Annotated in this window: 111 protein-coding genes, 2 tRNA genes and 1 pseudogene (2 of these 114 running past the window's edge); 71 read left to right on the forward strand and 43 right to left on the reverse strand. The window is 71.0% G+C overall.

The genetic code is table 11. The annotated features are described in order from the left end of the window. The 4 genes in view from OG570_RS23270 to OG570_RS23285 are tightly spaced (at most 60 nt apart) and all read left to right on the forward strand, a layout consistent with a single transcriptional unit that may run on beyond the window. Positions 1-207, forward strand: the 3' portion of a protein-coding gene (locus OG570_RS23270) for an NAD-glutamate dehydrogenase (RefSeq protein WP_326959238.1). Its footprint begins 4,785 nt before the window's first position; only the last 207 of its 4,992 coding nucleotides appear in the window; its start codon lies beyond the left edge, outside the window; the stop codon is at positions 205-207. Next, positions 204-623, forward strand: a complete 420-nt coding sequence (locus OG570_RS23275; RefSeq protein ID WP_326943449.1) for an acyl-CoA thioesterase — start codon at positions 204-206, stop codon at positions 621-623. The genes OG570_RS23270 and OG570_RS23275 overlap by 4 nt, the downstream gene beginning before the upstream one ends. Next, a complete protein-coding gene (locus tag OG570_RS23280; protein ID WP_326943448.1) occupies positions 616-1,251 on the forward strand; it encodes a hypothetical protein in 636 nt (211 codons plus the stop codon). Before OG570_RS23275 ends, OG570_RS23280 begins: the two co-directional genes overlap by 8 nt. Before the next feature lie 60 nt (positions 1,252-1,311). Next, entirely contained in the window at positions 1,312-1,572 is a 261-nt protein-coding gene (locus OG570_RS23285; protein WP_247055455.1) for a hypothetical protein, read from the forward strand. A 42-nt stretch (positions 1,573-1,614) separates the two neighbouring features. On the opposite strand, the gene OG570_RS23290 is transcribed toward OG570_RS23285, so the two are convergent. From OG570_RS23290 to OG570_RS23300, 3 genes are all read right to left on the reverse strand, one after another. Continuing rightward, positions 1,615-3,240 (reverse strand): glycoside hydrolase family 13 protein, encoded by a 1,626-nt coding sequence (locus OG570_RS23290; RefSeq protein WP_442788298.1) that lies wholly within the window; start codon positions 3,238-3,240, stop codon positions 1,615-1,617. Further along, on the reverse strand, positions 3,240-3,623 hold the full coding sequence (locus tag OG570_RS23295) for a globin (RefSeq protein WP_326960134.1): 384 nt from the start codon (positions 3,621-3,623) through the stop codon (positions 3,240-3,242). Before OG570_RS23295 ends, OG570_RS23290 begins: the two co-directional genes overlap by 1 nt. 190 nt (positions 3,624-3,813) lie before the next feature. Continuing rightward, positions 3,814-4,821, reverse strand: coding sequence for a mechanosensitive ion channel family protein (locus tag OG570_RS23300; RefSeq protein ID WP_326959243.1), 1,008 nt, complete (start codon positions 4,819-4,821; stop codon positions 3,814-3,816). A gap of 357 nt (positions 4,822-5,178) precedes the next feature. On the opposite strand from OG570_RS23300, the gene OG570_RS23305 reads away from it, so the two are divergent. Then, the gene (locus tag OG570_RS23305) at positions 5,179-5,676 is read left to right on the forward strand and encodes an HNH endonuclease (RefSeq protein WP_326943444.1); all 498 of its coding nucleotides are present in this window, start codon (positions 5,179-5,181) and stop codon (positions 5,674-5,676) included. A 154-nt stretch (positions 5,677-5,830) separates the two neighbouring features. Here the strand turns inward: OG570_RS23305 and OG570_RS23310 are convergent, their stop codons facing one another. Then, a complete protein-coding gene (locus OG570_RS23310) occupies positions 5,831-6,202 on the reverse strand; it encodes a hypothetical protein (protein ID WP_326959245.1) in 372 nt (123 codons plus the stop codon). Positions 6,203-6,480: 278 nt separating this feature from the next. Between OG570_RS23310 and ctaJ the strand changes: the two genes are divergently transcribed. Next, positions 6,481-6,738 carry an aa3-type cytochrome oxidase subunit CtaJ gene (gene ctaJ / locus OG570_RS23315; protein WP_326943442.1) on the forward strand — a complete coding sequence of 86 codons (258 nt, stop codon included), beginning with the start codon at positions 6,481-6,483 and terminating at the stop codon, positions 6,736-6,738. Beyond that, entirely contained in the window at positions 6,725-7,216 is a 492-nt protein-coding gene (locus tag OG570_RS23320) for a DUF5130 family protein (protein WP_326959247.1), read from the forward strand. Before ctaJ ends, OG570_RS23320 begins: the two co-directional genes overlap by 14 nt. A 117-nt stretch (positions 7,217-7,333) precedes the next feature. Here OG570_RS23320 and pepN read toward each other — a convergent pair whose 3' ends face one another. Beyond that, on the reverse strand, positions 7,334-9,901 hold the full coding sequence (gene pepN, locus OG570_RS23325; protein ID WP_326959249.1) for an aminopeptidase N: 2,568 nt from the start codon (positions 9,899-9,901) through the stop codon (positions 7,334-7,336). A 161-nt stretch (positions 9,902-10,062) separates the two neighbouring features. Between pepN and OG570_RS23330 the strand changes: the two genes are divergently transcribed. Next, positions 10,063-10,683: a mycothiol-dependent nitroreductase Rv2466c family protein gene (locus tag OG570_RS23330; protein ID WP_326959251.1), complete on the forward strand. Its 621-nt coding sequence runs from the start codon at positions 10,063-10,065 to the stop codon at positions 10,681-10,683. Here the strand turns inward: OG570_RS23330 and OG570_RS23335 are convergent. Both OG570_RS23335 and OG570_RS23340 read right to left on the reverse strand, forming a co-directional pair. Further along, positions 10,680-11,495, reverse strand: a complete 816-nt coding sequence (locus tag OG570_RS23335; protein ID WP_326959253.1) for an MBL fold metallo-hydrolase — start codon at positions 11,493-11,495, stop codon at positions 10,680-10,682. The genes OG570_RS23330 and OG570_RS23335 overlap by 4 nt on opposite strands. Next, on the reverse strand, positions 11,492-12,214 hold the full coding sequence (locus OG570_RS23340; protein WP_442788299.1) for a 2-phosphosulfolactate phosphatase: 723 nt from the start codon (positions 12,212-12,214) through the stop codon (positions 11,492-11,494). Before OG570_RS23340 ends, OG570_RS23335 begins: the two co-directional genes overlap by 4 nt. Before the next feature lie 45 nt (positions 12,215-12,259). Here OG570_RS23340 and OG570_RS23345 point away from each other — a divergent pair, with 45 nt between their 5' ends. Beyond that, complete coding sequence (locus tag OG570_RS23345) at positions 12,260-12,733, forward strand: ribose-5-phosphate isomerase (RefSeq protein ID WP_247055431.1); 474 nt, start codon at positions 12,260-12,262, stop codon at positions 12,731-12,733. Further along, on the forward strand, positions 12,733-13,542 hold the full coding sequence (locus OG570_RS23350; protein ID WP_326959255.1) for an Fpg/Nei family DNA glycosylase: 810 nt from the start codon (positions 12,733-12,735) through the stop codon (positions 13,540-13,542). The genes OG570_RS23345 and OG570_RS23350 overlap by 1 nt, the downstream gene beginning before the upstream one ends. Position 13,543: 1 nt before the next feature. Here OG570_RS23350 and OG570_RS23355 read toward each other — a convergent pair whose 3' ends face one another. Then, positions 13,544-14,377, reverse strand: a complete 834-nt coding sequence (locus OG570_RS23355; protein WP_326959256.1) for a DJ-1/PfpI family protein — start codon at positions 14,375-14,377, stop codon at positions 13,544-13,546. Positions 14,378-14,418: 41 nt separating this feature from the next. Continuing rightward, complete coding sequence (locus tag OG570_RS23360) at positions 14,419-15,249, reverse strand: hypothetical protein (protein WP_326959257.1); 831 nt, start codon at positions 15,247-15,249, stop codon at positions 14,419-14,421. A gap of 148 nt (positions 15,250-15,397) precedes the next feature. Here OG570_RS23360 and OG570_RS23365 point away from each other — a divergent pair, with 148 nt between their 5' ends. Further along, positions 15,398-16,273 (forward strand): TIGR03619 family F420-dependent LLM class oxidoreductase, encoded by an 876-nt coding sequence (locus OG570_RS23365; RefSeq protein ID WP_247055421.1) that lies wholly within the window; start codon positions 15,398-15,400, stop codon positions 16,271-16,273. Between the two features lie 5 nt (positions 16,274-16,278). After that, entirely contained in the window at positions 16,279-16,725 is a 447-nt protein-coding gene (locus OG570_RS23370) for a nuclear transport factor 2 family protein (RefSeq protein WP_326959260.1), read from the forward strand. 50 nt (positions 16,726-16,775) lie between these two features. On the opposite strand, the gene OG570_RS23375 is transcribed toward OG570_RS23370, so the two are convergent. Beyond that, the gene (locus tag OG570_RS23375) at positions 16,776-17,138 is read right to left on the reverse strand and encodes a winged helix-turn-helix transcriptional regulator (protein WP_326959262.1); all 363 of its coding nucleotides are present in this window, start codon (positions 17,136-17,138) and stop codon (positions 16,776-16,778) included. Positions 17,139-17,205: 67 nt separating this feature from the next. Here OG570_RS23375 and OG570_RS23380 point away from each other — a divergent pair, with 67 nt between their 5' ends. After that, positions 17,206-17,994, forward strand: a complete 789-nt coding sequence (locus OG570_RS23380) for an NAD(P)H-binding protein (RefSeq protein ID WP_326959264.1) — start codon at positions 17,206-17,208, stop codon at positions 17,992-17,994. Further along, the gene (locus tag OG570_RS23385) at positions 17,991-18,740 is read left to right on the forward strand and encodes an alpha/beta fold hydrolase (RefSeq protein ID WP_326959266.1); all 750 of its coding nucleotides are present in this window, start codon (positions 17,991-17,993) and stop codon (positions 18,738-18,740) included. Before OG570_RS23380 ends, OG570_RS23385 begins: the two co-directional genes overlap by 4 nt. Here OG570_RS23385 and OG570_RS23390 read toward each other — a convergent pair. Then, the gene (locus OG570_RS23390) at positions 18,737-19,648 is read right to left on the reverse strand and encodes a hypothetical protein (protein WP_326959268.1); all 912 of its coding nucleotides are present in this window, start codon (positions 19,646-19,648) and stop codon (positions 18,737-18,739) included. The two genes, OG570_RS23385 and OG570_RS23390, sit on opposite strands and share 4 nt — an antisense overlap. After that, entirely contained in the window at positions 19,645-20,205 is a 561-nt protein-coding gene (locus tag OG570_RS23395; protein WP_326959270.1) for a hypothetical protein, read from the reverse strand. The genes OG570_RS23390 and OG570_RS23395 overlap by 4 nt, the downstream gene beginning before the upstream one ends. 299 nt (positions 20,206-20,504) lie before the next feature. Between OG570_RS23395 and OG570_RS48315 the strand changes: the two are divergent. Continuing rightward, positions 20,505-20,678, forward strand: a pseudogene (locus OG570_RS48315) (hypothetical protein); the annotation flags it as partial. A gap of 56 nt (positions 20,679-20,734) precedes the next feature. After that, on the forward strand, positions 20,735-20,926 hold the full coding sequence (locus OG570_RS48320) for a sigma factor-like helix-turn-helix DNA-binding protein (RefSeq protein ID WP_442788300.1): 192 nt from the start codon (positions 20,735-20,737) through the stop codon (positions 20,924-20,926). A 66-nt stretch (positions 20,927-20,992) separates the two neighbouring features. Here the strand turns inward: OG570_RS48320 and OG570_RS23400 are convergent, their stop codons facing one another. Continuing rightward, entirely contained in the window at positions 20,993-21,274 is a 282-nt protein-coding gene (locus tag OG570_RS23400) for a DUF3892 domain-containing protein (protein ID WP_326959272.1), read from the reverse strand. A 294-nt stretch (positions 21,275-21,568) separates the two neighbouring features. Between OG570_RS23400 and OG570_RS23405 the strand changes: the two genes are divergently transcribed. Beyond that, complete coding sequence (locus OG570_RS23405) at positions 21,569-21,940, forward strand: helix-turn-helix domain-containing protein (RefSeq protein WP_326959274.1); 372 nt, start codon at positions 21,569-21,571, stop codon at positions 21,938-21,940. Beyond that, complete coding sequence (locus OG570_RS23410) at positions 21,941-22,507, forward strand: ImmA/IrrE family metallo-endopeptidase (RefSeq protein WP_326959276.1); 567 nt, start codon at positions 21,941-21,943, stop codon at positions 22,505-22,507. Positions 22,508-22,535: 28 nt separating this feature from the next. On the opposite strand, the gene OG570_RS23415 is transcribed toward OG570_RS23410, so the two are convergent. The 5 genes from OG570_RS23415 to OG570_RS23435 form a co-directional block, all read right to left on the reverse strand. Then, complete coding sequence (locus OG570_RS23415) at positions 22,536-22,952, reverse strand: hypothetical protein (protein ID WP_326959278.1); 417 nt, start codon at positions 22,950-22,952, stop codon at positions 22,536-22,538. Between the two features lie 756 nt (positions 22,953-23,708). Further along, positions 23,709-24,053: a hypothetical protein gene (locus tag OG570_RS23420; RefSeq protein WP_326959280.1), complete on the reverse strand. Its 345-nt coding sequence runs from the start codon at positions 24,051-24,053 to the stop codon at positions 23,709-23,711. Between the two features lie 41 nt (positions 24,054-24,094). Continuing rightward, on the reverse strand, positions 24,095-24,454 hold the full coding sequence (locus OG570_RS23425) for a hypothetical protein (RefSeq protein ID WP_326959282.1): 360 nt from the start codon (positions 24,452-24,454) through the stop codon (positions 24,095-24,097). Between the two features lie 13 nt (positions 24,455-24,467). After that, complete coding sequence (locus tag OG570_RS23430) at positions 24,468-24,851, reverse strand: hypothetical protein (RefSeq protein ID WP_326959283.1); 384 nt, start codon at positions 24,849-24,851, stop codon at positions 24,468-24,470. Positions 24,852-25,159: 308 nt separating this feature from the next. Then, positions 25,160-25,236, reverse strand: a tRNA-Pro gene (locus tag OG570_RS23435). A gap of 79 nt (positions 25,237-25,315) precedes the next feature. On the opposite strand from OG570_RS23435, the gene OG570_RS23440 reads away from it, so the two are divergent. Further along, positions 25,316-25,389, forward strand: a tRNA-Gly gene (locus OG570_RS23440). Here OG570_RS23440 and OG570_RS23445 read toward each other — a convergent pair. Beyond that, complete coding sequence (locus tag OG570_RS23445; RefSeq protein ID WP_326951617.1) at positions 25,341-30,005, reverse strand: HAMP domain-containing protein; 4,665 nt, start codon at positions 30,003-30,005, stop codon at positions 25,341-25,343. The two genes, OG570_RS23440 and OG570_RS23445, sit on opposite strands and share 49 nt — an antisense overlap. A gap of 139 nt (positions 30,006-30,144) precedes the next feature. Here OG570_RS23445 and OG570_RS23450 point away from each other — a divergent pair, with 139 nt between their 5' ends. From OG570_RS23450 to OG570_RS23460, 3 genes are all read left to right on the forward strand, one after another. Next, entirely contained in the window at positions 30,145-31,710 is a 1,566-nt protein-coding gene (locus tag OG570_RS23450) for a SpoIIE family protein phosphatase (RefSeq protein WP_326943427.1), read from the forward strand. 69 nt (positions 31,711-31,779) lie between these two features. Then, complete coding sequence (locus tag OG570_RS23455) at positions 31,780-32,322, forward strand: type 1 glutamine amidotransferase domain-containing protein (RefSeq protein ID WP_326959285.1); 543 nt, start codon at positions 31,780-31,782, stop codon at positions 32,320-32,322. A gap of 125 nt (positions 32,323-32,447) precedes the next feature. After that, a complete protein-coding gene (locus tag OG570_RS23460; RefSeq protein WP_247055399.1) occupies positions 32,448-32,612 on the forward strand; it encodes a hypothetical protein in 165 nt (54 codons plus the stop codon). A 159-nt stretch (positions 32,613-32,771) separates the two neighbouring features. Here the strand turns inward: OG570_RS23460 and OG570_RS23465 are convergent, their stop codons facing one another. Next, positions 32,772-33,188: a hypothetical protein gene (locus OG570_RS23465; protein WP_326959287.1), complete on the reverse strand. Its 417-nt coding sequence runs from the start codon at positions 33,186-33,188 to the stop codon at positions 32,772-32,774. Between the two features lie 155 nt (positions 33,189-33,343). On the opposite strand from OG570_RS23465, the gene OG570_RS23470 reads away from it, so the two are divergent. From OG570_RS23470 to OG570_RS23480, 3 genes are all read left to right on the forward strand, one after another. Continuing rightward, the gene (locus OG570_RS23470; RefSeq protein ID WP_326959289.1) at positions 33,344-33,754 is read left to right on the forward strand and encodes a helix-turn-helix domain-containing protein; all 411 of its coding nucleotides are present in this window, start codon (positions 33,344-33,346) and stop codon (positions 33,752-33,754) included. A 63-nt stretch (positions 33,755-33,817) separates the two neighbouring features. Further along, positions 33,818-34,915, forward strand: a complete 1,098-nt coding sequence (locus tag OG570_RS23475; protein ID WP_326959291.1) for a sialidase family protein — start codon at positions 33,818-33,820, stop codon at positions 34,913-34,915. 134 nt (positions 34,916-35,049) lie between these two features. Next, the gene (locus OG570_RS23480) at positions 35,050-35,889 is read left to right on the forward strand and encodes an SAM-dependent methyltransferase (RefSeq protein WP_326959293.1); all 840 of its coding nucleotides are present in this window, start codon (positions 35,050-35,052) and stop codon (positions 35,887-35,889) included. A gap of 48 nt (positions 35,890-35,937) precedes the next feature. Here OG570_RS23480 and OG570_RS23485 read toward each other — a convergent pair whose 3' ends face one another. Then, positions 35,938-36,771: an aldo/keto reductase gene (locus OG570_RS23485; RefSeq protein WP_326959295.1), complete on the reverse strand. Its 834-nt coding sequence runs from the start codon at positions 36,769-36,771 to the stop codon at positions 35,938-35,940. A gap of 23 nt (positions 36,772-36,794) precedes the next feature. Continuing rightward, positions 36,795-37,979 carry an MFS transporter gene (locus tag OG570_RS23490; protein ID WP_326959297.1) on the reverse strand — a complete coding sequence of 395 codons (1,185 nt, stop codon included), beginning with the start codon at positions 37,977-37,979 and terminating at the stop codon, positions 36,795-36,797. 140 nt (positions 37,980-38,119) lie between these two features. On the opposite strand from OG570_RS23490, the gene OG570_RS23495 reads away from it, so the two are divergent. The 15 genes from OG570_RS23495 (at position 38,120) to OG570_RS23565 (ending at position 56,783) form a co-directional block, all read left to right on the forward strand. Next, a complete protein-coding gene (locus tag OG570_RS23495; RefSeq protein WP_326959300.1) occupies positions 38,120-38,581 on the forward strand; it encodes a MarR family winged helix-turn-helix transcriptional regulator in 462 nt (153 codons plus the stop codon). Positions 38,582-38,904: 323 nt separating this feature from the next. Then, entirely contained in the window at positions 38,905-40,176 is a 1,272-nt protein-coding gene (locus OG570_RS23500; protein WP_326959302.1) for an ROK family transcriptional regulator, read from the forward strand. Further along, positions 40,173-41,678 carry a sugar ABC transporter ATP-binding protein gene (locus OG570_RS23505; protein ID WP_326959304.1) on the forward strand — a complete coding sequence of 502 codons (1,506 nt, stop codon included), beginning with the start codon at positions 40,173-40,175 and terminating at the stop codon, positions 41,676-41,678. The genes OG570_RS23500 and OG570_RS23505 overlap by 4 nt, the downstream gene beginning before the upstream one ends. A gap of 82 nt (positions 41,679-41,760) precedes the next feature. Continuing rightward, positions 41,761-42,738, forward strand: coding sequence for an ABC transporter permease (locus OG570_RS23510; RefSeq protein ID WP_326943417.1), 978 nt, complete (start codon positions 41,761-41,763; stop codon positions 42,736-42,738). Then, on the forward strand, positions 42,735-43,760 hold the full coding sequence (locus tag OG570_RS23515) for a substrate-binding domain-containing protein (protein WP_247055376.1): 1,026 nt from the start codon (positions 42,735-42,737) through the stop codon (positions 43,758-43,760). The genes OG570_RS23510 and OG570_RS23515 overlap by 4 nt, the downstream gene beginning before the upstream one ends. Then, the gene (locus OG570_RS23520; protein WP_326959306.1) at positions 43,757-44,920 is read left to right on the forward strand and encodes a Gfo/Idh/MocA family protein; all 1,164 of its coding nucleotides are present in this window, start codon (positions 43,757-43,759) and stop codon (positions 44,918-44,920) included. The genes OG570_RS23515 and OG570_RS23520 overlap by 4 nt, the downstream gene beginning before the upstream one ends. A gap of 18 nt (positions 44,921-44,938) precedes the next feature. Continuing rightward, positions 44,939-46,060 carry an inositol-3-phosphate synthase gene (locus OG570_RS23525; RefSeq protein ID WP_326943415.1) on the forward strand — a complete coding sequence of 374 codons (1,122 nt, stop codon included), beginning with the start codon at positions 44,939-44,941 and terminating at the stop codon, positions 46,058-46,060. Continuing rightward, the gene (locus tag OG570_RS23530) at positions 46,057-46,884 is read left to right on the forward strand and encodes an SCO3242 family prenyltransferase (RefSeq protein ID WP_326960139.1); all 828 of its coding nucleotides are present in this window, start codon (positions 46,057-46,059) and stop codon (positions 46,882-46,884) included. The genes OG570_RS23525 and OG570_RS23530 overlap by 4 nt, the downstream gene beginning before the upstream one ends. Further along, positions 46,881-47,702 (forward strand): sugar phosphate isomerase/epimerase family protein, encoded by an 822-nt coding sequence (locus OG570_RS23535; RefSeq protein WP_326959308.1) that lies wholly within the window; start codon positions 46,881-46,883, stop codon positions 47,700-47,702. Before OG570_RS23530 ends, OG570_RS23535 begins: the two co-directional genes overlap by 4 nt. Next, positions 47,699-48,244, forward strand: coding sequence for an EboA domain-containing protein (locus OG570_RS23540; RefSeq protein ID WP_326959310.1), 546 nt, complete (start codon positions 47,699-47,701; stop codon positions 48,242-48,244). The genes OG570_RS23535 and OG570_RS23540 overlap by 4 nt, the downstream gene beginning before the upstream one ends. Then, positions 48,244-49,095, forward strand: coding sequence for a TatD family hydrolase (locus OG570_RS23545; protein WP_326959312.1), 852 nt, complete (start codon positions 48,244-48,246; stop codon positions 49,093-49,095). The genes OG570_RS23540 and OG570_RS23545 overlap by 1 nt, the downstream gene beginning before the upstream one ends. Continuing rightward, positions 49,092-50,216, forward strand: coding sequence for a metabolite traffic protein EboE (gene eboE, locus OG570_RS23550; protein ID WP_326959314.1), 1,125 nt, complete (start codon positions 49,092-49,094; stop codon positions 50,214-50,216). Before OG570_RS23545 ends, eboE begins: the two co-directional genes overlap by 4 nt. After that, positions 50,216-51,583 (forward strand): nucleotide pyrophosphatase/phosphodiesterase family protein, encoded by a 1,368-nt coding sequence (locus OG570_RS23555; protein WP_442788301.1) that lies wholly within the window; start codon positions 50,216-50,218, stop codon positions 51,581-51,583. The genes eboE and OG570_RS23555 overlap by 1 nt, the downstream gene beginning before the upstream one ends. 20 nt (positions 51,584-51,603) lie before the next feature. Next, positions 51,604-52,605, forward strand: coding sequence for a sugar phosphate isomerase/epimerase family protein (locus tag OG570_RS23560; protein ID WP_247055364.1), 1,002 nt, complete (start codon positions 51,604-51,606; stop codon positions 52,603-52,605). A gap of 299 nt (positions 52,606-52,904) precedes the next feature. Beyond that, positions 52,905-56,783 carry a carbohydrate-binding protein gene (locus OG570_RS23565; RefSeq protein ID WP_326959316.1) on the forward strand — a complete coding sequence of 1,293 codons (3,879 nt, stop codon included), beginning with the start codon at positions 52,905-52,907 and terminating at the stop codon, positions 56,781-56,783. A 65-nt stretch (positions 56,784-56,848) separates the two neighbouring features. Here the strand turns inward: OG570_RS23565 and OG570_RS23570 are convergent, their stop codons facing one another. Together OG570_RS23570 and xylA are read right to left on the reverse strand one after the other, a co-directional pair. Further along, complete coding sequence (locus tag OG570_RS23570) at positions 56,849-57,580, reverse strand: SDR family oxidoreductase (RefSeq protein ID WP_326959318.1); 732 nt, start codon at positions 57,578-57,580, stop codon at positions 56,849-56,851. 104 nt (positions 57,581-57,684) lie between these two features. Next, positions 57,685-58,833: a xylose isomerase gene (xylA, locus tag OG570_RS23575; RefSeq protein ID WP_326959320.1), complete on the reverse strand. Its 1,149-nt coding sequence runs from the start codon at positions 58,831-58,833 to the stop codon at positions 57,685-57,687. A gap of 98 nt (positions 58,834-58,931) precedes the next feature. On the opposite strand from xylA, the gene OG570_RS23580 reads away from it, so the two are divergent. Beyond that, positions 58,932-60,095, forward strand: a complete 1,164-nt coding sequence (locus OG570_RS23580) for an ROK family transcriptional regulator (RefSeq protein ID WP_326959322.1) — start codon at positions 58,932-58,934, stop codon at positions 60,093-60,095. Between the two features lie 428 nt (positions 60,096-60,523). On the opposite strand, the gene OG570_RS23585 is transcribed toward OG570_RS23580, so the two are convergent. After that, complete coding sequence (locus OG570_RS23585) at positions 60,524-61,942, reverse strand: discoidin domain-containing protein (RefSeq protein WP_326959324.1); 1,419 nt, start codon at positions 61,940-61,942, stop codon at positions 60,524-60,526. A gap of 184 nt (positions 61,943-62,126) precedes the next feature. Beyond that, on the reverse strand, positions 62,127-65,363 hold the full coding sequence (locus OG570_RS23590; RefSeq protein WP_326959326.1) for a S8 family serine peptidase: 3,237 nt from the start codon (positions 65,361-65,363) through the stop codon (positions 62,127-62,129). A gap of 236 nt (positions 65,364-65,599) precedes the next feature. Here OG570_RS23590 and OG570_RS23595 point away from each other — a divergent pair, with 236 nt between their 5' ends. The 5 genes from OG570_RS23595 to OG570_RS23615 all read left to right on the forward strand — a co-directional run bounded on the left by OG570_RS23595 (position 65,600) and on the right by OG570_RS23615 (position 70,969). After that, on the forward strand, positions 65,600-66,241 hold the full coding sequence (locus OG570_RS23595) for a TetR/AcrR family transcriptional regulator (RefSeq protein WP_326959328.1): 642 nt from the start codon (positions 65,600-65,602) through the stop codon (positions 66,239-66,241). After that, entirely contained in the window at positions 66,238-67,152 is a 915-nt protein-coding gene (locus tag OG570_RS23600; RefSeq protein WP_442788302.1) for an ABC transporter ATP-binding protein, read from the forward strand. Before OG570_RS23595 ends, OG570_RS23600 begins: the two co-directional genes overlap by 4 nt. Continuing rightward, positions 67,149-68,723, forward strand: coding sequence for an ABC transporter permease (locus OG570_RS23605; protein ID WP_326959332.1), 1,575 nt, complete (start codon positions 67,149-67,151; stop codon positions 68,721-68,723). Before OG570_RS23600 ends, OG570_RS23605 begins: the two co-directional genes overlap by 4 nt. A gap of 234 nt (positions 68,724-68,957) precedes the next feature. Further along, positions 68,958-70,415: an amidohydrolase gene (locus OG570_RS23610; protein WP_326959333.1), complete on the forward strand. Its 1,458-nt coding sequence runs from the start codon at positions 68,958-68,960 to the stop codon at positions 70,413-70,415. A gap of 89 nt (positions 70,416-70,504) precedes the next feature. Continuing rightward, a complete protein-coding gene (locus OG570_RS23615; RefSeq protein ID WP_326959335.1) occupies positions 70,505-70,969 on the forward strand; it encodes a hypothetical protein in 465 nt (154 codons plus the stop codon). Between the two features lie 18 nt (positions 70,970-70,987). Here the strand turns inward: OG570_RS23615 and OG570_RS23620 are convergent, their stop codons facing one another. Together OG570_RS23620 and OG570_RS23625 are read right to left on the reverse strand one after the other, a co-directional pair. Further along, the gene (locus OG570_RS23620) at positions 70,988-71,224 is read right to left on the reverse strand and encodes a hypothetical protein (protein WP_326959337.1); all 237 of its coding nucleotides are present in this window, start codon (positions 71,222-71,224) and stop codon (positions 70,988-70,990) included. Positions 71,225-71,267: 43 nt separating this feature from the next. After that, a complete protein-coding gene (locus tag OG570_RS23625) occupies positions 71,268-71,510 on the reverse strand; it encodes a hypothetical protein (RefSeq protein WP_326959339.1) in 243 nt (80 codons plus the stop codon). Between the two features lie 95 nt (positions 71,511-71,605). Between OG570_RS23625 and OG570_RS23630 the strand changes: the two genes are divergently transcribed. After that, a complete protein-coding gene (locus OG570_RS23630) occupies positions 71,606-73,945 on the forward strand; it encodes a GH92 family glycosyl hydrolase (RefSeq protein ID WP_326959341.1) in 2,340 nt (779 codons plus the stop codon). 62 nt (positions 73,946-74,007) lie between these two features. Here the strand turns inward: OG570_RS23630 and OG570_RS23635 are convergent, their stop codons facing one another. After that, positions 74,008-75,396 carry an MFS transporter gene (locus tag OG570_RS23635; protein ID WP_326959343.1) on the reverse strand — a complete coding sequence of 463 codons (1,389 nt, stop codon included), beginning with the start codon at positions 75,394-75,396 and terminating at the stop codon, positions 74,008-74,010. 127 nt (positions 75,397-75,523) lie between these two features. Here OG570_RS23635 and OG570_RS23640 point away from each other — a divergent pair, with 127 nt between their 5' ends. Beyond that, positions 75,524-76,096, forward strand: coding sequence for a TetR/AcrR family transcriptional regulator (locus OG570_RS23640; RefSeq protein ID WP_326943394.1), 573 nt, complete (start codon positions 75,524-75,526; stop codon positions 76,094-76,096). Between the two features lie 115 nt (positions 76,097-76,211). Continuing rightward, entirely contained in the window at positions 76,212-76,697 is a 486-nt protein-coding gene (locus OG570_RS23645) for a DUF2127 domain-containing protein (protein ID WP_326943393.1), read from the forward strand. Positions 76,698-76,699: 2 nt separating this feature from the next. Here OG570_RS23645 and OG570_RS23650 read toward each other — a convergent pair whose 3' ends face one another. After that, positions 76,700-77,407: a PP2C family protein-serine/threonine phosphatase gene (locus tag OG570_RS23650; protein WP_326959345.1), complete on the reverse strand. Its 708-nt coding sequence runs from the start codon at positions 77,405-77,407 to the stop codon at positions 76,700-76,702. Between the two features lie 125 nt (positions 77,408-77,532). On the opposite strand from OG570_RS23650, the gene OG570_RS23655 reads away from it, so the two are divergent. Continuing rightward, complete coding sequence (locus OG570_RS23655) at positions 77,533-78,264, forward strand: AfsR/SARP family transcriptional regulator (protein ID WP_326959347.1); 732 nt, start codon at positions 77,533-77,535, stop codon at positions 78,262-78,264. On the opposite strand, the gene OG570_RS23660 is transcribed toward OG570_RS23655, so the two are convergent. Continuing rightward, complete coding sequence (locus tag OG570_RS23660) at positions 78,243-78,989, reverse strand: hypothetical protein (protein ID WP_326959349.1); 747 nt, start codon at positions 78,987-78,989, stop codon at positions 78,243-78,245. The genes OG570_RS23655 and OG570_RS23660 overlap by 22 nt on opposite strands. An 82-nt stretch (positions 78,990-79,071) precedes the next feature. Here OG570_RS23660 and OG570_RS23665 point away from each other — a divergent pair, with 82 nt between their 5' ends. After that, positions 79,072-79,500, forward strand: a complete 429-nt coding sequence (locus OG570_RS23665; RefSeq protein ID WP_326959352.1) for a nuclear transport factor 2 family protein — start codon at positions 79,072-79,074, stop codon at positions 79,498-79,500. Positions 79,501-79,552: 52 nt separating this feature from the next. On the opposite strand, the gene OG570_RS23670 is transcribed toward OG570_RS23665, so the two are convergent. The 3 genes from OG570_RS23670 to OG570_RS23680 all read right to left on the reverse strand — a co-directional run bounded on the left by OG570_RS23670 (position 79,553) and on the right by OG570_RS23680 (position 83,332). After that, positions 79,553-81,394 (reverse strand): ArnT family glycosyltransferase, encoded by a 1,842-nt coding sequence (locus OG570_RS23670; protein WP_326959354.1) that lies wholly within the window; start codon positions 81,392-81,394, stop codon positions 79,553-79,555. Then, positions 81,394-82,650, reverse strand: coding sequence for a bifunctional glycosyltransferase family 2/GtrA family protein (locus OG570_RS23675; protein ID WP_326943387.1), 1,257 nt, complete (start codon positions 82,648-82,650; stop codon positions 81,394-81,396). The genes OG570_RS23670 and OG570_RS23675 overlap by 1 nt, the downstream gene beginning before the upstream one ends. Before the next feature lie 100 nt (positions 82,651-82,750). Further along, positions 82,751-83,332: a hypothetical protein gene (locus OG570_RS23680; RefSeq protein ID WP_326959356.1), complete on the reverse strand. Its 582-nt coding sequence runs from the start codon at positions 83,330-83,332 to the stop codon at positions 82,751-82,753. A gap of 668 nt (positions 83,333-84,000) precedes the next feature. Between OG570_RS23680 and OG570_RS23685 the strand changes: the two genes are divergently transcribed. The 4 genes from OG570_RS23685 to OG570_RS23700 are packed head-to-tail and all read left to right on the forward strand — an operon-like array spanning position 84,001 to position 87,641. After that, complete coding sequence (locus OG570_RS23685; protein ID WP_326959358.1) at positions 84,001-85,221, forward strand: helix-turn-helix domain-containing protein; 1,221 nt, start codon at positions 84,001-84,003, stop codon at positions 85,219-85,221. Between the two features lie 11 nt (positions 85,222-85,232). Continuing rightward, positions 85,233-85,976: a hypothetical protein gene (locus OG570_RS23690; protein WP_326959360.1), complete on the forward strand. Its 744-nt coding sequence runs from the start codon at positions 85,233-85,235 to the stop codon at positions 85,974-85,976. Next, positions 85,976-86,605 (forward strand): dCTP deaminase, encoded by a 630-nt coding sequence (gene dcd / locus OG570_RS23695; protein WP_442788326.1) that lies wholly within the window; start codon positions 85,976-85,978, stop codon positions 86,603-86,605. Before OG570_RS23690 ends, dcd begins: the two co-directional genes overlap by 1 nt. Continuing rightward, positions 86,589-87,641 carry a thiamine-phosphate kinase gene (locus OG570_RS23700; protein ID WP_326959364.1) on the forward strand — a complete coding sequence of 351 codons (1,053 nt, stop codon included), beginning with the start codon at positions 86,589-86,591 and terminating at the stop codon, positions 87,639-87,641. The genes dcd and OG570_RS23700 overlap by 17 nt, the downstream gene beginning before the upstream one ends. A gap of 3 nt (positions 87,642-87,644) precedes the next feature. Here the strand turns inward: OG570_RS23700 and OG570_RS23705 are convergent, their stop codons facing one another. Both OG570_RS23705 and OG570_RS23710 read right to left on the reverse strand, forming a co-directional pair. Then, positions 87,645-88,160, reverse strand: coding sequence for a hypothetical protein (locus OG570_RS23705; RefSeq protein ID WP_326959366.1), 516 nt, complete (start codon positions 88,158-88,160; stop codon positions 87,645-87,647). A 110-nt stretch (positions 88,161-88,270) separates the two neighbouring features. Continuing rightward, positions 88,271-88,537 (reverse strand): hypothetical protein, encoded by a 267-nt coding sequence (locus OG570_RS23710; RefSeq protein WP_247055308.1) that lies wholly within the window; start codon positions 88,535-88,537, stop codon positions 88,271-88,273. 355 nt (positions 88,538-88,892) lie between these two features. Here OG570_RS23710 and OG570_RS23715 point away from each other — a divergent pair, with 355 nt between their 5' ends. Then, the gene (locus tag OG570_RS23715) at positions 88,893-89,963 is read left to right on the forward strand and encodes a helix-turn-helix transcriptional regulator (RefSeq protein WP_326959368.1); all 1,071 of its coding nucleotides are present in this window, start codon (positions 88,893-88,895) and stop codon (positions 89,961-89,963) included. Beyond that, positions 89,960-91,123: a hypothetical protein gene (locus OG570_RS23720; protein WP_326959370.1), complete on the forward strand. Its 1,164-nt coding sequence runs from the start codon at positions 89,960-89,962 to the stop codon at positions 91,121-91,123. Before OG570_RS23715 ends, OG570_RS23720 begins: the two co-directional genes overlap by 4 nt. Here the strand turns inward: OG570_RS23720 and OG570_RS23725 are convergent. The 3 genes from OG570_RS23725 to OG570_RS23735 all read right to left on the reverse strand — a co-directional run bounded on the left by OG570_RS23725 (position 91,071) and on the right by OG570_RS23735 (position 95,250). After that, a complete protein-coding gene (locus tag OG570_RS23725) occupies positions 91,071-91,625 on the reverse strand; it encodes a GNAT family N-acetyltransferase (RefSeq protein ID WP_326959372.1) in 555 nt (184 codons plus the stop codon). The two genes, OG570_RS23720 and OG570_RS23725, sit on opposite strands and share 53 nt — an antisense overlap. Before the next feature lie 111 nt (positions 91,626-91,736). Beyond that, positions 91,737-93,683 carry a glycosyltransferase family 39 protein gene (locus tag OG570_RS23730; protein WP_326959374.1) on the reverse strand — a complete coding sequence of 649 codons (1,947 nt, stop codon included), beginning with the start codon at positions 93,681-93,683 and terminating at the stop codon, positions 91,737-91,739. A gap of 4 nt (positions 93,684-93,687) precedes the next feature. Continuing rightward, positions 93,688-95,250 carry a sensor histidine kinase gene (locus OG570_RS23735; RefSeq protein WP_326943376.1) on the reverse strand — a complete coding sequence of 521 codons (1,563 nt, stop codon included), beginning with the start codon at positions 95,248-95,250 and terminating at the stop codon, positions 93,688-93,690. A gap of 190 nt (positions 95,251-95,440) precedes the next feature. Here OG570_RS23735 and OG570_RS23740 point away from each other — a divergent pair, with 190 nt between their 5' ends. Beyond that, positions 95,441-96,046, forward strand: a complete 606-nt coding sequence (locus tag OG570_RS23740) for a hypothetical protein (protein ID WP_326959376.1) — start codon at positions 95,441-95,443, stop codon at positions 96,044-96,046. Between the two features lie 15 nt (positions 96,047-96,061). On the opposite strand, the gene OG570_RS23745 is transcribed toward OG570_RS23740, so the two are convergent. Further along, positions 96,062-98,152, reverse strand: coding sequence for a fatty acid desaturase (locus OG570_RS23745; RefSeq protein WP_326959378.1), 2,091 nt, complete (start codon positions 98,150-98,152; stop codon positions 96,062-96,064). A 138-nt stretch (positions 98,153-98,290) separates the two neighbouring features. On the opposite strand from OG570_RS23745, the gene OG570_RS23750 reads away from it, so the two are divergent. The 7 genes from OG570_RS23750 (at position 98,291) to OG570_RS23780 (ending at position 104,800) form a co-directional block, all read left to right on the forward strand. Beyond that, on the forward strand, positions 98,291-98,881 hold the full coding sequence (locus tag OG570_RS23750) for a TetR/AcrR family transcriptional regulator (RefSeq protein WP_326943373.1): 591 nt from the start codon (positions 98,291-98,293) through the stop codon (positions 98,879-98,881). Positions 98,882-99,010: 129 nt separating this feature from the next. After that, complete coding sequence (gene tig, locus OG570_RS23755; protein WP_326943372.1) at positions 99,011-100,402, forward strand: trigger factor; 1,392 nt, start codon at positions 99,011-99,013, stop codon at positions 100,400-100,402. 138 nt (positions 100,403-100,540) lie between these two features. Then, entirely contained in the window at positions 100,541-101,146 is a 606-nt protein-coding gene (locus tag OG570_RS23760) for a ClpP family protease (protein ID WP_326943371.1), read from the forward strand. A gap of 28 nt (positions 101,147-101,174) precedes the next feature. Then, positions 101,175-101,828 carry an ATP-dependent Clp protease proteolytic subunit gene (locus OG570_RS23765; RefSeq protein ID WP_326943370.1) on the forward strand — a complete coding sequence of 218 codons (654 nt, stop codon included), beginning with the start codon at positions 101,175-101,177 and terminating at the stop codon, positions 101,826-101,828. 231 nt (positions 101,829-102,059) lie between these two features. After that, positions 102,060-103,355 carry an ATP-dependent Clp protease ATP-binding subunit ClpX gene (gene clpX / locus OG570_RS23770; RefSeq protein WP_247055283.1) on the forward strand — a complete coding sequence of 432 codons (1,296 nt, stop codon included), beginning with the start codon at positions 102,060-102,062 and terminating at the stop codon, positions 103,353-103,355. A 192-nt stretch (positions 103,356-103,547) separates the two neighbouring features. Continuing rightward, positions 103,548-103,823: a hypothetical protein gene (locus tag OG570_RS23775; protein WP_247055281.1), complete on the forward strand. Its 276-nt coding sequence runs from the start codon at positions 103,548-103,550 to the stop codon at positions 103,821-103,823. 56 nt (positions 103,824-103,879) lie between these two features. Next, complete coding sequence (locus tag OG570_RS23780) at positions 103,880-104,800, forward strand: anti-sigma factor RsbA family regulatory protein (RefSeq protein WP_326959381.1); 921 nt, start codon at positions 103,880-103,882, stop codon at positions 104,798-104,800. Positions 104,801-104,828: 28 nt separating this feature from the next. Here the strand turns inward: OG570_RS23780 and OG570_RS23785 are convergent, their stop codons facing one another. After that, positions 104,829-105,749 carry an alpha/beta hydrolase gene (locus OG570_RS23785; protein WP_326960143.1) on the reverse strand — a complete coding sequence of 307 codons (921 nt, stop codon included), beginning with the start codon at positions 105,747-105,749 and terminating at the stop codon, positions 104,829-104,831. 206 nt (positions 105,750-105,955) lie between these two features. Then, on the reverse strand, positions 105,956-106,663 hold the full coding sequence (locus OG570_RS23790; protein WP_326943367.1) for a TetR/AcrR family transcriptional regulator: 708 nt from the start codon (positions 106,661-106,663) through the stop codon (positions 105,956-105,958). Between the two features lie 73 nt (positions 106,664-106,736). Here OG570_RS23790 and OG570_RS23795 point away from each other — a divergent pair, with 73 nt between their 5' ends. Next, positions 106,737-108,179, forward strand: a complete 1,443-nt coding sequence (locus tag OG570_RS23795; RefSeq protein WP_326959383.1) for a carotenoid oxygenase family protein — start codon at positions 106,737-106,739, stop codon at positions 108,177-108,179. A gap of 21 nt (positions 108,180-108,200) precedes the next feature. On the opposite strand, the gene fdhD is transcribed toward OG570_RS23795, so the two are convergent. Beyond that, on the reverse strand, positions 108,201-109,025 hold the full coding sequence (gene fdhD, locus OG570_RS23800; protein WP_326943365.1) for a formate dehydrogenase accessory sulfurtransferase FdhD: 825 nt from the start codon (positions 109,023-109,025) through the stop codon (positions 108,201-108,203). Positions 109,026-109,128: 103 nt separating this feature from the next. On the opposite strand from fdhD, the gene OG570_RS23805 reads away from it, so the two are divergent. The 5 genes from OG570_RS23805 to OG570_RS23825 form a co-directional block, all read left to right on the forward strand. Further along, complete coding sequence (locus OG570_RS23805) at positions 109,129-110,484, forward strand: L-lactate MFS transporter (protein ID WP_326943364.1); 1,356 nt, start codon at positions 109,129-109,131, stop codon at positions 110,482-110,484. After that, positions 110,484-110,609 (forward strand): MFS transporter small subunit, encoded by a 126-nt coding sequence (locus OG570_RS23810; protein WP_326943363.1) that lies wholly within the window; start codon positions 110,484-110,486, stop codon positions 110,607-110,609. Before OG570_RS23805 ends, OG570_RS23810 begins: the two co-directional genes overlap by 1 nt. 115 nt (positions 110,610-110,724) lie before the next feature. Next, positions 110,725-111,144, forward strand: coding sequence for a VOC family protein (locus tag OG570_RS23815; protein WP_326959385.1), 420 nt, complete (start codon positions 110,725-110,727; stop codon positions 111,142-111,144). Then, on the forward strand, positions 111,141-111,902 hold the full coding sequence (locus OG570_RS23820) for an SDR family NAD(P)-dependent oxidoreductase (RefSeq protein WP_326943361.1): 762 nt from the start codon (positions 111,141-111,143) through the stop codon (positions 111,900-111,902). Before OG570_RS23815 ends, OG570_RS23820 begins: the two co-directional genes overlap by 4 nt. A 48-nt stretch (positions 111,903-111,950) precedes the next feature. Next, a protein-coding gene (locus OG570_RS23825; RefSeq protein WP_326959387.1) for an LCP family protein crosses the window boundary here: on the forward strand, positions 111,951-112,364 show its start. Its footprint extends 975 nt past the window's final position; the window shows 414 of its 1,389 coding nt (coding positions 1-414); its start codon is at positions 111,951-111,953; its stop codon lies off the right edge, out of view.

Consider the following 112,364-nt stretch of genomic DNA (forward strand, 5'->3'; position numbering starts at 1 on the left):
GGCTCGCTGCGGGCGATCACGCTCGACGCGTTGCGGCACAGCGATCCCGGGTCGTCGGCGGACGCCAAGATCGCGCAGTGGGAGAAGACCAACGCCTCCCGGCTGCAGCGGGCGCGCGTCGCGCTCGACGAGATCACCAAGTCCGGCCGCCTCGACCTGGCGACACTGTCGGTGGCGGCCCGCCAGATCCGGAGCACGGTGCGGTGACCTACGTTTCGCTGGTCCGCCCGCGCTGGACGGACATGGACGTCTACGGGCACGTCAACCACGCCAAGATGGTGACGCTGCTCGAAGAGGCCCGCATCCCGCTGCTGTTCGAGGGGGCCGTCTCGGCCGGGCTCGAGCAGTTGCCGAAGGGCATCGTCGTGGTCAAGCTCGAAGTGGGCTACAAGGCGCCGATCGTGGTGACCGGGCAGGAGCTCCGCGTCGACATCGACCTGGCCGAGCTGAAGGCGGCGAGCTTCACGCTGGCCTACCGGGTGCACAACGGGCCGGCCGAGGCGGACCCGGTGGCGGTCACCGCGCAGACGGTGCTGGCGCCGTACGACACCGTCGCGTTGCGGCCGCGTAGGCTCACCCCGGCCGAGTCGGAGTTTCTGAAGCAGGGGTTCGCGGATGCCTGAGTTGTTCGTGCCGGACGCGGCGGACCGCGAGACCCTCGGCGCGTTCGTCGCCCGCGCGGTCCGGCTGGACGGCCAGACGGCCGTCCGGCTGCGCCAGCGCGGCGACGGCGTGGTCGAGGCCTGGACGGCGACGCCGTTCGAGTGCCTGGCGACCCGCGCGGTGGCCGGCGACGTCACCCCCGGCGACGTCACGGTGTCCGGCAACGAGCTGCTCGCCGCGCTGACGGTGGCGGGCGCGCCGCGGATGGACCCGGGCCCGGCCCGCGACCTGCTCTGGCACGGCGAGCTGCCGCCGCGCGGCCCTTGGCCGCTGGTCGACGAGCTCCCGGCGCACGTCGTCGCGGAGCTGGCCGACCGGGGCGTCACGCTGGCCCGCGACAACGCGGGCCCGCACGGCAACCCGCCGGCGTCGCTGATGGACCAGGCGGTGCTCACCGTCAGCGGTGGCGCGCAGGAGGTCAAGGTCCAGATGCGCTGCCTGTTCGCCTTGTCCGGCATGGGTTTCGTGGACTCGGGCGTCGAGGGTGACGTCGTCCGCGTGACGGCGACGGACTCGTGGCTGCGCCTGGACGCGCGCTACGGCGCGATCCTGCGCCGCCGCCACGCGCTGCTGCCGCTGCTGTTCTGAAGCCTTACGGATTCCTTGCGAGCCGGGCGATCACCCGGCCGCGGTGGCACGCTGGGGCTCATGACCCCGGACGACGACCCCACGGCGGACTTCCTCGACGGTGTCCGCGCCGAGGAAACGCCGTGGCGACGCGACCGTCCGGTGGGTGAGAAGGCGCCCGAGGGCGTCGAAAGACCTGAGAGGTGGGGCCGCACGCGTGCGGCGGGCCGGGCGGCTGCCCAGGCGGCGCCCTACCTCCAGGCCGCGGCCCTGGTGGCCTGGCTGGCGAGCGGAGCTTTTGACGACGGTTCGGGCTCGGGTTCGGGCGACCAGTCCGGTTAGTGCGGGTCCGGCGGCCAAGGGCGAGCGAGCCGTGAACCGGCCTCAGACCAGCCAAGCCGCCGAGTCGGCCGGGAGCTTTCCGTCCACCAGCGGACTGCTGGCCAGCAGCACCTCACCCGGCGGCAGCGCGATCGGGCTGGCGGACGTGTTCAGCGCACAAACCAGGCCACCACCCCGCCGACGGAACGCGAAACACCCCGCCGGCGCGCCGTACCACTCCAGCTCGTCGCCGCCGAAGGCCGTGTGGGTCTTGCGCAGCTCGATCGCCTGGCGGTACAGCGAGAGCGTCGAATCGGCGTCTTCTATCTGCTTCTCGACCGTCAGCTCGGCCCAGTCGCCCGGCATCGGCAGCCAGGTGCGCGGGTTGCGGGAGAAGCCGAACGGTGGCAGGTCGCCCTCCCACGGCAGTGGTACCCGGGAGACGTCGCGGCCGAACTCCGCGCCGCTCGTCTTCGCTCGCGGGTCGGCGATGGCCGAAGCCGGGATGTCGACGTTGGCCAGCCCCAGCTCTTCGCCGTTGTACAGGTAGATCGCGCCGGGCAGGGCCAGCTCGACCAGCGCCATCGCCCGGGCGCGGCGCACGCCCTGCGCGCCGCCGCCGTAGCGGCTGACCTGGCGCCAGACGTCGTGGTTGCTCAGCGTCCACGTCGCCGGCGCGCCGACCTTCGCCGGCACGGTCAGGGAGCGCTGGATCGCCGTGCGCATGGCGTCGGCGTCGAAGTGGGTCAGCACCAGCCGGAAGTTGAACGCCAGGTGCAGCTCGTCGGGCCGCAGGTAGCGCGAGAGGCGCTCCTCGTCGGTCACCCAGATCTCGCCGACGGCCATGGTCTCCGGGAACTCGTCGAGCACCTTGCGGATCATCTGGTGGATCTCGTGGACGCCGTCGTAGTCCCAGCGCGGGTCGTAGTAGTCGGTCGGGGTGAACCCGCCGGCCCGCGGGTCCATGTCCGGCAGGCCCGGCGGCTTCGCCATGCCGTGCGCGACATCGATGCGGAAGCCGTCCACGCCGCGTTCGAGCCAGAACCGCAGGGTGCGTTCCAGGTCGGCGGCGACCTCGGGGTTGGCCCAGTTCAGGTCCGGCTGCTGCGGCGCGAACAGGTGCAGGTACCACTGGCCGTCCGGCACGCGGGTCCACGCCGGGCCGCCGAACGCGCTGACCCAGTTGTTCGGCGGGTCCTCGCCGCGCGGGCCGACGCCGTCGCGGAAGACGTACCGCTCGCGCTCGCGGCTGCCCGGCGCCGCCGCCATCGCCGACTTGAACCAGGCGTGCTGGTTGCTGGTGTGGTTCGGCACGACGTCGACGGTGACCTTGATCTTGCGCTTGTGCGCCTCGGTCAGCAGGACGTCGAAGTCGCCGAGGGTGCCGAACATCGGGTCGACGTCGCGCGGGTCGGCGATGTCGTACCCGTGGTCGGCCATGGGGGAGCGGTAGAACGGCGTCAGCCACAGCGCGTCGACGCCCAGCAGCTCCAGGTAACCGAGCCGGGACCGGATGCCCTCCAGGTCGCCGACGCCGTCGCCGTCCGAATCGGCGAACGAGCGCACGTAGACCTGGTAGAAGACGGCTTCCCGCCACCACTCGAGCGCTTTCCGGGGGCCCCGGGTGGCGGAGCCCCCGGCCCGGGGCGAAGCCCCGGATGTTTCGGCGTCCTCCGGCTCGGCTCTCATCAGACGAAGCTGTTCATCATGCTGTGCGCGGCCATCTCCAGGTAGGCCCACAGCTGCTGCCGGTAGGGCTCGTCGAGGTTCTCCTCGTCCACGGCGATCCGGATGCAGCGCAGCCAGGCGTCCCGCTCGATCGGCCCGATCTTGAACGGCGCGTGCCGCATCCGCAGCCGTGGGTGCCCGCGCTGGTCGGAGTAGGTGTGCGGGCCGCCCCAGTACTGCATCAGGAACAGCCGGAAGCGTTCCTCGGCCGGGCCGAGGTCCTCCTCCGGGTAGAGGGGACGCAGGATCTCGTCCCGCGCGACTTCCTCGTAGAACCGCCCGACGATCCGGCGGAACGTGGGTTCGCCGCCCACCGCTTCGTACAGGTTCGCCGGTTCGCTCACTGGTGACACGCCTCCCATTTTGCCCTTCGGCCCAAGGTTCCCGACGCCCGGTACCGCTGCTTCCGAACCGTCGCAAAACCGTTTCCCAGCGTAACGGCGGCGGTCCCGACGACCCCATCGCGACCATCTCCGGCCGAGGGTCGTGAGTGCGTAACAGTGTTAGAACACTGTTACGCACTCACGACCGGTGCTACTCGGACCGACGGCGGCCGTTCTCGAGCACCGACGCCGCCGCCTTGGCCGGGAACAGGCGGCCGAGCGGGGGCTCGAAGCCGGCTTCCTCCAGGGCCGCCAGGAGCTGGCCGCGCAGCGCCCGCTGGACCGCCCACTGCTTGCCCGGGCGGACCTTCACCGTCAGGCGCAGCTGGATGCCCTCCGGGGTGACGCTCTCCACCCCCAGCATCTCCGGCGGCTCGAGCACGTTCTCCCGCAGCAGTTCGCTCGACGTCGCCGTGGACGCGGCCGCCATGAGCACCGTGGACGCGCGCTCGACGTCGGCCGAGTAGCCGAGCGGGACGTCGACGAGCGCGATCGCAAAGCCCTGGCTGGAGTTGCCGACGCGCAGGACCTCGCCGTTGCGGACGTACCAGACCGTGCCCTTGACGTCGCGCAGCGTGGTGATCCGCAGGCCAACGGCCTCGACGGTGCCGGTCGCCTCGCCGATGTCGACGACGTCGCCGACGCCGTACTGGTCCTCGACCATCATGAAGATGCCGGACAGGAAGTCCTTGACCAGGTTCTGGGCGCCGAACCCGATCGCGACGCCGATGATGCCGGCCGAGGCGATGATCGGGCCCAGGTTGATGCCGAGCTCACCCAGCACGAGGATGAACGCGAGCCCGTAGATCAGGAACGTCGACGTCGACTTCAGCACCGAGCCGATGGTCTGCGCGCGCTGGCGGCGGCGTTCGATCACGGCCGAGCCGAGCACCTCGGGGGCGCGCTCACGCAGGGGGCGCAGCAGCGCCGGCAGCTTGCCGCCGGAGCGGGGCAGCCGCGTGACGCGGTTGATCATCCGCTTGATCAGCAAGCGCACCACGAACGCGATCAAGAGGATGAACAGGATCTTCAGCGGCTTGGTGAGGAGCCAGTTCGCCGAGCCGGCCAGCCACGCGTTGTTCGTGACCTCGTACACCTGGGAACAGAAGGTGCTGGAGTCCTTGATGCATGGCGGGTCGGCGGTGAGCAAGGGGGACACAGGGGTTGATCATCCTTCCGATCTCGTCGGTTTCGCCAACTTCGAGTGGATGTTGGGTCGCGGGGATGTGACACGTCTTGTAACACACGTGCGCTGGGGGCCTGTTCTGTGGTCGACTATGCCTACGCCCCTGGAGGTGGTCGAGTGCCAGACCGACAACCCAGCCCCCGCGGCGTCTCCGGCCAAGCCATGGCCGAAGAGACGCCAGAGGTGGTCCTGCGCGCCTATCCGGGGGGAACCGCATCCGGCGGACCCGCCCCGGCCGGGCCGGGGAACCGCCCAGGGGGAACTACCCGCCCGCCCGGTCAGCGTAGTCGAGGCCGGGACCCGGCGGCCCCGTCCTGGGGCCGGCGCCGGGTGCTCCTGCTCAACGCGACCTTCGAGCCCCTGACCGCGCTGCCCCTGCGCCGCGCTGTGGTCCTGGTCATGTGCGGCAAGGCCGAAGTGGTGCACGGCGACCCCGGCGGCATCGAGCTCCACGCCGCGACGCTGTCACTGCCGGTGCCCTCGGTGATCCGGCTCAGCACCTACGTGCGGGTGCCCTACCGCGCGAAGGTGCCGCTGACCAGGGCCGGGCTGATGCACCGCGACCGGTACCGCTGCGCCTACTGCGGGGGGCGGGCCGAGACGATCGACCACGTCCAGCCGCGCAGCCGTGGCGGACCCCACAGCTGGACGAACTGCGTCGCCTGCTGCGCCAAGTGCAACCACCGCAAAGCGGACCGGCTGCTCTCGGAGATCGGCTGGAAGCTGCGCGTCGTCCCGCGGGCCCCGCACGGCCCGCACTGGCGCCTGCTCGCGCACTCCAAGGAGGCCGACCCGCTCTGGCGGCCTTACTTGGGTTCGGCGGCATAACCACGACGCGTTCAGGGGCTCCGGGTGGCGGAGCCCCCGGCTCGGGGCGAAGCCCCAGTTGACGCTGCCCTGAACATGCCGGCGCCCCGGCTGCCTTGCGGCGGCCGGGGCGAGCCGGGGTGCTTGCGCGGTGCGTCCAGGAAGTGCGGAGGGCTCAGGCGGCGAGCGCGAACTCGCTCTGGCAGGTGACGCGGGTGCCCATGGTGACGCGCGTGCCCCGGGTGACACGGGTGCCGCGCGTGACTCGTGTGCCGCAGGTGACGCGCGTGCCGGCCGTCACCCGCGTGCCCATCGTGACCCGCGTGCCGCGGGTGACCCGGGTGCCCCGCGTCACCCGTGTGCCCGCTGTCACCCTGGTGCCCATCGTGACGCGCGTCCCCGCCGTGACCCGCGTGCCGCGGGTGACTCGTGTACCCCGGGTGACCCTGGTGCCCGCCGTCACACGCGTTCCGGGCACGAAGTCGATATCACTGGGTGACGAGGTGGTCTCGGTGATCGCCTGTGCGGGGGTGTGGACGCTGTTCATGGCAAGGCCTCCTGGGACCGGTGCGTGACCTGCTGGGGCTGGGGAGCGGGGCGCAAGGCCCGTACAGGTGAAAAAGCTACGAGGATTTCAAGGCAACGACAAGACGACAGCGGCGGGTGCGGCCGCCTGTACGTTGAGTTGCAACCTTTCGGCCCGACGGTCTTCGCCCCAACGTTCCAGTGCCCGCGCGCCAAGCGGCGGACGGCGCCTGCCTTACGACGAACGGTCGAGTGCGCCGCGCGCGGTGGTCGCGGAGGTCATCCGATACGCTCAGCGCCGTGAACGTTGTCGAGACGATCGTGGTCTTCGCCGTGATCCCGCTGGCCATCTACGGCTTCGCCGGGCTGCTGACGCTCCGGCGCAAGTCCGGTGGCGCCCCGCGGCACCGGCCGGGCCAGGCTTGGGAGTACCCGGCCATGTGGTGGAGCGCCAACCCCGACGGGGTCGGTGAAGGGCACGCGCACGCGGGTGCCGGGAACAGCGTGGTCGCCGCAGGCGCCACTACCGCGGCAGGGGGCGCTCGTGGCAACTGGTGAGCTGACGAAGCGCGTCGACGAGTCCGAACTGGGCTACGGCGAAGCGCTGACGTCCAGCGGCCGCGTGTCGGCCGCCAAGATGTACGAGCCCGCCGCGCCGGCCGGCCCGTTCACCACCCGCCAGCTGGCCCGCCTGGACGAGGCGCTGACGTTCGCGAGCCGGGAGACCGGCCTGGACTTCAGCCTGTACCTCGGCGAGCTGGCCGGCCAGGACAGCCGCGCGACGGCGGAGAGGCTGCACGCCACCACGGCGAACCCGGCCAACTCGGTCCTGATCGCGGTCTCGCCCGGCGAGCGGCTGATCGAGATCGTCACGGGTAAGACGGCCTTCAGCCGCCTGCCCGACCGCGGCGCCAAGCTGGCGATCGCGAGCATGGTGGCGTCGTTCAAGGAGGGTGACCTGGTCCGCGGCCTGGTCAACGGCCTCGCGAACGCGCTTCGCATGTTGTCCGACCAGGCGGGCCCCGCGCCCCGCTGACCCCAGACTTACGAAAGGGCCCCGCACCACCCGGTGCGGGGCCCTTTTTCGTGTGGCGAAGAGCCGTGAAGGCCTCCTTACCGGCTCTTAAGGCCGGTAAGGAGGCCTTCACGGCTTTCAGGCCTGGGCGTCGAAGTCGCGGGCCGCGAGGGCCCGGACGATGCCCGCCCGGCCTTCCGAGACCAGCCGGCGCAGGGCCTGCGAGTGCTCGGTCTCCAGCCACTTGTCGGACGCCTTCACCGTTGCCGGCTCCACGGCCCACGACGGGTACAGCCCGATCGCGATCGGCTGCGCGCGCTCGCTGGAGCGCCGCTGCCACACCTCGTCGATCACCTCGAAGTACTTCCCGACGTACGCGCCGAGCAGTGCCTTCTGCCCCGGGTGCGAGAAGCCCGAGATGAGCGAGTCGCTGACGGCGTTGGTCAGCTCGTCGTCGTGGACCGCGCGCTCCCACGCGTCGGCCTTCGCCTCGGCCGCCGGACGCAGCGCACGGCCGCGTTCGGCCTGGCGGCGCCCGGTCGCGGTGTTGTCGCGGGCCAGCTCGGCGTCGAGCTCCGCGGTGCCCGCCTTGTCGTGCGCGACCAGCGCGTGCAGCAGGCGCCAGCGCAGGTCGGTGTCGACGCTGAGGCCCTCCAGCGGGGCCGAGCCGTCGAGCCAGCCGGCGAGCACCGCGAGGGTCGCCTCGTCGAGCACCGAACCGGCCAGCGAGTTCACGAACGCCAGCTGGTGGTCCGAGCCCGGCTCGGCGCCGCGGACCAGCTCCAGCAGCCGGCCGGTGAACGCCGGCCAGCCGGTCTTGGCCGCCCAGCCCTGCTCGGCGTAGGAGTTCAGCGCGGTCTGGGCCTGCAGCAGCAGCCGCTGCACGACGCCGACCTCGCTCTCGGTGTGGATGCCGCGCTGCACCAGGGTGACGAAGTCGCGGGCCTTTAGCTCGGCCTCGCGGGTCATCTCCCAGGCCGCCGACCAGCACAGGGTGCGCGGCAGCGGCTCGGTGATGTCGGCGACGCGGTCGATCAGCGTGGTCAGCGACACCGGGTCGAGCCGCATCGTGCAGTAGGTCAGGTCGTCGTCGTTGACCAGCACGAGCTTGCCCGCGGCCTGCCCGACCAGGTCGGGCACCTCGGTGCGCTCGCCGTCGACGTCGAGCTCGACGCGGTGGGTGCGGACGATCTTGCCGTTGCCGTCCTCGTCGTAGATGCCCACGGCGACGCGGTGCGTGCGCAGCTCGCCGGCGCCCGGCTTGGCGCCGGACTGCACGACGGCGAACGAGGCGAACGTGCCGTCCGCGCCGATCTCGTAGCGCGGGCTCAGCGAGTTCAGGCCGGTGGTCTCCAGCCACTGCGCGCTCCACCACGACAGGTCGCGCCCGGACGCCTCTTCCAGCGCGCCGAGCAGGTCGGCCAGCGTGGCGTTGCCCCAGGCGTGCTTGCCGAAGTAGACCTTCAGGCCGTCGAGGAAGTGCTCCAGCCCGACGTAGGCGACGAGCTGCTTGAGCACGCTCGCGCCCTTGGCGTAGGTGATGCCGTCGAAGTTCACCTCGACCGCGTGCAGGTCGACGATGTCGGCGGCGATCGGGTGCGTCGAGGGCAGCTGGTCCTGGCGGTAGGCCCAGGACTTCTCGATGTTCGCGAAGCTCGTCCACGCGTTCTTGTACTCGGTGGCCTCGGCCTGGGCGAGCACGCTGGCGAAGGTCGCGAACGACTCGTTCAGCCACAGGTCGTCCCACCAGCGCATGGTGACGAGGTCGCCGAACCACATGTGCGCCATCTCGTGCAGCAGCGTCTCGGCGCGCCGCTCGTAGGCGTAGCGGGTGACGCGGCTGCGGAAGACGTAGTCCTCGAGGAAGGTGACGGCGCCGGCGTTCTCCATCGCGCCCGCGTTGAACTCCGGCACGAACAGCTGGTCGTACTTGGAGAACGGGTACGGCGTGCCGAACTTGTCGTGGTAGAAGCCGAAGCCCTGCTTGGTCTCGGTGAACAGGCGCTCGGCGTCCATGTGCTCGGCCAGCGACGCGCGGCAGTAGATGCCGAGCGGGATCGTCTTGTGGGCGTCGGTGTACTCGTCGCGCCACTCGGCGTACGGCCCGGCGATCAGCGCGACCAGGTAGGTCGAGAGCCGCTCGGACTCCTTGAAGACGGTCCGGACGGCGCCTTCCGGCGTCTCCTCGGCCGACTCGGCGAGCGTGTTGGAGACGACCTTCCAGTCCTTCGGCGTCACCACGGTGAGCCGGTAGACCGACTTCAGGTCGGGCTGGTCGAAGCAGGCGAACATCCGCTTGGCGTCGGCCGTCTCGAACTGGGTGTACAGGTAGACGCCGTCGTCGACCGGGTCGACGAACCGGTGCAGGCCCTCACCGGTGTTCATGTACCGGCAGTCGGCGGTGACCGTGAGCTCGTTCGTCTCGGCCAGGTCCGCCAGCGCGATGCCCCGGTCTTCGACGTAGGCGCTGATGTCGACGTCCGCGCCGTTCAGCGTGGCGGAGTGCACGCGATCGGCGACGAGGTCGACCCAGGTCTGTTCGCCGGCCTTGGCGCTCGCGAACCGGACGGTCGTCTTCGACGCGAAGGTCTTCTCCCCGGGTCCGCCGTGGCCGTCGGTCAGATCGAGCTCGATGTCGTAGCCGGTGACGTCGAGCAGATCCGCGCGCAGCTTGGCGAGATCACGGGTCAGGTTGGGGGCGGGCACAGGCACCTCTGGTCGTGGGATCGGTTTTCAGGCTCCCCGCATCCAATCATGGGTCCGGGGTGCCGGGCGATGAGGGAACAAGCGTGCGCTCCCCGGTGTTGGCCCGCAGTGTGGGGCCCGCCCACACGCCGACGTCGCCTTCACGTGCACAGGAGTACCCGATGACCACTGCCGAGCAGCCCACGAAGGTCGATTTCTACTTCGACCCGATCTGCCCGTTCGCCTGGATCACCTCGCGCTGGATCCTCGAGGTGGAGAAGCACCGCAACCTGGACCTGACCTTCCGCGTGATGAGCCTCTCCTACCTGAACTCGGGCCGGGACGAGCTGCCGCAGGAGTACAAGGACCTGCTGGCGAAGGGCTGGGGCCCGGTGCGCGTGGCCGTGGCGCTGGCGGAGCTCAAGGGCGAAGAGGTGCTGCGCGACTACTACACCGAGTTCGGCACCCGCTTCCACAACCAGGGCAACAAGGACCGCGACGTGGTCATCAAGGAAGCACTGGCCGCGATCGGCGCGCCGTCCGAGCTGTACGACGCCGCCGACTCCACGGAGTACGACGACGCGCTGAAGAAGAGCCACCACGAGGGCATGGACCCGGTCGGCATGGACGTCGGCACCCCGACGATCCACATCGACGGCGTGGCGTTCTTCGGCCCGGTCCTCAGCTCGATCCCGCGCGGCGACGACGCGCTGAAGATCTTCGACGGCGCGGTCGCGCTGGCGAGCTACCCGGACTTCTTCGAGCTCAAGCGCACCCGCACGGGCGACCTGAACTTCGACTAAAGCGTTTTGAGGGCGGCCGAGGTGACGTCGGCGGGGTAGCGGGACGCCGCCACCGCCACCGCCGCCGCCTCGGTCGACTCGCCCCGGCCGACCGCCGCCTTCAGGGCGATCAGCTCGTGCAGGCCGTGGCGGTGGTAGCGGACGAAGTCGGCGTCGACCGGGTCGCCGTGGCCGGGGACGACGACGCGCGGTTCCAGCGCGAGCAGCGTGTCGAGGGTGTCCGGCCACGCCGTCAGGTCCGAGTCGGCGCCGAACGAGAACGCGCTGAAGCCGTGTTCGGCGTTCTCGACGATGTCCCCGGCGAAGACCACTTCGGCGTCCGGCACGTGCACGATGACGTCGTGGTCGGTGTGGGCGCGCCCGGGGTGCAGCAGCACCGCCGTCCGGCCGCCCAGGTCGAGCTCGGTCCGGTCGCTGAACAGGTGGTCGGGCACGACGAACGTCGTCCGCGCGATGGCGTTGGCGATCGCCGCCTTGCCCTCCTCGCGGTAGTAGGCCATCCACTTCTCCCGCGCGCCCTCGGCGTACTCGGTCAGCTCGGCGCGGCAGCCCTCGTGCGCCCAGACCGCGCACGGCAGGAACCGCTCGGTGCCCCAGGTGTGGTCGAAGTGCGCGTGGGTGAACGCGACCGCCCACGGCAGCGCCGTCAGCTGGCGCACGGCCGCCGCCAGCTCGGCGCCCTGGTCCAGGTCGCCCCGGGTGTCGATGACGAGGCAGCGGTCGGCCCCGACGACCAGCCCGACGGTCAGGTCCAGCTCCTCGTACCGCCGCGCGTGCACGCCGTCGGCGACCTCGACCCAGCGACCGGTCATCGCAAGACTCCTTCGTGCAGGACGGGAGCGGCTTCGCTCACGTCGATCTGGGCGGCCAGCGCGACGTCGCCGCCGTGCCCGGCCTCGGTCAGCTCGCGCCCGGACACGCAGTCCGCGATCGCCGCGACGTCCACCGAGCGCGCGGCCAGTGCCGCTTCGGGGGACAGTGTGCGCCCGAACCGGGCCAGCGCGGCGGCGATCGCGCCCGCGCCCACCTGGTCCTCGACGCACGGGCGCAGCGGCCCGAACGTGTCGCCGTGACCGAAGATGTTCACCCCCCAGCGTTCCCCGGCCGCGATGACCCCGACGGGACCGCCCAGCTCGTGCGCCTTCGCGGCCACGGCGGAGGCGTTGCGCAGGCAGCCGGTCAGCACGTGGGCGCCGGTCGACGCGGCGGCGTCGCACAGGGTGGCGCCGTTCGGCGAGGGCAGCGCGAGCAGCGTGCCGGGCGGGATGTCGGTCACCGACGACGGCCGCAGGGTGAACGTGCCCTCGCCGGCGATGACGGCGCCCGCGGCCCGCGCGAGCGCGACGCCGCGTTCGTCGCGCCACCGCACGGGCAGCACCCGGCCGCCGCGGCCGACCACGAGATCCGTGGTGGTGCTGAAGGAAAGCACGTCGACGACCACCAGCACGGCGCATTCCCGGCCGAGCGCGGCCACCCCTTCGGCGCCCCAGTCGAGCCTGACGTCGTGTCCCGACTGCTCCCAGATCCCCACCCCCGGAGCATGCCGGAAACCGGCCGTGATGGCAGACTCCCAGCCGTGCGTGTCTACTTGGGATCCGACCATGCCGGCTTCGAGCTGAAGAACCACCTGGTGGCTCACCTGGAGAAGCAGGGCCACGAGGTCACCGACATCGGCCCGCGGGTCTACGACGCGGCCGACGACTACCCGGCCTACTGCGTCGAGACGGCGCTGCGCGTCGTGGCCGACGAGGGCAGCCGCGGCATCGTCGTCGGCGGCTCCGGCAACGGCGAGCAGATCGCCGCGAACAAGGTGCCCGGCGCCCGCGCCGGCCTGGCCTGGAGCGTCGAGACGGCCAAGCTGTGCCGCGAGCACAACCACGCCCAGTTGATCGGCGTCGGCGCCCGGATGCACACCGCCGAGCAGGCCACCGAGATCGTCGAGGCCTTCCTCGCGACGGAGGTCTCGCCCGAGGAGCGGCACGCTCGCCGCGTGCAGCAGCTGCTGGACTACGAGCGCACCGGCACCCCGCCGGCCCTGCCGGAGGCCTGATGCCCGAGGGGCACACGCTCCACCGGCTGGCCCGGCTGCACAAGCGCCGCTACGCCGGTGCCCCGGTCGAGGTGAGCAGCCCGCAGGGCCGCTTCGCCGCCGAAGCGTCCCGTTTGGACGGTCGGGTGCTCGTCGGCGCCGAGGCGCACGGCAAGCACCTGTTCCACGACTACGGGCCGCACGGGATCGTCCACGTCCACCTCGGCCTGATCGGCATCTTCGGCGAGGGCGAGCTGCCCGCGCCGCCGCCGGTGGGCCAGGTCCGGATGCGCCTGGTCGGCCGGACACAGTGGACGGACCTGCGCGGCCCCAACACGTGCGAGCTGCTGGACCCGGCCCAGGCCGACGCGATCAAGGCGCGTCTCGGGCCCGACCCGCTGCGCCGCGACGCGAAGCCGGACAAGGCCTGGGCGCGGATCTCGAAGTCGAAGGTCTCGGTCGCCGCGTTGCTGATGGACCAGGCGGTGCTGGCCGGCGTCGGCAACGTCTACCGCGCCGAAGTCCTGTTCCGCCACGGCGTCGCGCCGCTGACGCCGGGCCGCGCGCTGGACCGCGCGCTGTGGGACGACATGTGGGCCGACCTGGTGACGCTGATGCGTGACGGCGTCCGCGTCGGCCGCATCGACACGGTCCGTCCGGAGCACCTCCCGGAGGCGATGGGCCGCGCGGCGCGCGTCGACCGCCACGGCGGCGAGGTGTACGTCTACCGCCGCGCCGGCGAGCCGTGCCTGGTGTGCGGGACGCCGGTGGAGACGTCGTCGCTGGTCGGGCGGAACCTGTACTGGTGCCCGACCTGCCAGCCGGCCTGACTCAGAGCCGCTTGCCGAAGACCTTCGCGAACGTGTGCACGTCGCCGGGCCAGCGGGCCGAGACGTAGTTGCCGTCCTCGACGACGAACGCCGGACGCTCGTCGTCGAGCCGGTCGCGGGCCCGGCCGCTCGCCTTCACCCGGTCGGTCGTGTCGAGGAAGTCCGTCGGCCGCGCCAGCGCGCGCGTGACCTCCTGCTGCACCGACATGTACCCCTCGGGCTGCCCCGGTTCCTCGAGGTAGGTGCGGTAGTAGTCCGGGTCCCAGAACCGGGTCCGGCGCGCGAGCCGCCAGGCCGTCCGCTCCAATTGCCAGGTCAGCGCCGTCGTCTTGCGGCCGTGCAGCACCGAACGGCCGGTGGTCGGGTCGACGCTGCGCGCGGCCAGCAGGACACCGTGGCAGATCGCGCCGACCGGCAGGTCGCGGCGGAAGGCGTCGGCGACCACGCCCTGCAGCACGGGGCTTTCGAGGTACTCGCGCATGCCGCGGGCCCGGTGCCCGCCGGGCAGGAGCACGCCGTCGACGTCGTCGAGCTTGATGTCGTCCCAGCGGATCGGGGTGCGCCACGCGGGATCCGCGAGCAGCGCGCGGTGGGCGTCACGCGCGGCCGCGTCGGCGCGCAGCACGCGGCCGAGCGCGGTGAGCTTCTTCAAGCCCGGCACCCGGCTCCACAGGTCGAGGCCTTCGCCGGTGACCATCAGCTCGTCACAGGTGGCCTGCGTGCCGCCGGGTGTCGCGAAGACGACCGTGTGGTCCCGGCTCAGCACCGCCCGGCTGACGGCCACTTCGGACGGGTCCGAGTCCCGGGCCGGGACGGGGATCAGCACTCTCGCCACGGCATCCTCCTGAAGTCGTCCAGGAGGATGCCAGCCGGTGCTCAGAAGTCGAAACCGCCCCCGTCGAAGCCACCGCCGTCAAAGCCGCCGCCGTCGAAACCGCCGCTGCCCCAGTCGCCGCCGCCGCCGTCACCACCGCCGAAGTCGCCTCCGCCGTCACCGCCGCCGCCGTCGCCACCATCGCCGCCGCCGTCACCGCCGCCGGAGTCGAGCGCGTCCTGCTGGCCGGCGTCGTAGCCCGACTCCCAGGCCCCGGCGCTGGCGATGCCGCCCATGCCGGAGAACATCGCGCTGAACAGGAACATCGACCCGAGGCCCCAGGCGCCGGCGACGAGCGCGGGCTTCCACCACGGCTCGCTGTACCAGCCCTGCGGCACCGGCCGGCCGGCCACGCGGCCGCCGGGGTAGTAGTACGGCGTGTCCTGGCCGGCGTCCGGGGAGGCGGCGTAGTGCTGGCCCTCGACGTCGACGTCGCGGCGTTCGGTCACCTTCCCGGCGCGCTCGCGCTCGGCCTCCTCCGGCAGCTGCGGGCCCGGGTCCATGCCCATCGCGACCCGCGCGGCGCGGACGTAGTAGAGGCCTTCGACGGCGGTGTCCTTGACCAGCCGGGCCTGCTCGATGGTGCGGGCCTGCTCCATCTGCGAGCCGGCCGCGTTGTAGCGCTCGCTCGCGTCGGCCATCGCCTGCTGCGACGCGGTGTCCGTGCCGTTGAGGTTGAGGACCTGGCCGCCGAGCCGTTCGACGAGGCGCCGCGCGTCGGCCTTGGCGTCGTCGAGTTCCCGCTGCCGGGCCGCGGCGCGCTGCCGCGAGAAATACAGGCCGCCACCGACGATCACGACGACGAGCACGATCAGGAAGATCGCGGTGCCCATGGACCACTCCCAGAAGCTCGGTGCCCGGTGACCGGAAGTCACCTTGTGATTCGGACAACGCGGACGTTGCGCGGAGGGTTCCCGGGTAGTGATCCGGCCCACCGTCAGGCCTGGCCGAAGAAACTAGAACACGTTATAGTTCCGCGGTATGAAGTTCACCCTGTCGATCGCGATGAACCCGCTTGATCAGCTGGGCGAGCTGGCCCGGGCGGCGGAAGAGGCCGGCTTCGCCGCCATCGCCCTGCCGGACTCGCTCTTCTACGCCGAGACGGTCTCCACAGACTATCCCTACACCCCCGACGGCAGCCGGTTCTGGACCGCCGAAACGCCCTGGGTGGACCCGCTGGTCGCGACCGCCGCCATGGGCGCGGTCACCAGCCGCATCGAGTTCTACACGTCGGTGCTGAAGCTGGGCTCGCGCAACCCGGTGCTGCTGGCGCGTCAGGTCGGCTCGGCGTCGGTGCTCACCGGCGGCCGGTTCGGGCTCGGCCTCGGCGTCGGCTGGCTGCCGCAGGAGTTCGAGTACTGCGGCGTGCCGTTCGAGCGGCGCGGCAAGCGCGTCGACGAGGCGATCGACGTGCTCCGGCTGATCCTCGACGGCGGCATGGTCGAGTACCACGGCGAGTTCTACGACTTCGACAAGCTGCAGATGAGCCCGGCGCCGCCGTCGCGGGTGCCGTTCTACATCGGCGGCCACACCGACGTCGCGCTGCGGCGCGCGGCCCGCGTCGCCGACGGCTGGTCCTCGGCGATGATGAAGCTCGAGGAGCTGCGCGAGACCATCGCCCGGCTGAAGGAGCTGCTGGCCGAGCGCGGCCGCGCCGACGACCCGTTCGAGTACCAGGCCGTCTGCATCGACAAGTTCGGCCTCGACGGTTACCGCGAGCAGGGTGAGGCGGGTGTCACCGACATCATCACGATGCCGTGGGTGTTCGACGGCGTCGGCTTCGACGCCCCGGTCGAACCGAAGCTGGAGTCGATCCGCAAGTTCGGGGCCGAGATCATCGACAAGTTCGGGGAGTGACGGCGATGGGCGTGCAGGTCAGCTGGGACACGGAGAAGGAGCAGCCGCCGGCGCGGCGCGCGGCGCTGGCGTCGATGACGGCGGTGACGGCGGGGGACAAGGACGCGTGGCTGGCGCTGTTCGCGGCCGACGGTGTCGTCGAGGACCCGGTCGGGCCGTCGATGTTCGACGAGACGGGCAAGGGGCACCATGGCCACGACGGCATCAGTGCCTTCTGGGACAAGACGATCGGCAACGTCGAGCGCTTCGAGTTCGTCATCCGCGACTCCCACGCGGCGGGCGCCGAGGTGGCGAACGTCGGCACGATCACGACGTACCTCCCGGGCGGCTACCGCGTCGACACGGACGGCGTGTTCGTCTACCGCGTCGGCGACGACGGCCTGATCACGTCGATGCGCGCGTTCTGGGAGACCGAACGCGCGATGGCCACGGCCCGGCAGGTCACGGAGTAGCTTCTCCGGGACCCGCGCCGGCCCGGTGCGGGCCCCGGACCTGTCGCACCTCAGCGGCGGGACCGGCTATCGTAGGCCTCCCGGGCCGCTTCGACCTTGCCGAGGTTGCCCGACCACTCCGAAAGGCTCGCGAACAGCGGCCCGAGACTGCGGCCCAGCTCGCTGATCTCGTACTCCACCCGCGGCGGGACCTCGGCGTGGTAGGTCCGCAGGACGAGGCCGTCGCGCTCCAGCTGCCGCAGCCGCTGGGTGAGCACCTTCGGCGTGATCGTGCCGATGCGGCGTTCCAGCTCGACGAACCGCTGCCGCCCGTATTCCTTCAGCGACCACAGGATCGGCGTCGTCCAGCGGCTGAAGACGATGTCGACCACCGGCGCGATCGGGCAGGCCAGCTCGGGTGTGGTTCCGGTCACTTTCGGGGCCTCCAGCCATTACTTTCCTCTAGGTACCTACTATACGTCGGAATGTAGCGTCCCCCGCATGATCACAGTCATGGGAGCGACGGGGAACGTCGGACGGCCGCTGGTGCGAGCGCTGGCCGCGGCCGGTGAACAGGTGACGGCGGTATCCCGCCGAGAGACGGCGGACGTGCCGGACGGCGTGCGTGTGGTGCCCGTCGTCGAGTCTGCTTTGGACGGTGCCGAGGCGCTGTTCCTGATGGTGCCGGGCGGTTTCGCGCCCGTGGACGACGTGCTGGCCGCGGCGCGCGCGGCCGGCGTCGAGCGGGTGGTGCTGCTGTCGTCCCAGGGCGTCGCGACGGGACGGCACCCGGCGGTGCTGGAGGACTCCGTCCGAGCCTCGGGTCTGAAGTGGACGATGCTGCGCCCGGGCGGGTTCGCGTCGAACGCCTTGCAGTGGGCGGAAAGCGTGCGGACGTCCCGGCAGGTGGTGGCGCCGTTCGGTGACGTCGCGTTGCCGGTGGTCGACCCGGAGGACATCGCCGCGGTGGCCGCGGCGGCCTTGCTGTCCGGACGTGCCGGCGACGTCTACGAGCTGACGGGCCCTGCTCCGATCACCCCTCGCGAGCAGGCGGCGGCGATCGGGGAGGCGTTGGGCGAGCCGGTGCGTTTCGTGCCGCGGACCCGCGAGGAAGCACGCGCGGCGATGCTCGGCTTCATGCCGCCGGAGGTCGCGGACGTGACGCTGGGCATCCTGGGCGCGCCGACCCCGCAGGAGCAGCGCGTCAGCCCGGACGTCTCGCGGGTGCTGGGCCGCCCGCCGCGTCCGTTCACCGAGTGGGCCGCGCGCAACGCGGCGGCGTTCAAGTGACGGCACTGTCCTATCAGGACATCGGGACGGGTGCGCCGCTGGTGTTCCTGCACGGCAACCCGACGTCGTCGTACCTGTGGCGCAACGTGATGCCGTCCCTGCCGGGCCGCCGTCTGGCGCCGGACCTGATCGGCATGGGCGCCTCGGCGCGCCCGGACATCGAGTACACGTTCGCCGACCACGCGCGCTACCTGGACGCCTGGTTCGACGAACTGGTCCTGGAGGACGTCGTCCTGATCGGCCACGACTGGGGCGGCGCCCTGGCCGCGGACTGGGCGTCGCGGCACCCGGGGCGTGTCCGCGGTCTGGCGTTCACGGAGGCGATCCTGAAGCCGATGACGTGGGAGGAGTTCCCGCCGGCGGGCGCGGAGGTGTTCCGCGCGATCAAGACGTCGACGGATCTGTCGGGCTTCTTCACCGGACTCCCGCCGGAGTACCGGACCACGCACGACGTTCCGCTGCTGCGCTGGGCGCGTTCCCTGCCCCTGGGCGGCGAGCCGGCATCAGTGGTGTCGCGCATCGAGTCGTTCGGCGCCTGGCTGGCAGCGACGCCGGAGATCCCGAAGCTCCTGATCACGTTCGAACCGGGCCACGACACGATGCTGACACCGCCGATGATCGACTGGTGCCGGGACACCTTCGCGTCGCTGGCGGTGGTGCACCACCCCGTCGTCGCCGGTCACCACACGCCGGAAGAGCAGCCGGAGCTGATCGCGGAGTCGTTGCGGGCGTGGCTGCCGGGCTAGCAGGTGCGGTCCCGGGACGTGCCGTTCGGCGCGAACTCCAGCCGGACGTCGCCGGAGGCGGGCAGCAGGATTGCCGTGCCGTCCGCGCGGTTCCACTGCCGGGGGAGCAGCATCGACGTCCCGCCGGACTGCTGGACGAGCACGAGCCCGTCGTAGCGGAACCGGTACTGGGCGTCGGGCGCGCAGGGCGTCACCTTCACCCCGCGCGCCCGGAGGCCGAGGTCCTTGCCGCTGAACACGACGGTGTCGGCCATCGTCGGCAGGGCGACCTCGTACTCGTACGCGCGGCGTTCGCCGAGCGCGGACGAGTAGTCCGTCACCGACCAGAACGCGCCGATGGTGACGAGCACGAAGGTGAAGGTCCACTGCACGACGGCCGCGGTCGGCGACCCGCGGCGGCCGGTGCGGGCCTGGTGCAGGCGGTCGGCGAGCGGGAAGAACAGGAACCCCACGGCGATGCACAACCCCGGCAGCCCGGCGAACCGGTAGAGCAGGGCGGGCTCGGCGAGGCCGGTCAGGCCCACGACGACCAGCACGATCCCGGCGACGGCGAGCACGGGCACGGCCCGCCGCAGCAGCGTCTGCCACGCCGGCGGCGACAGCCGGGCTTCGAGCAGGCGATGGGCCCAGAGGGTGGCGAGCCCGACGGCGGCGACGGCGGTGATCGGCACGGTCATCCCGTCGCTCGCGCGGATCAGGTAGTCGGCGACCGACAGCCCGAGCACCGAGTAGTGCACGCCGAACCACCCGTAGAACGCGTTGGCGTGCTGGGTACCGAAGTAGAACAGCAGCGCGGTCAGCACGGTGGTGGGCGCGAGAATGGAGCTGAAGACCTTCAAGGCCCGCGACGGCGCGTCACGCGTGACGCCGGATTCCCGCGGCCGCCCGGCCACGCGCCGCGCGGTCAAGCGGGATCGCAGAGGTTGTTGACGACCCAGGTCACGGTGCCGCCTTCGGCCAGCGGGTCGGGGATCTCGTTGCGGCCGACCCAGCAGTCCTCGTCCGCGTGCCCCAGGCTCGGCTCTTCGCGGAAGGCGTTGTGGACGCAGACGTCGTGCGCGGGGCAGACCCGGCGGTAGAAGTCGTCGACGGAGAAGTTGGTGAAGGAGGTCCCGATCTGCTGTTCGAGACTGCGCCGGTCCGCGGAACCGAGCACCCACCGATCCGGCGGCTTGGGCGGCTCCGGCGGCTTCTCCGTGACGGCGGTGGTCGTGTCCGCGGCCTTACTCGATCTCGGAGTGGTCGTCAGCGGCGCGACGCTCCGGCTGGTCGTACCGCTGGAGCTGGTCAACCCCAGCGCGCTGGTGGTGGGCGCCTGCAGAGTGGACGCGGCGGAGGTCACGACACCGCTGCTGCTGCCGCCATCGGAGGCGGACGGCGCCGCCGGCTCCGGGACACGCCCACAGGCCACGACCAGAACGGCCGTGACAGCCAGCACGACACCGGCACGGGTCGGCCTGTTCATCGGACATCACCTCTCCGTGAGGGGAAGTCGCGAGAAAGCGAAGAAATACAACAAGATCGACGCAGGATGGGCCGATCGCCTCAACACATTGGCCTGGAAACGAACGGGCTATTCCGGGGAGGACAGCGTCCCTGGCTTCCAGCCGAAGAGCGTGACGAACTCTTCATCGGCATACGCATGGCTGACGAGGACCCCGGACAGCGGCGATCCTCTGCCGGCCCCGCGACCAGCAGGGCCTGTAAGTCGGGGTGATTGAAGCCTTTTCAAGGCCTTCTCATCAGGTAAAGCGCCTCGTCAGGATGGCCGATACCTGGCCGTTGATCACTTACGGTAGTGATTATAGCGCTAAAAGTGGTCGTACCGCCCGTCAGCTGAGCTCCGCCGATGTAGACGCGTTGGTAGCTGCTCACGCAGCAGGGGAGTCGGTCGCGCGACTTGCTGACCGCTTCGGTGTTCATCGGGGCACCGTCAGCAAACATCTCCGAGTCCGCGGCGTCGTTACGGCGAGCCCAGGGCTTCGCCGGACTACGTGCCCGGTGCGGTTGAGTTGTACCGGCGAGGCTGGACCTATGCTCAGATCGCGGTCAAGTTCGGGGTGGGGGAGACGACCGTGCGGCATCGGCTTCATCGGGCGGGAGTTCCGAAGGCCGAGCGCTATGGCCGCAGCGGTCGTAACTTCCGAGCTTCACTGCAACCTGATAACGTCGACATGGATCGTTAGCTAGACGAAAGAAGGACCACACCGGCTGCAACGGTGTGGTCCTTCTTTCGTCTCGGCCTCAGCTAACTACTTCTGCGGCAGCGCCAGAAGGTTGTCGGTCCACTTGCTGTCGGCGTAGGTCCGCAGGTACTTCGACCCGTGAGCCGGCGTCACGACCCCGACATCAGCCCGGTTGCTCCGGGCGTCCTCGACGTAAGCCTTGCCGTTCTTGTCTTCGATCCACGCGACGATCTCGGCGCGCGTGTTGTCGCTGGTGCTCCCGTCGGCGGGGTTGGTCCACCAGAGGCGGCTGATGTGCTCGTGGCCCTGACCGCCGGAGAGGCGGATGGCCGTGATGCGGATGGTCATGGGTTAGTGCTCCTTCCGAACGCCCTTGAAGGGCGTCTTCTTGCCGCTCATGAATTGGCCGCCTTGGCCACGCTTGGTCCAGAGGCGGGTGAGGGGGTTCTGGGTCTGGCTCCGGCGGCGAACTGCACCCACCCGGGAGCCGCGCCCCGTGTTCGTGGCCATACTGGCCTCCTAGATCAACTTTATGGAGGTATTGCAGTACTGCAACACCGTGTCAGAAGGACGGTAACACAGGATGTTGCAGTAGCGACACACTCGTGTCAGACTGCAAGGCCCGCGTAACGGAAGGTAGTGATGAGCGGACGCATTGACACCAGACGCCTGTATGACGCGCTCGATGGTCAGCGTCGAGCGCGGAAGCTGTCGTGGCGCCAGGTCGCCCACGAGGCCGGGGTTAGCCCTTCGCTCCTCAGTCGGATGGGTAACGGTCATCGCCCCGATCTCGACGGCTTTGTTGCACTCGTGCAGTGGCTCGGGCTACCCGCCGAGGACTTCATGATCGAGCTGGACCAAGAGGAGGAAGCCAAGCCGGAACCTGAGTTTGAGGCGCAGTTCGCGCCGCTCCTCCGTGCTCGGAGCGACTTCAACGAAGCTGAGCAGGAGTACTTGATGGATATTGTGAGCGCGACCATGAAGAAGATCAGGGCGGACCGCCGGGAGAGGTAAGTGGGACTGCTGCACGGCTTCAAGGCGAAGGCCAAACGGCTTGCTCTTGAAGTGCGTAAGGAAATCGACCTTGGTCCGACCGAGGAGATCGATCCGTATGCGCTTGCCGAGGAGTATGGAGTTGATGTGCTTACGTTGGCAGAATCAGGACTGCCAGCCGAGGCTGCGGAGTACTTCACGACCGACGGCAGCGCGAAGTTCTCGGCTGCTCTCGTGCCGTTCGGTGCCGGTTGCTATGTCGTTGAGAATCACACCCATAACTTGTGTCGACGGCGCTCGACGATGGCTCACGAGATGGCGCACGTGATCCTGGAGCACGAGTTCAAACTTCTGATTACGGATGATAAAGGTTGCCGTTCATCATCCTCAGTGGTCGAAGAGGAAGCGGCAGAGTTCTCGGGTGAACTGCTCGTTCCCTGGGAAGGTGCCAGATGGGCCGCTTTCAAGCGCTGGACTGACGATGAGGTGGCAAATCACTTCAATGTCAGTATTGAGATGGCTCGGTGGCGAATGAATAGCACGGGTGTTCGGAGGTTCGCGGAACGTGCCCGGAAGAGGTATCGATAGTAGGTGGGATAAGTCTCGTGCCCGACTTTTACCATAACTGCGGTTTTCCTGTTAACATCCAAAAAATATAAAAGATGCCCACGGCGGAGCCGGGAATAGTCAGCAAGAAAATAAACTCCTCTGCAATAAAAGCTAGCACTTCACCGGTTAGCTTTGAAATGCGAAGTAAGTCGATCTTTGTGGTAACCGCCTTTGCGTCATCTTCCATTTGAATGGCCGGCGCTTCTTCTTTGTACTTCTGAATAAGAGACTCTAGTGATTTTGGCTCTCCGGGAGGGCTGATGGCAGCCGCAATGGGTGAGGTGAACGCAAGAATGACGATCCAACCCCAGGGGAATCCTCCTTTGCTTAGTCCGTCGCTAACTATGTTGATGATGACACCGACGAATGCAGTAAGCCACGCGAAAGGTGCAAAGCGAAGAATTTTGATTAGCCACTTTTTCATGTACGTCTACCCGATCGCCGCACGGGCAAGAACCCCCTGTCGACTGACAGGCTAGCCGCCAAACGTGCCAATTTCTTTCACTGGGAAGGGTGGTTGGCGGCGGCGTAAAGTTGGTTAGTTGCTAACTCCTGTTGCGACTGAACTGTTGATCTCGGCGCTGGTGGAACTAGTTCTGGGCGTAGTAGTCAAGCGAGAAGCTGCTGCGCGTAATTCCGGCTCCACCGCGTGTGGCGCGGCGGCCCAGCTCGTCAAGAGCTTCAGCGGTTACAACTTGGACTCCCGCGATGTCCGTGTCGATATAACTAGCCTTGGCGATGGACCACAAGCTGTCCATCTGGCTTAGTGCGAGCCGAGTTAGCCACAATGACTCCTCAAAGCTGAGTCAGCGTGTCGTACGACGCCATGTCTTTTTCTTGTCCTCGGCCGTGTGAAGTTCCAGGTAGCTAATGCTTTGACCATCGAACCGAATGATGCACCGCTTTGCTCGCTAGTTACGGTGAATGAGGCTGGTCCAGTCAGGATTGCAAGCCCATGCTTTGCGGAATTATAGAGACTCTTATCGTCCATCACTCGATCTGCTGGAAGGCGGAGGAAGCGGTCAAGATTATTCAGGCCGGTGTCAAAGGCTTCACGTGGCTTGGTTGGTATGGGCCCAAGAAAAGCCTTGGCGATATGTTCAGGCGGAATCGGCTCGCTTCGAAGCTTATCGACGCGTTTGCTGAATTCGGCAGGGAGTCGTAGTCATGTGCACTCTAGTCAAGGACAGGGCGGCGTTTCGGCGTGGGCGAAGTACAAGCGAAGCGGAGCCTCCGAGGCGTGATGAAGCAACACCTCGGCCTCGGCGGTCAGAAATTCCTGGTGGTGGCGCTGGTCTTCGTCCTTCGGTTCGGATAATTCGACCTCGGCGATCAAGTCACCGTAAGTCACGCCGTTCGCCATCAGCTGGTCGAGCGCCTCAGGCTTGCCCGCTGCAAGCATCAAGAGATTGAGACGATAGGTGAAGTAGCGACACGGTTCGGCCGAGTAGAACTCTCGGTTAAGCTGCGGGAACTGCTCAACAGCCAAGTTTTCGTCTGGAGACGAGCCGGGAACCCGAGCCATTAAGAAAACCTCTTTCGCTATATCTTAATACTGTCTAGCCTTTACACTGATTTTTCAGTCCGCTCGAAGATCTCCATGTCCGTCTGCTTCTGCCAGTCCGGCAGGTCGTCCCAGTCAGCCACGTAGGCGGACTTCGGCTCGGGGATGTGCTTGTAGATCTGGCCAATCCAGCACAGCGAGACGAAGCGCCCCTTCTGCTCGCGGGTTAGTTTCGTGGCCGCGCCGGCCGTCACCTGGATAAAGACCGCCACCTGCTCGTAGACGGCGGCCGCACTCTGACGCTCCCAGTCGGGCGCCTCGTCCCACGGCGTGATGTAGCCGGGCTTCGGCTCGCCCGGGTAGTGCTTCGTGACGCCAGCAATCCAGGCTTCGCGGAAGACGCGGCCGTTCTCGTCAGACAACAGACTCCTAGGGCTACGCGGGGACGGCTTTGAGCCGGGCAATCTCTTGCTCAAGGTGACGGACGTGGCTGTCAGCTCGGAACGGTTCGAGCTGCGGACGGAGCACCGCCAGCTTACGGTCGACGTACCCGGCCGAGCCGGTCTGCCGGGCGGCGTCAAGCGCGGCGTTGCCATAGGTGACGAGCTGGTGGGTGTCGCGCCGCTGCACGCCAATCGTGGCGAGATCCGTCAGGACGCTGCCTCGGCGACGCGGGGAAATGTCCTGGTAGAGGGCATCCGTCAAAGTGGCTTCGGCCAGGTCCGGGCGGCCGAGCTCGACATAGCACGCCCCGCGCTCCTCAGCCAGGCGCGAGCCCTCGAATCGCAGCCAGCCGCTGGTATGTACCGGTCCATCCATAGCTGTGACTTCTTCCGCAGTGGCTAGCGACTGTTCGCATGACGCGAAGTCGCCAAGGCCGGCGTGGGTCTGGGCCTGCACTGCCGCTACCCAGTGGCGGGTGGACAGCTCCGGGTTCCCGCGGCGGGCGATGGAGGCGGCCCAGGTGGCCGGGGACGCATCGAATTCGATTGCCGCGACTGGCCGGGCGGGATGGTCTGGCCGCCCCGTGGTCGCGTTCGGGGAAGTCGTCGCGGTGGCAGACGGTGAGAATACAAACACGCCCGGCGAGCATTCGCTCGTCGGGCGTGGTGTGAAAGAAGACTATCTGGTCGGGATGACAGGATTTGAACCTGCGACCCTTCGCTCCCAAAGCGAATGCGCTACCAAGCTGCGCCACATCCCGGTCCCACCCCCAGGGGGGTGTGCGATCAGCCTAGCGGGTCACGCTAAGCTGACCTCGCACCCGGGTACCTCGGGGGCACGCGGGTGTAGCTCAATGGTAGAGCCCTAGTCTTCCAAACTAGCTACGCGGGTTCGATTCCCGTCACCCGCTCCAACGGCCGAGGCGGCGTCCGCCTCGAGCTTGGCGGCTATCACGTCCAGCAGTTTGTCCGTGTCCACAGGCTTGGTGATGTAGTCGTCCGCGCCGCTGGCCAGCGTCCTTGCCCGGTCCTCCGCGGTGGCCTTCGCGGTCACCGCGATCACCGGGAGGTCGGCGTTGGCCGCTTCCGCTCGGATGGCCGCGATCGTCGCGTTGCCGTCCAGTTCCGGCATCATCACGTCCATCAGGACCAGGGCCGTGTCCTCGTTGCGCTCCAGGGCGCGGATGCCGTCGACGCCCGTCTCGGCGTAGACGACCTCCAGGCCCGCCTGCTCCAGGACCGCGGCCAGGGCGAAGACGTTGCGCAGGTCGTCGTCGACGATCAGGACCTTTTCGCCCTGGAAGCGCTTCGGGGCGATGTCGGGGGCGGCCACCAGGACCGTGCTCGGGACCGGGGGCAGCCTGGGCGACGACAGCGCCGTCACGGCCGGGTCGACCAGGTTCGACGCCGCCACCGGGAGGTACAGGGTGAACGTCGAACCCTTGCCCGGCTCGCTGACCACGCGCAGCTCACCTCCGAGCAGCTCCGTGAGCTGCTGGCTGATGTTCAAGCCCAGGCCGGTGCCGCCGTACTTGCGGCTCGTGGTGCCGTCCGCCTGGCGGAACGCCTCGAAGATGACCGCCAGCTTCTCCTCGGGGATGCCGATGCCGGTGTCCTCGACGGCGAACGCGATGATGCCCGGCGCGTTCCGCAGCGCCTCCTGCTCGACCTCCGCCGGGTCGGCCGCGCGGATGTGCAGGCGGACGCTGCCCTCGTCGGTGAACTTAGCCGCGTTCGAGAGCAGGTTGCGCAGGATCTGCTGGAGGCGGTGCTCGTCGGTGTGGACGCTGCCCGGCACCGGCGGGTCGATGTGGACGGCGAACTCCAGGCCCTTGTCGGCCGTGAGCGGCCGGCACAGCGACTCGACGTAGTCCACCAGCTCCGGCAGCGTGATGTCCGACATCTGCATGTCGAGCCGGCCGGCCTCGACCTTGGCCAGGTCGAGGATGTCGTTGATCAGCTGCTGCAGGTCGGAGCCCGCCGCGTAGATCGTCCGGGCGAACTGGATCTGCTTCTCGGTGAGGTTGCCCTCGGGGTTCTCCGACAGCAGCTTCGCCAGGATCAACGCGCTGTTCAGCGGCGTCCGCAGCTCGTGCGACATGTTCGCCATGAACTCGGTCTTGTACTGCGACGCGACCGTCAGCTGCCCGGCGCGTTCCTCCAGCTCCTGGCGGGCCTGCTCGATCTCGCTGTTCTTGACCTCGATGTCGCGGTTCTGCTGGGCGAGCAGCGCGGCCTTCTCGGCCAGCTCGGTGTTGGACCGCCGCAGCTCGCCCTGCTGGGCCTGCAGCTGCTCGGACCGGGCCCGCAGCTCCTGCGCCAGCCGCTGCGACTCGGTGAGCAGCGCCTCGGTGCGGGAGTTCGACAGGATCGTGTTGACGTTGACGCCGATCGTGTGGCGCAGCTGCTCCAGCAGGTCCTGGTGGACGGTGCTGAACTCGTTGACCGAGGCCAGCTCCAGCACCCCGAGCACCTCGCCCTGGAACAGCACCGGCAGCACGATCAGGTTGACCGGCGACGCCGAGCCGAGCCCGGACGACACCAGCGCGTACTCCGGCGGCGCGTTGTGGACCAGGATCGTGCGGTGGTCGACGGCGGCCTGGCCGATCAGCGACTCGCCGATCGCGAACCGCAGGCCGGCGCGGGACTGGGCGAGACCGTAGGCGGCGATGCACTCCAGCACCGTGCCGTCGCGGTCGTCGTCGCGGGCCAGGAAGAACGCGCCCTGCTGGGCGCGCACCAGCGGCGCCAGCTCGGACAGGATGAGCGCGCCGACCGACGCGAGGTCGCGGTGCCCCTGCATCCGGCCGGACAGCTGGGCGAGGTTCGTCTTCAGCCAGTCCTGCTCGGTGTTGGTCCGCGTCGTCTCCTTGAGGTTCGCGATCATCTGGTTGATGTTGTCCTTGAGGTCGGCGACCTCCCCGGACGCGTCGACCGTGATGTGCCGGGTCAGGTCGCCCGCCGTCACCGCGGTGGCGACCTGCGCGATCGCGCGGACCTGCGTGGTCAGGTTCCCGGCCAGCTGGTTCACGCTCTCGGTGAGCCGCTGCCAGGTGCCGGACACGCCGTCGACCTCGGCCTGGCCGCCCAGCTGGCCCTCGGTGCCGACCTCGCGCGCCACGCGCGTGACCTCGGAGGCGAACGCCGAGAGCTGGTCGACCATCGTGTTCATGGTCGTCTTCAGCTCGAGGATCTCGCCGCGGGCGTCGACGTCGATCTTCTTCGTCAGGTCGCCCCGCGCGACGGCCGTGGTGACCTGTGAGATGTTCCGCACCTGGCTGGTCAGGTTGTGCGCCATGAAGTTGACGTTCTCGGTCAGGTCCTTCCAGGTCCCGGCCACGCCGGGGACCCGCGCCTGGCCGCCGAGGATGCCTTCGGTGCCGACCTCGCGCGAGACGCGCGTGACCTCGTCGGCGAACGCGCGGAGCGTCTCGACCATGCCGTTGAGCGTCTCGGCCAGCGCCGCGACCTCGCCCTGGGCGACGATCGAGATCTTCTTCGACAGGTCGCCGTTGGCCACGCCGGTCGCCACCGTGGCGATGCTGCGCACCTGGTCGGTCAGGTTGGTGGCCATGACGTTGACGTTGTCGGTGAGGTCCTTCCACGTGCCCGCGACGCCGCGGACCGTCGCCTGGCCGCCGAGCTTGCCTTCGGTGCCGACCTCGCGTGCGACGCGGGTGACCTCGTCCGCGAACGCGGACAGCTGGTCGACCATCGTGTTGAGCGTGGTCTTGAGTTCCAGGATCTCGCCGCGCGCGTCGACCGAGATCTTCTGCGTCAGGTCGCCCTTCGCGACGGCCGACGTCACCGTGGCGATGTTGCGGACCTGGTCGGTCAGGTTGTTCGCCATGAAGTTGACGTTGTCGGTGAGGTCCTTCCAGGTGCCGGCGACGCCGGGCACGGTGGCCTGGCCGCCGAGCTTGCCCTCGGTACCGACCTCGCGCGCGACGCGGGTGACTTCGTCCGCGAACGCCGAGAGCTGGTCGACCATCGTGTTGAGCGTGGTCTTGAGCTCCAGGATCTCGCCCCGGGCGTCGACCGCGATCTTCTGCGTCAGGTCGCCGCGCGCGACGGCCGTCGCGACCTGGGCGATGTTGCGGACCTGGGTGGTCAGGTTGTTCGCCATGAAGTTCACCGAGCCGGTGAGGTCGCGCCAGGTGCCGGCGACGCCGGGGACCTGCGCCTGCCCGCCCAGCTGACCCTCGGTGCCCACCTCGCGGGCCACCCGGGTGACTTCGTCGGCGAAGGCGGACAGCTGGTCCACCATGGTGTTCATGGTCGTCTTGAGCTCGAGGATCTCGCCCCGGGCGTCGACGGTGATCTTCTGCGTCAGGTCGCCCTTCGCCACGGCCGTGGTCACGTGGGAGATGTTGCGGACCTGGTCGGTCAGGTTGTCGGCCATGCCGTTGACCGAGTCGGTGAGGCTGCGCCACGTCCCGGCCGCGCCGGCCACCTCGGCCTGGCCGCCGAGCTTGCCCTCGCTGCCGACCTCGCGCGCGACGCGGGTGACCTCCCCGGCGAACGCCGAGAGCTGGTCGACCATCGTGTTGAGCGTGTTCTTCAGCTGCAGGATCTCGCCGCGGGCGTCGACGTCGATCTTCTTCGTCAGGTCGCCGGTGGCCACCGCCGTCGCCACCTGGGAGATCCCGCGGACCTGGTCGGTCAGGTTGTCGGCCATCAGGTTGACCGAGTCGGTGAGGTCGCGCCACGTGCCGGCGACGCCCGGCACCTGGGCCTGGCCGCCGAGCTTGCCGTCGGAGCCGACCTCGCGGGAGACGCGGGTGACCTCGTCGGCGAAGGAGGAGAGCTGGTCGACCATCGTGTTGATGGTGTTCTTGAGCTCAAGGATCTCGCCGCGGGCGTCGACGTTGATCTTCTGGGTCAGGTCGCCGCGCGCGACGGCCGTGGTGACCTGCGCGATGTTGCGGACCTGCTCGGTGAGGTTGTCGGCCATGAAGTTGACGGAGTCGGTGAGGTCGCGCCAGGTCCCGGACACGCCCGGCACGACCGCCTGGCCGCCGAGGCGGCCCTCACCCGCGATCTCGCGGGAGAGCCGCGTCACCTCGACGGCGAAGCGCGTCAGCTGCGCGATGAGGCCGTTGACCGTCTTCGCCAGGGTCGCGTACGCGCCCTGCAGCGGGCGGCCGTCGAGGGTGAGGGTCATCGGCTGGGAGAGGTCGCCGTCGGCGACGCCGCCGAGCACGCGCTCCAGCTCGATGGCCGGGCGCGTGAGGTCCTCGACGAGGCCGTTGACGGCGTCGACGGCGGTGTTCCAGCCGCCGGGGCCGACCTCGGTCTCGAGCCGTTCGAGCAGTCTGCCTTCCTGGCCGACCGCCGTGCGCACCCGCAGCAGCTCGCTCACGAGCCGCTGGTTGCGCTCGGCGATGTCGTTGAAGGCGACGGCGAGCTGCGCCGAGACGCCGTCGCCGTGCGGCACGAGCCGCCGCCGGAAGTTGCCGTCCCCGAGATCCCGCACCGCCACGAGCAGCCGCTCCAGCGCCGCCGCTTCGCCCTGGGATTCCGTTGTCATGTGTGCCGACCCTCTCCACCACGCATGCGCCAGCCATGGTCGTCGACCCAGCGTGCCATGATTCGCCCTACACTTCGAGCCAGTCCGCCCGCTCACGCGGTAGCCGTGCGATAGCAGTCCGGAGGCAGGAGGTCCGTGCATGGTGTCACGTCCGGCTCCGGCGTCGGCAGCCCTGCCGCCGATGGCCGGCGGTGACGCGCCGCCGGGGTTCGACGCCTTCGGCCGGGCCGTTCTCGAGGACGTGCGGGACGCCGTGTTCCTGCAGGACGCCGCGGGTGTGCTGCGCTGGGCGAACCCCGCCGCGCGGACGCTGACGGGCGACATCGAGCCGAAGCTGCACCCGGTCGCCGAGACCTCCGGGCACGTCGAAGTGACGGGCCACCGCCACCCCGCGCGCGTCCGGGCCCTGCCCGGCGGCTGGCACGCCTGGACGGTCGCCGGCCCCGAGGGGGAGAGCGTCTCCCCGCGGCGGCACGTGGGCGACTTCCTGGCCGGCGCCGGGCCCCGGCTGGCGGCCGCGCGCGGCCGCCACGGCACCGCCCGCGTGATCGCCGAGCTGGCCGCGGCCGCGCTCGCCGAGACCGTGTTCGTCCTGCTGCCCACCACCCGCGGCCGGTGGGAGTGGTGGAGCTGCGAGCCCCCGGCCGCGCACGGCCACGGCCGGATCCGGCGGGTGCCGCCCCAGGTCGCGCCGGTGCTGGCGGCGACGTTCGGCGCCACCGGGCGGCCGCAGCCGGTCCCGGTGCCCGCGGCCGAGGTCGCCACGCTGCCGTCGATCGTCGCGGACCGGTTCGCCGACCACACCGAGGTCACGGCCGTCTCGCTGGGCCCGAGCGCGAGCGCCGGGGTCACCGGCGCGCTGCTGCTGGGCCGCCGTGCGGACCCGGAGTTCGGCGGCGAGCAGGACCGCGCGGTCGTCGAGTTCGCCAAGGCGGCCGGCACGGCGCTGGCCAACGCGCAGCGCTACGCCCGGCAGGAGGAGGCGACGCGCGGCCTGGAGACCACACTGCGCCCGATCGACCCGCCGGAGCTGGCCGGCACCCGCTTCGAGACCTGGTACGAGCCGGCCGGCGGGGTGCTCGCGGTCGGCGGCGACTTCTACGACGTCCTCCCGCACGACGACGGCAGCGCGTTCCTGGTGCTCGGCGACATCTGCGGCAAGGGCGCCGAGGCCGCGGCGCTGACCGGGCGGGTCCGGCACGCGCTGACCGCGCTCGCCATGGTCGAGCGCGACGGCCGGACGTTGCTGCGGCTGCTCAACGAGCTGCTCATCGCCGGCGGCAGCAGCCGGTTCGCCACCCTCGTGCTCGGCACGGCCACCCCGACGGACGAGGGCGTCGACCTGACGCTGGCCTCCGGCGGGCACCCGGCGCCGCTGATCGTGCGCCACGCGGGCGGCGTCGAGGAGGTCACCGTCCCGGGCACGCTGGTCGGCATCTCGCCGCAGGCGCGGTTCGCCGAAGCGACGGTGCGGCTGGGCCCGGGCGACATGTGCCTGCTCTACACCGACGGCATCACCGAGGCCCGCAACCGGCACGACCCGTCGGAGCTGTTCGGCGACGACCGGCTGCGCGCGGTGCTGACGGCCGCGGCCGGGCAGCCGGCCCGTGAGGTCGTCCGGCAGCTGCGCCAGGCCGTGCGCGACTGGCTCGGCAGCTCCGCCCACGACGACATCGCCGTGCTGGCCGTGGAGTGCGCGGACTGATCGTCCGCTTGCCGGCCTGCCGCGTTCGCCGGCGCGTTTGCCGGCCGCCGGAGCGGGTAATTCCGATCCATGGCGAATGCACTTGAAGGCCGCCGGGTCGCGATCCTGGCCGCGGACGGCGTCGAACAGGTCGAGCTGGAGCAGCCGCGCCAGGCCGTGCTGGACGCGGGCGCGACCGTGCAGCTCGTGTCCGTGGACACCGGTGAGATCCAGGCGATGAACGGCGACATCGACAAGGGCGACACGTTCGCCGTCGACCGCAAGGTTTCCGACGTGGCGATCGGCGACTTCGACGCGCTGCTGCTGCCGGGCGGCACGATGAACCCCGACAACCTGCGGGTGAACCCCGAGGCGGTGAAGTTCGTGGGCGACTTCGTGCGCGCGGGCAAGCCGGTCGGCGTGATCTGCCACGGTCCGTGGACGCTCGTCGAGGCGGATGTCGTGCGTGGCCGCACCTTGACGTCGTACCCGAGCATCCGGACCGATCTGCGTAACGCGGGGGCCACCGTCGTCGACGAAGAAGTGGTCGTGGACAACGGCCTGGTCTCCAGCCGCAACCCGGACGACCTGCCGGCGTTCTGCGCCGCGGTCGTGCGGGAGTTCGCGGGCTGACGGCCGTCCTCTGTGGACATTCACCCGGCCGTGTCCTTAAGTCCCGCTTAAATATGTTGGCTTTCGGCGTTCCGGCGGAGGACGCTGAGGGGGTGGCCAGGACCGCCCGAGAGGAGGTGGACGCAATGACAGTGAACGCGAGGCGCTACGGCCGTTGGTGCCGTGAACACTTCGACGTGGTCGCCGCCGAGCGCGTTCCCGCGCCCCGGGCCGCCGACGCCGCCGAGGCCCTCCCGCAGCCGGAGTCGGCGCCGGTCGAGACCGTCGCCGAACAACCGCAGCAGAGCTGAGTCTCCCGCACGCGAAAGGGCCCCCGGATCACGATCCGGGGGCCCTTTCACTGCGCCGTTCGGGACGGCCGACGTTCCGGGCGCAAGAAAGAAGCCCTCTCCGGCGGACCGGGGAGGGCTTCTTCATGAGCAGCGAGCAGTCGGCAGCGAGCCGCGTGGTCAGCGGTAGCTGCGGCGGCGGTACCAGACCCGCCTCGGGCCGGGGGCGCCGATGCGGGTGATGACGTCGGTCAGCACCGCGCCGATGACCAGCCAGATGACCGCGGCCAGGCCGTCGTTGCAGAACACCCGGAACTTCTCGGAGTCCGGCGTGAAGAGGTCGCGCAGGCCCAGGGAGACGCCGGCCGACCATTCGGAGATGAGGTGCGCGAAGCCGTTCGCCGCGTTCGCCTCGCCGAAGACCAGCACGATGTGCACGGCGAGGACCAGTGCGAACACCGCGCACAGGAGGTGGATGAGCGCGTTGACCGTGCGCACGATCCGGAGGCGGACGGGGGTTCGCTCCACGACTTCTTCGGTGGCGGCGGGTTCGTACCGCGGATCGTAGGGCTGCTCCGGGGGAGGGGGATACGGCATCGTCGGCGCCGTCCTTTCGACAGTCCTCTGTGGACGGATCTGGGGCGTGCGGTGCCAGGAAGAGGTACCCGATGCCGGCGCAGGCAAACCCGGTGTTCCGTAAACTTCCGAAACATGGGGCGTGATAGGGTACTTTGCGGAAATCGAGGAGGGTCATGGCGCAGGAGGTCTACTCCGTCGAGCAGGTCGCGACGCAGCTCGGGCTGCACGTCCGGACCGTCCGGAACTACGTGCGGGACGGGCGGCTGAAGGCCGTCCGGATCGGCAAGCAGTACCGGATCACCGCGGCCGACCTCGCGGCCTTCACCGGGCTCCCGGCCGCCGCACCGGCGTCGGCCAAGAAGGCGGACCTCTCGGGCGTCGTCGAGATCGAGGACGTCGACCGGGCGACGGCGGACCGGATCGCCACCCTGGTCCACGCGTCGCTGCAGGGACCGCAGTCCCTGCGCGTCGAAACGATCTACGACAAGGAGAAGTCCGTCCTGAAGCTCATCGTGCTCGGCGACCTCGCGGCCGGCGCGGACCTGCTGCGGATGGTCGCGGGGTTCGTCGAAGGCCTGGGCTGAGCCGGGCGGCTGAACCTCGCCCCGGGTGGGCAACCCGGGCCGCCACGGCACGTCCAGGTGATCATGAGACTCCTCCGGCGTACGGCACTGACGCTGTCCGTCCTCACCGCCCTGGCCGTCCCCGCCTCGCCCGCTTCCGCGGAAACCGTTGTCCCGAAAGGGTTCCAGCCCGCGTCGACCAGCTGGACCGGCCCGGACACCGGCTACGTCCTCGGCTACTCGCCCTGCGCGAAGTCGTGGTGCCCGGCGCTGCTGGGCACGACCGACGCCGGGCGGCACTGGCGGCGCCTCGGCGCGCCCTCGATGCCGCTGCCGGACAACCACAACCACGTCGCGCTGACGTTCGTCACCGACCGCGTCGCCTACGTGAGCGACGGCGTGCACGTGCGGACGACGCGGGACGGCGGCGCGAGCTGGCACCCGGTCGGTCTCGTCGACGCGCGGGAACCCTTCTACGTCTCGAAGATCACCGAAACCGGCGGCCGCGTATTCGCCGTGCTCAGCACCTACGGCGAGGGCCGCGGCTCGACGCGGCTGTACTCGGCGGCCGCCGGCTCGCCGGTGCTGGTCCCGATGCCGGGCTTCGCGGTCACCGGGGACATCACCTACGGCGACGTCGCCGTCGGCGGCGGCCTGCAGGTCGCGCTCGGCGCGAACTACGGCGACGAGAAGTACTGGACCTCGCGTGACGGCGTCCGCTTCACCCCGGCCGCGCCGCCGTGCCCGACGGGGACGGTCGCGTCGCTCGCCGGTGTCCGGGACAAGCAGGTCGTGGCGTTGTGCAGCAGCAGTCCCGGCTCGCCCCAGCCGGGCTCGACGGAACGGAGCGTGCGGCACGCGGCGCGGCTGGGCGGGACGTTCAGCGGCACCGACGCGGCCCCGGTCGTCGGGATCACGCAGGGCTTCGGCGCGGCGTCACCGGCGTCCGCGACGATCGCGGCGGAGGGCGGCGGCGTCGGCTTCCTGCACCGCACGACGGACGGCGGGCGCACCTGGACGACGACCGTCCTCTCGGAACGCGGGCTCAGTCTGACCGATCTGGACTTCCCGGGCCGCGGCACCGGGGTGGTCGTCGACGGCCAGCCCGACGCGGCCGACGGCTCCGCTGTGTACCGGTCCACGGACGGCGGAACGTCGTGGCACGAACTCCTGTTCGGCTGATTGTGCCTGGCAGGCAAGGCCCTTGCGCGGTTCACTTGATGAACGCCATGTCGTAGTCTGAGCACTGTCCGTTGCCGGACACGGTGGCCGAGCCCGGGGCAGGGGCTCGTCCGCCGCTCGACGAGGGAGAGTCGATGACGCCTGGGGACCTGCGGTCCGGGGCCGAGGGGGGCGCAGCCGCCCTCGATTTCAGCAAGGCGAGCTTGGCCCGGCTGTCCGACGCGTTGCTCGGCGGGCACGACCACTACGAAGTCGACCGCGAAGCGATGCGGCGGCTCCTGGCGATCGCGCCCGGCGCGCGCACGATGGCGAAGGAACACCGCGACTGGCTGGTCCGCGCGGTGCGGTTCCTGGCCGGAAAGCGTGGCCTCGACCAGTTCCTGGACCTGGGCTCGGGCATGCCGACCGCGGAGAACACCCATCAGGTGGCCCAGAGATACAACCCCGACGCGCAGGTGGTGTACGTCGACATCGACCCGGTCGTGCAGGTGCACGGGCGCGCTTTGCTGGAGGAGAACTACCTCACCCACGTCACGGGCGCGGACCTGACGAAGCCGGCGGAAACCCTCGCCGACCCGGTCGTCCGGGAGCACCTGGACTTCTCCCGGCCGGTGGCGCTGATCCTGACGTCGATCGTGCACCACATCGACGACTACGACCGGGCGAAGAAGATCGTCTCGGAGTACGTCGCGGCGCTCGCGCCCGGGTCGTACCTGCTGCTCACGCACAATTTCGACCCGGAAGAGGACTCGCCGCGCCAGGAACTGGCGCGGTTGCTGGAGACCAGTTTCCAGGGCACCGGGCTGGGCAGCGTCCACCGGTCGCGGGAACAGATCGCGTCGTTCTTCGACGGCCTCGAACTGCTCCGGCCGGGATTGGTCTACCTGCACGAATGGTGGCCGGACGGCCCGCGCATCCACCCGTTGAGCGAATTGAACTTCCTGACGCTGGGCGGGGTCGCCCGCAAGCTGTGACCGAGCCCGGCACTTTCACGTGAAAGTGCCGGGCTCGGGGTGAAAAGATCAGGCGGCGTTGAAGGTGTCCGGGTCCGGACCGGTGCGCTCGTCGCGGTTCAGCGGCGTCAGCGACTCCACTTCCTCCTCCGTGAGGGTGAACTCGAACAGGTCAAAGTTTTCCTGGATCCGTGACGGAGTAACGGACTTCGGGATCACCACGTTGCCCAGCTGCAGGTGCCAGCGCAGCACGATCTGCGCGGGCGTGCGGCTGTGCTTGACCGCCAGTTCCGCGACGATCGGGTCGCCCAGCAGCGAGCCGCCCTTGGCGAGCGGGCTCCACGCTTCGGTCGCGATGCCGTGCTTCGCGTCGAACTCGCGGACCTCCCGCTGCTGCAGGTACGGGTGCAGCTCGACCTGGTTGAGCGCCGGGGCGACCTCGGCGTGCTCGAGCAGCCGCTCGAGGTGCGCGGGCTGGAAGTTGGACACGCCGATCGCGCGGACGCGGCCGTCGGCGTGGAGCTTCTCGAACGCCTTCCAGGTGTCGAGGTACTTGTCGCGCTCGGGCGTCGGCCAGTGGATCAGGTACAGGTCCAGCTGCTCCAGCCCGAGTTTCTCCATGCTGACGTCGAACGCCTCGAGCGTCGCGTCGTAACCCTGGGCGGAGTTCCACAGCTTGGTGGTGACGAACAGCTCGTCCCGGGCGACGCCGGACTCGGCGAGGGCCTGGCCGACGCCGGCCTCGTTGCCGTAGACGGCGGCGGTGTCGATGCTGCGGTATCCCGCTTCGAGCGCGGCCTGCACCGCGGCCTTGGTCTCGGCGTCCGGGACCTGGAAGACGCCGAAGCCGAGCTGCGGCATCCGGACGCCGTTGTTGAGTTCGATCACGGGCACGCTGGTCACGAAGGTTCCTTTCGGTGGGTGGTTCATCGGGCGGGTACCCGTTCCCCGGAGTCGAAACTAACCCGGGACTTGCGGTCGAGCAGGCCGGAGACGAGCGCCACGGCCAGGCCGGTCGCGGCGAGCAGGGCGCCGATCCAGCTGGGGGCGGTGTAGCCGAGGCCGGCCTCGATGGCCTGGCCGCCGAGCCACGCGCCGCCGGCGTTGCCGAGGTTGAACGCGGCGATGTTCGCCGCCGAGGCCAGCGCCGGGGCGCCTTCGGCCTTGGCCATGACGCGGGCCTGCAGCGGCGGCACGGTCGCGAAGCCGGCCGCGCCGAACAACACGATCGTGATGGCCGCCGGCACCTGCGCGTGGGCGGTGAACACGAACGCCGTGAGCACCAGGGCCAGCGCGGCGAGGATGACGTACAGGCTGGGCATCAGCTTGCGGTCCGCGGCCTTGCCGCCGAGCAGGTTGCCGGCGAACAGGCCGGCGCCGAAGAGCACGAGCAGCCAGGTGACGGCGCCGCTGGAGAAGCCGGCGACCTCGGTCATCATCGGCGCGATGTAGGTGAAGGACGCGAACACCCCGGCGAAGCCGAGGGCCGTCGTCACCAGCGCGAGCCACACCTGCGGACGCCGGAAGACGGCGAGCTCGCCGCGCAGGCCCGCGCCCGGGGCGGGCCGCTGGTGCGGCACGAGCGCCAGGATGCCGATCGCGCCGGCCACGCCCAGGGCGCTGACCACCCAGAACGTCGAGCGCCAGCCGAAGGCCTGGCCGAGCGCGGTGCCGGCGGGCACGCCGAGGACGTTCGCCACGGTCAGGCCGGTGAACATCAGCGCGATGGCGCCGGCCTGCTTGGCCGGGGCGACGAGCGAGGCGGCGACGACCGAGCCGACGCCGAAGAACGCGCCGTGCGCCAGGGCGGCGACCACCCGGCCGGTCATCAGCAGGCCGTAGCTCGGGGCCAGGGCCGAGAGCACGTTCCCCGCGATGAACAGGCCCATCAGCGCGACGAGCATGGTCTTGCGCGGCACCCGCGAGGCGAGCGCGGTGAGCACGGGAGCCCCGACGACGACGCCGAGCGCGTAGCCCGAGATGAGCAGGCCGGCGGAAGGGATCGAGACCCCGAGGTCGCCCGCGACCTCGGGCAGCAGGCCCATGATCACGAACTCCGTGGTGCCGATCCCGAAAGCGCTGATCGCCAGTGCAAGCAGAGCGGCGGGCATGGACTTCCTTCTTCCCCGGGTAGAGTGATCAGCAGCGTCAGCAACTACGAGCGTCCGAGATAGTTGCAGACGCCGTATATTGCACAAGCTTGATGGTGCAGCGTGCAACGGTGTGCGCGCAAGCCGGGGAGAGGTGAACCGTGTCACTGGACGACGACGCCGTCGAAGCGCGCGCGCAGGGCTGGCGGACGCTGGCCGCGCTGCACGCGCGGATCGAGGACCGGCTGCAGCGCGCCCTCGAACGCGACCACAAGCTTTCGGTGAGCGAGTACACGGTGCTCGACGTCCTCGGCCGGCAGGACGGCTTCCACCTCCGGATGAACCAGCTCGCCAACGCCGTGGTGCTCAGCCAGTCCGCGACGACGCGGCTGGTCACCCGGCTGGAGGACCGCGGGCTGCTGGCCCGCTACCTCTGCGCGGACGACCGCCGCGGGATCTACACCGAGGTGACGCCGGCCGGGCGCGCCCTGCTGACGGCGGCCCGTCCGACCCACGACACGGCGCTGGCCGAAGCTCTCGCCGAAGCCGAGGCGCTGCCGGAACTCGCGCCGCTCGTCGGCGCCCTCGGCACACTCACGTTCCCCGGCGCGCGCACCGCCTGAAACTTTCAGAAAGTTTCGTCGTCCGCCCGGCAATTGTGCAGGCCGAATGGCGGAGTCCGCGCGTGACTGCGCTTTTCGGTGGAACGTCCCGATCAGCGGGGCATTGCGAAACCGCTCCCGTTCGGCGGCGGGATTACGGCGGCCACACACCCGAACCCGTGCTCCATCCGTGGGACGGCATTCCCGCCCCGGTTCGATAGTTTCGCTGGTCAGCTCGGTTTTGCGGCTTTCGTCCGGCCCCGGGTGCCCGGTTACCTCGTTGACCCGTTCGTTCCGCCCGCCCTAATTTGTTGTCCCACCAGACGAACTCGGGCGGTGTCGGCGTGGACTCCTCCTTCTCGCTCAAACCGGTGCGCCCGGCCGACCAGGCCGCGGTCCGCCGGACGAACCTCGCGTTGGTGCTGCGGCACCTGCGGGACGCGGGATCCCGGTCCCGGGCGGGCATCGCCGCGGACACCGGGCTGAACAAAGCGACCGTGTCGAGCCTCGTTTCCGAGCTCGTCGGACGCGGATTGGCCCGTGAGGGCGAACGCGAACGAGCCGGTTCGGTGGGGCGCCCCGGCACGATCGTCGAACTCGACGGCCGCGGCGTCGGCGGCATCGGCGTCGAGATCAACGTCGACTACCTCACCGCCCTCGCGCTGGACCTGACCGGCACCGTCCTTTTCGAACAACGCGTCGCGCTCGACGTGCAAGCGCTTCCCGTCGAGAAGGTGCTCGACGCCGGCGCCGAGCTGACCGCGCGGGCGCTGCGGGAATGCCGCCGCCTCGGCGTCGTGCCGGCCGGCGTGACCGTCGGGATCCCGGCGCTGGTCGACGTCGCGAGCGGGACCGTCGCCTTCGCGCCGAACCTGCACTGGACCGACGTCCCGGTCGTCCGCGGCATCACCGAACGGCTGACCCGCCGGCTCGGGCCGCCGGCGTTCCCGATCCGCACGGCCAACGACGCGAACCTCGGCGCGCTCGGCGAATACGCGATGGGCAGCGTCGCCGGGACCGCCGATCTCGTGTACCTGACCGGCGAGATCGGCGTCGGCGGCGGCGTGATCTCCGGGGGCCGGCTGCTCGGCGGCGCCGAAGGGTTCTCCGGCGAGATCGGGCACATCCAGCTCGACCCGGCCGGGCGCGTCTGCGGCTGCGGGCGCCGCGGCTGCTGGGAGACGCTCGTCGGGCTGGCCGGGATGCTGCGGCTGGCGGCGTCGCCGAACGACCCGGTGCACGACCCGTCGCTCGACCTCGAACAGCGGCTCGACATGATCCGCCGCCGCGCGCAGCTGAAGGACAAGCGCACGCTCGACGCGCTCGCCCAGGTCGGCACCGGTCTCGGCGTCGGCGCGGCCGTGCTGATCAACGTCTTCAACCCGCGGGTGGTGCTGCTGGGCGGCTACTTCGCCCAGCTGGGGCCGTACCTGCTCGGCCCGATGATGACCGAGCTCGAGGCCCGCGTGATCGCGCCGGGCATCGGGGGCTGCCGCGTCGAGCTGTCCTGGCTCGGGTTCTCCGCGGCTTCGCGCGGCGGCGCGCACGTCGCGCTGCAAGCGGTGTTCGACGACCCGGCGCTGGTGCCGGTGCGCGCGGAAAGGGACAGCGGATGACGCTCGTGGAGATGACCGGGATCGGCAAGCAGTTCCCGGGTGTGCGCGCGCTCGACGACGTCGAGCTGAGCGTCGAAGCTGGCGAAGTCCATTGCCTGCTCGGGCAGAACGGCGCCGGGAAGTCGACGCTGATCAAGGTCCTCGCCGGCGCGCACCGGCCGGACACCGGCGAGATCCGGCTCGACGGGACGCCGGTGCGGCTGCCGAACCCGACCGCGGCGATCCGGCACGGCATCGCCACGCTGTACCAGGAGCTCGACCTCGTCGACGGGCTTTCCGTGGCGGAGAACGTCTTCCTCGGCCACGAGCAGGCCCGCGGCGGGTTCGTCCGCCGCACCACCATGCGGGCCGAGGCGCGCAAGCTGCTGGACCGCTTGGGGCACCAGGAAATCCGCGTCGAACGTGAGGTCGGCACGCTGTCGGCGGCGGGCAAGCAGATCGTCAGCCTCGCCCGCGCCCTCTCGCTCGACGCGCGGCTGATCGTGCTCGACGAGCCGTCCGCGGTGCTCGCCGCCGACGAGGTGGCCAACCTGTTCCGGGTGATCCGCGGGCTGACCACGCGCGGCGTCGCGGTGCTCTACATCTCCCACCGGCTGGCCGAGATCCGCGAGATCGGCGACCGGGTGAGCGTGCTCAAGGACGGCCGGACCGTCGCCGCCGGGCTGCCCGCGCGCACGACGCCGACCGGGGACCTGGTGGCCCGGATGACCGGCCGCCGCGTCGAGTTCCCGTTCCCGCCGCGCCCGGAACCCGGTGCGCACGACGGCAAACCCGAAGTCCTCGGCGTCACCGGCCTCACGCTGGAAGGCGCGTTCGACGACGTCACGTTCTCGGTGCGGGAAGGCGAGATCCTCGGGATCGCCGGGCTGGTCGGCTCGGGCCGCTCGGAGGTTCTCGAGACCGTCTACGGCGCGCGCAAGGCGACGGCGGGGGAGATCCGGCTGGCCGGGCAGCCGTTGAAGAACGGCGTCGGCGCGGCCGTGCGTGGCGGGCTCGGCCTGGCGCCGGAGGAACGCAAGAGCCAGGCGCTGCTGCTGCACGATTCCGTGGCGCGCAACGTCTCCCTGCCGTCGCTGCGGCGGTACGCGCGGTTCGGCTGGTTCAGCGGGAAGGCCGAGATCGACGCCGTGCGCGGGCACACCGAGGCGCTCGACCTGCGCCCGGCCGACGTCCGCCGGATCGTCGGCAAGCTCTCGGGCGGCAACCAGCAGAAGGCCGTCGTCGCGCGCTGGCTCCTGAAGGGCTGCCGGGTGCTGCTGCTCGACGAGCCGACCCGCGGCGTCGACGTCGGCGCGCGGGCCGAGCTGTACCGCGTGATCCGCGACCTCGCCGACTCCGGCGTCGCGATCCTGCTGGTTTCCAGCGAACTGCCGGAGGTGCTCGGGCTGGCCGACCGGGTGCTGGTGCTGCGCGAAGGCCAGGTCGTCACCGAAGCCGACGCACGCGAACTCGACGAGCGCCGCGTGCTGGATCTCATCCTGGAGGAGCGCGTCCATGACTGAACAAGCGTCGGAAGGGGCTGAGACAAGCGGGGCTCCGCCCCGAGCCGGGGGCTTCGCCACCCGGGCCCCCGAAGGACGGCCGGTGGCCCGGGCCGCACCCGAGCGGAGGAAAGTCAGCGAAATCCGCAACCTCGGCCTCGTCGGGGTGCTCGTGCTGCTGGCGGTGATCGGCGCGATCACCCAGCCCGGCCAGTTCCTGTCCACCGGCACGCTCGTGCTGCTGCTGACGCAGGCGTCGGTGATCGGCGTGATCACCGTCGGCATGACGTTCGTGATCATCGGCGGCGGCATCGACCTGTCGGTCGGCGCGGTGGTCGCGCTCGCGACGGTGTGGGCGACGACGAAGGCGACGCAGTCGTTCGGCATCGGCGGGATCGTGTTCTGCGCGGTCGCCGTGGGTCTCGGCGCCGGCCTGGTGACGGGACTGCTGATCGCCTACGGGAAGCTGGTCGCGTTCATCGCCACGCTGGCCATGCTCGCCTCGGCGCGCGGCCTGGCGATCCAGCTCTCCCAGGGCCGCACGCAGACCGTCACGCCGAAGAACCAGGCGCTGGTCGACCTCGGCTACCAGGACAGCTACGTGCTCGGGATCCCGCCGCTGGTGCTGATCTTCGCCGCGGTCGCCGTCCTCGGCTGGATCCTGCTCAACCGCACCACGTTCGGCCGCCGCACCTACGCGATCGGCGGCAACCTCGAAGCCGCGCGGCTGGCCGGCATCAACGTCCGGCTGCACACCTGCCTGCTGTACGTGCTTTCCGGGCTCTGCTGCGGCATCGCCAGCGTGATGCTGATCATCCTGACCAGTTCCGGCACCAGCGGGAACGGGAACCTGTACGAGCTCGACGCCATCGCCGCGGTGATCATCGGCGGCACCCTGCTCTCGGGCGGGCGCGGCACGCTCGCCGGGTCCGTCCTCGGCGTGCTCGTGTTCACCACGATCAGCGTCCTGTTCACCCTCAACAACCTGCCCACGGCGGTGCAGCAGCTCGCCAAGGGCGTGCTCATCGTGCTCGCCGTCCTCGTCCAGCGCCGGTATTCGACCGAGAGGAAATCCTCATGAACAACCCCCTCCGCAGACGCGCGTTCCTCGCCGGCGCGTCCGCTGTCGGCGTCGGCGCGCTCGCCGCGTGCACGAGCAACAGCGACGAGCCCGCCGCCGCGACCGTCACCCAGGGCGCGGCCGACACCCCGGGCAAGAAGGTGACCGTCGGGTTCGCCGGGCCGCAGGCCGACCACGGCTGGCTCAACGCCATCACCGTCAACGCCCGCGCGGAGGCCTCGCGCCACCCGGACGTCGAACTGGTCGTCGCCGAGGGCTCGAACGACGCCGCCACCCAGTCCGCGCAGGTCGAGACGCTGATCAACCGCAAGGTCGACGTCCTGGTCGTGCTGCCGGCCGACGGCAAGCAGCTCACCCCGGCCGGGCGCAAGGCGATGGACGCCGGGATCCCGGTGATCAACCTCGACCGCATCTTCGACTCGCCGCAGAGCTACCGCACCTGGATCGGCGGCGACAACTACCGGATGGGCGTCAACGCGGGCAACTACATCGGGCAGAAGCTCGGCGGGAAGGGCACGGTCCTGGAGCTGGCCGGGATCGACACCCTGGAGCTGACGCGGCAGCGCTCGCAGGGCTTCGACGACGCGCTGGCCAACTTCCCCGGCATCCAGAAGATCGGCCGGGCCGCCGCGGAGTTCACCGTGCCGACCGGGCAGGCCCGGATGGCCGAGCTGCTGCAGGCGCACCCGAAGTTCGACGCGATCTGGAACCACGACGACGACCAGGGCGTCGGCGCGCTGCAGGCGGTGAAGCAGGTCGGCCGGTCGGACTTCCTGATGGTCGGCGGCGCCGGGTCGAAGGCGGCGATGGAGCAGATCAAGGCGGACTCGTCGGTGCTGAAGGCGACGGTCCTCTACCCGCCGACGATGGCCGCCTCGGCGGTCCGGCTGGCGCGGTTGCTCGGGCAGGCGAAGGGGCTGGGTGACCTGGCCGAACAGGAGGTGCCCGCGACCGTGACGCTGTTCTCGGCCGTCGTCACCAAGGAGAACGTGGACAAGTACCTGCCGGGGTCGTTCGAATGAGCGGCGGCACCATCGGCGTGGGCATGGTCGGCTACGCCTTCATGGGCGCGGCCCACTCGCAGGCGTGGCGGACCGTGCACCGGGCCTTCGACGTCCCGCGCGCGCCGCGGATGGCGGTGCTCTGCGGCCGGGACAGACCGGCCACGGAGGCGGCCGCGGCGAAGCTCGGCTGGGCGTCCGTCGAGACCGAGTGGAAACGCTTGATCGAATCCGGCGATGTAGATCTGGTGGACATCTGCACGCCCGGCGACACGCACGCGGAGATCGCGCTGGCCGCGCTCGCCGCGGGCAAGCACGTGCTGTGCGAGAAACCGCTGGCCAACACGGTCGCCGAAGCCGAGGCGATGGCCGCGGCGGCCGCCGAGGCGGCCACCCGCGGGGTGCGGTCCATGGTGGGCTTCAACTACCGGCGGGTGCCGGCCGTGGCGCTGGCGCGGCGGCTCGTCGCCGAGGGCCGGCTGGGCGAGATACGTCACGTTCGCGCCCAGTACCTCCAGGACTGGATCGTCGACCCGGAGTTCCCGCTCGTCTGGCGGCTGCGGAAGGACAAGGCCGGGTCCGGCGCGCTCGGGGACATCGGGGCGCACGCGATCGACCTCGCCCAGTTCGTCGCCGGCTCGCTCGTCACCGGCGTCAGCGGGCTGACCGAGACGTTCGTCGGCGAACGGCCACTGCCCGGATCGGCCGAGCGCGGCGCCGTCACGGTCGACGACACCGCGTTGTTCCTGGCGCGGTTCGCAGGCGGCGCCGTCGGCACCTTCGAGGCGACGCGGTTCGCGAGCGGCCGGAAGAACGCGCTGCGCCTGGAGATCAACGGTTCAGCGGGCAGCCTCGCGTTCGACTTCGAGGCGATGAACGAGCTGGCCTTCCACGACCACACCGAAGACCCGGAGCTCGGCGGCTTCCGCCGGATCCAGGTCACCGAGCCCGGTCACCCGTACGTCGGCGCTTGGTGGCCGCCGGGGCACGGGCTCGGCTACGAACACACGTTCACCCACGAGGTGCGTGATCTGCTCGTCGCGCTGGCCGCGGGCGAGGACCCTTCACCGTCCTTCGCGGACGGGCTGCAGGTGCAGCGGGTGCTCGCGGCGGTCGAGGAAAGCGCCGCGGCGCGCAGTGTCTGGACCCGCGTCGAAACCGGAGTGCCGGGCGCGGGCTGAAACAACAGGGAGGGAATCATGGGGAAGATCGGTGTCTGGCTGATCGGGGCCCGGGGATCGGTGGCCACCACGGCCATCGCCGGGGCCGCCGCGATGCGCGCGGGGCTGACCGCGCGCACGGGGTGCGTGACCGAGCTGCCGGACTTCGCCGGGGCGGATCTGCCCGGCTTGGGGGACCTGGTCTTCGGGGGCCACGACGTCGTCGACACGCCGCTGGTCAAGCGGGCCGAGCACCTGGTGGCGGCGGGCGTGCTGCCCGCGACGCTGCCGGGGCCGGTCACGGCCGACCTGGAGGCGGCCGAGGCGCGGCTGCGCCCGGCGCCGTCCGGCCACGGACGTGAGGCTGCCGACCGGATCGTCGCGGACCTGACGGCGTTCGGTGCGGGTCTGGACCACGTCGTCGTGCTCAACGTCTCCTCCACCGAACCGCCCTGTGCGCCGCACCCGGCGCACGCCTCCCTGGCCGCGCTGGAAGACGCGCTGGACGCGGGCCTGGACGTGGTGCCGCCCAGCGCGTTGTACGCCTACGCCGCGTTCCGCGCGGGGTGTGGCTTTGTCGACTTCACGCCGTCCACCGGCGCCCGGCTGCCCGCGCTGGACGAACTCGCCCGCACCGCCGGCCTGCCGTACGCGGGCCGCGACGGCAAGACCGGCGAGACGCTGCTGCGGTCGGTGCTCGCGCCGATGTTCGCCCAGCGCGCGCTGAACGTGCTGTCGTGGTCGGGCACCAACCTGCTCGGCGGCGGCGACGGCGCGACCCTCGCCGACCCCGGGGCGGCGTCGAGCAAGAACGCGTCCAAGCAGCAGGTGCTCTCGCAGAACCTCGGCCGCGACGTCGACGGCGAGGTGCACATCGACTACGTCCCCGCGCTCGGCGACTGGAAGACCGCGTGGGACCACGTGCTGTTCGAGGGTTTCCTCGGCGCCCGCATGACCCTGCAGCTCACCTGGCAGGGCTGCGACTCCGCGCTCGCCGCGCCGCTGGTGCTCGACCTCGCCCGGCTCACCGCCAAGGCGTGCCGCGACGGCGTCGCCGGGCCGGTGGCCGAGTTCGGGTTCTTCTTCAAGGATCCCGCCGGCGACGGCCCACACGACCTCGCGTCGCAGTACGCGGCCCTGCGTGAGTGGGCGAACCGGTGAAGGCGCTGATCGAGCTCGTCCGCGCGCCCGCCGCGCTGACCGTGCCCGGGGACGCCGTCGCCGGCGCGGCCGCGTCGGGCTGGCCCTTCGGCCGCCGGACGCTGGCGCTGACCGGCGCGTCCGTCTGCATCTACTGGGCGGGCATGGCGCTCAACGACTACGCCGACCGCGACCTCGACGCGGTGGAACGGCCCGAGCGGCCGATTCCGTCGGGTCGCATCACGCCGGGCACGGCCCTGGGGGTCGCGACCGGGCTGACCGCGGGTGGTCTCGGCATCGCGGCGGTCGCCGGGGGCAAGCGCGCGCTGCGCGTCGCGGTGCCGCTGGCCGCGACCGTGTGGGCGTACGACTTCGTGCTCAAGTCGACGCCGTTCGGGCCGGTCGCGATGGCCGCGGCCCGGACCCTGGACGTCCTGCTCGGGGCGGGTGGCGCCCGGGCGGCCCTGCCCGCCGCGCTGACGGTCGGCGCGCACACGATGGCCGTGACGACGCTGTCCCGGTCCGAAGTGGACGGTGCCACCCCCGCCCTGCCGGCCGCGACGCTGGTCGCGACGGCCGGGGTGCGCGTCGCCGCCGGGCGGGTCGGGCCGCTGGCTTCGGCGCTGCTCGGGACGTACGCGGTGACGACCGGGCGGGCGCAGTACGACGCCGTCCGCGACCCGAAGGCACCGGTGATCCGGCGCGCGGTCGGCGCCGGGATCCACGGGATGATCCCGCTGCAGGCCGGGCTCATCGCGCGGACCGGCGCGTGGCGCTCGGCGCTGGCCGTGGCCGCCGCGTTCCCGCTCGCGCGGGCGCTGAGCCGGAAGGTGTCACCGACATGAGGTTCGGGTACGGCACCAACGGCTTCGCCAACCACCGCCTCGGCGACGCGCTGCGCGTCCTGGCCGACCTCGGCTACGACGGCGTCGCGCTGACGCTCGACCACCAGCACCTCGACCCGTTCGGCCCGGACCTCGCCCGCCGCGTCACCGACGTTGCCGCGGACCTGGACCGGCTCGGGCTGGCCGTCGTGATCGAGACGGGTGCGCGGTTCCTGCTGGACCCGTGGCGCAAGCACTCGCCGACGTTCCTCGACCCGGACCGTTCCTTGCGCGTGGACTTCCTGTCCCGGGCCGTCGAGATCGCCGCGGACCTCGGGGCCGAGGCCGTCTCGTTCTGGAGCGGCAACAAGCCCGCCGATCTGTCCACTGAGGACGCTTGGGACCACCTGGTCGCGGGCTGCTCGGACGTCCTCAAGGCCGCCGACGAGCACGACGTCAAGCTCGGGTTCGAGCCGGAGCCGGGGATGCTCGTCGAAGACCTCGACGGCTACTTCGACCTCTCGAGCAGGCTCGGTGATCCGGCGCGGTTCGGGCTGACGCTGGACATCGGGCACTGCCGGTGCAACGAGACGGCGTCCGTGCCCGACTGCGTTCGCCGCGCCCTGCCGCGGCTGGTGAACGTCCAGATCGACGACATGCGCCGGGGCACCCACGAGCACCTCGAGTTCGGCCGGGGAGAGATCGACTTCCCGCCCGTGCTCGAAGCGCTGTCGCCGTACCCCGGGCTTGTCGCGGTGGAGCTGCCGCGTGACAGCCACGCGGCCCCGCGGATCGCCCGCGAGTCCCTGGAGTTCCTGCGCCGGGCGGTGACCGCGTGACCGCGTGGCTCGACGAAGCCTTGACGAAGGTCGCGTCCGACGCGACGGCGTTGCGCACGCTGTTCCCCGGCGTCGGCCGCCGGGTCGGCCGGGGGCCGTCGGACGTCCCGGGGTGGACGGTCGACGACGTCGCCCGGGTGGAGCTGCTCAAAGCGGCTCCCGGGGCCGCCGCCGAGATGCCCGATCTCTACCGCTACGGCGACGCCGCCGAGAAACGGGCCGTCCTGCGTGGACTGTCCGTTGTGGACATCGGCGACGCCGGGCTGGAGCTGGTCGCGGACGCGTTGCGCACCAACGACCCCCGGCTCGTCACCGCCGCGATGGGGGAGTACGGCGCCGCGCGCCTGGACGACTCCGCCTACCGCCACGGCGTGCTCAAGTGCGTCTTCATGGGCATCCCCCTGGCGGACATCGCCGGGCTGGACCGCCGGACCGACGAGGAGCTGCTGCGGATGATGCGGTCGTTCGCCGCCGAGCGCGCCGCGGCGGGCCGCGACGTGCCCGCCGACCTCCTCCCCCTGCTGACCGAACAGGACGTCTGATGCGCATCTTCGACCCGCACATCCACATGAGCTCCCGGACCACCGACGACTACGCGGCGATGCACGCCGCCGGCGTCCGCGCGCTCGTCGAGCCGGCGTTCTGGCTGGGCCAGCCGCGCACGAGCGTCGGCAGCTTCACCGACTACTTCGACGCGCTGGTCGGCTGGGAACCGTTCCGCGCGAGCCAGTTCGGCATCGCCCACCACTGCACGATCGCGCTGAACCCCAAGGAGGCCAACGACCCCCGCTGCGCGCCCGTGCTCGACCTGCTGCCGCGGTACCTGGAGAAGGACGGCGTGGTCGCGGTCGGCGAGATCGGCTACGACTCGATGACCGCCGAGGAGGACAAGGCGTTCGCCGCGCAGCTGGCCCTGGCGATCGACCACGAGCTGCCCGCGATGGTGCACACCCCGCACCGCGACAAGGCGGCCGGCACCGAGCGCAGCATCGCCGTCGTCCGCGAGTCGGGCATCGCGCCCGAGCGCGTGGTGCTCGACCACCTCAACGAGGTGACCGTCGCGATGGTCAAGGACTCCGGCTCCTGGATGGGGTTCTCGATCTACCCGGACACGAAGATGGACGAAGAGCGGATGGTCGCGATCCTCCGCGAGTACGGGACCGAGCGCGTGCTGGTGAACTCCGCCGCCGACTGGGGCAAGAGCGACCCGCTCAAGACCCGGCGCACCGGCGACGCGATGCTCGCCGCCGGATTCAGCGAGGACGACGTCGACCTCGTGCTGTGGCGTAACCCGGTCGAGTTCTACGGGCAGAGCGGGCGCCTTTCGCTGGAGGGCGAGGCGCCGGACGCCGAGTTCGCGGGCAGCTCGATCCTGCGAGGTGCGCGCAAGTGAGGTTCCGGCACCCCGACGGCACGCTCGTCCACCTCGCCTACTGCACCAACGTGCACCAGGCCGAGGACCTCGACGGCGTGCTCACCCAGCTGGCGCGCTTCGGCGAGCCGGTGCGGGAACGCCTGGGCGTGGACCGGCTCGGCCTCGGCCTGTGGCTGGCCCGCCCGGTGGCGACCGAGCTGGTCTCCAACCCGTCGGCGGTCGCGCGGCTGCGCAGTGAGCTGGCCACGCGCGGCCTCGAGGTCGTCACGCTCAACGGGTTCCCGTACCAGGGCTTCCACGACCCGGTCGTCAAGCACAAGGTGTACCGGCCGGACTGGTCGACGCCCGAGCGGACGCGGTACACCCTCGACCTCGCGCGGCTGCTGGGCGAGCTGCTGCCCGAGGACGCGGTCCGCGGCAGCGTCTCGACGCTGCCGCTGGGCTGGCGCACCGAGTGGACGTCCGATGGCGGTCAGCTCGAACTGCTGGCCGAGGGCCTGGCGAAGCAGGACCGTCCGGTGCGGGTGGCCTTCGAGCCGGAGCCCGGCTGCGTCATCGAGACGACGGCGCAGGCGGCGGCCCTGCTGTCCGAAGTGGACAAGGAGTGGCTGGGCGTCTGCCTCGACACGTGCCACCTCGCGGTCGGCTTCGAGGACCCGGCGGCCGCGCTGGGCCGGCTGGAGGCGGCCGGCCTCGACGTCGTCAAGCTCCAGGCGTCGGCTGCCCTCGAAGCCGCGAAACCGGCGGATCCGGCGACGCGGAAGGTACTGGAGTCCTTTGTGGAGCCCCGGTTCCTGCACCAGAGCAACGAAGGTGCCCCACCGGGCGCTGATGACCTCGATCTCGCGTTGGCCGGAGAACTGCCCGGTAAGGCGCCGTGGCGGGTGCACTTCCACGTGCCGCTGCACGCCGACCCGGCGCCGCCGCTGACGTCCACCCGGCCCGTGCTGGCCGGGACGCTGGCCGAGCTGTTCGGCGGCGCCACCGCGCGCACCGACCACATCGAGGTCGAGACCTACACCTGGCAGGTGCTCCCGGACGCACCCGCCGACGACGCCGGGCTCGTCGCGGGCATCACCGCCGAGCTGGACTGGACCCGGCGTTCCCTGATCGAACTGGGCTTGGAAGAGGTTCACTGATGAGTTTGCTGGTTCTCGACGTCGTGGGCCTGACGCCCCGGCTGCTCCCGCACATGCCGAACCTGCGCAAGATGGCCGAACCCGGCTTCACCGCGCAGCTCGACACCGTGTTCCCCGCCGTGACGTGCTCGGTGCAGTCCACGTTCCTCACCGGCCTGCAGCCGGCCGAGCACGGCATCGTCGGCAACGGCTGGTACTTCCGCGACCTCGGCGAGGTGTTCTTCTGGCGCCAGCACAACAACCTGGTCCAGGGCGACAAGTTCTGGGCCGCGGCTCGCCGCGCGCAGGCCGGGCACAAGGTCGCCAACGTGTGCTGGTGGTACGCGATGGGCATGCACGTCGACCTCACCGTGACCCCGCGGCCGATCTACCACGCCGACGGCAAGAAGTCCCCGGACGCCTACACCCACCCGCCGCAGCTGCACGACCGCCTGGTCGGCGCGCTCGGCGAGTTCCCGCTGTTCACCTACTGGGGCCCGACGGCCGCGATCACGTCGTCGAAGTGGATCATCGCCGCGGCGCAGAAGATCATGACCGAGGACCAGCCGGACACCACGCTGGTCTACCTCCCGCACCTGGACTACGACCTGCAGCGCTTCGGCCCGGACGCGCCCCAGGCCGCGGCGGCCGCGCGGGAGATCGACACCGCGCTGAAGCCGTTGCTGGACTTCGCGGCCGCGGGCGGGCACACCGTCGTCGCGTTGTCGGAGTACGGCATCACGAACGCGAGCCGGCCGGTGGACATCAACCGCGCGCTGCGCCGTGAGGGCCTGCTCAACGTGTACGTCCAGGCGGGCATGGAGTACCTCGACCCGTGGACGTCGCGGGCGTTCGCGGTGGCCGACCACCAGGTCGCGCACGTCTACGTCGCCGACCCGGCGGACATCCCGCGGGTGCGGGACCTCGTCGCCGGACTGTCCGGAGTGGACGTCGTGCTGGATCGTGCGGCGCAGGCGGGCATCGGGATCAACCACGAACGCGCCGGCGAGCTGGTCGCGATCGCCGAGCCGGACGCCTGGTTCACGTACTACTACTGGCTCAGCGACGACCGCGCGCCGGACTTCGCGAAGACCGTCGAGATCCACCGCAAGCCCGGTTACGACCCGGCCGAGCTGTTCTTCGATCCCGACGACCCGATGGTCAAGCTGAAGGCCGCGTCCGCGCTGGCGCGCAAGAAGCTCGGCCTGCGGTACTCGATGCAGGTCGTCCCGCTCGACCCCGCGCCGGTGCGCGGCAGCCACGGCCGGCTGCCCGACTCGGCCGAGGACGGGCCGGTGCTGCTGTGCTCGGACCCCGTGCTCGCGCGCGACAAGGTCCACGCCACCGAAGTCAAGGATCTGCTGCTCGCGGCTATCCGTACGGAGTAGGACTCATCAGGAGGTCAGACATGGCACGACCGTTGACGCTGTTCACCGGACAGTGGGCCGATCTTCCGTTCGAGGAGGTGTGCGAGCTGGCGAGCGGCTGGGGCTACGAAGGCCTCGAGATCGCCTGCTGGGGTGACCACTTCGAGGTGGACCGGGCGCTCGCCGAAGACGGCTACGTCCAGGCGAAGCTGGACACGCTGGCCAAGTACGACCTCAAGGTGTGGACCATCTCGAACCACCTGGTGGGCCAGGCCGTCTGCGACCACCCGATCGACGAGCGGCACGAAGCCATCCTGCCGGCGCGGATCTGGGGCGACGGCGAGGCCGAGGGCGTCCGGCAGCGGGCGGCGGAGGAGATGAAGGCCACCGCCCGCGCCGCGGCGAAGCTCGGGGTGTCCACTGTGGTCGGTTTCACCGGCTCGTCGATCTGGCACACGGTGGCGATGTTCCCGCCGGTACCGCCGTCGATGATCGAACGCGGGTACGCGGACTTCGCCACGCGGTGGAACCCGATCCTCGACGTCTTCGACGAGGTCGGCGTCCGGTTCGCCCACGAAGTGCACCCGAGCGAGATCGCCTACGACTACTGGAGCACCGTCCGGACGCTGGAGGCGATCGGGCACCGGGCGGCGTTCGGGCTGAACTTCGACCCGTCGCACTTCGTCTGGCAGGACCTCGACCCGGTCGGGTTCCTGTGGGACTTCAAGGACCGCATCTACCACGTCGACTGCAAGGAGGCGCGCAAGCAGCTCAACGGCCGCAACGGCCGGCTCGGCTCCCACCTCCCGTGGGCCGACCCCCGCCGCGGCTGGGACTTCGTCTCCACCGGCCACGGCGACGTCCCGTGGGAGGACGTCTTCCGCATGCTCAACGCCATCGGCTACGCCGGCCCCATCTCGATCGAGTGGGAGGACGCCGGCATGGACCGCCTGACCGGCGCGCCCGAGGCCCTGGAGTTCGTCCGCAAGCTCAACTTCACCCCGCCCACCGCGGCGTTCGACGCCGCGTTCTCCTCGAAGTAGCCGTGTCGGCGCGCGAATCACGCGTGTCGACCCCCTGATCACACGTGTCGTCCGTCCAGGCACGCGTGTCGTCCCTCGGAGTACGCGTGCCGGCCGGTCCGGCACGCGAGCCGACCCTCCGGGTACGCCGGCCGACCGTCCAGGTACGCCGGCCGACCCGCCGAGCACGCGCGCCGGGAGGACCGGCACGCGCCCGAGACTTCTGTGCACGGGTGGCCGCCAGCCCCGTCGGAAGGTGATCGAAACCGGCTTCGCGCCAATCCGGGGCGAAGCACGCTCAAATCCAGGAAGGAACCAGCATGTCTCCGTCCCCACCGAAGTGGGCGAGGCTGTTCGGCGCCGCGACACTGAGCGCCGGCCTCCTGCTCACCCTCGACACCCCGGCCCGCGCGGACATCCCCGCCGCGGACTACCAGCAGGTCGCCCTCGCCACCGGCGCGGCCGAGCTCGGCGAGGCGATGTCGCTCGCCGTGCTGCCCGACCGCTCGGTCGTGCACACCTCCCGCGACGGCACCGTCCGCGTCACCACCGCGGCCGGCGCGACGTCCGTCGCGGCCAAGCTGAACGTCTACACCCACGACGAGGAAGGCCTCCAGGGCGTCGCCGCCGACCCCGGCTTCGCCACCAACCGCTACGTCTGGCTCTACTTCTCGCCTCGACTGTCCACACCGGACGGTGACGCGCCGACCGACGGCACCGCCGCCGACTTCGCGCCGTTCAAGGGCGAGCTGCACCTGTCGAGGTTCGTCCTCAAGACGGACAACACCCTCGACCTGGCCAGTGAAAAGGTCGTCATGGCCGTGCAGAACGACCGCGGCCAGTGCTGTCACGTCGGGGGTGACATCGACTTCGACGCCGCCGGCAACCTCTACCTGACCACCGGCGACGACACGAACCCGTTCTCCTCCGACAGCTACTCGCCGATCGACGAGCGCACCACGCGCAACCCGCAGTTCGACGCGCAGCGCTCGGCAGGCAACACGAACGACCTGCGCGGCAAGCTCCTGCGGATCCACCCGCAGGCCGACGGGACGTACACGATCCCGTCGGGCAACCTGTTCGCGCCGGGCACCGCGAACACCCGGCCGGAGATCTACGGCATGGGCTTCCGCAACCCGTTCCGGATGAGTGTCGACAAGGCGACCGGCGTCGTCTACCTGGGCGACTACGGCCCGGACGCCGGTGTCACCGACGCCAACCGCGGGCCGCAGGGCCAGGTCGAGTTCGACCGGATCACCAGCGCGGGCAACTTCGGCTGGCCGTACTGCACCGGCTCGAACACGACGACCGAGTCGTACAACCACTACACCTTCCCGAGCGGGCCGTCCGGGGCGAAGTACGACTGCGCCGGCGGGCCGACGAACTCCTCGCCGCGCAACACCGGCGTCGCCAAGCTGCCGGTGCCGAAGGCCGCGTGGATCAGGTACGCGGGTGACGAAGGGTCGCCGCCGGAGTTCGGCAGCGGCTCGGAGTCGCCGATGGGCGGGCCGGTCTACCGGTACGACGCCGCTTCGACGTCCACGGTGAAGTTCCCGCAGTCCCTCGACGGCAAGTTCTTCGCCGGGGAGTACGGGCGCAAGTGGATCAAGGCGGTGACCGTCAACGCCGACGGCAGCCGCGGCACGATCGACAACTTCCCGTGGACCGGCACGCAGGTCATGGACATGGCCTTCGGCCCGGACGGCGCGCTGTACGTCCTCGACTACGGCACCGGCAGCGACAACCAGGCGCTGTACCGGGTCGAGTACCTCGCGGGCACCAACCGCAACCCGGTCGCGAAAGCCGCGGCCGACAAGACGTCGGGGCCGAACCCGCTCACCGTGAACTTTTCCTCCGCGGGCAGCAGCGATCCCGAAGGCGGCGCCCTGACCTACCGCTGGAACTTCGGCGACGGCCAGACGTCGACGGCGGCGAGCCCGGCGCACACCTACACCACCAACGGGACGTACTCACCGAGCCTCACGGTGACCGACCCGGCCGGCCTCACCGGCACCGCGAGCCTGGTCGTCACGGTCGGGAACACCGCGCCGACGGTGAACCTGACCACGCCGGCCGACGGGCAGCTGTTCTCCTTCGGCGACACCGTGCCGTTCCAGGTGACCGGCAGCGACCCGGAGGACGGGGCGCTGGACTGCTCGAAGGTCAAGGTGACCTACCTCCTGGGCCACGACAGCCACCAGCACCAGATCACGCAAGCGACCGGGTGCAGCGGCTCGATCGCCGTCCCGGTCGACGGTGAGCACGACGCCGCGGCGAACATCTTCGGCGTCTTCGACGCGCAGTACACCGACAACGGCGGCCTCGTCTCGCACAGCGTCCACAAGCTGCAACCGCGGCACCGCCAGGGCGAGCACTTCTCGGCGCAGTCCGGGATCCAGCTCGCCGACCACGGTTCGGCGGAGGGCGGTCGCACGGTCGGTTACACCGACAACGGCGACTGGATCTCCTTCGCGCCGTACGCGCTGGGCAACGCGACGTCCATCAGCGCGCACGTTTCCTCGGGCGGCCCCGGCGGCACGCTGGAGGTCCGCGCGGGTTCGCCGACCGGCACCCTGCTCGGCACGATGACCGTGGCGAACACCGGTGGCTGGGAGACGTTCCAGGACGTGACGACGGCCCTGGCCAACCGGCCGTCCGGGTCGACGTCGCTGTACCTCGTGTTCAAGGGCGTCACCGGGCAGGGCAACCTGTTCGACCTGGACTCGTTCACCTTCGCCACCGGCACGCAGGCGGGGTCGATCGAGGGCGAGTCGTTCACGTCCGGGTCCGGCGTCCAGGCCGCGGCGCACGCCGCGGCGAGCGGCGGGAACACCCTGGGCTACATCGACAACGGCGACTGGGCCGGGTACGCGTCGGTGAGCACGGCGGGCGCGCGGACGTTCACCGCGCGGGTGTCGTCGGCCGGCCCGGGCGGCACGATCGAGATCCGCTCGGGTTCGGCGACGGGGACACTGCTGGGCACGGTTTCGGTGCCTTCGACGGGGGACTGGGAGGTCTTCCAGAACGTCACGACGTCGGTGGCCAGCGGCTCCGGCCCGTTGTTCCTGGTGTTCCACGGCGGTTCCGGTTCCCTGTTCGACGTGGATTCGTTTAGCCTGAACAGTATGCCGACCCAGGTGGATCCCGCGTACAACGTGCTGGTGTTCTCGAAGACCGCCGGGTTCCGGCACGACTCGATCCCCGCGGGGATCCAGGCGATCCGCGAGCTGGGCACGGCCAACGGTTTCGGCGTCACGGCGACCGAGGACGCTTCCGTGTTCACGGCTTCCTCGCTCGCCGGGTACAAGGCGGTCGTGTTCCTCTCGACCACCGGTGACGTCCTGGACGCGACGCAGCAGGCGGCGTTCGAGTCCTATGTGAACGGTGGCGGCGGCTACCTCGGCATCCACGCCGCGGCCGACACCGAGTACGACTGGCCGTGGTACGGACAGCTCGTCGGGGCCTGGTTCAAGAGCCACCCGGCGATCCAGGCGGCGAACTTCGTCACCGAGGACCGCACGAACCCGGCGACCGCGCACCTGCCGGCCGTCTGGAACCGCACGGACGAGCTGTACAACTACCGCACGAACCCGCGCGGTCAGGTGCACGTCCTGCAGACGCTGGACGAGTCGAGCTACACGGGCGGCGAGATGGGCGCCGACCACCCGATCACGTGGTGCCACCCGCAGGGCAGCGGCCGGGCGTTCTACACCGGCCTGGGCCACACGATCGAGTCCTATTCGGACAGTGCGTTCCGCGCCGAGCTGGTCGGCGGGATCCGCTACGCCGCCGGTGTGGTCTCGGCGGACTGCGGTGTCCGCGCCGGGTCCACTGTGGAGGGTGAGTCGTTCACGTCGGGTTCGGGTGTGCAGGTCGCGTCGCACGCGCCGGCGAGCGGCGGCCAGACGCTGGGCTACATCGAGAACGGTGACTGGGCCGGGTTCGCTTCGGTGAGCACGGCCGGGATCACGCGGTTCAGCGCGGTCGTCTCGTCGGCGGGCGCCGGCGGCACGATCGAGATCCGCGCGGGTTCGGCGACCGGCGCCCTGCTGGGCACGGTCGCGGTCCCGAACACGGGCAGCTGGGAGACATTCCGGACGGTCACCACCACGGTGTCGTCCGGTTCGGGTCCGCTCCACCTGGTCTTCCGGGGCGGCGCGGGTTCCCTGTTCGACATCGACACCCTGACGGTGTCCTAGGAAAGTCCGTGAATGCCACATTGAGAGACATAGAGTCCCTCAATGTGGCATTCACGGACTTGGGGTCACGGGAGCCAGCCGCCGGTGAAGCCGAAGAACTGGCCCGTCACCGGGGTGGCCTTGCCCGAGGCGAGGAACGCGATCAGCGCGCCCATCTCCTCCTGCTGGCCGAGGCGCTGGAGCGGGACCTCCTTGGCGACGGTCGCGCGCAGCTCGGCGTCGGACTCCCAGAGGCCGGGCGGGAAGTAGGTCGGGTTCTCGAACCAGTTCGGGCCGATGGCGTTGAACTGGATGTTGTACTCGCCCAGCGCCTTGGCGGCCCCGGTCACCAGCGTGGTGGCCGCGGCGCGCGCCGCGCTGTAGAGCACCGCGGTGGCGAGCGGCCGGACGGCGGCCGCCGACGTCACCAGGATGATCCGGCCGGTCCGCGCTTCCTTCATCGCCGGGGTGGCGGCCTGGATCAGCTCGAACGGCCGGTACACCAGCTCCCGCATCAGGAACTCGAGGTCGCCGAGAGGTGCGCCGTCGAACGGCTTCCGGACGGCGGACGGCGGCACGTAGTCGTTGCTCAGCACGACGTCGACGCGGCCGTGCTCCCGCGCGGCGGCGAGGATCGCCTCGGGTTCCTGCTCGGCGATCGGCGTCAGCTCCGGGTTCTCGGCGACGAACTTGCCGCGTACTTCGGAGTCGGTGAACGTCTGGTCGTGGCAGACCACGGTGAACCCGTCGGCGGCGAGCGCCGTCGCGCCGGCGGGGCCCGCGTACTGCGTCACGTTGGTGACCAAGGCGACTGTCATGCGGTGATCGTAAGCAGCCACCCGGCCCCGCGGGTCCGCCGAACGGAGGTCCGTGAAGGCCTCCTTCCCGGCTATAAGAGCCGGGAAGGAGGCCTTCACGGCTTTCAGCGCACGCCGAGCAGGTGCTCCAGCGCCAGCTGGTTCAGGTGCGTGAAGTGGTAGCCGCGGACCGCGGCCGCCTCGACGTCGAAGTCGTCCTTCTGCAGGTCGTCCAGGGACTCGCCCGGGGCCAGCGTCGGGGTCGACAGCTCCGGGACGCGGGACGCCGCCAGGGCCTCCACGACCTCGGGGTCCGCGCGGAACTTGCGGGACTTCTCGCGAAGGATCAGGTACGTCCGCATGTTGGCCGCCGCCGAGACCCAGACGTCCTCGGTGTCCTCGGTGCGCAGCGGCTTGTAGTCGAAGTGGCGCGGGCCGTCGTAGCCGCCGTTCTCCAGCAGGTCGACGAGGAAGAACGCGCTCTTCACGTCGCCGTGGCCGAAGATCAGGTCCTGGTCGAACTTGGGGCCGTGCTGGCCGTTCAGGTCGATGTGGAACAGCTTGCCCTGCCACAGCGCCTGCGAGATGCCGTGCACGAAGTTGAGCCCGGCCATCTGCTCGTGCCCGACCTCCGGGTTGAGCCCGAACATCTCCGAGCGCTCCAGCTGCGAGATGAAGCCGAGCGCGTGCCCGATCGTCGGCAGCAGGATGTCGCCGCGCGGCTCGTTGGGCTTGGGCTCCAGCGCGAACCGCAGCGAATAGCCCTTCTCGACGACGTACTCCGCGAGCGCGTCGAGGCCCTCCTTGTAGCGGTCCAGCGCCGCGCGGACGTCCTTCGCGCCGTCGGACTCGGCGCCCTCGCGGCCACCCCAGACGACGTAGGTCTGCGCACCCAGCTCGGCCGCCAGGTCGATGTTGCGCCGCACCTTGCGCAGCGCGTAACGACGGACGTCGCGGTCGTTGCTGGTCAGGCCGCCGTCCTTGAACACCGGGTGGGTGAACAGGTTCGTCGTGGCCATCGGCACCTTGAGCCCGGTCTCGGCGAGCGCCTTGCGGAACCGCTCGATCGCCTTGTCGCGGTCGGGTTCGGTGGCCAGCAGGTCGTCGTCGTGGAACGTCACCCCGTAGGCGCCCAGCTCCGCCAGCCGGTGCACGCTCTCCACCGGGTCCAGCGCCGGCCGCGTGGCGACCCCGAACGGGTCGTTCGCCGGCCAGCCCACGGTCCAGAGGCCGAAGGTGAACTTGTCGGCCGCCTGGGGGGCGTAGTCGTCCATGACTGTCCCTTCATTTAGTTCACGTTGTAGACTAAATATGCGCCGCGGCGGTCCCGGGCGTCAAGAGCCCGGATAGAGTGCTCGGCAGGAGGGACACGATGACCCAGGCCGTGCGGCACGACTCGATGCGCGCCCGCAACCTCGAGGTCGTGCTGGGCGCGGTCAGCCGCGGCGGTCCGCTGACCAGGGCCGCCCTCGCCGAGCTGACCGGGCTCACGAAGTCCACGGTCTCGAAGCTCGTCGGCGACCTGGTGGACGCCGGTTTGCTGGCCGAGACCGGACCCGCCCGCGCGGGTGAGCGGGGCCGGCCGGGCGTGGACGTCGTGCTCAGCGGCGCCCGGATCGCCTCCCTCGGCCTGGAGATCAACGTCGACTACCTCGCCGTGCGTGTGCTCGATCTCACCGGCGCCGTCCGGTTCGCCGCCCGCCGCGACCGCGACAACCGCGGCTCCCGGCCCAAGAAGGTGCTGGCCGAGCTGCAGGCGCTCGCCGGGGAGGCGATCACCGAAGCGCGCCGCCTCGGGCTCGACCTCGCGGGCGCGGTGCTCGCGGTGTCCGGCCCGGTCGGCGCCGGCGTGCTGTTCAGCGCCCCCAACCTCGGCTGGCAGGACGTCCGCGCGGCCGACCTGCTGCGCCTGCCCGTCCCGGTCGAGCTGGACAACGAAGCGAACCTCGCCGCGCTCGGCGAGCTCTGGTACGGCGACGGCGAGCGCGACTTCCTCTACGTCTCCGGCGAGGTCGGCATCGGCGCGGGCCTGGTGGTGAACGGCGAGCTGTTCGCGGGATCCCGGGGGCTGGCCGGCGAGCTGGGCCACGTCGTCGTGACGCCGGGCGGCCCGGCTTGCCGCTGCGGCGGCAACGGCTGCCTGGAGACCTACGCCGGCCAGGAAGCGTTGCTGGCGGCCGGAAACACCCCGACGGTGGCCGCACTCCTGGCCGCTCTCGACCGCGGCGACGCGGTCGCCCTGGCCGCGTGCGACGCCGCCGGCCGCGCCCTCGGCGTCGCACTGACGTCGGCGGTGAACCTGCTCGACCTGGACCGCATCGTGCTGGGCGGCGTGTTCACGCAGCTGTACCCGTGGCTGGCCGAGCCGGTGGCCGAGGTCCTGGCCACCCGCCTCGGCGGCCTCCGCGGCGCACCACCGGTGCTCACGGCCTCACGCCTGGGCGGCGACGCCGCAACACTCGGTGCGGCGGGCCGGGTCGTGCACCGCGTGCTGGCCGACCCGGCGCCGTTCCTGGTGCGGGTTCAGGAAGCGTAAGCCTCCACTTCGGAGGCTTGGCCCGCGGGCCAGCCTGCTCGCCGACATCCGTTGGAGGCCGTCGCCGTCGCGTGCGGCGCTTCCGGGTCGGAGCTGCCGCCGGGTTTGATGAGGGCCATCGTCGTGCGAATCTCGTCGGTCGCCCTCTTCGGCCGCTCAGGGTGGCCCGGGTCGTGCACCGCGTGCTGGCCGACCTGGCGCCTTTCTTGGTGCAGGCTCAGGGGGCGTAGGCCTCCACTTCGGCCGGTTGGCCTGCGGGCCAGTCTGTTCGCCGACATCTGTTGGAGGTCGTCGCCGTCGCGGTGGTGCGCAGAGCCTGCGGATCGGAGCCGTCGCCGGGTTCGGTGATGGTCACCGTCGCGCGGAGGCACGGCGGGCCGGGTCGTGCACCGCGTGCTGGCCGACCCGGCGCCGTTCCTGGTGCGGGTTCAGGAGGCGTAAGCCTCCACTTCGGACGCTTGGCCCGCGGGCCAGCCGGTGTTGCCGGTGAAGGTGAGCTTCAAGTACCGCTGGGACGTCGGCGGGACGGTGATCGTCACGGAGTTGGCCTGAGCCGGATCGAAGACGTACCCGGCCGGGGCGCCGCCGTTCACCGCGATCGTCTGGGTCCGGGAACCCCACGACGGCGGCAGCTTCAGCACCACCCGCCCCACGGTGACGGCCGAGCCCAGGTCCACGGTCACCGTCTGCGGGAACGCGTTGTTCGTGCTTTCCCAGTAGCTCGAAGCGTTGCCGTCCACCGCGTTGCCCGGCGGGAACCCGCCCTGCGAACCAGTCGCCGAGACGGCCTTGCCGAACGCGAGGTTCGGCGAAGCCGGTGGGGGACCGCCGAGCTGCGCGGCCCAGTAGCGCGTCCGGTCCAGGTAAGCGGTTTCCGAGGCCGCGCCCGACGTCCCGTAGGCGCCCGCGAACGTCTCGTACGCCGACGACGGCGGCGACGACCGCGCCGGTTCGATGATCGAGCCCTCGTGCCATTCGTTGAACGACGTCACCGACACCCAGTCCGGATTTCCGCCCACCGCCGGGGAAAGCGCGTTCTGCCACTCGCGGTCGTACGTGGCGCCGTTGTCCCGCGCCAGCGTCGGGGTCGTGTTGCCCGGCACCGCGCGGTCGTCGTTGTACCCCGGCCCCACCGACGGTGCCCAGACCAGGCCGTTCGCCGCGCAGAACGCCCCGGCGTCGCGCCAGCCCGGCGCGGTCGCCCCGGCGATGGCGTCGTAGGTGTACATCCCGCCGAAGTGCGCGACCTTGCTCGTGTCCGTCGTCTGCGCCAGCACGATCGCCGACGAGCGCACCTGGTCCAGCGCCGTCCAGTCGGTGATCCGCAGGCTCTCGAAGACGTAGAACGCCGGCCGGTTGCCGTGCTCGGCGTCGCGGTAGAACGCCGGACTCGAGCCGTAGCGGCTGGTCAGATACCCGATGTCGGCGACAGTCGACGAAGCCGTCCGCCCGCTGTAGGGCTCGAGGTGCCAGGCGACCTTGATCCCGTGCCGTGCCGCGGCGGCCAGCACACCGGCGGCCAGACCGTCCTCATAGGACCCCTGGCCCCACCAGCTGTAGACGATCACCCCGGCGCCGGACTGCTCGATCCACCGCATGTGCTGCTCGACCGCGCCGGTGAAGTCACCGGAGTCGTACGGGCCGAGCGACGGGTAGAAGTTCGCGCCGATGTCGGCGGGCGGCGTGTGCCCGCCCTGGTCCCAGTGGCGGTACACGCCGCCGCTGTTGCCGTACCAGGGGTAGTAGAACAAGTGGGTCCGGGTGGAGAGCGCCGCGGCGTGCGCGGCTCCCGGCAAAGTGGCCGCCAGCAGGAGAAGTGCGGCGAACAGCGTCGAAATCCGTCGCATGGGGACCCTCTCGGGGGATTCGGGGTGTTCCAGACCATACGGACGCCACGCGAAATCCCGCAACACTTCCACCGACATACGCAAACTTGCGTCGGAAACCCACCCGGAACCACCCGGAACGCTGCTCGGAAAGCGAAAACCGCCCCGGGCGAACCCGGGGCGGTTTCCGTTCAGCGGGACGGAACTAGCTCACGGCGTTGATCTGCACCAGCGAGCTGCCGACCGTGACACCGGTGTCGGTCTGCACGGTCAGCTGACCGCGCAGGACGCGCCCGGGCGCCGGGGCGGCGGTGGCGGTGACCGTCGCCGGCACCGTCCACGTGCTGCCCGAGGCGTGCGCCGCGACCGGGTCGGTCAGGGCGACCGAACCGAACGCCGGGTTGGTGAACACGTCGACGTAGTCGTACTCGGTGGTGCCGGCCGGCACCGCGTAACCGTCGACCAGCGCGACCCAGGTGCCCGCCGCCGGGTTGGCGATGGTCACCGACTCCTCGGAGTCACCGTCCGCGCTCTGGCCCGCCACCACGCAGGTGCCGGTGGTGCAGTTGTACAGCACCAGATCCAGGTCGGCGCCCACGTCGGACGTCTTCCCGATCGTGGCCGTCAGCGACGTCGAGCCCGGCGTCACCGCGATCTGGTACTGCGCCTGCGCGCCTTCGGCGATCGTCGGCCGCGCCACCTTCGCGCTGCCCAGCGTGGCGCCGAGCAGGTGCCCGGTGAACGCGCCGAGGGTGTTCGTCACGGTGTAGGACCGCGCGATCGGCGTGTTCAGCGTGGCGGCCGCGATCGTGTCCGGGTTCGGCGTGATCGTCGTGCCGAGCACCGACGCGCTCAGCTTGAACGCCGCGTTGTCCACATCGGACGTCCGGCGCGCCTCGACGACGATCTCCCAGACCCCCGGCTGCGGGTTGGCGAACGTCCGGCTGGTCGGCGTGCCGCCGGGGCAGCCCGCACCCGCGTCGGGCAGGTAGCAGTACGTCGTGGACGTGCTCGCCTCGGCCGGCACGCCGGTCGGGTCGTAGCGCAGGAACCGCACCTGGCCCTTGCCCGGGGCACCGGCACCGGCGTCCAGGTCCACCTTCAGTGCGCTGGCGCCCTGGGGCACCTTCACGAAGTAGCTGGTCGCCTGGTTGCGGGCGATCTTGCCGGCGACGTCGACCTGGTAACCCTTGGCGGCGGTGAACTCCTGCGGCGCGAAGACCGTGTTGAGGGTCTGCACGTCGACGCCGATGGTCAGCGGGTTGTCCAGGTACAGCAGCGCCGAGTGCGCCCCGGCGTTCTTCGGGTTCACCTTGACCTGGAAGGTCACCGGCTTGTTCAGCGGCACCGCGACGGTGCCCGCCGAGGAGAACGTGCCGTCGTTGCCGACCCACCGCGCGAAGTAGAGCGCCGGGTTGGCCGAGCCCGACGTCCGCGTGAGCGTGTACGTGCGGGTGTAGGCCTTGCCGGTGGTCACGCCCTCGCGGTCGTGGATGCCGACGCCGGTGTTCGGCGTCGCCAGCAGGTTCGACTGCACCGTGTGGACCTCGACCGACGTCGCGACGGCGTCCGGCTTCGGGTTCAGCGACAGCGCGACGAACGCGGCCGGGACGTTGAACAGGCCCGCGCCCTGGGCGTAGGCGTCGATGCCCGGGACGAACCGGGCGGTCGACTTGATCGCCGAGCGCAGCTGCGCGACCGGCGGCCGCTGGCCGTTGTGCGTGGCCTTGTACGCGCTCACCAGCAGTGCGGCCGCGCCGGTCGCCTGCGGCGACGCCATCGACGTACCCTGCAGCATCGCGTAACCGGCGGGCAGGCTGTAGGTGCCGGCCACCGGGCCCGGCGCCTCCCAGCGCGGGGTGGTCGAGATCGCCGCGCCGGGCGCGACGATGTCCGGCTTGAAGCCGCCGTCTTCACGCGGGCCGCGCGAGGAGAACGGGTGCATCGACTCGGGCGCCTGGGTCTTCGAACCGTAGTCCGCGAGCCAGGTCTCCTTGGTGATGTACGAGCCGACCGAGATCGCGTCCGTGGCCACCGACGGGTCGCCGACGGTGTTCGCCCCGGCGCCGCTGTTGCCGGCCGAGATGAAGATCTGGACGTTGTACTCGGCGATCGTGCGGTTGTAGAGCTCCGCGCGGGCGTTGTTGCCGTCGTTGAGCGAGGGCAGGCCGCCGATCGAGATGTTGATGACGTCCGCGCCGTGGCTGGCCGCGTAGACGACGCCGTCGATCAGGCCGCTGGAGGTGCAGGCCGCGCCGGTGAGGCAGACCTTGACGGCCAGGACCTTCGCGCCCGGGGCCGCGCCGTCCATCTTGCCGCCGAACAGGTCGTTGCCGGTGGCGATGCCCGCGACGTGCGAGCCGTGCTCGGCGCCGGCGATGCCGATGCCGACGAAGCCCGGCTTGTCGGTCTGGACGACGAAGGCCATCCGCTCGGCGATGTCGGTCGCCGGGTTGTCGGTGCCGAAGAAGCCGACGTCGTAGTTGGTCTTGTAGTCGGTCATCGGCTTCTCGTCGGTGAAGTCACCGTTGCCGTTGAGGTCGACGCGGACCTGCTTGGTCGCCGGGTCGAGCAGCACGCCCCAGGAGTCGGCGCGGTCGCCGTCGCGGTTGATGTCACCGCCGGTCTCGCTGTCGGCGGCACCGAGGTCGCCCGCGGTCTCGCTGAACGAGCCGAACGTGTACGGGCCGCCGGTGGCCGGGGCCGTCCAGCTCTTGCCGTTCGCGGTGAACGTGCCGGTGTAGGTCTGGGTCGACTGCGCGACCCAGGTGCCGTCACCGGAGTTGGTGGCGTTGGCGTTGTACCAGTCGACGATCTTGCGCTCGCCGTGGCTGGTCTTCGCCAGCGCGGGGGTGTCGAGGTCGACGCCGGAGTCCAGCACCGCGACCGTGGTGTCCTTGCCGTCCCAGTTGGGCAGGACCTGGCCGAACTGCGCGGCGTAGGTGTCACCGGTCGGGAGGTAGGGGTTCACGCGCGGCGTGTTCTTCCCCGGCGCCGGCTGCGGCAGCGGGTTCACGGTGCCGTCGGGCTTCGGGTCGTCGCGCACGATGAGCCCGTCGACGTCGACGGCGCTGACCGACTTCAGCTTCGCGGCCTTGCCGGCGTTGCCGGTCGGGATGCTCACCTTGACGTAGTCGAGCTTGCTGTCGGTGGACTGGACGACCCCGCCGAGGGCCTTGAGCTCGTTGACGGCGGCGCCGGTCTGGCCCTTCTCGGCCGCGACCAGCAGGGTCACGTCGGGCTTGCCGGCCTTCTCGGCTTCGGCGACGAGCGTGCGGTCGTGCTCGTCGAGGGCCTTGCTGCCGTCGGCGGCCCCGGCGGTGAGCGGGGCCTGCTGGGCGGACGCCACCGGGACGGCGATGCCGAGGACGGAGGCGCCGAGAGCGGTGGCGAGGACGGTGATCCCGGCCCGCCGTCTCCAGCTGGATCTGAGCTGTGTCACTGCGTGAGCCCTTCGTGAAGAGATGCTTGCGAGCAGTACACATCGCGGGATGATCCGCAGCAATAAGACACTTAGCCCATTACCCGCAATTGGTTGCGGGCCGAATGGCCTAACGGGATCACCGGTTAGGAGGCAACCGGATGCGACGTCGCGGCGTGATGTGCCCACCTTGCTATATGTACGTATAGGGGGCTACATTCACGTGTAGCAAGCTGCGTCGAGAGATAGGCCGTTCCATGACCGAGAGTGGTCCCGCTTTCGAGGACCTCACCGCGCGCGCCCGCATCCGCGACGCCGCCATCAGGCTGTTCACCGAGCAAGGCGCCGAGAAGACGTCGATCCTCGACATCGCCCAGGCCGCGGGCGTTTCCGGTGGGCTGATCAGGCACCACTTCGGCTCGAAGGACGGCCTGCGCAAGGCGTGCGACACCCACGTCTTCGCCGAGCTGATGCGGTTCAAGGAGGAGGCGCTGGAGAAGGGGCACGCGAACCCGGGGTTCCTCCCGACGTTCGACGCCCGTCAGCTGCTCTACCGCCGTTATGTGGGCCGCGGCATGATCGACGGCTCCGACGCGGCAGCCGAGCAGTTCCGCGAGATCGTCGACGGTACCGAGCAGTACTTCGTCGACTCCGGGCTCGACGTCCCCGACCCGCGGGCCGCCGCGGCCGCGCTCACCGCCATGACCGGCGGGCTGATGATCCTGCAGGACCACATCGCGCGGGCGCTCGGCGAGGAGCCCGGCACCCCCGAGGCGATGCTCCGCATGATGGCCGCCGCCGGCCACATCTTCACCCATCCGCTCGCCACCCCCGAACTGCTCGAGAAGGCCCGCGAAGCGCTGGCCAAGAACTCCGGCGAACAACCACGGAAGGAATGACCATGGCCGAAGCGATCACCGCCGCCGGCCTCACCAAGGCGTTCGGCGCGGCGAAGGCCCTCGACGGGCTCGACCTGACCGTCCACACCGGCGAGGTGCACGGGTTCCTCGGACCCAACGGCGCCGGCAAGACCACCACGATCCGCGTGCTGCTGGGGCTGATGCGGGCCGACGGCGGCCGGGCCACCCTGCTCGGCGGCGACCCCTGGCGCGACGCCACCGAGCTGCACCGGCGCCTCGCGTACGTGCCCGGCGACGTCACGCTCTGGCCCAACCTCACCGGCGGCGAGGTCATCGACCTGCTGGGCCGGCTGCGCGGCGGGCTCGACGCCGGGCGCCGGGACGCGCTCGTCGAGCGCTTCGACCTCGACCCGCGCAAGAAGGGCCGGACGTACTCCAAGGGCAACCGGCAGAAGGTCGCGCTGGTCGCCGCGCTGGCGTCCGACGTCGAGCTGCTGGTGCTCGACGAGCCGACGTCCGGGCTCGACCCGCTCATGGAAGAGGTCTTCCGCCAGGTGATCGAGGAAGAGCGCGACCGCGGCGACCGGACCGTGCTGCTGTCCTCGCACATCCTCTCGGAGGTCGAGGCGCTGTGCGACCGCGTCACGATCATCCGGGCCGGCCGGACCGTCGAGTCCGGCACGCTCGACGAGCTGCGGCACCTGGGCCGGATCACCATCGACGCCTCGCTCGTGCGCGTCCCGGCGGAGCTGGCGTCGTTGCCCGGGATCCACGACCTGAGCACGTACGGCTCGCACGTCCACCTGTCGGTCGATCAGTCCGCTTTGGACGGTGTGATGCGGCACCTGGCCGACGCCGGGCTGCGCAACCTCGTGAGCCGGCCGCCGACGCTCGAGGAGCTGTTCCTGCGCCACTACCAGCACGACGAGCCGGTCGGAGCGGCGCGATGACCGGCACCTGGTCGCTGCTGCGGCTGGTGCTGCGCCGCGACCGGTTCCTGATGCCGCTGTGGATCGTCGTGCTGACGGTCGCGCCGCTGGGTTACCTGTCGTCGATCGAGGCCGCGTACCCGGACGCCGCGGCGCGGCAGTACTTCTACGACCTGAACGTCGGCAGCGCGACGTTCGCCGTCCGCAACGGCCCGTTGTACGGCCCTTCAGCCGGGGAGTTGCTGGCCTGGCAGTGCGGGTTCATCCCGGTCGTCGTCGGGCTGATCGCGCTGCTCACCGTCGTCCGGCACACCCGGACCGAGGAGGAAGCGGGACGCCGGGAGCTGACCGGCGCGACCGTCGTCGGCCGGCACGCGGGGCTCGTCGCCGCCGTGCTCGCCGCCTGCGGCGCGTGCCTCGTCTACGGCCTGCTGGTCGCGCTCGGCGTGTCCGCGCAAGGTGTCCCGGTGGCCGGAGCATTGGCGCTGGGGCTCGGCTTCACCATGACGGGCTGGGTGTTCGCCGCCGTCGGCGCGGTCGCCGCGCAGCTCACCTGGGGCGCGAGCGGCGCCCGGGGCATCGGGATCGGCCTGCTGGTGCTGGCGTTCCTGCTGCGTGCCGCCGGGGACAGCAGCGAGACGACCGGCGGGTCGGCGGGCTGGCTCGCTTGGCTGTCGCCGATCGGCTGGGCGCACCGGCTGCGCCCGTTCGCGGGGGAGCGGTGGTGGGTGCTGCTGCTGGGCGTGGTGTCCACGGGCCTGCTGGTGGTCGCCGCGGCCGCGCTGTCGGCCCGGCGGGACCTCGGCGCGGCGCTGCTGCCCGCGCGGCTCGGGCGTCCCGCGGCGAAGGCGTCGCTGCGCTCGCCGCTGGCACTGGCCTGGCGGCTGCAACGCGGGACGCTGCTGGTCTGGACGGTGTGCCTCGCGCTGGTCGGGCTGCTGATGGGCGGGGTCGCGCAGAACGTCTCGGACATGGTGCGGGACAACAAAGCCGTCGCCGACGTCTTCGCGCGGCTCGGCGGCGGGGGCGCGGTGATGGACGCCTACCTGGCCGGGACGATGACGTTGTTCGGCCTCGCGGCGGCGGGCTACGCGGTGCAGGCGACGCTGAAGCTGCGCGCCGAGGAGGCGGCCGGCCGGGCGGAACCGGTGCTGGCCACGGCCGTCGGCCGGCTCGGCTGGGCGGCGGCGCACCTGGTGTTCGCGCTGCTGGGGCCGGCGTTCGTGCTGGCGGTGACGGGGCTGGCGACCGGGCTGGCCTCCGGCGACGGCGCGCGGCTGATCCCCGCGGCCCTGGCGCAGCTGCCCGCGGTGTGGGTCCTGGCCGGGCTCGCGGCGGCGTTGACCGGCTTCCTGCCGCGCTTCGCGGCGGCGGCGTGGGGGCTGCTGGGCGCGTTCCTGCTGCTGTCGCTGGTCGGCTCGGCGTTGCGGTGGAACGACGTCGTGCTCGGCATCTCACCGTTCCAGCACCTGCCACGGCTGCCCGGCGGCACGTTCTCAGTGACCCCGTTGCTCTGGCTGGTGCTGATCGCCGCCGCGGCCGGCATCGCCGGCCTGGCCGCACTGCGCCGCCGCGACATGCCGGTGGGCTGAACGCCGTGAATGCCACATTGAGAGACCTAGCGTCCCTCGATGTGGCATTCACGGACTTCGGCGGCAACCGAGGGAGTCGAACCCTGCGCGGCTTGTGAAGGCGGCGCCCATGGACCGGCCCTGACCCTTCGGCGGGCGACGGCTGCCATCTCTTTCAACGGTAGCTAATACCCAGAAATTTCCCATCTCACGCTGTGCTTCACCCGGACGTGACCCGCCTGGCAAGGTAGGGCCATGGACGATCTTCTGCTGCGCCGCGTGCGCCCGGGACTCGGCGGCGAGCTCGCGGACGTGCGCGTGACCGACGGCCGCGTCGCCTCGATCACCGCGCCCGGGTCGGATGGTTTCGCGGCCCGGATCGTCGACGGCCACGGCGGCACGCTGCTGCCGGGCCTGGTCGACGCGCACGTCCACGTCGTGCAGTGGGCCACGTCCCGCCGCCGCATCCCGCTGGAAGCCGCGCGGTCGGCGGGGGAGACGGTCGAGCTGCTGCTGGCGCACCTGCTGGCGACGCCGTCGCAGCCGGCGGAACTGGTCGTGGGCGCGGGCTTCCGCGACGCGCTCTGGCCGGACAAGCCGCACAAGGAGCTGCTGCAGCGCGCGCTGCCCGGGCGCGCGGTGGCGTTGTTCAGCGCGGACCTGCACACGCTGTGGCTGAGCCCGGCGGCGCTGAAGCTGATCGGGCGCGAGCACCCGACGGGCGTGCTGCTGGAGAACGACTGCATGAGCTCGACGGCCGAGCTGCCCACGGCCGCCGTCGACGTCCAAGACCAGTGGGTGGCCGAAGCCGTGCGCGCGGCGGCCGCGCGCGGGGTGACCCAGATCGTCGACTACGAATACGCCGACACCGTCACGGACTGGCTGCGCCGGCTGGAACGCGGCACCCCGGCGGCGCGGGTCTCCTGCGTCATCGCCCGGTACCTGCTGGACCAGGCCATCGAGCGCGGCCACCGCACGGACGACGTCCTCCCGGACTCCGGCGGGCTCCTCACGGTCGGCCCGTTCAAGCTCTTCGTCGACGGCTCGCTCAACACCCGCACGGCCTACTGCCACGACCCGTACCCGGGCGGGGATTCGCTGGGGCTGCTGGAACTCCCGCCGGCCGAGCTGGTGCCGCTGATGCGCCGCGCGTCCGATCACGGCTTGCTCCCGGCGGTCCACGCGATCGGCGACCAGGCCAACAAGATCGCCCTGGACGCCTTCGAGGAGGTCGGCTGCCCGGGCCGGATCGAGCACGCCCAGCTGCTCTCGCCCGCGGACGTCCCGCGGTTCGCGGCCCTCGGCGTCGTCGCGGCGGTCCAGCCGGCCCACCAGCCGGACGACCGCGACGTCGCGGACCGCCACTGGACCGGCCGGACGGCACGCGCGTTCCCCTACCGCTCCCTGCTGGAAACGGGCGCCCGCCTGGAACTGGGCTCCGACGCGCCGGTCGCGCCGCTGGACCCGTGGGACGGCATCGCGTCGGCGATCTCCCGCACCGACGACGACCGCCCGCCGTGGCACCCGGAGCAGTCGATCCCGTTCGCGGACGCCCTGGCGGCGGCCTCGGGCGGCCGCCGCGGCGTCGCGGTGGGCGACGTCGCGGACCTGATGGTGACGGCGGCGGACCCGGCTTCCCTGTCACCGCAGGACCTTCGCCGCCTCCCGGTGACGGCGACGATCCTGGGCGGCCACGTCACCCACCAGTCCTGACGCGTGATGTGCAACCCATGGGTTGCGTAGCGAGTGGCTGTCGTGCAACTATCGAGTTGCACATCAACCGCTTCGAAAGGTGCTCGGACATGGACACGACCGCGCTGCGCAGTGCTTACGAGAAGTTGTTCGAAGCGGCGGCGACGCCGGGCCTCGGGGCCGCCGCCGACGGCGGCTGGAACGCCGACCAGGTCCTCGCCCACGTCCTCAGCGTCGACGCCGCCGTCGCCGCGGTCGCGCTGGGTGTGGTCGCGGGCTCGCGGCCCGCGTTCGACAACCGCGTCGCCCTCGACCCCGCGCACCTCGGCCGGATCATCGCCGGGCACGCCGGCCGGGCCGCACTCACCCGCCGCGTCCGGAGTCAGGCCGCCATCCTCTGCGACATCGCCGATTCCCTCGACGAGCAGGCGGCTTCGGTGCAGGTGCCGGCGTTCCTCGTGTCCGGCGACACGCTCGTGCTGGACCAGCCGATCCCGCTGGCGGCGCTCATCGACGGTCTCGCCGAGGACCACGTCCCGGTCCACACCCGGCAGATCCTCGCCCTGCGGTCGTAGTCCCTTGTGGACGGTCGTTCAGCCCGCGGCGAGGACGGCCTTGGCGATCTCGCCGGGGTGGATGCCGGGCACGGCGACCGGCGGCACGCCGAGGCGTCCGGCGAACGTTGCGCCGGGGTGCGGCAGCGCCGCGTAGCAGACGATCCCGGCGAGCCGGCCGGTCAGCCGCCCGGCCGCGCCGGTGATCGGGTAGCCGGCCCAGCTGCGCCCGACCAGGACCACGTCGGTCAGGTCGCGGGACCCGACCAGCCGCACGAGGTGGCCGGCGGCGTCGGCCAGGCGGTGGCCGCTGGGGTCGTCACCGTCGCCGAGGCCGGCTCTGGGACGACAAGCTCGGGCCGTTCCAGCGGTTGTCGCAGAGCTGGATCGAGAGCGCGCAGGCCGCGAGCGACTTCGACGCCGCCACCGCCGGCCAGGTCATCGTGCATGGCGGTGTCCGGGTGATCACCCAGCAGGCGGTGACCGGCGCGCCCGAGCGGGACGCGAACTGGCCGCCAACCAGTGGTTCGGAGCGTTCGCCGCCGCGGGTGAGCCTTCGCATATCCGGCAAAACCTCGCTCGTGGGTCTTGACCTGTCCGGTGGACAACGTCAAGGATTCACCCACAGTCTGACAACGTTGTCACAGGAGGAACCGGATGAGAGCGCGCAAGCGCGTCCTGGCCGTCACGCTCGCCGGCGTGACCGCCGTCGCCCTCGCGACCCCCGCGCAGGCGGCACCACACGGGCCGAAGTTCGCCGACGACCCGACCACCCTCGTCGACACCTCGATCGGCAACAACGGTGACGGCACCACCTTCCCGGGCGCGACGACGCCGTTCGGCATGGTCCAGCTCAGCCCGGACACCCAGCTCAAGAAGTACGCGTCCTACGACTACGCGCAGGACACCACCCTCGGCTTCAGCCACACCCACCTTTCCGGCGTCGGCTGCCAGACCATGGGCAACTTCCGCTTCATGCCGACCACCGGCGCCGTCACCAGCAGCGACCCCGCGCAGTACGGCGCGAAGTTCAGCCACGCCAACGAAACCCGGCAGCCGGGCTACTACGGCGTCAAGCTCGACAACGGCATCGGCGCCGAGCTGTCCGCGACCCAGCGGACCGGCCAGCACCGCTACACCTACCCGGCCGGGGCCACCAGCGAGAACGTCCTCATCGAGGTCGGCGAGAGCAACGGCTACACCTACGCCGGTGACGTCCACGTCGTCGGCGACGACACCGTCGAAGGCTGGCTGCAGGGCGGCAACTTCTGCTGGGAGACGCAAAAAGAGCGCTACAAGGTCTTCTTCAGCGCCAAGTTCGACCGCAAGTTCACCGGTTTCGGGACCTGGACCGACAACAAGCTCACGCCGAACCAGCGCGACGCGAGCCTCGGCAGCCAGCGCGCCGGTGCGTGGCTGAGCTTCGGCGCGGACAAGAACCAGGTCGGCGCGTCCGTCGGCGTCTCCTACACCTCGGTCGACGGCGCCCGGCTGAACCGGAAGACCGAGCAGCCCAAGTCGTTCGACAAGGCGCGCAAGACCGCGCACGACACCTGGGCGGACGAGCTGAACCGGATGCGCGTCGCCGGCGGGAGCACCGCCGACCAGCGCACCTACTACAGCGCGCTCTACCGCTCGCTGCTGCACCCGTCCGTCGGGTCCGATGTGGACGGTTCCTACCGCGGCTTCGACGACGCCGTGCACCGCGGCCGGGACACCTACTACCAGATGTTCTCGCTGTGGGACACCTACCGCTCGCAGAACCAGCTCGTCGCGCTGCTGCACCCGGACAAGGCCGCGGACATGACCAAGTCCGTCCTCAAGATCTACCAGGACGGCGGCTGGGTGCCGCGCTGGGCGCTGGCCGGCGGCGAGACGAACGTGATGAGCGGCGACCCGGTGACGCCGTGGGTGGTCGACAACTACCGCCGCGGCCTCCTCGACGACCGCACCGCGCGGCAGCTGTTCGACGCGTTGTGGCGCAACGCCACCGAAGTCCCGGCGGACCAGTCGATCTTCCGCGGCCGCGACGGCAACCCGAACTACGTCAAGAACGGCTGGATCGGCTACCAGGACGTCCCTGGGTACACCTTCGGTGACACCCGCCAGGCCGGCTCCGCGACGCTCGAGTACGCCCTCGCCGACTGCGCACTGTCCACAATGGCGTCCGGGCTGGGCTACCGCGACAAGGCCAAGACGCTGTCCGCGCGCTGCGGCAACTTCTCGAAGCTCTGGGACACCAGCGTCGAATCCCACGGCTTCACCGGCTTCCCGCGCACCCGCGCGGCGGACGGCACCGGCGTCGGCGACCCCGACCCGGCCCAGTCGACCGGGTTCCACGAGGGCACGCCGTGGCAGTACCAGTGGCTCGCCCAGCAGGACACCGCGAAGCTGTTCGGCCTGATGGGCGGCGCGGGGCAGGCCGAGAAGCGGCTCGACACGTTCTTCGACACGCCGCTGCTGCTCACCGACCCGGCGAAGGCCGCCAAGGACTCCTGGGTCCACGGCGCGTACGACTACCACAACAACTTCGCCTTCAACCCCAACAACGAACCCGACCTGCACGCGCCCTGGATGTACAGCTGGACGGGCGCGCCGTGGAAGACGTCGGCCGTCCTGCGCGCGGCGCGGACGCTCTTCACCGACACGCCGTACGGCATGCCGGGCAACGACGACCTCGGCACCATCTCGTCGTGGCTGGTCTTCGGCATGACGGGCGTCTTCGAGGCCCAGCCCGGTTCCGGGACGTACCTGCTCAGCACGCCGATGTTCGAGAAGGTCGAGATCCACCCGGACCACGGCCGCAAGCTGGAGATCGAGGCGCCCGGCGCGAGCGCGTCGAAACTCCAGTACACATCGGACGTCCACATCGGACACCGCGGCTACGACCGCAGCTGGATCTCGCACGAGGACCTGCTCCGCGCGGGCACGATCCGCTTCACCCTGAGCGACACCCCGACGGCGTGGGGCACAAAGTCCGCCCCGCCCGCGATGTGATCCAAAAGCCGTGAAGGCCTCCTTACCGGCCATAAGAGCCGGTAAGGAGGCCTTCACGGCTTTCAGGCGCGGCGCAGGGAGGGGAGCATCGCGGCGACGCCGAGTGCGGCCACGATCAGCGGGACCACCAGGGCGGCCTGCAGGCCGCTCAGGAGGTCGCCGCCGGTGGCGGTCACCGCCGACACCACGCCCAGCGCCACCGCCGGCCCGACCTGGAACGACGTGTTCACCAACCCGCCCGCCAAGCCTTGGTCCGCGGCCGGGACGCTGTCGGCCGCGGCCATCGTCAGCGGGCCGTAGGTGAGCGTGAAGGCCAGCCCGACCAGCAGGAACGCGGGCAGCATCAGCGTCACGTACCCGCTGGTGGCGTCCAGGAACCGCAGGAGCGCGTACGCCGCCACCGACGAGGTGAGCCCGGCCAGCGCGACGCGCCCCGAGCCGAACCGGCCGACCAGCGGCGCGGCGATCCGCGGCGCGAGCAGCGCCACGACCAAGCCGCTCGGCGCCACCGCGAGCCCGGTCTCCAGCGCTGACCAGCCGCGGAAGTCCTGCAGGTAGAGCGTGACGATGAACAGCGCGCTCACCCAGCCGCCCAGCAGCGACAGCGCCCCGACGGCGGCCCGCACCAGCGCGCCCGACCGCAGCACGCCCAGCCGGACCAGCGGCGCCGAAACCCGCCGTTCGATCACGGCGAACGCGGCCAGCAGCACCACGACCGCCGCCAGCGAACCGAGCGTGCGCACCGACGCCCAGCCCGCGTTCGGCGCCTCGACCAGCGTGAACACCAGGAGCAGCATCGCCGCCGTGATGGTCGCGGAGCCGGCGACGTCGAAGCCGCCGGTCCGGGCGGGACGCGGTGCGCGCTGCACCACGGCCAGCGCGCCGGCCAGGGTCGCGAGCGCGACGACCACCGGCGCGTGGAACACCCACCGCCAGCTGACCTCGGTGAGCAGCCCGCCCGCGACGAGCCCGAGCGAGAAGCCGGCCGCGCCGGTCGCGCTGTAGATCGAGAGCGCCTTGTTGCGGACCGGGCCCTCGGTGAAGCTTGTCGTGATGATCGAGAAGCCGGCCGGGGCACTGAACGCGGCGCTCACGCCGGTGACGAACCGTGCGGCGATGAGGAGCGGGCCGTCGGTGGCGAAGCCGCCGAGCGCGGTCGCGACGGCGAACACCGCCAGCGAGCCGATCAGCATCCGCCGGCGCCCGAGCAGGTCGGCGGCGCGCCCGCCGAGCAGCAGGAAACCGCCGAAGCCGAGGACGTAACCGCTGACCACCCACTGCAGCGAGGCGGTGGTCAAACCGAGCTCGGCGCCGATCGACGGCAGCGCGACGCCCTTCATCGAGACGTCGAGCGCGTCGAGGAACATCGCGCCGCAGAGGACGAGGAGCAGGCCGCGGGCGCGGGGCGTCATGCGGTCGTGGACCGCGGCCGGAGACGTGGAGACGGTCAAGGGAACCCCCAAGTGAGACGGACCGATCGGTCCGGGACCGAACGGTCCGAATCATGACGGCGGCGCGGACACGGTGTCAACCAGGGATTCCACGATGTGGACCATTCGGTCCGGTACGATGGGGCGCATGCCGCGCAAGCCCACGCCGGACGCCCGAGAGCGCATCCTCGAAACCGCCACCCGGCTGTTCAACCAGCAGGGGGTGCACGCGGTCGGGATGCAGCAGATCATCGACGAGTGCAGCTGCGGCAAGAACCTGCTCTACAGCCAGTTCGCGAGCAAGGACGAGCTGGTCGTGGCCTACCTGCGGCGCTGCAGCGGGGACTGGGAGCACATCGTCGCGGACGCGAAAGCGGCCGCCGACGGCCCGGAGGGACAGCTGGTCGAGCTGGTGCGCGAGGTCGGGATCCGCGTCAACGTCCCGGGCACGCGCGGCTGCCCGCTGCGCAACACCTTCGCCGAGTTCCCCGAGCGCGAGCACCCGGCGCACCAGGTGTCGCTGGACCACTTCGTGCGGGTCCGGACGCAGCTGCGGGAGCTGGCCCGCTCGACGCCGGCGGCCGAACCGGACCGCCTGGCCGACCGGGTCATGTTCATCATCGACGGCCTGTACACGAACGGCCCGATCTTCGGCGAAGAGGGAATGAAGACGGCGGTCGCGTTCGCGGAAGACGTGGTGCGCTCGGAAACGGCCGGCTGATCGGCCGACTGATCGAGTGACACCGGACGGACCGGACCGGCCGGACAGCCTGGCACGAAAGGCGTGAAAACCGCCCCCACGTGCGCGGATCCACCGTTCGTGCTGAGGTGGGGGCATGGCGGAAACCAAGCCGACGGCGACCGAGCGGTTCTTCCGGATCGCGATCGCGATCAAGGGCCTCGACGGCGCCCTGCAGGTCGTCGGGGCGCTGATCCTCGCGTTCATCCCGGCGTCGACCGTCAGCGGGTTCACCCACGCGGTGATCACCCGCGACCTGCTCGGCGACCCGTCGGGCACGCTCGCGCGGCACCTCGAATCGGCGACCGAGAACTTCCTGCACGGCGACACCAAGACGTTCGCCGTCGCCTACCTGCTGGCCCACGGCCTGATCAAGCTCGGCCTGGTCTGGGCGCTGGCGCGCAAGATCGTCCCCGCCTACCCGATCGCCGCGGTGATCCTCGCCGCGTTCGTCGTCTACGAGGTCTGGCGCGCGATCCACACCCACTCGATCGCGCTGCCGTTCTTCGCCGCCTTGGACGTCATCATCATCGTCTTGGTACTACGCGAATACCGGCAGCTGAAACGCGAACGCGCTAACTAGCCTCACGCGGCGACGGGAAATCGCACCGTAATGCTGTCGGCCTCCACTGCCTCGACGTAGAGCGCGGTCGCGTTGTCGGATCCGCCGTGGGCGATCGCGGCCTCGACGAGTTCCGCGGCCCCGTGCGCCGGATCCGCGAGGATGGCGCGGATCTCGGTCCCGGTGAGCGGTTTGTGGACGCCGTCACTGGTCAGCAGCAGCCCGCCGCCGGTCACCTCGGCCGTGCCGATCTCGTGCGGTTTCGTCGTGCGGACGCTGGTGGTGACCACGTGTTCCATCCGCGGCGTCACCGGCTGGCGGCGGGCGCGGAAGTACTCGGCGAGCGTGTGGTCGGTGGTCAGGCGGCGTAGCGCCGTGCCGTCCCAGGCGTACGCGCGGGCGTCGCCGACCCAGGCGATGCGGTAGCCGCCGGCGACCGGCACGGCGACGACGAGCACGGCGTCGCCGTAGCTGCGTTCCCGGACGGCCTGCTGTGCGGCGAGAACGGCCTCGACCGGTCCTTTGTGGACCGGAGTGCGCGCGGCGGCCGCGGCGGCGACGCGCGCGGCCTGGGCGGCGGCCGGGTCGTCCCCGACGCCGTCGGCGAGGGCGAAGACGATGCCGGGCGCGCCGGCCGCGGCGTAGGCACCGACGGCGTCGGCGTTGTGCGAACGGGGGCCCTGCGCACTCGCGGTGTGCCAGCGCGGGTAGCCCGGACGGGTGGTGATCATCGCGGCCTCCTCATCCCTCATCCCTCATCCTCTGACCTCCATGATCCGCGCCGTTCCTGTGGGCGGTCTGAGACTTTCCTGTGCCCGCGGTGTCAGTCCCGGTACGGTGGGAACGGGGTGGGGGGATGGAGTTCCGGATTCTGGGCCCGTTGGCGGTGTGCCGTGCCGACGGCCGCCCGGCCGTGCTCGGCGGCCGCAAGCCGCGGACGCTGCTGGCGGCGTTGCTGCTGGCCCGCGGCCGGGTGGTGCCCGACGAGCGGCTGATTTCCCTGGTGTGGGACGGCGTCCGGCCCTCGACGGTCGACGCGCAGCTGTGCACGTACGCGTCCCGGCTGCGGCGGGCGTTACCGGCCCGGCTCGTCCGCACGGGTGGCGGTTACCTGCTGGAGCCGAGCGGCACCCTCGACGCGCAGGAGTTCGAACGGCTCGCGTCGGCCGGTGCGGCGGCGTTCCGGGCGGGCTCGGCTTCCCGTGCGGCCGGGTTGTTCCGCGCCGCGCTGGACCTGTGGCGCGGTCCGGTCCTCGCCGACGTCGCCGAACCGCTCCGCGCGGGCTCGGCGGCGCGGTTCGAGGAACTCCGGCTGGCCGCGCTGGAAGGCCGTATCGAAGCCGACATCGCGGTGGGCGACCACTTGCGAGCCGTCCCCGACGCGACGGGGCTCGTCCTCGAACACCCGCTGCGCGAGCGCGCGCTCGCGTTGCTGATGGCCGCGCTGTGCGCGAGCGGGCGGTCGGCGGACGCGGTGGAGGTGTACCACCGGGGCCGGCGCGTCCTCGACGAAAAGCTGGGGATCACGCCGGGCCCGGCGTTGCGAGCGGCTTACGAGCGGGTGCTTCAGCCCAGTCCGGAGGGATAGGGCGAGGACTGGAAGTCACGATCGAGCTGCGCGGGCTCCCGCGGCAGCCAGTAGCGGGCGAAGGCGCGGACCTGCCCCGCGGGCAGCCCGGGGTTGACGTGCCGGTGGTCGGGTTTCGCGACGGACTGCAAGGCCCAGGCGAAGCCGAGCACGGGATCGATCCGCGTCCACCGCTGACGATCGATCCCGAGCAGCATCTGCGCGCGCTGGATCGCGTGCCAGAAGTGGTAGCTGGAGGGCGGGTTCCCGTCCATGGTGTGCACCTCGGACTCGACGGGTTCGCGTCGAGGATCGAAGAGAACCCCCTGCCCGAAGTCGGCGAACGCTCTGACGAGGCCCGCTTCGTCCCCGCGGTAGAAGCGGTCGAAGTTCCCGAGCTGCAGCTTCGACAGCGTCCGCAGCGGCGCTTCGACGGGCTTGACGAACTCGAGGTAGTTCTGCGGGTAGGAAGGCTCTTTGCTGAAGGCGAGCCACCTGCTGGCGATGCTTTCCTGGCCGAGGTACCCGAACAACGCGGTGTAGGCGGCACTGGTTTCCGGCGACGGGTGGTACAACGCGATTTCGTCGAGCTGGTACCAGACTTCGTTGGCCCGCCGATCACCCAGCATCCCGGGCACGGGCGGCAATACGTTCGTGTCTGCTTCCGCTGTCCCGCTCAGCAGGACGGACCCGGCCGTGGCAACGGCGGCCCCGGCGGTGATCTTGAGCAGGCTCCGGCGATCCATGTCTACCCCCTGTGGGCGACCCCCGCCGCCCTCGCCGCCACCGTACGGAGGGTTTCTATACTTTTTCTGTACGATCATTTCCGTGGATGACACCCGGGCGATCGAGAACCTGATCTACCGGTACGCGTCCCTGGTGGACGCAGGGGACTTCGCCGCCGTCGGCGAGCTGTTCGCATCGGGCGCGTTCGCCGGCAGCGGCGGCGTGGCCCGCGGCGCTCCGGAAGTCGCCGGAATGCTGCAGTCGACGGTGATCCGGTACGACGACGGAACTCCGCGCACGAAGCACGTGACAACGAACGTGTCGATCTCGCTCACCGGGGACACGGCTGAGTCGCGGGCGTATTTCACGGTGTTGCAGGCAGTGCCGGGCTTCCCACTGCAAACGATCGCGGCGGGCAGTTACCAGGACACGTTCACCCGCTCCGCGGGCGAGTGGCAGTTCACGGAACGCCGGGCCACGGTCGACCTGGTCGGCGACGTCAGCCACCACCTGCGTACAAAGAGGTCGTGAGTGGTAATGCGGGTTAGAACCCTGATTACCACTCACGACCCCTAGGCCGCGCTCACTTCTGCAGGTCGTAGACCGTGGAGCCGTCCACTGTCGTGGCTGTGAAGTTGGCCGTCACCCACTCGGTGATCTCGCTCGATCCGCCGCCCGGGCCGCCGCCGCGGCCGCCGTCGATGAAGTACTTCACCTCGCCCGCCGCGACGTACGCCTTGAACTCGGCCAGTGTCGGGGCCGGGTCCGAGCCGCTCCAGCCGCCGATGCCGATGACCGCCTTGCCGCTCGCCAGTTCCAGCGATGCCGCGCTCTGCGAACCCGTCGTCGCCGCCGCCCACTCGGTCGTCGTCGACGCCAGCAGCTTGCCGACCGCGCTGGACGCCGAGTCTTCGCCGCCGCCGAAGCCGCCCATCGCGCTCGACGTCGGGCCGGACGTCGGGATCGATCCGCTGTGGGCCACCGACGCCGTCTCGACGCCGTAGGCGACGGTCGAGACGCCCAGCGAAAGCACCACCGCCGCGGCCACCACCGCCACCACCCGGCGCACCGGCGGCACGCCCACCACCAGCACCGTGGCGGCCAGCACGCCGAGCACCGCGATGATCCAGCGCAGCGCCGGGAACCAGTCCGGCGTGCGGTCCAGCAGGATGAACGACCACACCGCCGTCGCCACGACCATGCCGGCCAGCACCGCCCGCGGCGCCAGGTTCACCCGGCCCTGCCACAGCGCGCGGCCCGAAATCGCGACCATCGCGGCGATCGCCGGCGCCAGCGCGACCGAGTAGTACGGGTGGACGATGCCGCTCATGTAGCTGAACACCAGCGCCGTCACGACCAGCCAGCCGCCCCACAGCACCAGCGCCAGGCGCGTCCGGTCGGTGCGCGGCGCGCGGCGGGTGAACCACAGGCCGGCGACCAGGCCGATCAACGCGGCCGGCAGCAGCCACGAGATCTCGACGCCGAAGCTGGCGCCGAACATCCGGAACAGCCCGGACGTCCCGCCGAAGCCGGTGTTGCCGCCCATGCCACCGCCGCCGCCGGGGCCGCCGCCTTCGCCACCGCCGAAGATGCGGGACAAACCGTTGTAGCCCAAGGCGAGTTCGAGCAGGCTGTCCCCTTCGGACCCGCCGATGTAGGGCCGGGACGCCGTCGGCCACAGGTCGACCAGCGCGATGAACCAGCCCGCCGAGACGACCAGCGTCACCACCGCGCCGCCCAGGTGCAGCAAGCGCTTGCCGAGCGACGTCGGCGCCGCGATCAGGTAGACCAGGCCGAACGCCGGCAGCACCAGGAACGCCTGCATCATCTTGGTCAGGAAGCCGAACCCGATCGCCGCACCGGCCAGCGCGAGCCAGCCGGGCGACGCCTTTTCCGTGGCGCGCACGACGAAGTAGGCGCCCGCGACCATCAGCAGCACGAGCAGCGCGTCCGGGTTGTTGAACCGGAACATCAGCGCCGCCACCGGCGTCACCGCGAGCAACGCGCCCGCCATCAGCCCGGCGATCGGGCCGGACGTCCGCTTCACCGCCAGGTAGAGGATGCCGACCGACGCGACACCCATCAGCGCCTGCGGTGCCAGCACGGTGAAGCTGGAGAAGCCGAAGATCCGCGCGAACGCCGTCCCGACCCACAGTGCGGCCGGCGGCTTGTCGACGGTCAGGACGTTGCCGGAGTCGAGCGAGCCGAACAGCCACGCCTTCCAGCTCTGCGTCCCGGACTGCACGGCGGCGGCGTAGAACGAGTTGCCGAAGCCGGACGCGGTCAGGTTCCAGAAGTAGAGCACCGCGGTCGCGGCCAGCAGCCCGAACACCGACGGGCGGACCCAGCGCGGGGGTGCGGGCGCCGCGGAGTCCTTGCGGTGGCGCGGTTCCTGCGTCACGGGGTCGGACAGGACGGCGGTCATCAGTACTCCTTCTGGGTGGCGCCCTGGCGGCGCGGGTTGAACACCCAGCCGCGCAGGAGCAGGAACCGGAGGACCGTGGCGGCGAGGTTCGCCAGCACGAGCACGGTGATCTCCAGGACCAGGCCGGGGGTGGTGGAGCCGTGGAGCAGGGCGAGCGCGCCGCTGGTCAGTGCCAGGCCGAGGCCGAACACGATCAGCCCTTCGAACTGGTGACGTCCCGCGCCACCGCGGCCCCGGATGCCGAACGTGAGCCGGCGGTTGAGCGCGGTGTTCGCGATCGCCGTCACCAGCAGCGCGGCGAAGTTCGCGGGCTGCGCGCCGACGGCCGTGCGCAGCAGCAGGAACAAGACGAGGTACGCGAGCGTGCTGCTGACGCCGATCGCGGCGAACCGCACGAGCTGCGTCACCAGCCGCGGCGGCACCCCGGGTGCCTCCACCCCGATCGGCTGCCGGCCGAGCTGCTCGCGCAGCCGGCTGATCGGGATCTCGCCGGTGAACGTCGCTTTCGTGACGCGGGCGATGCCCTTGAGGTCCGCGGTGGCCGTCTTGACGATGTTGACCGACGAGTCCGGGTCGTCGACCCAGTCGACGGGCACCTCGTGGATCCGCAGCCCGGCGCGTTGGGCGAGGACGAGCAGTTCGGTGTCGAAGAACCAGCCGGTGTCCTCGACGTGCGGCAGCAGTTCCCGGGCGACGTCGGCGCGGATGGCCTTGAACCCGCACTGCGCGTCGCTGAACTTCGCGGCGAGCGTCGAGCGGAGGATCAGGTTGTAACAACGGGAAATGAACTCGCGCTTCGGTCCCCGCACGACGCGCGCGCCCCGGGCGAGCCTGCTGCCGATGGCGAGATCGGAGTGCCCGGACAGCAGCGGCGCGACGAGCGGCGCCAGCGCGGCCAGGTCGGTCGAGAGATCGACGTCCATGTAGGCGAGGACAGCGGCGTCCGAGGCCCGCCAGACGGCGTTGAGCGCGCGGCCGCGGCCCTTCTCGTCCAGGTGGTGGACCTCGACCTCGGGGAACTCCCGGGCCAGCCGCTCCGCGACCGGCAGCGTCGCGTCGGTGCTCGCGTTGTCGGCGACGGTGATCCGGTACGGGTAGGAGACGTGTTCGGCCAGGTGCGCGTGCAGCCGGCGGATGCACGGTTCGAGGTCGGCCTCTTCGTTGTGGACCGGGATGACGACGTCGAGAACCGGCTGCGGGCCGGCCAGGTCGACCGGGACGGTCCCGGGCCGTGAAGCGGAGGCGGTGGCTGTCATGACGACCACAGTCGTGGGTCCCGCTTTGGTGACCGTGTGATCGCCCTGTGCGGTTGCTGTGCGCCGCCCCCGGACGGGTGGACGCCGGGGGCGGCGCGGCTCAGCTGTGCACGCGCAGCGGGACGATCTCCTGCGGGTTGCCGCGTTGCGCGGGCACCCACCGCGGCGGCGCCGTGCAGACGGCCACCGTCACCAGGCTCGCGAACCGCGGATGGCGGTCGACGTAGACCTCCGTCGCGAAGCACGCCGAAGCGATCAGCGCGCGAGCGTCACGGATCTGCCGGAACTCCAAGCCGGCCGGGCAGAACACGGTGACCAGGATTTCGCCGTCCCGCTCCCGCGTCCACAGGATCGCCGGCCGGCGGCCGTCCAGGGTGCAGACGCGGGCCCTGGCGGACGTGGCCCGGAGGCGGTGCTGCACGACGATCGCGCGCAGCCGGCCCCGCAGGTAGCGGCGGCCGGCGCGCCAGTAGAAGACCCAGTGGAACGCGCACGCCAGGGCCACCGCGAACCAGAGCGGGCCGAGCCACTGGAAGAGCACGACGAGCGAGTAGGGCAGCAGGGTGACCGCCGCGATCTCGTAGCGCCAGTGGTAGGCCCACAGGAACGGGTTGGGTCGTTTCACCGGGGTGAGCTGCCGGGCCAGCTCGGTGACGTGCTCGGGAGTGTGCTTGCGGGTCATGACCGTGCTCCTCTCCAGCCGTCGGCGACCGGGACCGCGGTCTCGGGTGCCGAGCGAATGACTCCGGTACCGGCGCAGGCCGGGCAGGCGGCGCCGTCGGTGGGGCTGAGCCCGTGGCCGCCGCAGGATCGGCAGGCGCTGACGGTGTCCCAGCGGGGATCGCGGTAGGTGCGGGTCCGGCCGTTCGCGGCGCGGTGCACCTGCCAGCCGCGGGCCTCGGCCCGGGCGTCCTCGTCGGCGGCGAAGAGCCATTCGCCGAGGACAGCGAGTACTCGATCGAACCGGCCACGCCGGCGGGACGTAGGTAGGTTGTGGTCTTCCATCGGGACACCCCCAAACTGCGCGCGAACTTCGGAGGGCAAGCCCGGCCGGCTCGGCGTAGGGGTTGCCCGCGGGCGGCTCGGGGAGGCCGCCGGACACTTTCCGCAGTGCCTCAGGTGCGCGGGGTCGCGACCGATCCGTGGCCGGGAGGGCCGCGAGCTGCGGATACAACCCGTTCGGGCGAGTCGCTCAGGGTTGGCAACCGCGAGGAGCCGCCGATGGGATAAGGTGCGCTCTGTGTCCACAAATTGTCACCTCCCTACGGTCGCCTACCTATGTAGGTAAGTCCAATGAACCGGACTTACCTACATGATAAGTCGACTGTGGCCCAGCCGATAGGTACTGATGTGGTAACGACGCCTGAACAGGTGGGCGACGAGCTGCGCCGGCTGCGCAAGGCCGCCCACGAAACCCAGGCGGACGTGGCCCGGATCGTCGGGGTGAGCCGGGCCAACCTGACGCAGTGGGAGACCGGGCGCTACCTCCCCTCGACGGACAACGCGCGGCTGCTCGACGATCACTTCCGGGCGGCGAACATGCTGTTCGACCTAGTGGAAGGCGCGAGGTCGCCCGCGTCGGCGGGGTCGGTCGTCACCACCGGTGGCTCGCTGCTCGAAGTCCTCCGGCGGGCGGGGCACAGCCTCGCCGGGCACGTGATCCGCGACGACGACGGCCAGGCGGTCGGCTGGCGGCACAACCTCCAGCAGCAGGGCGAGCAGACCACGCTCGCCACCGCCTACGGGATCTCCGCGATGATCGTGGTAGGCGAGCCCTACATCGGCCTACACAACGTCGTCGTGGATCTCTACGAGAAGCGGTCCGAATTCGGGTGGCAGGGGCGGTCGAGCGGTCGCCGGCCGGAGGTGACCGCCGCGGTGGTGGACGCCCTCTCCCAGGCGAGCACCCTGCTCTCCGCCGACGAAGGTCTGCACTACCTCGAACGCTCGCTGGACGGCTACAGCCGGACCCGGCCGTTCCTGCTGGCCACGGCGTTGCGTTCGGCGGTCCGGCTCCGGCCGGACGCGCCGTTGACCCGCAAGCTCGCCGACGACCTGCTCGCCACCCGTCTCGACTTCGACGGCCTGCTCCTGTGGGGCGAGAAGAAGGAGCCGCGGCTGGTGGCGCCGGAGCCGTCGGCCGCGCACACCGCGCGGGCCGTCGTGGCTCTTCGCGCTTTGCTGCGCGGCGGCGGGGAGCGTTCCGACGTCCGTGACGCCGTCGAGACGGCTACGCAGTGGCTCATCGAGCGGGCCCACCCGGACGACGGGGTCTCCGAGGAACTGGCGCTGCCCCAACCCGGCGGCCGCCAGCCGGTCCGGGTGAACATCAAGCACTTCACGGCCGCGTGGGTCCTTCAGGTGCTGGCCGAGGCGCCCCACGTGCCGACGGCCAGGCTGAGCCGCGCGCTCGGCTCCCTCTGGGAACGTCATGAGCCGAGCCTGGGCCTGTGGGCCTGGGGCAGCGGCGACCTGCCGATCTGGATGACGCTCGACGCCGTCACGGCCCTCCGCGCGGCCGCGCTCGCGTTCGCAGTACCTGCCCTTCTCCCCCCGAACGCCGCAGAATAGAGCGTCGCACGATGAGCACCACGTCACTGACGGCCCTCGACGATCACCGGTTTCCGCGCGGGCTCGCGGAAACCCTGGGTCGCGACGGCGCCGCGTTGTCCAATCTCGAAAAGGCGGCGTGGGAGATCCGCGTCGAGCCGCGGCCGTTCGTCAGCTGGCTGGCCGGGCTCCTGACGAACGACGCGAAGGTCGCCGAGATCGCCGGACGCTCGTACTGGCACCCCAACGGTTTCGCGAAGCTGGTCCTCCACACTTCGGCCGAGCCGGAGTTCCGGATCCGGCTGCACGTCTGGCCCGAGTCCGACGTCGTTTCGCCGGGGGAGTCGAACCCGCACAGCCACCGGTGGGAGTTCGCTTCCCACATCCTCGTGGGCACGGGCATGCACATGGTCGAGTTCACGGAGGTCGCCGACGGCGGCAAGCCGTTCCGGCGTTACCGCTACGGCGCCGATCCCGCGCACCCGGCCGCGCTCGTCACCGACGGCGAAGTGCGGTTGAAACGCCACAGATCCCCGCACGTCGTGCGCGGCGAGGTGTACTCGTGCGACACGGACGTGGTGCACACGGTGCGTCCGATCGACGCGGGACTGACCGCCACCGTCGTGATCCAGGGACCGCGCCGGACGCCGGCCACGGTGGTCTACTGCGAGCCGGGCGAGAGCGACGACCAGCCGAACGGCGTGCTGTCCGAAGCGGACTTCCGCCGGCTCGTGACGGCCGTACTAGCGGCTTTCAAGTCAGAGGCCGCATCATGATGCCGGTGCAGCTGGGATTCCGTGACAGAAAGCGCCGGTTGCCCGTCCGGCGCGCGCGTCGCGGGGTGCTGACCGACAAGGCCATCAAACGCGCCGTCTCGGCCGGGGAACTGACCGTGAAGCCGTTCGAGCCGGCGATGCTCCGGCCCGCCGCGCTCAGCCTGCGGCTCGGGTACGAGGCGTTCAGCCTCGCCACGACCGGTCCGGTCGACATCGCCGACCGGTCGACGTACCCGGAGCTGGTCCCCAAGGAGCTCGACGCGCAGGGCCGGCTGGCCGTCGAACCCGGCGAGGTCGTGCTCGCGCCGACGCTGGAGAAGATCGGTCTCTCCGAGAATCTCGTCGGGCTCGTCGACGGCACCAGCGACTACGCGCGGCTCGGCATCGGCGTCGTGCTGTGCGGTCAGGTCAGCCCCGGCTTCGGCCGCGGCAAGCTCGCCGTGATCACGCTGGAGATCGTCAACCACCTGCGTCACCCCGTCCTGTTGTACCCGGAGACCCGGATCTGCAACTTGATGCTGTTCGCCTCGACCGGCAGCGAGCAGCCCTACGACGTCATGCCGCACAACTACTCGAGCGACCACGCCGTCGCCGCGTCCCGATTGGCCGACCATGTCCGACGCAACTGAAGAGTGCCTGGGTGACCTCGGCGAACGGGGGATCCAGGAACGAGTCCTGCGACCGCGGTACGCCGGCACGGAGGGCTTCGGCGACGACAGCGCCCTGCTCGCCTCGGTGACGACGCCGAGCGAGCTCGTCGCGACCACCGACAGCTGCCCGACGCCCGTGGTCAACCTCCTCGGCGAGCCCGATCTCTACCACTCGGGCTGGCTGCTGGCCACGATCAACCTGTCGGACCTGGCCGCCGCCGGCGCCGAGCCGCTCGGGCTCGTCGTCAACTACACCCTGCCCAAGGGCACGACGGTGCGGGAGTTCGAGCGCCTGCTCGACGGCGTCGACGACTGCTGCGCCGCCCACGGCACCAAGGTCGCGGGCGGCGACATCCGGGACGGCGAAGTCGTCCAGCTGACGGCGACGGCCATCGGCCGGTGTAACCCGGGCAGCCGGCTGCGACGCTCCGGCGCCCGAGCCGGGGATCGCCTGCTGCTGGTCGGTTCGCCCGGTCACCTGTGGGCCGCGGCCCTGCTGAAGACGGGACAGGCGACGCTCCCGGCGGCCGAGGCCGCCGAGCTCTGGCGACGAGCGTGCGAGCCCATGGCCCAGCTGAAGGCCGGGCAGCTGCTGGCCACGACCGGCTTCGCGCAGGCGGCGATGGACGTCTCCGACGGCCTGTTCGCCACGGTCCGCACGCTCTGCGAGGCGAACGGCGTCGGCGCGGCCGTCAGTGCGGATTTCCGGCTGGACGACCTGGTGGCGAAGGTGGCCGCTCAGGCGAAACTGGACCCCTTCGACCTCGCCCAGACCTGGGGCGACTGGGGACTCGTCGTCGTGGTCCGCGAAGAGGACGCCAGGCTCGTCACGAAGACGCTGCGCGAAGAGGGCATCGCCGCTCAGGAGATCGGAACCCTGACGGCGGACGAGAAGCTGACGCTGGGGCCCGAGACCGCTGCCTGGCGCGGGATCGCGCAGGAGCGGTTCTCGGCCAGCTCGTGGCACGGCGGGGAGCCGGCCACGGTGATCACCGACATGTTCAAGGCGCGCTGACCCTCAGCTGTGCGCCCGCAACGGGACCACGTTGCTCGGCAGCACCGCGCGTCCCGGCTCGTGGTGGGCTTCGGTCGGGCTGATCGTCAGCGTCACCAGGCTCGCGAACCGCGGGTGCCGGTCGACGTACACCTCGGGGACGTCACAGGCCGCCGCGAGGATCCGGCGGTGCCGGTGGAGGTGCTCGAACGCCTCACGGCCGTAGAGCGAGACCACGATGTCGCCGGCGCGGGGGCGGGTCCACAGGATCGCCGGGCGGTGGCCGCCGGGCAGCCGCAGTGCCGGGAACGCCGCGCGCAGCCGGTGCTGCACCACCACCGCGCGGATCCGGGTCCGCACGTGCCGGCGTCGCAGCAGGGCCAGTGCCAGGACGGCCGCCAGCGTCCCCGACGCCCACGCCGGGCCGGCCCAGAGGCCGAACATCACCAGGCCGTAGGGGAGGAGCGTCACGGCGAGCAGCTCCCACCGCCAGTGGTACACGCGCATCGGGAACGGCGAATGTGCCTGCTGTGTCGTCATTTCCTTGCTCCTTCCGGTCGGTCGGCGACGGAGGAGGCCGCCGAGGTGGCGCACGAGACGTCCGGCGGCGATGACCAGCACGAGTGCCGTGACGATCACCGGCCCGGAGGTCATGTCGGAATCCGCGTCTTCGCGGCGGGCTCGGGCCGCAGGTCGCGGTCGCGGCCGAGCAGCCAGGTCCAGCGCCAGCCCGCCCAGATCGCGGCGACGGAGCCCAGCAGGATCAGCACGAAAGCCTGGCCCACCAGCCCGTCGAGCGGGGCCAGCCGGAGCAGGACGAGCAAGGCCCAGACCTGCGAAGCGGTGAAGGGGATGACGAGCCCGGCGGCGAAGACGCCCCGGCGCCAGCGGCTGCGCGGCGTGGTGGTGGGGTCCATCAAAAGCCCTCCTCTGCGGTGGATCCAGGAAACCTCCGGCTCGTCCCGGCTCGTGTGCCAGCTGACTCACAAGGCGGGATTCGTTCGCGAAACTCGACGTCCGCCCAGGCGGCGGAAGGTGACCGACCGCGCTGGACCAGTTATTCAGTGAAGTTCAGTAAAATCGACTGTAAGGTCTGGATTTGACTGTAGCAACGGAGGAGAATCGGACGTTACCGCTTCGCTGCACAGTAAAGCCCCGGCTGCTCATGCTTCGGTCCCGGCTGCGGCGGGTCGGCGGCAGGCGCTGGGCCATTCGTGGGTACAATTGTGCCCCTGCTCACGCCACTGAAATTTACTGAAGGGCGGCGGAGTCGTGTCCCCAGCCGAGTCGCGCCGTCCTGCGCTCGCCCGGCGCCTGCGCGCGCTGCGGGAAGAGCAGTGGCCCGAGCTGGGAATCACTCAGGCGCAGATCGCCCACGCGATCGGTGGGAGCAGGCCGCTCAGCATTTCGCTCATCTCCTCCTGGGAGAACGCCGAAAAGCCCATCGCCCCGCCGGTCCGGCGGCTGGACGCCTACGCCACGCTGTTCGCCACGCCGCGGTCGGTCAACGGCGAAACCGTGCGGGTGCTCCCACTCGACCAGCTGACGGACGAGGAGCGCGACCGGCACGACGAGCTGCTCGGGGAGCTGCTGTCGCTGCGCGACGGGCGTGACCGCGCGGCCGAACCGGTGCCCGACATCTGGAGCTTCCCGGAGAACGAGGACGTCACCATCGTCTGCGCCCAGCTGCCGACGGAGTACCGGCAGCACCTGACCTACGCCGACCCGGACAGCGCGGACTTCGTCTCGCTCTACACCTACGCCGACCCGGACGCCCTGATCGAGCTGTTCGGGCACATCCGGTCGGTCAACCCGCAGCACCAGGTCAGCTTCCACACCACGGCGGAGCTGACCCCCGACGACTACACGACCCACCTGGTCCTGCTCGGTGGCGTCGACTGGAACACCGTGACCCGCGACGTCATCGAACGCGTCGACCTCCCGGTGGAGCAGGTAGCCCGTGCCGACGAGGCACCGACCAGCGAACCTGGCGGCTTCCGAGTGCGACGAGATGGCGGGTCGGAGCTCTTCCCGCCCCAGTTGGACAGCGAAGGTCACCTGTTGGAAGACGTGGCACATTTCTACCGGGGGGTGAGCCCGTTCAACCGAAAGCGCACCGTAACCGTGTGCAACGGTATGTACGGTCGTGGCACCCTCGGCGCGGTTCGCGCCCTCACCGACGTCAAGTTCCGGGACCGGAACAGCGGTTTCGTGCGGGACCGGTTCGGCGGCGCGAAGTCGTTCAGCATCATCAGCCGGGTGCAGGTCGTCGCCGGCAAGGGCCTGACCCCGGACTGGACCGTGGCGGACAACCGGCTGCACGAGTGGCCGGAAGCCGCGTGACCGCGCGGCAACACCAGTCGCACCAAGACCTCCTGGTCCACGTCGATGCCGCGGCCGCGCCCCGGGCGGCGCTGGACGCGGTCATCGTGCCCAACGGCCGGACAGCTCCCTACCTGCGGCAAGCCATCGCGGCGGCCAAGGAGCGCGACGTCCTCCTGCTCGTGCTGAGCAGCATGCGCGGCGACGCTTCCAGCGCGGCTTTGGAGGCGAAACGGGCCGGCGTCCGGGTCGCGGCCATCGACATCGACGACGTGCCCCGCCGGGTCGTGCCCGAGTTCGCCACCGACAAGCTGCTCCGTCTCCACAAGTTCGATCGGCGGGTCGACACCAGCCGCAAGCGGAACCTCGGTCTGCTCATCGCGGTCCTCGCCGGGTGGCAGCGGATCCTCTTCCTCGACGACGACATCGTGCTGCCCGACCCCGCGGACGTCTCCGCGGCGGCCGGGCTGCTCGGCGAGCACGCGGTCGTCGGGCTGGCCAACTCCGGGATGCCGGACAACTCCGTGGTGTGCCACGCGCTTCGCGACATCGGGGCCGCGCAGAAGACGTTCATCGGCGGCGGCGCGCTCGTGGTCGGCGAACGGGCGTTCGGCTCGTTCTTCCCCAACATCTACAACGAGGACTGGTTCTTCCTGCTGGACGGCTTGCGGCTGCGGCCGTCGGCCGTCACCGGAACGGCGATCCAGCACCCCTACGACCCGTACCGGGACGCCCGCCGCGCCCGCGGTGAGGAGCTGGGCGACACCCTCGCCGAAGGGGTGTACGGCCTGCTGGACAACGGTCTCGGCCTCGCGGACGCCGACGAGAAGTACTGGCGTGAGTTCCTGCCGGACCGGCGGCGGATCATCAGCACGACCATCGAGCAGGTGCTGGCGTCGGCGATCGAGCCGGCGCAGAAGGCCCGGATGGTCGCCGCGCTGAAGGCCGCGATCGGGCGCAGCCACCTGATCACGCCGGAGCTGTGCGTGGCGTACTTGCGGGCCTGGCAAACGGATTGCGCGCGGTGGCGCAAGCACATCGGCCGGTACCCGCGCGGCATCGGCGTCGACGGCGCGCTCGCCGCCCTGCAGATCGGCCACCTGGTCCAGCCGGGCGTCGACGGGCGGATCAGTGCCGGGGTGAAACGCCGATCCGCGTCTCCGTTCTTGGCGCGGGCGTGACCGGCACGAGATCCTTGACCAGCACGTGACAGCGTTCCGGCTCGTACCGGACACCGCCGTCCGGGCGGGTCGTCCGCGCGAAGCAGACGACCTCGCCGTGGCCCCAGTCCTCGTAGCCGAGGCGGCGGTACAAGCGCGCCGCCGCCGGGTTGTCCGTGCGGACCGCCAGGGCCACCCGCTCGTGGCTGTGCTCCCGCAGGTGTCCCTCCACCGCGGCGACCAGCGTCCGGCCCACGCCCCGGTCGCGCAGCTCGTGGTGCACCTGCAGGTGGGTGAGCAGGGCGACGCCGGGCAGGTGACGGCGGATCGGGTACTCCTCGGCCTCCTCCAGCCACAGGTAGACCTCGCCCGCCGGGCGGTAGCGGAGCCAGGCCACGAACAGCATCCCGAGGCCTTTTCGCTGCCGGTCGAAGCGGTCGATGAGGAATTCGCGGTCACCGAGGGCTACGGCGAAGGGTTCCAGGTCCGCGGAGCGAGCCGGCCGTACGCAAGGCTCGGTCATCGGCTGGGACTCCTGTTCGCCCGGGGCACCACCAGTGTGCCGGAGGCACCGGCGCCCTGACCAGGTTGCCCGACGCGGCCGCGGCGTCACACCCTGCTTTCGTCGGGTTGCTCAGGCGGTCAGGTCGTAGACCGTCACTCCGTCCACAGTGGACGCCTGGTGGGTCGACGCCACCCAGTCGGCGATCTGCTGGGCCGCGTCCGAGCCGCTGCTGCCCTGCATCGTCATGCCTTCGCCGAGGAAGTAGTGGATCCGGCCGCTCGCCACGTACTGCTGGAACTGCTCGAGCGTCGGGTACGGGTCCGTGCCGTTGAAGCCGCCCACCGCCATCACCGGGGCGCCGCTCGCCAGCTGGTAGCCCGCGGCTGCGTTCGACAGCACCGTGGCCGCCGTCCAGGTGTACTTCGCGGTGTCCTGCTTCAGCAACGCCGTGAGCTGGGCGCCCGGTAGCGTCGTCGTCAGCAGGGAGCCCGGGCCGCCGCCGCGTCCACCGCCGCCGAAGCCGCCGGGAGCGCCGCCCGGGCCGCCGCCGAAACCGCCGCCGCGGCCGCCGAAGCCCGACGTGGGGCCGGCCGACGGGATCGCGCCGCTGTGTGTGGTCGCCGCCGTGGCCAGGGTGTACGCGCCCGTGCCGGCCAGCAGGACCACCAGGGCCAGGGCCGCGACCGAGGACGCCGCCCAGCGGGTCAGGTGGGCCGCGAAGAACAGGCCCACTGCCGCCAGGAGACCACCGACCAGGACCGTCGGGGCCAGCCAGGGCTGCCACGTCGAGCCGGACAGCAGCAAGTACGTCGTGACCGCCGTCAACGCGACGCCGCCGCTGAGCAGGCCCGACGCCGACGGCCGCGAGCGCAGACGCCACAGCTGCACCGCCGCCGTGCCGACCAGCGCGGCGATCGCCGGGGCCAGTGCCACGGTGTAGTACGGGTGGATGATGCCGCCCATGTAGCTGAACACCAGGGCCGTCACCAGGAACCAGCCGCCCCAGACGATCAGGGCCGCCCGCGAGCGGTCCGTGCGCGGTGCGCGGCGGGTGAACCACAGGCCCGCGCCCAGCGCCAGCAGCGCGGCGGGGATCAGCCAGGCGATGCCGCCCGCCATCTCGCTGCCGAACAACCGGGTCAGGCCGGTCGAGCCCCAGCCGCGGCCGGCACCGCCGCCGACGCTGCCCACCTCGTCGCCCGTGATGCGGCCGAAGCCGTTGTAGCCGAAGACCAGCTCCCACAGGGAGTTCGTCTGCGAGCCGCCGATGAACGGCCGGTCCGCCGCCGGCCACAACGCGACGACGACCAGGTACCAGCCCGCGGCGACGATCGTCGCGCCCAGTGCGCCCAGCAGGTGCAGCAGCCGCTTGCCGAGCGGCACCGGCGCGGCCACCAGGTACGCCACGGCGAACGCGGGCAGCACCAGGAACGCCTGCAGCATCTTCGCCAGGAACCCGAACCCGACCGCGACACCGGCCAGGGCCAGCCAGCCGGGGCCGGCCTTCTCGAGCGCGCGGACGACGCAGTACGCGGCCGCGACGAGCAGCAGCACGAGCAGCGCGTCCGGGTTGTTGAACCGGAACATCAGCGCCGCCGCCGGGGTCAGCGCCAGCACCAGCCCGGCGACCAGGCCCGCGGCCGGGCCGGACGTGCGTTTCACCGTCGCGTACAGCAGCCAGACCGAGCCGACGCCCATCAGCGCCTGCGGCACCAGCACGCTCCACGCGCTCACGCCGAACACCCGCGTCGAGAGCCCCAGCACCCACAGCGCGGCCGGGGTCTTGTCGACGGTGATCGCGTTCGCCGCGTCGCTCGAGCCGAAGAACAGCGCCTTCCAGCTCTGCGAACCCGCCTGCGCGGCCGCCGAGTAGAAGGCGTTGGCCCAGCCGGACGCGCCGAGGCCCCACAGGTAGAGCACCGCCGTCGCCAGCAGCAGCCCGGCCAGTGCGGGCCGTTGCCAAGCGGGACGTGCGGGTGCGGCGGGTTCGCGCGACGCGGCACCGGCTTCGTTTCGGGGGCTACGGGTGGCGGAGCCCCCGGCCCGGGGCGAAGCCCCGGATGTCACTGCGGTCATGAGATCAGCTTCCGGTGCCCAGCTGGGGCCGGGTTGTGCCGATGCTGTGCACGCGCTGTGCAGGAACGGCCACCGGGAGGCGCACCGCGAACTCCGTCCGGCCGGGGCGGCTGTGCACCTCGATCGAGCCGTGGTGGGCGACGACGACGGCGGACGCGATCGCCAGCCCGAGACCGGTGCTGCCGGCCTGGCGCGAGCGCGACGTGTCACCGCGGGCGAACCGGTCGAAGACGTCCGGGAGCAGGTCGGGGTTGATGCCGGGGCCGTCGTCGGTCACCGTCACGACGGCGCTGCCGTCGGCGGAGCGGGCGAGCGCGGTCGTCACCGTGGTGCCGGGCGGGGTGTGCGTGCGGGCGTTGGCCAGGAGGTTCGCCAGCACCTGGTGCAGGCGCTGGACGTCGCCGTGCACGAGCACCGGGTCGGGCGGCAGCGCGAGCTGCCACCGGTGGTCGCGCCCGGCGACCCGCGCGTCGCCGACGGTGTCCGCGACGAGCCGTGTGAGGTCGACTTCCCGCACGTCCAGGGGCCGGCCGGCGTCGAGCCGGGCGAGCAGCAGCAGGTCCTCGACGAGCGTCGTCATCCGGACGGCCTCGGACTGGATCCGGGTCATCGAGTGGGCGACGTCCGGCGGCACCAGCGAGCTGCCGCGGGCCGCCAGCTCGGCGTACCCGCGGATCGCGGCCAGCGGGGTGCGCAGCTCGTGGCTGGCGTCCGCGACGAACTGGCGGACGCGCAGTTCGCTGTCGTGGCGGGCTTCGAGGGCCTGCGCGACGTGCCCGAGCATCAGGTTCAGCGCCGAGCCGACCTGGCCGACCTCGGTCCGCGGGTCGGTTTCGGACTCCGGGACGCGGATGGACAGCGCCACCTGGCCGCGGTCCAGCGGCAGCTCGGTGACGCGCCCGGCGGTCGCCGCGACGCGCTCGAGCGGCCGCAGCGTGCGGCGGACCGCGAACGCGCCGAGGAACGCCGCGCCCAGCACGCCCGCGGCGGCGACGCCGAAGAGGATGAGCCCGACGGTGAGCAGGGTGTCGTTGACCGGCTTCATCGGCAGGCCGGTGACCACGACGTCGGCCGACCCGGTGACCGGCAGCGCCATCAGCCGGTACTCGCCGAGGTCGTCGAAGGAGACCGTGTGTGGCTTGCCGTCCGCGGGCACCGACAGCAGCACGCCCTGCTGGGCCGCGGACAGGTGCAGCCGGTCCCCGTGCTCGGAAATGCTGTCGTCGTGCACCAGCGACTGCCCGGAGAAGGTGCCGCTGACCGTGCCGACGTTCTGCCCGAGCGGGTGCTCGCCCGTGCCCTGGTCCTGGGGCGGCGGCTGGCCCGGCAGGCCGTTCTGCCGCCCGGCGTTGCTCGCGAAGACCTGCGAGCGGGTGGCCGCGGCCGTCAGCTGCTGGTCGACCTGGCGGGTGAGGAACACGTCGAGCGCGAACTCGCTGACGACCCCGACGATCAGGCACACCACGGTGAGCAGCACGACCATCGAGCCGGTCAGCTTCGTGCGCAGCGAAAGGCGCCCCGGCCGGCCGGACCGGTGGGGGCGGGGCGTGAGGGTACGCGCGGCCATGGCTTCAGCGTCCGCCGCGGCCGTGTGCGCGGCTTGTGTGCTGCCTGTGAGGCGGCTGTGCGGTGATCGGCCCGGCGCGGGATGTCCGGTTCCTCCGGTCACAGGAACGGCTGACGGTCAGCACAGTGCGCACACAGCGTGGGGCCGGACTGTGGGTTGCGGCAACGCATCCCGTGAAGGAGCAACAACCATGACCACACCGCAGGCCCCGCAGCAGACACCGTCCACTTCGGACCCGGCGTGGGGTGCCGCGCCCGCCGCCCCGGACGGCGGCTGGGGCGGTGCGCCCGGCCCCGCGCGCCCGGCTTGGTCCACCGGCAAGAAGGTCGCCGCGGGGGCCGTCGCGGCCGTGATCGTGGCCGGCGGGGGAGCGGCGATCTGGGCCGCTTCGTCGTCCGCCACGACCGACAGCGCGGCCGGCCCGGGTGGCATGCAAGGCGGCCCGGGTGGGACCCAGGGCGGCCCCGGCGGCGCGGGCGGGCTGGGTTCGGCACTGCACGGCGAGTACGTCGCTTCGGACGGGAACGGTGGCTACGTCACGAAGATCATGCAGACCGGCAAGGTGACGGCGCTGAGCGCGACGTCGCTGACCGCCCGGAGCGACGACGGCTTCTCGAAGACGTACACGATCACCTCGGCCCAGGCGACGGGCGTGGCGTCCGGCGACACGGTCACGGTGGTGGCCACGGAGTCGGGCACCGCGGCGACGGCGACGGCGGTGACCGAAGGTACCGCCGGCGCGGGACAACAGGGCCGGCAGGGCCAGGGACAACAGGGGCAGCCGCCCACGGGCTGACGCGCGTCCCGGGGGTCAGCGGTCGTAGTCGACCGCGACCTCCGGGGTCGTCGCGCGGGCGCGGCACGTCAGGATCCGGTCCACCGCGACGTCGTCCACCGTGAGGGCGTAGCGGACGTCCATGTCGACCTGGCCCTGCAGGAGCGTCGCCCGGCAGGTGCCGCACGCGCCGCCGGTGCACGAGTACGGCACTTCGAACCCGGCCCGCAACGCCGCGTCCAGCACCGTTTCCCCGGCCCGCGCGGCGATCCGCGTCGTCGTGGCGCCCAGCGTCACGGTCACCTCGGCCGGGAAGCCCGCCGGGTCGCGCAGGGGCGCCGCGCCGCGGAAGAGTTCGAAGTGGACGTCCTCCTCCGGGACGTCCGCGTCGGCGAGCGTCCGCCGCGCCAGGTCGGTCAGGCCGCGCGGGCCGCACAGGAACCACTCGTCGACCTTCGCCGGGTGGAGCCGGTTCTGCAGCAGCGCGCGCAGCCGCGTGCCGTCGAGGCGGCCGCGCTGGTACCGCTCGTGGGAGATGGCCAGCGCCTCGCCGACCGTGTCGAAGTGCCGGGCGGGCCGGTGCGTGTGCAGGTCCGGGTCGCGCTCGTCGGTGCGGTAGTGGACGACGTGCAGCCGGCCGCCGAACCCCTCCGCGAGCGTCGTCAGCTCCGCGGCGAAGAGCGTCGTCGCGCCGGAAGTGTTGACGTACAACAGGGTCGCCCGGCTGTGCGGCTCCGCCCGCAACGCGCTGACCACGATGGACAGCACCGGGGTGATGCCGCTGCCCGCAGCGAGCGCGACGTAGTGCGCGCTGCGCGCCGGGTCCGGGACGAGCGTGAAGCCGCCCGAAGGCGGGAGCACGTCGAGGAACTGCCCGGCCGTCAGCGCCGTGGTCGCGAAGCCGGAGAACGCGCCGCCCGGGCGTTTCTTCACCACGATCCGCAGGTCGCCCGAACCGGCCGGGGCGCAGATCGAGTACGTCCGCCGCACCGGCTGGCCGTCCAGCACCGCGCGCACGGCGACGTGCTGCCCGGGCGTGAAGCGGTACTCCGCGGCCAGGTCCGGCGGGACGTCGAAGGTCACGGCGACGGCGTCGGCGGTCAGCGGGCGCACGTCGGCGACGCGCAGCCGGTGGAACCGGCTCGGTCCCGGGGGCGGCGGCGCGGGCGCGGGGACGGCGTCGTCCGGCCCGCCGGTGAGCCCCGCCTCCGCCCGGTACTGCGCCGTCGTCAGGTCCCGGCCCCACACCGTGCTGATCGGGACGTCGCGGGCCAGGTAGGCCTCGCGGTTGTCGAGCCAGACCCGGCGGTACCGGTGGAACGGGACGGCCGGGTGCAGGTGGTGCACCAGGTGCAGGTTCTGCGCCAGCAGCACGGGCGTCAGCAGCCGGTCGAGGCCGACGCGCACGCGGGTGGTGCTGAACCGGCCGCGCGGTCCCGCGGCGGGCAGGCCGTGGTGCGGCAGCCAGCCGAACGCCCAGGCGAGCAGGCCGACACCGAGCCGTTGCGGCAGCAGGTAGACCAGCACCAGCTCCGGGCCGTGGCCGGCCGCGACCAGGGCGACCCCGGCGGACACGGCCACCGACAGCACCACCAGCGTCTCGGCCGGCTCGTGCGGCGGCCGGGCGCGCAGCCGCGAGACGTAGCAGCGCGCGTAGGAGACGTCGAGGGTCAGCCAGCGCAGCGGCAGCAGCCAGGCCGGGCCGCGTGACGTCCAGGCGTCCGGGTCGGCGCGGACCGACGCGTTCGTGTGGCGGTGGTGTTCACCGTGGACGTACCGCAGCGACGGGAACGACGCGTACGCCGCGACGAACAGGACGGCCAGCCGGCCGAGCGTTTCGTTGACCCAGGTGAGCTTCCCGGCCGAGTGGTGCGCCGATTCGTGCACCACGGTGTACATCGCGAAGGTGACGGCGGTGTTCAGCACCACGGTCACGACGGCCGGCACCAGCCCGGCCAGCAGCAGCCACGTCGAGGTCACCCAGACCGCGAGGGCGCCGGCGAACAGCAGCACCGCGGGCACCGAGACGGTGGGCAGCGGGAGCCGGGGAGCGGGGACCGCGCGAGGGGACGGCCGTCCGCGCGCGGGCTCCAGGGAGCCGCGCGCCGGAGTGTCGACGACGGACATCGCACGGTCTCCTCGGTCGAGAAGCTCCTGGTGAGGCGGGAGTCACCGTAGACAACGCGCCGGACTTTGTAAACGGCGCGGCACGCTTCGAAAAAAGGTGCCGGCCTGGGCACCGGAACCGCTGGCTAAGATCGGCCTGTGAACGCCGTCACCCGCACCGCGCCGGCCAGCACCCGGGAGCGGTTGCTGGCCGCGGCGGCCGAGCTCACCACCACCGGCGGCTGGGCCGGCGTCACCATGGGCAAGCTGGCCGCGCACGCCGGCGTCAGCCGCCAGACCGTCTACAACGAACTCGGGTCCAAGGCCGAGCTCGCCGAGGCGCTGATGGCGCGCGAGACCGACCGGTTCGTCGAGCACGTCACCAGGATCGTCGACGCGCACCCCGGCCGGGCGCTCGACGGCGTCACCGCCGCCTTCCGGGAGACCCTCGAGACCGCCCGCGGCAACCCCCTGGTCGCCCTCGCGCTCGGCGGCCGGCCCGGCGGCCGCGACGACTTCCTCCCGCTGCTGACCTCCCGGCCCGAGGCCGTGCTCGGCCGGGCCGTCGACGCCGTGGCGGAGCTGTTCTCGAGCCGCTACCCCGAGGCCCCGCTGACCGCTTCCGAGTGGCCGGTCGCGGTCGAGGCCTTCGTGCGGCTGCTGCTTTCCCACCTGGTGCAGCCCAGCGGCTCGGTCGAGCACGCGAGCGGCCAGACGCGCTGGGTGATCGGCCGCATGCTGGGCGCGTGACGCCGCAGGTGGCCCCCGCCCGGGCGGCGCGGGCCACTGGCCTAGACTCGGACGTCCCGGTCTGACAGGTGACCGGGGGCATTTCCGCAGGATTGTCCACCACAATCGTTACCGCTCGAGGAGAAGACCTTGAAGAGCACCGTCGAGCAGCTGAGCCCGACGCGAGTCAAGATCAATGTCGAGGTGCCGTTCGACGAGCTCAAGCCGAACTTCGACCGCGCCTACCGCAAGATCGCCCAGCAGGTGCGCATCCCGGGCTTCCGGCCCGGCAAGGCGCCCGCTCGCGTCCTGGAAAGCCGGATCGGGCGTGGCCCGGTGCTCGACGAGGTCGTCAACGAGGCCATCCCGGCGAAGTACATCGAGGCGGTCCGCGAGAACGAGGTCCGCACGCTCGGGAACCCGGAGTTCGACGTCACGAAGCTCGAGGACCGCGACGTCCTCGAGTTCACCGCCGAGGTGGACGTGCGCCCGGAGATCGAGCTGCCCGACCTCGAAGGCTTCGCGGTCACCGTCGACGACGTCGAGCTGACCGACGCGGAGGTCGACGAGCAGCTCGACGAGCTGCGCGCCCGCTTCGGCACGCTGACCGGCGTGGAGCGCCCGGCCGAGACCGGCGACTTCGTCTCGATCGATCTGGCCGCGACCGTCGAAGGCGAAGCCGTCGAGGAGGCCGCCACCAGCGGGCTTTCCTACGAGATCGGCTCCGGCCAGCTCGTGGACGGCATCGACGAGGCGATCGTCGGCGCGAACGCCGGCGAGACCCGGTCGTTCACCACCGAGCTCGTCGCCGGCGACCACGCCGGCAAGGCGGCCGAGGTGACCGTGACCGTCCAGTCGGTCAAGCAGCGCGAGCTGCCGGAGGCCGACGACGAGTTCGCCCAGATGGCCAGCGAGTTCGACACGATCGACGAGCTGAAGACCGACCTTCGCGAGCGGCTCGCCCGCGTCAAGAAGATGCAGCAGGGCGTCCAGGCGCGCGACAAGGTGCTCGACGAGCTCCTCGAGCGCACCGAGGTGCCGATCCCGGAGAAGGTGCTCGACGCCGAGATCGAGAACCGCAAGCACGACGCCATCCACCCGTTCGACCACGACGAGGCCCAGTTCGCCCAGGCCCTCGAGGCCGAAGGCCGCACGCTGGAGGAGTTCGACGCGGAGACCCGCACCGAGTCGGAGAAGGCCGTCCGCACGCAGCTGCTGCTGGACACCATCGCCGACAAGGAAGAGGTCTCGGTCAACGACGGCGAGCTGACCGAGCGGATCATCTACCAGGCCCAGCGCTTCGGGATCAGCCCGGACGAGTACGTCCAGCGCGCCCAGCAGTCCGGCCAGCTGACCGCGATCTACGCCGACGTCCGCCGCGGCAAGGCGCTCGCCTCCGTGGTCCGGAAGGCGACCGTCACCGACGGTTCGGGTGCCGAGGTCGACCTCGCCGAGCTGTTCGGTGGCGAGGAACCGGCCGCCGATGCCGCAACCGAGGAGACGCCGGCCACCGAAGAGGCGGCGAAGACTCCCGCGGAGTGAAGCTGTGAGCGAACTTGGGCGGTGTCAGGCATTCTGCACCGCCCAAGTTCGTTAGGGTCGGTTGCAAGATCTCAAGCATCTGAAACGACAGCGGCGGTCGTCAGCACGAGACCGCCGTCGGCGAAAAGGCAGGCAGACGTGACGCAGCACACGCCCGAGGCGCGGACCGGAACCGCAGGGCTCACCCTCACCGACTCGGTGTTCGAGCGGTTGCTCCAGGAGCGCATCGTCGTCCTCGGTTCCGAGGTGAACGACGAGATCGCCAACCGGATCACCGCGCAGCTGTTGCTGCTCGACGCGGACGACGCCGAGTCCGACATCCGCTTCTACATCAACTCGCCGGGTGGTTCGGTCACGGCCGGGTTCGCGATCTACGACACCATGCAGCTCATCCGCCCGGACGTCGCGACCTACGCGATGGGCATGGCGGCCTCGATGGGGCAGTTCCTGCTCTCCTCGGGCACGCCGGGCAAGCGGTACTCGCTGCCCCACGCGCGGATCCTGATGCACCAGCCGTCGGCGGGCGTCGGCGGTACGGCCTCGGACATCGCGATCCAGGCCGACCTGTTCAACAAGTGGAAGCGCGAACTGGCCCAGATCACCGCGGACCAGACCGGGCAGACGGTCGAGCAGATCATCGCGGACGGCGACCGCGACCGCTGGTTCACCGCGCAGGAGGCGAAGGACTACGGGTTCGTCGACCACGTCCTCACCCGCGACATCGCCCGTCCGGCCTCGAACTGAGCGCGAAGTACACACAGGAGAGTCGATCATGAGCAACTTCAGGCTCCCGGGTGACTTCCGGGCTCCGTCCGTTCCCCAGTCGCGGTACATCCTCCCGTCGTACGTCGAGCGCACCAGCTACGGCGTCAAGGAGTCGAACCCGTACAACAAGCTGTACGAGGAGCGCGTCATCTTCCTCGGCGTGCAGGTGGACGACGCGTCGGCCAACGACGTGATGGCCCAGCTGCTGCACCTCGAGCACGAGGACCCGGACCGCGACATCCTGATCTACATCAACTCGCCGGGTGGCTCGTTCACCTCGCTGATGGCGATCTACGACACGATGCAGTTCGTCCGCCCGGACATCCAGACCTACTGCCTCGGCCAGGCCGCCTCCGCGGCCGCGGTGCTGCTGGGGGCCGGTACCCCGGGCAAGCGCTACGCGCTGCCCAACTCGCGGGTGCTGATCCACCAGCCCGCCACCGAGGGCACCTACGGCCAGGTCTCCGACCTGGAGATCCAGGCGAACGAGATCCAGCGGGTGCGGCGGCAGATGGAGGTCATCCTCGGCAAGCACACCGGCAAGGACCCGGATCAGATCCGCAAGGACATCGAGCGGGACAAGATCCTCACCGCCGAAGAAGCCAAGTCGTACGGCATCATCGACGAAGTGCTGCCGTACCGTAAGGCGTCGGCTCTGTAGATCCGCCAGGCCGGTGTGTGTCAGGAAGACGACATACACCGGCACTCTGGTTTAGGGTCGTCCTTCTGACGTGCTCCCGGTGCCCGTGGGTGTTCCCGCCCACGGCATCGGACGGGTACCGTCAGTGGCAATGCGTGAGGCTCCGCCCGGTCGCTCGCGGCCGGGGGGTCGCACCGTCGCAACACACGTCAGGCGCGGACAACCGCGCCGGAGGGGACGAGGTCAACGGCCATGGCACGGATCGGTGACGGCGGAGACCTGCTGAAGTGTTCTTTCTGCGGGAAGAGCCAAAAGCAGGTGAAGAAGCTCATTGCCGGCCCCGGGGTCTACATCTGCGATGAGTGCATCGACCTCTGCAATGAGATCATCGAGGAGGAGCTGGCCGAGGCCGGCGACGTCAAACTCGACGAGCTGCCCAAGCCCGCCGACATCCACGAGTTCCTCGAGCAGTACATCATCGGCCAGAACGACGCCAAGCGGACCCTCGCGGTAGCGGTCTACAACCACTACAAGCGGATCCAGGCGGACGACAAGGCCGGCCCCAAGGACTCCAAGGAGGAGTCCGTCGAGCTCGCCAAGTCGAACATCCTGATGCTCGGCCCCACCGGGTGCGGCAAGACCTACCTCGCCCAGACCCTGGCGAAGATGCTGAACGTCCCGTTCGCGATCGCGGACGCCACGGCGCTCACCGAGGCCGGGTACGTCGGCGAGGACGTCGAGAACATCCTGCTCAAGCTCATCCAGGCGGCGGACTACGACGTCAAGCGGGCCGAGACCGGGATCATCTACATCGACGAGGTCGACAAGATCGCCCGCAAGTCGGAGAACCCCTCGATCACGCGGGACGTCTCCGGCGAGGGTGTGCAGCAGGCGCTGCTGAAGATCCTCGAAGGCACCACCGCCTCCGTCCCGCCGCAGGGCGGCCGGAAGCACCCGCACCAGGAGTTCATCCAGATCGACACGACGAACGTGCTGTTCATCGTGGCCGGTGCGTTCGCCGGGCTGGAGAAGATCATCAACGAGCGGGTCGGCAAGCGTGGCCTCGGCTTCGGCGCGGAGATCCGCACCAAGTCCGAGATCGAGGAGAGCGACGTCTTCTCGGACACCATGCCCGAGGACCTGATCAAGTTCGGGCTGATCCCGGAGTTCATCGGCCGGCTCCCGGTCGTGGCGACGGTCAGTCACCTGGACAAGGAATCGCTGGTCAGCATCCTCACCCAGCCGCGCAACGCCCTGGTGAAGCAGTACAAGAAGCTCTTCGAGATGGACAACGTCGAGCTCGAGTTCACCAAGACCGCGCTCGAAGCGATCGCCGACCAGGCGGTCCTGCGCGGGACCGGTGCCCGCGGGCTGCGCGCCATCATGGAAGAAGTGCTCCAGCCGGTGATGTACGACATCCCGAGCCGCGACGACGTGGCGAAGGTCGTCATCACCGAGCAGACCGTCCGGGAGAACGTGAACCCGACGATCGTCGCCCGGCAGCCGACTCGGCGCGCTCGCAGCGAGCGCGGCGAGAAGTCGGCCTGAGCCGGGCGTCTCCGGGCACCCGGCCCGGAGACCCGACAGGAAAGCTGAATGACTGCTGACTCTTTCCCGGGTACCGGGGGTACGGCCCCCGGCGGAGGCGTGCAGGCACCGCCTCCGCCGGAGCCGTCCCCGGTACCCGCCGGGGACGCTCCGGCCGGAAGGCCGCTCGGGTTCCGTGAGCTGAGCGAACGCGTGATCGCGTCCGCCTTCGAGCGGTACCGGTGGCTGAACCGCGTCCTGATGGGCGTGCTGGCCGTCTGCACCGGCACCTGCGTGGTGGCCGTCGTCGCCCGGCTGTCGCCGTTGCCCCTGATCCCGGTGCCGCTGTTCCTCGTCGCCGGCTACGGCCTCTGGCAGGCCCGCGGCGTCCGGGACCGGCGTCAGCTGTTCAGCTGGGTTCTCCTCTTCGGCCTCGCCACGATCGTGGGCTTCTGGCTCATCGCCGTCGTCGGCCGCTGGGTGGAGTGACCGGATTCCTCCGCCCGGTCCGTTTGAAGTTCACGGCGCCGGGGTAGCACCCTCCCGTGGTAGATGCCCTCAGCCCGTTTCGGCATCCGGCACTGTTCTACCGCGGTGACACTGAGTACTTGGACGGCGTCGTTCCGTTCCTCCTCGAAGGCCTCGACCGGGGCGAACCGGTCGCCGTCGCCGTTCCCGGCCGCAACCTCCTGCTCGCCGAGAAGGCCCTCGGCCCCCGTTCGGGCGAAGTCCGGCTGATCGACCTGCACCAAGCGGGCCGCAACCCGGGCGCGATCCTGCCGACGGTGCTGCTCGCCTTCGCGGGCGAGCACGTGGGCCCGGTGCGGATCGTGGTCGAGCCGATCTGGGCCGGCCGGACCGCCGCCGAGTACCCGGCGTGCGTGCTGCACGAAGCGCTCATCAACACGGCGTTCGCGGGGCGGGCCGTCGCGGTCCTCTGCCCGTACGACACGGCGGCGCTGGCCCCCGGCGTCCTGGCCGACGCCGGCCGCACCCACCCGGAGCTGTGGAAGCCGACGGGCCGGTCGGTCAGCCCGCACTACGACCCCGACCGCGTCCGCGCCGACCTCACGCGACCCCTCGAGTCCCCGGCGGCCGCCGTCGAGCGCGCGTTCGACGTGGGCCAGCTGGCGACGTTGCGCGGCTTCACGGAGATCTGGGCGGCCCGCCACGGCCTGCGCCGCCCGCGCCGGGACGATTTCGCGCTGGCGATCGCCGAGCTGACCACGAACAGCGTGCTCTACGGCGGCGGCACCGGCATCCTGCGGCTGTGGGCGGAGGACGAGCACGTCGTCGCGGAGGTCACCGACGACGGCACGATCACCGAGCCACTGGCCGGCCGCGTCCCACCCCCGGCCGCGACCCTCGGCGGGCGCGGGTTGCTGCTGGTCAACCGCCTGGCCGACCTGGTCCGCACGTACTGGGTCCCGGGCCGCACGACAACCCGGGTCCACTTCCGCTGCTGAAGGTCCCGGACGCTTTGGGTACGCGGGGTCAGGCGGTGGTGCGGGGGACGTGCTTGCCGAGGAAGCTGACCAGGCTGGGCACGACCGTCTTGTTGAACGTGTCCCCGTGCTTGCCGTGGGCCGTGTGGGCGACCGCCGGGTGGGCCGCGTCGACGTAGCGGCGGACGCCGGTGATGAACGAGTCCTCCGTGCCGCACCAGATGGCGTTCGGGACGCTCGCCGTCTCGGCGATGTGGCGCAGCGGGTCGAGGGACACCCAGTCCTCCATGCCCGTGAAGATGTGACGCTTCTCCATCTCCGGCCAGTTCGTGATGAGGGCCGGCGCCAGCGTGGCGACCGCCGCGGGCGGCTGGCGGCGCTCCACCCGGCGGCGGGTGTACAGCAGCGCGCCGAAGCCGCCCATCGAGACGCCCGTGCAGGCGAACGGCTGGCCGGTGTCACCCGCGAAGCCGCGTGCGCGGAGCCACTGGGGGACCTCTTCGAGCAGCATCGCCATCGGGTCGTCGTTCGGGTGGACCTGGTGCCAGTAGTTGTCGCCGCCGTCGACGGCCACGAACCCGTACGCCGGGACGGCCTTGCGCGCGACGTCGCTGGAGAGCTGCTTGAGCGTGCCGGTCGGGGCCGCGCTGCGGGCGTTGCCGTGCAGGCCGTGCAGCATCAGCGACATCGGCAGCCCGCGCGGCGGGGTCTTCGACGGCAGCAGGAACACCAGGTCGACCATCCGGCCGCGGGCCGCGGAGTAGACGCGCTCGACGCGCGTGCTGCCCAGCTGGGTCGTCGGGTTCGAGGACGCCACACCCAGCGCCCGCTGCAGGGCCTGGCTGAAGGGCAGCTTGCCGGTGGCGGTACCCGCGGCGAGACCGGCCACGGCCACCCCGGACGCCCCCGCGATCAGCACCGAACGGCGGCTCAGCCACCGCCGGGCATCCCGAACTGCCGCGCTCCCCAGCGTCGGCGGCGCCTCGACGCCCTCCCCGGCCCCGGCAACTTCCGCTCCGGGCCGCACACCACCCGCGGCCTGAGGCTCGGCCTCGGGCCGCTGCTCGTCGCCCCGGTCCCCGTCTTCCTCGTTCACCTGTCTCCGTCCCCCGCTTGCCACTTCCTAGGACGCCGCGCACCCGCTCCGCGTTCCCCCGCGTCCTGTCCTCCGCCGGGTTAGTCGTTCCCACCCTGCCCGGCGTTTCCGATCCGCGCGCGCCAAGCCGCTTTCGCGGCCTCGGACGAGCGTCCGGCCTGGTCCACAGTGTCCCCGAGCCCCACCGCGAGGGTGACGCCCAGGGGTATCAAGATGTGGTCTATACCCTGTTCGCCGGGCCCGAAGTGCCCGGACGCCTCCAATGTGACGAAACCGTGCAGTGCGCTCCACAACTGCGCCGCCGCCTGGTACTTGTCGGCCGGCCGGAACCGTCCGGCCTCGATGGCCCGTTCGGTCGCCCGGACGATGTGCTCGAACGCCTCCAGGCCCTCCTGCGCGGCTTCACGACCCTCCTCGGTGGTGAGGTCGGAGAGCGTCGCGCGCTTGCCGCCGGGCGCGCTCTGCCCGAACGTCACGGCGAACAGCTGCGGCTGCTCGGCGACGGCCTGCCGGTAGGTGCGGGCCAGGGAAAAGATGTCCGCCACCGGGTCGTCGGTCGCCGTGACCGCGCCCAGCCACGCGGACAGCCGCAGGAACCCCACCCGCGCCACCTCGTCGACCAGCGCCGCCATGCCCCCGAAGTGCGTGTAGACGGCCATCGTCGAGACGCCGACCTCCGCGGCCAGCTTGCGGGCCTGCAGCGCCTCGGGGCCGCCGTCATCGAGCAGCCGGATGGCGGCGTCGACGAGCCGGTCCTTGACTTCGGTCGCGCGCGGTTTCGGGCTCATGCTTGCCAGTATCCCATAACCCTGTTATAAATGAAGCTATAACCGAGTTATGGCACGTTCTGAGGGGTCAACCATGGGCACCAAGTTCCTCGAAGGCAACTTCGCCCCGGTCAGCCGGGAACACACGATCACCGAGCTGGCCGTCACGGGGTCGATCCCGGACTTCCTCGACGGCCGCTACCTGCGCAACGGCCCCAACCCGCTGTCCGAAGTGGACCCGGCGGCCTACCACTGGTTCATGGGCGACGGCATGGTCCACGGCGTCCGCCTGCGCGACGGCAAGGCCGAGTGGTACCGCAACCGCTGGGTGCGCAACCCGGCCGTCTCGGCGACGCTGGCCGGCGAGGATGCGAGCCGTTACTGCGGGCTGGACGCGCTCGGCGCCAACACCAACGTCATCGGGCACGCCGGCAAGACCCTCGCACTGGTCGAGGCGGGCGCGCCGATCTGGGAGCTGACCGACGAGCTCGACACCGCCGGCCGCTGCGACTTCGACGGCACGCTCCCGGGCGGCTACACCGCCCACCCGAAGCGCGACCCGCGCACCGGCGAGCTGCACGCCGTCTCGTACTTCTTCGGCATGGGCAACAAGGTCCAGTACTCCGTGATCGACGCCGCCGGCCGCGCCCGCCGCACGGTCGACGTCGAGGTCACCGGCTCGCCGATGATGCACGACTTCTCCCTGACCGAGCGGTACGTCGTGTTCTACGACCTGCCCGTGACGTTCAACGCCGAGATGGCCGTCGCCGCCAACGTGCCCAGCGCGCTGCGCACGCCCGCGAAGCTGGTGCTCTCGGCCATGGTCGGCAAGGTGCGCGTGCCGGACCCGGTCTCCGCGATGATGGCCCGCAAGATCGGCGCGAACGGCGGCCTGCCCTACCGCTGGGACCCGAAGTACCCGGCGCGGATCGGCGTCATGCCGCGTGAAGGCGGCAACGGCGACGTCCGCTGGTTCGACGTCGAGCCCTGCTACGTCTTCCACCCGCTCAACGCCTACGACGACGGCGACGACATCGTCCTGGAGGTCGTCCGCCACCCGCGGATGTTCGACCGCGAGCTGCACGGCCCGGACGAGGGCGGCCCGACGCTGGACCGCTGGACCGTCGACCTCGCCGCCGGGAAGGTCATCGAGGAGCGCCTCGACGACCGCGGCCAGGAGTTCCCGCGCGTGGACGAGCGGCTCGTCGGCCGCCGCCACCGCTACGGCTACGCGATCGCCACGGACGGCGGCGCGACCCCGGCCGGCTCGCTGTTCAAACACGACTTCCGGACCGGTTCGGCGCAGGAACGCGCGTTCGGCGGCGGACGTCAGCCCGGCGAGTTCGTGTTCGTCCCGTGCCACGACGACGCGGCCGAGGACGACGGCGTCCTGATCGGCTTCGTCTTCGACCCGGCGACGCAGCGCAGCGACCTGACCCTGCTCGACGCGGGGACGCTGGAGACGGTGGCCGCGGTCCACCTGCCGGACCGCGTGCCCCACGGCTTCCACGGCAACTGGGTGCCGGCCACGCCGTGAGGATCGCGCCGGCCGGTGTTCCTAGGTCAGGACCCGGTGGTCGCCGGTGTAGAGGTTCATCGACTCGCCGCGCAGGAAGCCGATGAGCGTCATGCCGTTCTCCTCGGCCAGTTCCACGGCCAGCGACGACGGCGCGGACACCGCGGCCAGCAAGCCGATCCCGGCCATCGCCGCTTTCTGCACCAGCTCGAAGGACACCCGCCCGGACACCAGCAGGCCGTGTCCGGGCGCGGGGATCCGGTCCGCCATGACGGCCCAGCCGAGCACCTTGTCGACCGCGTTGTGCCGGCCGACGTCCTCGCGGACGACGTCGATCCCGCCGTCCGGGGTGAACAGGGCCGCCGCGTGCAGCCCGCCGGTGCTGGCGAACACCTTCTGCTGCGCGCGCAACGCGTCCGGCAGCGTGGCGAGCGTCTCGCTCTTCACCGCGAAGGGGGCGTCGGCGGGGGAGAAGCGCGTCTTGAGCTTGACCGCGTCGAGCGCGGCCTTGCCGCAGACCCCGCACGAGGACGTCGTGTAGAAGTTGCGCTCGACGCCGACGTCCGGCGGTGGCACGCCGGCCGCCAGCGCGATGTCGAGGACGTTGTAGGTGTTGCGGCCCTGGTCGTCGACGCCGTCGCAGTAGCGGGCGACCGCGATGTCCTCGCGGCCGCCGATGACGCCTTCGGACAGCAGGAAGCCGTGGGCCAGTTCGACGTCGTGGCCCGGGGTGCGCATGGTCACCGACAGGGCGCGGCCGCCGACCCGCAGCTCGAGGGGTTCTTCGGCGGCCAGCGAGTCGGGACGCCGCCGGTCCCCGGTCGCGGTGATCCGCCGCACCGGCCGCCGCACGGTCACCCTGCCCATCGCTCGCACCCTTCGCCGCCGGAAAGTTTGACACTCGCATGGTGCAACACCGGGTATTTAGTAATACATTCCCTCCATCATCCCCACTCTACGGAGGGATCCGATGGCTCTCGGCTTCCTGGACCGTTCCCGGATCGTCGCACCCCCAGGCTGGACACGCTGGCTGGTGCCCCCGGCGGCCCTCTCGGTGCACCTGTCGATCGGGCAGGCCTACGCGTGGAGCGTCTTCAAGACCCCGCTCGAAAAGACGATGCACCTCACCGGCACGCAGAGTTCGCTGCCGTTCCAGCTCGGCATCGTCATGCTCGGGCTGTCCGCCGCGTTCGGCGGCACGCTCGTCGAGAAGAACGGCCCGCGCTGGGCCATGTTCGTCTCGATGTGCTGCTTCGCCACCGGATTCCTCGTCTCGGCACTCGGTGTCGCGACCGGGCAGTTCTGGCTCGTCGTCGTCGGATACGGCGCGATCGGCGGTGTCGGCCTCGGAATCGGCTACATCTCCCCGGTTTCGACGCTGATCAAGTGGTTCCCGGACCGGCCGGGCATGGCCACCGGCATCGCCATCATGGGCTTCGGCGGCGGTGCGCTGATCGCGTCGCCGTGGTCGTCGTCGATGATCGGCACCACGCCGACCACCGGCAGCATCGCGACGGCGTTCCTGATCCACGGTGTCGTCTACGCGGCGTTCATGTCGTTGGGCTGGCTCATCGTGCGGGTTCCGGCCGACGGCTGGAAGCCGGCGGGCTGGGAGCCGAAGACCGACCACGGCACGGCGATGATCTCCACCGCGAACGTCTCGGCGGCCAACGCCATCAAGACGCCGCAGTTCTGGCTGCTGTGGGTGGTGCTGTGCTTCAACGTCACCGCGGGCATCGGGATCCTGGAGAAGGCGTCCCCGATGATCGTGGACTTCTTCAAGGGCACCTCGACGCCGGTCGGCGCGGCCGCGGCGGCCGGGTTCGTCGCGCTGCTGTCGCTGTGCAACATGCTCGGCCGGTTCGTCTGGTCGTCCACATCGGACGCCATCGGGCGCAAGAACATCTACCGCACCTACCTCGGCGTCGGCGCGGTGCTCTACCTGGTGATCGCGCTGACGTCGAATTCGTCGAAGCTCGTGTTCATCCTGTGCGCCATGGTGATCCTGTCGTTCTACGGCGGCGGGTTCGCGACGATCCCGGCGTACCTGAAGGACCTCTTCGGCACCTACCAGGTCGGCGCGATCCACGGCCGGCTGCTCACGGCCTGGTCGGTGGCCGGCGTGCTCGGCCCGCTGATCGTCAACGCCATCGCCGACAGCGAGAAGTCGGCCGGCAAGTCCGGCCCGGACCTCTACGCGACGTCGTTCTACATCATGATCGGCCTGCTGGTGGTCGGCTTCGTGGCCAACGAACTGGTGCGGCCGGTGAAGGCGAAGTTCCACGAACCCGCCGCGGCGGGCGAGACCGCGAAGAGCGAGGCGTGATGAGCGAGCAGAAAACCGGGCCGAACCGCGTCCCGCTGATCGTGCTGGCCTGGGCGTGGGTCGTGCTGCCCTTCGCCTACGGCGTCTACGAGCTGTTCCTGAAACTGGTGCAGCTCTTCGGCTGACCGGCGTGCCCGGGACCACCGCGAGTGGTCCCGGGCACACTTTTGATGTCTTAATGTTGACATTAAGACATTATCGCTCCAGGCTGGTGCCAGCCGACCCTGTTGGAGGACCGCTGTGACCCGTCCCGCCTTCCACCTCGCCATCCCCGTCGACGACCTGGGCCGCGCCCGCGCCTTCTACGGCGGCGTGCTCGGCCTGAGCGAAGGCCGCTCCGCCGACAAGTGGGTCGACTGGGACTTCCGCGGCCACCAGGTCGTCACGCACGTCGTCGCCGGCGCGCGGGCCGAAGCCGGGCGCAACCCCGTCGACGGCCACGACGTCCCGGTGCCGCACTTCGGGCTCGTGCTGACCGTCGAAGACTTCCACGTCCTGGCCGAGCGGCTGCGTGACGCGGGCACCGAGTTCGTCATCGAGCCCTACCAGCGCTTCGCCGGCGAGCCGGGTGAGCAGTGGACGATGTTCCTGCACGACCCGGCCGGGAACGCCTTGGAGTTCAAGGCGTTCCGCGACGAGTCGCAGTTGTTCGCGCTGTGAGCGGACCCGGGAACGGCGTCCTCGTCACCGGGGCGTCCCGCGGCATCGGGCGCGCCGTGGCCAACGCCTTCGCGGCGAACGGCCACCGCGTCGCCGTCCACTACGGCACCCGGCGGGCGGACGCCGAGGCGACGCTCGCCGCCCTGCCCGGCGACGGGCACGTGCTCGTCACCGGTGACCTCGCCGACCCGGCCGCCGCCCAGCGGATCGCCGACACGGCCGAGGCCGGGCTCGGCGGCGTCGACATCCTGGTGAACAACGCCGGTGTCGCGCCGACGCCGGAGACCGCCCACCCCGTCACCGGGGTGTCCTACGCGGACTGGCAGCGGATCTGGCGGCACACGGTCGACGTCAACCTGCTGGGCGCGGCCAACCTCAGCTACTGCGTCGCCCGGCACCTGATGACCCGCGGGGTGCCCGGCCGGATCGTCAACGTCGGCTCGCGCGGCGCGTTCCGCGGCGAGCCCGACAACCCGGCGTACGGCGCGAGCAAGGCCGCCCTGCACGCGTTCGGCCAGTCCCTCGCGGTTTCGCTGGCGCCGCACGGGATCGCGGTGACGTCCGTGGCGCCCGGCTTCACGGCCACGGAGCGCCAGCTGGACCGCATCGACGACGCCTTGCGCGCGCAGAGCCCGTTCGGCCGGGTCGGGACGCCCGAGGAGGTCGCGGCGGCCGTGCTGTACCTGGCTTCCGCCGACGCGACCTGGGCGTCCGGCGCGATCCTCGACCTCAACGGCGCGTCCCACCTGCGCATGTGACGTGGCTCACCCGTGCAGCAGATCGGGCGGTGACGGCGTCAGGAGGGCGTGCATGCACTGGGGAAGGTCGTCGTCGCCGGGGTCGCCGTGGTCGTCTTCTGCGGCACGGCCTACGGCTACGCGAACCTGCGCTCGCTCGACGAGGTCACCCGCGACGACGTGATCGGCGCCGCGGCGAAACCGGGCGAGCAGCCGGCCGACGGCTCGCTGGACATCCTGCTGGTCGGCCGCGACTCGCGTGACGACCAGCAGGGCAACCCGATGCCGGCGGACCTGCTGCGCGAACTGCGCGTGGGCCCGAACGGCGACGACCTGACCGACACCCTGATCGTGCTGCGGATCCCGAACGGCACCAAGGAGGTCAAGGCGTTCTCGATCCCGCGGGACAGCTACGTCTCGATGCCGGGTGGCAAGGGGAAGATCAACGCCGCGTTCGGGCGCGCCAAGGCCGGGGAGGCGCGG

It is taken from the genome of Amycolatopsis sp. NBC_01286 (assembly GCF_035982555.1).
Classification (GTDB): domain Bacteria; phylum Actinomycetota; class Actinomycetes; order Mycobacteriales; family Pseudonocardiaceae; genus Amycolatopsis.

Excerpts from the sequence above, each read along its gene's own strand:
- OG570_RS23280 (WP_326943448.1), top strand. The coding sequence starts at position 616 with ATGCCTGAGTTGTTCGTGCCGGACGCGGCGGACCGCGAGACCCTCGGC.
- OG570_RS23285 (WP_247055455.1), top strand. The coding sequence starts at position 1,312 with ATGACCCCGGACGACGACCCCACGGCGGACTTCCTCGACGGTGTCCGC.
- OG570_RS23290 (WP_442788298.1), bottom strand. The coding sequence starts at position 3,240 with ATGAGAGCCGAGCCGGAGGACGCCGAAACATCCGGGGCTTCGCCCCGG.
- OG570_RS23310 (WP_326959245.1), bottom strand. The coding sequence starts at position 6,202 with ATGAACAGCGTCCACACCCCCGCACAGGCGATCACCGAGACCACCTCG.
- OG570_RS23330 (WP_326959251.1), top strand. The coding sequence starts at position 10,063 with ATGACCACTGCCGAGCAGCCCACGAAGGTCGATTTCTACTTCGACCCG.
- OG570_RS23335 (WP_326959253.1), bottom strand. The coding sequence starts at position 11,495 with ATGACCGGTCGCTGGGTCGAGGTCGCCGACGGCGTGCACGCGCGGCGG.
- OG570_RS23350 (WP_326959255.1), top strand. The coding sequence starts at position 12,733 with ATGCCCGAGGGGCACACGCTCCACCGGCTGGCCCGGCTGCACAAGCGC.
- OG570_RS23360 (WP_326959257.1), bottom strand. The coding sequence starts at position 15,249 with ATGGGCACCGCGATCTTCCTGATCGTGCTCGTCGTCGTGATCGTCGGT.
- OG570_RS23365 (WP_247055421.1), top strand. The coding sequence starts at position 15,398 with ATGAAGTTCACCCTGTCGATCGCGATGAACCCGCTTGATCAGCTGGGC.
- OG570_RS23370 (WP_326959260.1), top strand. The coding sequence starts at position 16,279 with ATGGGCGTGCAGGTCAGCTGGGACACGGAGAAGGAGCAGCCGCCGGCG.
- OG570_RS23380 (WP_326959264.1), top strand. The coding sequence starts at position 17,206 with ATGATCACAGTCATGGGAGCGACGGGGAACGTCGGACGGCCGCTGGTG.
- OG570_RS23395 (WP_326959270.1), bottom strand. The coding sequence starts at position 20,205 with ATGAACAGGCCGACCCGTGCCGGTGTCGTGCTGGCTGTCACGGCCGTT.
- OG570_RS23400 (WP_326959272.1), bottom strand. The coding sequence starts at position 21,274 with ATGACCATCCGCATCACGGCCATCCGCCTCTCCGGCGGTCAGGGCCAC.
- OG570_RS23405 (WP_326959274.1), top strand. The coding sequence starts at position 21,569 with ATGAGCGGACGCATTGACACCAGACGCCTGTATGACGCGCTCGATGGT.
- OG570_RS23415 (WP_326959278.1), bottom strand. The coding sequence starts at position 22,952 with ATGAAAAAGTGGCTAATCAAAATTCTTCGCTTTGCACCTTTCGCGTGG.
- OG570_RS23420 (WP_326959280.1), bottom strand. The coding sequence starts at position 24,053 with ATGGCTCGGGTTCCCGGCTCGTCTCCAGACGAAAACTTGGCTGTTGAG.
- OG570_RS23430 (WP_326959283.1), bottom strand. The coding sequence starts at position 24,851 with ATGGATGGACCGGTACATACCAGCGGCTGGCTGCGATTCGAGGGCTCG.
- OG570_RS23445 (WP_326951617.1), bottom strand. The coding sequence starts at position 30,005 with ATGACAACGGAATCCCAGGGCGAAGCGGCGGCGCTGGAGCGGCTGCTC.
- OG570_RS23450 (WP_326943427.1), top strand. The coding sequence starts at position 30,145 with ATGGTGTCACGTCCGGCTCCGGCGTCGGCAGCCCTGCCGCCGATGGCC.
- OG570_RS23455 (WP_326959285.1), top strand. The coding sequence starts at position 31,780 with ATGGCGAATGCACTTGAAGGCCGCCGGGTCGCGATCCTGGCCGCGGAC.
- OG570_RS23460 (WP_247055399.1), top strand. The coding sequence starts at position 32,448 with ATGACAGTGAACGCGAGGCGCTACGGCCGTTGGTGCCGTGAACACTTC.
- OG570_RS23465 (WP_326959287.1), bottom strand. The coding sequence starts at position 33,188 with ATGCCGTATCCCCCTCCCCCGGAGCAGCCCTACGATCCGCGGTACGAA.
- OG570_RS23470 (WP_326959289.1), top strand. The coding sequence starts at position 33,344 with ATGGCGCAGGAGGTCTACTCCGTCGAGCAGGTCGCGACGCAGCTCGGG.
- OG570_RS23475 (WP_326959291.1), top strand. The coding sequence starts at position 33,818 with ATGAGACTCCTCCGGCGTACGGCACTGACGCTGTCCGTCCTCACCGCC.
- OG570_RS23480 (WP_326959293.1), top strand. The coding sequence starts at position 35,050 with ATGACGCCTGGGGACCTGCGGTCCGGGGCCGAGGGGGGCGCAGCCGCC.
- OG570_RS23490 (WP_326959297.1), bottom strand. The coding sequence starts at position 37,979 with ATGCCCGCCGCTCTGCTTGCACTGGCGATCAGCGCTTTCGGGATCGGC.
- OG570_RS23505 (WP_326959304.1), top strand. The coding sequence starts at position 40,173 with ATGACGCTCGTGGAGATGACCGGGATCGGCAAGCAGTTCCCGGGTGTG.
- OG570_RS23515 (WP_247055376.1), top strand. The coding sequence starts at position 42,735 with ATGAACAACCCCCTCCGCAGACGCGCGTTCCTCGCCGGCGCGTCCGCT.
- OG570_RS23520 (WP_326959306.1), top strand. The coding sequence starts at position 43,757 with ATGAGCGGCGGCACCATCGGCGTGGGCATGGTCGGCTACGCCTTCATG.
- OG570_RS23525 (WP_326943415.1), top strand. The coding sequence starts at position 44,939 with ATGGGGAAGATCGGTGTCTGGCTGATCGGGGCCCGGGGATCGGTGGCC.
- OG570_RS23535 (WP_326959308.1), top strand. The coding sequence starts at position 46,881 with ATGAGGTTCGGGTACGGCACCAACGGCTTCGCCAACCACCGCCTCGGC.
- OG570_RS23545 (WP_326959312.1), top strand. The coding sequence starts at position 48,244 with ATGCGCATCTTCGACCCGCACATCCACATGAGCTCCCGGACCACCGAC.
- OG570_RS23555 (WP_442788301.1), top strand. The coding sequence starts at position 50,216 with ATGAGTTTGCTGGTTCTCGACGTCGTGGGCCTGACGCCCCGGCTGCTC.
- OG570_RS23560 (WP_247055364.1), top strand. The coding sequence starts at position 51,604 with ATGGCACGACCGTTGACGCTGTTCACCGGACAGTGGGCCGATCTTCCG.
- OG570_RS23565 (WP_326959316.1), top strand. The coding sequence starts at position 52,905 with ATGTCTCCGTCCCCACCGAAGTGGGCGAGGCTGTTCGGCGCCGCGACA.
- OG570_RS23570 (WP_326959318.1), bottom strand. The coding sequence starts at position 57,580 with ATGACAGTCGCCTTGGTCACCAACGTGACGCAGTACGCGGGCCCCGCC.
- xylA (WP_326959320.1), bottom strand. The coding sequence starts at position 58,833 with ATGGACGACTACGCCCCCCAGGCGGCCGACAAGTTCACCTTCGGCCTC.
- OG570_RS23580 (WP_326959322.1), top strand. The coding sequence starts at position 58,932 with ATGACCCAGGCCGTGCGGCACGACTCGATGCGCGCCCGCAACCTCGAG.
- OG570_RS23585 (WP_326959324.1), bottom strand. The coding sequence starts at position 61,942 with ATGCGACGGATTTCGACGCTGTTCGCCGCACTTCTCCTGCTGGCGGCC.
- OG570_RS23595 (WP_326959328.1), top strand. The coding sequence starts at position 65,600 with ATGACCGAGAGTGGTCCCGCTTTCGAGGACCTCACCGCGCGCGCCCGC.
- OG570_RS23600 (WP_442788302.1), top strand. The coding sequence starts at position 66,238 with ATGACCATGGCCGAAGCGATCACCGCCGCCGGCCTCACCAAGGCGTTC.
- OG570_RS23605 (WP_326959332.1), top strand. The coding sequence starts at position 67,149 with ATGACCGGCACCTGGTCGCTGCTGCGGCTGGTGCTGCGCCGCGACCGG.
- OG570_RS23610 (WP_326959333.1), top strand. The coding sequence starts at position 68,958 with ATGGACGATCTTCTGCTGCGCCGCGTGCGCCCGGGACTCGGCGGCGAG.
- OG570_RS23615 (WP_326959335.1), top strand. The coding sequence starts at position 70,505 with ATGGACACGACCGCGCTGCGCAGTGCTTACGAGAAGTTGTTCGAAGCG.
- OG570_RS23625 (WP_326959339.1), bottom strand. The coding sequence starts at position 71,510 with ATGCGAAGGCTCACCCGCGGCGGCGAACGCTCCGAACCACTGGTTGGC.
- OG570_RS23630 (WP_326959341.1), top strand. The coding sequence starts at position 71,606 with ATGAGAGCGCGCAAGCGCGTCCTGGCCGTCACGCTCGCCGGCGTGACC.
- OG570_RS23640 (WP_326943394.1), top strand. The coding sequence starts at position 75,524 with ATGCCGCGCAAGCCCACGCCGGACGCCCGAGAGCGCATCCTCGAAACC.
- OG570_RS23645 (WP_326943393.1), top strand. The coding sequence starts at position 76,212 with ATGGCGGAAACCAAGCCGACGGCGACCGAGCGGTTCTTCCGGATCGCG.
- OG570_RS23650 (WP_326959345.1), bottom strand. The coding sequence starts at position 77,407 with ATGATCACCACCCGTCCGGGCTACCCGCGCTGGCACACCGCGAGTGCG.
- OG570_RS23655 (WP_326959347.1), top strand. The coding sequence starts at position 77,533 with ATGGAGTTCCGGATTCTGGGCCCGTTGGCGGTGTGCCGTGCCGACGGC.
- OG570_RS23660 (WP_326959349.1), bottom strand. The coding sequence starts at position 78,989 with ATGGATCGCCGGAGCCTGCTCAAGATCACCGCCGGGGCCGCCGTTGCC.
- OG570_RS23670 (WP_326959354.1), bottom strand. The coding sequence starts at position 81,394 with ATGACCGCCGTCCTGTCCGACCCCGTGACGCAGGAACCGCGCCACCGC.
- OG570_RS23675 (WP_326943387.1), bottom strand. The coding sequence starts at position 82,650 with ATGACAGCCACCGCCTCCGCTTCACGGCCCGGGACCGTCCCGGTCGAC.
- OG570_RS23680 (WP_326959356.1), bottom strand. The coding sequence starts at position 83,332 with ATGACCCGCAAGCACACTCCCGAGCACGTCACCGAGCTGGCCCGGCAG.
- OG570_RS23690 (WP_326959360.1), top strand. The coding sequence starts at position 85,233 with ATGAGCACCACGTCACTGACGGCCCTCGACGATCACCGGTTTCCGCGC.
- dcd (WP_442788326.1), top strand. The coding sequence starts at position 85,976 with ATGCCGGTGCAGCTGGGATTCCGTGACAGAAAGCGCCGGTTGCCCGTC.
- OG570_RS23700 (WP_326959364.1), top strand. The coding sequence starts at position 86,589 with ATGTCCGACGCAACTGAAGAGTGCCTGGGTGACCTCGGCGAACGGGGG.
- OG570_RS23705 (WP_326959366.1), bottom strand. The coding sequence starts at position 88,160 with ATGACGACACAGCAGGCACATTCGCCGTTCCCGATGCGCGTGTACCAC.
- OG570_RS23710 (WP_247055308.1), bottom strand. The coding sequence starts at position 88,537 with ATGGACCCCACCACCACGCCGCGCAGCCGCTGGCGCCGGGGCGTCTTC.
- OG570_RS23725 (WP_326959372.1), bottom strand. The coding sequence starts at position 91,625 with ATGACCGAGCCTTGCGTACGGCCGGCTCGCTCCGCGGACCTGGAACCC.
- OG570_RS23730 (WP_326959374.1), bottom strand. The coding sequence starts at position 93,683 with ATGACCGCAGTGACATCCGGGGCTTCGCCCCGGGCCGGGGGCTCCGCC.
- OG570_RS23735 (WP_326943376.1), bottom strand. The coding sequence starts at position 95,250 with ATGGCCGCGCGTACCCTCACGCCCCGCCCCCACCGGTCCGGCCGGCCG.
- OG570_RS23740 (WP_326959376.1), top strand. The coding sequence starts at position 95,441 with ATGACCACACCGCAGGCCCCGCAGCAGACACCGTCCACTTCGGACCCG.
- OG570_RS23745 (WP_326959378.1), bottom strand. The coding sequence starts at position 98,152 with ATGTCCGTCGTCGACACTCCGGCGCGCGGCTCCCTGGAGCCCGCGCGC.
- OG570_RS23765 (WP_326943370.1), top strand. The coding sequence starts at position 101,175 with ATGAGCAACTTCAGGCTCCCGGGTGACTTCCGGGCTCCGTCCGTTCCC.
- clpX (WP_247055283.1), top strand. The coding sequence starts at position 102,060 with ATGGCACGGATCGGTGACGGCGGAGACCTGCTGAAGTGTTCTTTCTGC.
- OG570_RS23790 (WP_326943367.1), bottom strand. The coding sequence starts at position 106,663 with ATGAGCCCGAAACCGCGCGCGACCGAAGTCAAGGACCGGCTCGTCGAC.
- OG570_RS23795 (WP_326959383.1), top strand. The coding sequence starts at position 106,737 with ATGGGCACCAAGTTCCTCGAAGGCAACTTCGCCCCGGTCAGCCGGGAA.
- fdhD (WP_326943365.1), bottom strand. The coding sequence starts at position 109,025 with ATGGGCAGGGTGACCGTGCGGCGGCCGGTGCGGCGGATCACCGCGACC.
- OG570_RS23805 (WP_326943364.1), top strand. The coding sequence starts at position 109,129 with ATGGCTCTCGGCTTCCTGGACCGTTCCCGGATCGTCGCACCCCCAGGC.
- OG570_RS23810 (WP_326943363.1), top strand. The coding sequence starts at position 110,484 with ATGAGCGAGCAGAAAACCGGGCCGAACCGCGTCCCGCTGATCGTGCTG.